This is a genomic window from uncultured Dokdonia sp. (assembly GCF_947496725.1).
Taxonomy (GTDB): Bacteria; Bacteroidota; Bacteroidia; order Flavobacteriales; family Flavobacteriaceae; genus Dokdonia.
The window spans coordinates 115,344-204,274 of sequence record NZ_CANMDS010000006.1 but is presented as its reverse complement, the minus strand read 5'-3'; the positions used below and the strand labels follow the sequence as shown (position 1 = coordinate 204,274).

The window sequence follows — 88,931 nt, the reverse complement described above, 5'->3', positions numbered from 1 at the left end:
ACTGTAGTAGCCGATGCTGCTTGGTTAGCTGGTGATTGTGATGGTGACGGAGTAACAAATGAGCAAGAAGTATTAGATGGTACAGATCCAACAGATGGTTGTGATTTCTTAACAGCTAGTATTACATTACCAGCGAGTGATGAGTGGAATGCTCTGGATTGTGATGATGACGGATTAACGAATGGAGATGAAATCACAGAAGGAACCGATCCTCAGAACCCAGATTCAGATGGTGATGGTGTGATTGACGGAACCGAAGTTACTGATGGTACAGATCCCTTAGATATTTGTGATTTTGATTTTGATCATCAAACTGTAACACCTGTAGGTGATTGGTTAACTGCTGACTGTGATGGAGACGGTGTAACTAATGCAGATGAGATTGCTGATGGTACAGATCCATTAGATAACTGTGATCTTGACGTTACGAGTCAAACTGTAGCTGCTGATGCTGCTTGGTTAGCTGGTGATTGTGATGGTGACGGAGTAACAAATGAGCAAGAAGTATTAGATGGTACAGATCCAACAGATGGTTGTGATTTCTTAACAGCTAGTATTACATTACCAGCGAGCGATGAGTGGAATGCTCTAGATTGTGATGATGATGGTCTTAGTAATGGCGACGAAATTGCAATAGGAACTGATCCTCAGAACCCAGATTCAGATGGTGATGGTGTGATAGATGGAACCGAAGTTACTGATGGTACAGATCCATTAAATAACTGTGACTTTGATATAATTCACCAAACTATAACTCCAGATGCTGCTTGGTTAGCCGGTGATTGTGATGGTGACGGAGTAACAAATGAGCAAGAAGTTCTAGATGATACAGATATACTGGATGTTTGTGACTATAACGTAGCTAGTCAAGATATCTCTACTGTAACAGATATGTGGAATGATACAGATTGTGATGGTGATGGTGTGTTAAATGGTATTGAAGTACTTGATGGTACAAACCCATTAGACCTCTGTGATTACGATGCAGCGAGTCAAGACTTAGCAATTGCAACCGAAGAATGGTTCAATACAGATTGTGATGGTGACGGTGTTACTAACAGTGATGAAGTTATAGACGGTACAGATCCTCAAGATTCTTGTAGCGTTGATGCAACAAGTCAAACAGTTGATCCTACAGATACCTGGAATGAAACAGATTGTGATGGTGATGGTGTGACAAATGAAGTTGAAGTTATAGATGGTACAGATCCAACTGATCCTTGTGACTTTAATACAGATAGTCAGGATCTTGACACTGTAAGTGATGAATGGTTAGATCTTGATTGTGATGGAGATGGTATACCTAACGGAGATGAGACTGGAGATGAAGATGGAGATGGTGTTCCAGATTATACTGAAATTAATAATGGAGTATTAACTGCAACAGATGGTCTAGAAGTATTTGATATAATGACTCCTAATGGAGATGGATTAAATGACGTATTTGTAATAAGAGGTATAGAACAATATCCAAACAATACAGTACGTATTTATAACCGTTGGGGAGTAGAAGTATACGGAGTGAAAGGTTATGGTCAAGATGGTCAATACTTTAGAGGAGAAAGTAATGGTCGTGCAACCGTAAATGGAGATCAACTATTACCTGTAGGAACGTATTACTACACTATAGAATACACTAATGGTGATGGAAGACTACAACAGTTAGCCGGTCCTTTATACTTAAATAGATAATAATAGATACTAATATTCGGTGTGCTCGCAAGAGTGCACCGGATTAAAATAAAGCAATATGAAAAAATGTTTTAACACTATATTGGTTGTGTCATTGCTCATCTTAAGTTTGAGCGCAGTCGAGGTAAACGCTCAGCAAGATGCACAGTACACTCAGTATATGTACAATACTTTGAGTATTAACCCAGCATATGCGGGTTCTCGAGGTGGTGTTAGTGTATTAGGGCTTCACAGAAGTCAGTGGGTAGGTCTAGACGGCGCTCCTCGTACACAAACAGCTTCTATCCATTCTCCTATAGGAGATTCTCAACGCGTAGGTTTAGGGCTTAATATAGTACAAGATGATATCTTTATTACCAGTGAGACCTATGTAGATCTTGCGTTTAGTTACTCAATTCCTACATCAGACATTGGTAAATTAAGTTTTGGAATAAAAGGAGGAGTACACTTGTTAGATGTAAACTATTCAAAGGCTTCACCATTTCAAAACGGTGATGCACTTATTCAAAACAATATTGATAATCAGTTTTCTCCACAAGTAGGAGTAGGGTTATTCTATTCTACAGATCGTTTTTATGCTGGTTTAAGTGCTCCTAATTTATTGGAGACAGACCACTTTGACGATAGTCAAAACACTAATGATCCTAATGCAACCTTCTTAGCAACAGAGCGTATCAACTATTACTTAACGACTGGGTATGTTTTTGATATCTCACAAGATGTAAAGTTCAAACCAGCTGCTATAGCAAAGTGGGTTTCGGGAGCACCGCTACAAGTAGATCTTACGGCAAATGCTTTGATTTATGATAAGTTAACCTTAGGTGCAGCTTATAGATGGAGTGCAGCCTTAAGTGGTCTTGTAGGTTTTCAGGTTACAGATGGCCTAATGATAGGTTTTGCATACGATCGTGAGACTACCGAGTTACAACAGTTTAACGACGGTAGTTACGAGGTGTTTTTAAGATTTGAAATTTTAAAGAAGCCTAAGCGTTTGATTTCCCCTAGATTCTTCTAATTAGTATATTAACACTATTACGCTTTCGCGAAAGCGTAAACAGCTATTGAGCCGACTAAAATTATTTTGTATGAAACTAAGATTACTAAAAAGCCTATTCGCATTAACTATATGCTCGATGTGCCTAAATGTTACAGCACAAGAAGGAAAGGTTAGGGAAGCATCAGAAAATTTTGACGAGTATGCTTTTGTAAACGCGAGAGACCTATATAAGCGCGTAGCAGAGAGAGGGTTTACGTCACCTGAAATTTTGCAAAAACTAGGTGATGCTTACTACTTAACTGCAGATTACAAAGAAGCGGCAAAGTGGTACGGAGAGCTCTTTAATAATTTAGAGGAAAGTAGTTCTGTAAGTCCTGAGTATTATTTTAGATATGCTCAGTCCTTAAAAACACTAAGACAATATGACCTCGCAGATGCTCAAATGGAAAAGTTTAATAAACTTAATGGCGACGATACGCGAGCAGAGCGCTATGTGGCAGAACGAGATTACCTTAAAGAAATAGAAGCACAGTCTGGAAGATATAGTGTAGGTCGCGTAGACTTTAACTCAGAGTTACAAGATTTTGGACCAAGTTTTTATGGTGAGCGCCTTGTCTTTTCTTCAAATCGTGAGAGTAGAACTGGAGATTACATACACCACTGGAATGAGCAGCCATTCTTAGACTTATTTGTGGTAGATGTTCCAAGAGATAAATTTCCAAAAGTTGAACGCCTAGCAGAAAAGGTAAACACGCCATATCACGAGAGTACATCTGTATTTACAGAGAGTGGAGATGTTATTTATTTTACCAGAAATAACTACACTAAAAAGAAAAAATTAAAAAGAGATGAGCAAGGAACAACTAAGCTCAAGTTATATAGAAGTGAGCGCGTAAATGGTGAGTGGATTACACCAGTAGAACTTCCTTTTAATAGTGATGAGTTCTCTACAGCCCATCCAGCATTGAGCCCAAATGAAGACATTTTATACTTTGCATCAGATAGACCTGGTACAAAAGGATTAAGTGATTTATGGATGGTGACTATAAATGACGATGGTACTTATGGAGAGCCTGTTAATTTGGGTGGTGATATAAATACAGAAGGTAGAGAGACTTTTCCATTTATAAGTTCTGACAATAAGCTGTTTTATGGATCTGATGGTCACCTTGGTTTAGGAGGTCTAGATATTTTCGTAACACAACTTGAATCTGATGGTAGTATTGGGAATTCTTATAATGTAGGTAAGCCTGTAAATAGTAGTGCAGATGATTTTGGATTAATTCTTAGTGAAGAAAGAGGTACGGGTTACTTTGCGTCAAATCGTGCTACAGGTCTAGGGAATGACGACATCTATAGCTTTGTGCGCAAGAAAAAACTATTGACAGATTGTGCTCAAAACATTACTGGAGTTACAATGGATGTAAAAACAGACGAAATACTACCTCAAGCTACGGTAGAGTTGCGTAACATCGCAAATGAAGTAGTAGGGACTAAAATAAGCGATAATGCGGGACGTTTTAGCTTTCCAGATGTAGATTGTAATACATCTTACATAGTGCGTGCTAGCAAGGCTTCTTATGAGCCAGCAGAGGCTATAGTAAATACAACATCAGAGGTAGGGCTAGTTTTAAACAGAGATTTATACTTAAAACCACCATTAAAAGTTGAGTTAGGCGATGATCTTGCAAAGACACTAGAGCTTAATCCTATCTACTTTGATTTTGATAAACACAACATTCGTCCAGATGCAGCTTTAGAGCTTGAGAAGGTAATTGCTGTTATGACAGAGTACCCAAGTCTTAAGATTGATGTACGATCACATACAGATAGTAGAGCTCCAGATGCGTATAATATGAGTCTATCTCAGCGCAGAAATATTTCTACTATAAAGTACATAGTAGAACAAGGAGGAATAAGTAAAACAAGACTTACAGGTAGAGGTTATGGTGAGACACAGCTTACTAATGCTTGTGGTAATGGTATAGAATGTACTGAAGAGGAACACCAACTTAACAGAAGGTCTGAATTTATTATAGTGGCAAAATAAAAGTCATTTATACTTAATTATAAAAGCCTCGATCAGAAATGATCGAGGCTTTTTTATGGGTAGTGTTTACCTAGTCTAGTTAATTCTCTTGAGTCTTACGTTGTTATTGCTTATAGATTAACCCATCTTTCATAACAAAAGAGACACTTTCTGTAGTTGCTATGTTTTGTGTAGGGTCATCATCTGTAGCTACAATGTCTGCGAGGTAGCCTGGGGCTAGTACACCTAGTTTACCTTCCATATTTAGAAGTTTCCCGTTTGTAATAGTTGCAGATTGTATTGAAAACATAGGGCTCCATCCATAATCTACCATATATCTAAACTCCTTTGCATTTTCACCGTGAGGAAATACTCCTGCATCAGTCCCAAAAGCAATATTTACTCCAGATTTTGCAACCATTGTAAATGTCTTTTTGAGCGTAGCATCTACCTTTTCAATTTTAGGTATGATGATGTCTGGGTAGTAACCTTTTACTTTAGCCTTGGCAGCGACATACTTTCCTGCAGATAGGGTGGGTACGAGATAGGTGTTGTGTTTTTTCATAAGCTGCACCGTTTCTTCATCCATAAATGAGCCGTGCTCAATAGTCTGTACACCCGCTTTAATAGCTCGTTGCATCCCTTCTTTACCGTGTGCGTGTGCAGCTACGTGCATTCCGTACTCCTTTGCAGTGCGTACAATCTCATCTACCTCTTCTTGTCTAAATTGTGGGTTATCACCATTTTTACTCACACTAAGAACACCTCCGGTGGCTGTGATTTTTATAAGGTCAGCGCCATTCTTATAGCGTTGCCTTACCGCCTTTCTTGCGTCATCTACACTGTTTATAACACCTTGGGCTGGACCAGGGTCGCCCATATTTACCTTTTTAAAACCATTAGTAGGATCTGCGTGGCCTCCTGTGGTTCCTATGGCCTTTTCGGCGGTATAAATACGAGGACCTCGAGTGGTTCCTGAGTTAATAGCATTTCTTAAGGATACATTTACTCCAGAGCCGCCTAGATCTCTTACTGTTGTAAAGCCTGAGAGTAATGTTCTTTCTGCAATTTCGGCTGCTGTAAAGGCTATGTCTGCCTCATTCTTAGTAAAAGTCTCAAGATACTGTTTCGGGTTTGTCTCGCCTTCTATGTGCACGTGCATATCTATAAAGCCAGGCATTACCGTTTTGGTTTTAAGATCAATTACTTTTTGTCCACTTTTCGCGGAAGCGTACCCCTTCTCAACACTCACAATTTGATTACCCAGTACGGTAATAGTTTGCTCTTTTAAAACTTTGCCATTTTGAGTATCTATTATTTTACCACAATGTAGTAACGTCTCTTGTGCAAAAGTGGTCATACTCACAAAGCAAGCAAGTAGAAGGGATAGCGTATATTTCATAGATTATTTATTTACAAAGTCAATCACGGTTTTAGTTATAAAAGCAATCTGGTCGTCCTCTAGTTCTGTGTGCATAGGTAGGGAGATACAATCTTTTACAATGGCATTAGTCACGGGGAAGTCTGCTTCATTATATCGCTCGTCTTTATAAGCTTTCTGGCTGTGCAGTGGGATAGGATAATACACGCCGCAAGGTATCCCATTCTCATTAAGGTGTGCTACAAGAGCATCACGATCTGTGTCTACTACTCGTAATGTATACTGGTGAAAAACGTGGCAATCACAACTATCACAAACTATAGGCGTAATAATCTTTTTATTACTCATAAAGGCTTCTGTATACTTGCGTGCAGCATCGCGTCTCGCTTTGTTATATGAGTCTAGATGTGGCAGTTTTGCTCTTAAAACTGCTGCTTGTATAGAGTCCAGTCTACTGTTTACCCCTACTACATCGTGGTGGTATCGTACGTACATACCGTGATTTACCACACCTCTTATGGTATGAGCAAGGTCATCGTCATTTGTAAATATTGCACCGCCATCCCCATAGCAACCTAAATTTTTTGAAGGGAAAAACGATGTTGTACCTACGTGACCTATTCCTCCAGTTTTTGTTTTCTTACCATCACGACCTGTGTAGTTTGAACCTATACCTTGTGCGTTATCTTCTATAACAAAGAGGTTGTGCTCTTTTGCTAGATCCATAATAGCATCCATATTTGCTGCTCTACCAAAAAGGTGAACAGGCACAATAGCCTTCGTTTTTGGTGTGATAGCTCTCTTAATAGCTTCTACGTCGATATTAAAATCTACTGGGTCAACATCTACAAGAACCGGGGTAAGTTTTAAAAGGGCAATCACCTCTACAGTAGCTGCAAAAGTAAAATCTGCCGTGATGACCTCATCTCCTTGTTCTAGACCCAATCCCATCATTGCAATTTGAAGCGCATCAGTACCATTTGCACAGGGTATTACGTGCTTTACGCCTAGATATTCTTCAAGCTCGGTTTGAAATTTTTTAACCTCAGGACCATTTATAAAAGCGGTATTTGCAATCACCTCTGCAATACTATTATCTACTTGTTCTTTTATCGTTGCGTATTGGCCTTGAAGATCGACCATTTGTATTTTTTTCATCCTAGAAGTTTGAAAGGCAGGTTGCCTTTTTATATTAAGTTATTAATAAATGTCACTAATTTTATTGGAAACAAAAATACAAAATCTCCATCTCCTACTCAGACCTATTTAATTACAAAGTGTATTTTTGAACCTATGCAAATAATGTATTCTTTATTAATGAAGTTAGTCCAGGCTGTATTACCGCTTGCTGGAAATTTTAATAAAAAGCTTCAAAAGTCTATTACAGGTAGAAAGGATACTATCAAGATTTTAAATGCCGAGCTCATAACTGGAAAGAAAACGTTGTGGATGCACGCCGCTTCTCTAGGAGAATATGAGCAGGGTGTACCTATATTAAAGGCCCTTACTGAGCACTATCCAGACCACCAGTGGGTGATAAGCTTCTTCTCTCCCTCTGGATATGAAATAAAGAAAAATAACGCTTTCGCGAAAGCGACCATCTACCTACCACTAGACACCACATCAAACGTTTGTACCTTCTTAGATACCATAAAACCAGAGGCAGTTTTTTTTGTTAAATATGAATTCTGGCCTAACTACCTAAGAGAGCTACAAAGCCGAAAGATTAGAACCTTTTTGATTTCTGGGGTCTTTAGAGAAAGTCAGCCTTTTTTTAAACCTTATGGTAAATGGATGATCAAATCACTAGAGAGTTTTGAGCATTTATTTTTGCAAGATCAAAACTCTGCCGAAGCTTTAGAAAAGCTAGGATTTCAAAATTATACAATAAGTGGAGATACTCGCTTTGACAGAGTGAGCCAGCAGCTTACAATGGATAATACGCTTGATTTTGTCTCGCGATTTAAGAATGATAATCTCTGTGTGGTATGCGGAAGCACTTGGCCAGAAGATGATAAACTAATTATAGACTACATAAACAATCACAAAGGCAAGGCCAAATTTATTATCGCTCCACACGAGATTAAAGAAGAAAAAATATCAGCATTTATAGGAGCTTGTACCGCTAGAGTCGCTCGTTACTCTACAATGGATGTAAATACTTTAAAAGATTATGATGTACTTATAGTTGATACGATAGGACTTCTTACTAAAATATATAGTTATGCAGATATAGCTTATGTAGGCGGTGCTATGGGGAATACGGGATTACATAATATTTTAGAACCGGCGACTTTTGGAGTACCTATTCTTATAGGGCCTCATTTTGACAAATTTCCCGAGGCAAAAATACTCCAGCAGCTTGCTGGATTATATGCGGTGGCGAGTCAAGATCAATTTGACGAACGACTTAATAAACTACTCAATGATGATAAGTTTAGAGCACAGACGGGTATGATCGCAGGGCATTTTGTAAATAGTAATACTGGGGCCACGCGAGCTGTCATAGATTATCTCAAAGAGAGTAATTAAGGAAGCACAGATACGGCTTCTCTCAAGTATCTTCTAAAAGGTAGCATCTCTTTATACATTTCAATAAGTAGTGCGTCAAAATCTTTTGATAAAACTTGCTTTCGCGAAAGCGTAGTCTCCACTGCAAATGTTTTATACCTAAGTAAGTCAATATGGGGGTGGTCCTTAGAAAAACCCTTTGGTGCGGTTTTTAGTTTATCTTGACCCCATAGGTTTCCAAATGCTTTTGTAAAGCTGGGTTTTTCTAATATAGCTTTGAGTTCTTCGCCATTATAATCTATCGCATCGCGTATGCTATCTAGTATTTCTTTTTTAGGCTTCCAGTAACCACCGGCTACAAGATTGTGTTTAAGACCTATCTCTATATAAAAATCCCCTTGTTTAGTTCTTTGATCCAGTCCTGCGCCTATATGGTCTTTATAAATAGGCTTATTAGGGTGGAACATTAGATTGTTATTGATACGGTTTATAGCTTTTTTACCAGGCGTGTCGAAATACGCTCCATCTACTTCCGCCAGCTTCGCATTAAGTTTGTTGAGCCAGTTTATATGGTTGTCTCTAATATGGTGATACTCTTTGCGATGAGCATCCATCCACTCTTTGGAGTTGTTTTGTTGAAGTTTTTCGAGAAAGTCGTAGGTATCTTGAAAGTTCATTTTTACTTTAAAATTAACAGTTTTAGGTTATATAGTAAGTATGAGAGGTAAATGTTAACGTAACTTTAGAGCTTATTGGTAAAGCTTTGTGCGTGAAGCCTTATTAATCAATCTACATTTGTAGTATACTAAACCAATATGATTATGAAAACATTAAAAATAGGAGCAATTGCTCTAGGTATTATGGCTGTATCATTAACCTCTTGTAAAGAAAAGAAAACAGAGGCAGAGCAGGCTATAGAAGAAGCAAAAGAAAATGCCGTTGAGATAAAAGAAAAAAATACAGACGACGGTTATAAATTAAAAACAGAAAATGCAAACGGTTCTGAGACCAAAGTAAAGGTAGATGAAGATGGCGCTGTTAAGATAAAGACAGACCATTAATCTGTTTTATAACAACACGTAAAAAGGATAATACAAGTGATTGTATTATCCTTTTTTTTATGCTTTAAATTCTGTCATTTGTGCTTTGAGTTCAAGCATAGACTGTTGTAGTTCTTTAAGTAAATTGTTGCTACTACCTTCATCTAGATTAAAAGTGAGCTTACTATTTACTTGCCATATTTCTTGTATATCACTTACAGCTACCTCATAAGGTGCATACTCCTCATTAATAGAGATGAGCAATACTCTGGATGAATCTGGAAGCTTCTGTAATTTTTTAACTACAACAGCATCCTGCATTACAATGACATATACTTTATTATCACTAGCATACTCAAGACTTTCTACACCTTTTGCAAGTACCCAGTCTTCTGGTCTAAAGTTAGGCAACATACTATCACCTTCTACTTGAAAACCTCTGTAAGTGGCATTACGGTATTGAGGAATAGGGAAGTCAAAAGCAGGTAGGTTTTGATACCACTCTACATCTGCTATATTATTTGGGTAACCAGCTGCTGCTTTTTGATTTACTAGTACCATATTCTCTTTATCTTCCTTGTCTACAATGACAACTTTAGGACTTATATCTCCCTTATCTGGGTTAAGATATTTCTGGTTACTATACCCATATATCCATAAAGGGTTTATTTGAAATAAACGCAAGAGCTCTGTAATAACTTGCCCAGATAGTTTAGTTCGACCGCGTTCAATATCTGCAGTGCTGTTTTTTATGCCTAATTTTTCGGCAAACTCTGCTTGTGTGAAGTCGTGATCTTCTCGTATTTCTTTAAATCTGCGTATCTCAGAAGGTAAGTCGTTTGTTCCCATACGGTAAATGTATGAAAATTAGGAATAATTCCAAATTTTATTTATTTATCATAAAAACATCTAATTCAGCACTTTGAACGTATAATGAACATAACATTTTAAAAACAAAAGTTGTAAGTAGCTATTAATCGGTTATTTTGTGTTTTTTATCGGTTTAAGATTACAGTTAAAATCAATAATTGATGATTAAATGTGAAATTATGTTAAATTTGCACCTCACAACTATCTAAACAATTTTGTATTATGAAAAAATTATTATTAAATGTTGCTGCATTAGCACTTATCGTAGGAGCAGTTTCTTGTAGAGAAGTACAAGAAAAAGCAAATGAAGCTGGAAACGCTGTTGAAAATGCTGCAAACGATGCTGCAAACGCAACTGGTGATGCTGTAAACAGTGCTGGTGATGCTCTTGAGAGCGCTGGTAACTCTGTAAAAGATGCTGCAAATGACGCTGCAAACGCTGCTGGAGATGCTGTAGATGCAACAGGAAACGCTATCGAAAACGCTGCAGATGCAACAGTAGAAGGAGCAAAAGATGCTGCAAATGCAACTAAGGACGCTGCAAACAACGCTATTGATGCAACTAAAGATGCTGCAAACAATGCTGTAGACGCAACTAAAGACGCTGCAAACAATGCTGCAAATGCTACTAAAGATGCTGCAAATGGAGCTGTAGATAAAGTAAAGAAGGCAACAGGTCACTAAGAAGATCTTTAACCATCATATATTAAAAAACCAGCCACACGGCTGGTTTTTTTTATGCTCTAAAATAAATAGAATCTATTCAGGTAAAACTGCGCCGCTTGCAGCTACATCTCTATTTATTTTTCTCATAAGTCCTTGTAACACTTTACCAGGACCTACTTCTATAAATTCTGTGCCTCCATCTGCAATCATTTGCTGTATGGTTTGTGTCCATCTTACTGGAGCGGTAAGTTGTGCTATTAAGTTTGCCTGTATTTGGCTAGCATCTGTAATAGCAGTTGCTGTTACATTTTGATATATAGGGCAAACAGGGTTTTTAAAACTAGTTGCTTCTATAGCTGCCGCTAGTTCTTCTCTAGCTGGCTCCATCATAGGTGAGTGAAAAGCTCCTCCTACAGGAAGCACAAGCGCTCTACGAGCACCTTTTTCTTTCATAGTCTCACAAGCTTTATTTATGGCTTCTATCTCTCCAGATATTACAAGCTGGCCTGGGCAATTATAATTTGCCGCTACCACAACTCCAGGCGTTTGCTCACACACTTCTTCTACCACGGCGTCTTCTAGGCCTAATACGGCTGCCATAGTAGATGGCTGTATCTCACAAGCTTTTTGCATAGCTTGGGCGCGCTGGCTCACAAGCTTTAATCCATCTTCAAAACTTAATGCGCCACTTGCTACTAGGGCAGAAAATTCTCCAAGTGAGTGACCAGCAACCATTGCCGGTGCAAAATCTGTCATTACAGATTTAAGTGCTATAGAATGTATAAAGATAGCAGGCTGTGTTACTTTAGTTTCTTTAAGATCCTCTGCAGATCCTTCAAACATTACATCAGTAATATTAAAACCTAAAATATCATTTGCCTTTAAAAAAAGATCTTGAGCATCTGGGTATTTTTCAAAAATGTCTAATCCCATTCCTGAGAACTGAGCACCTTGACCCGGAAATATATATGCTTTCATAAGTTTATGTTCGTTAGTAAGTGCAAAAGTACAAAATGAGAGAGACTCAATGAGGAGATATACGCTTTCGCGAAAGCGTACTCAAAACTACGTATAAGTTCTTTGCTCTACTTTCTCTTCCAGCTTTGAAAAGTAAAGCCGCTTTTGTGTTTATCGTCTACATCGTGAAAGGTACTGTTTACAAGTTCCCATTCACTCTCTGGTATTTCTGGGAAAAACGCATCTGCCACATACTCGTTATGTACTCGGGTAAGTTCTATGTGTGTGGCATATGGCATACCTAGTTTATAAATCTCGCCACCGCCTATAATAAACGAGTGAGCTTCTTGCTTACAAAATGCCAGCGCATCTTCTAGGGAATGCACAACGGTAGCACCTGGTGCGTTGTATTGCTTATCTCTTGTAATGACTACGTGTGTTCTGTTAGGTAGCGGTTTTGGGAAAGACTCCCAGGTTTTACGTCCCATAATAATATGGTGACCTGTGGTGAGTTTTTTAAAATGACGAAAATCATCTGGAAGATGCCAGGGTATGTCGCCATTTTTACCCAGTGCATTATTTTCGGCAGCAGCTGCTATCATTGTTATCATAGGGGAGTATTCTGGTTGTCTAGTGAGGTATTTGGGTCTGTTAAGATTGGACTTTTTTTTTCTGGTAAAGGGTGCGATACTTGCACACTCTCTTCTAGCTCTGCGATGCGTAGTTTTTGTTTGGCTACGAGTCTGTCTAGGTGTTTTTGTTCCCATTCTTTATTCATAAACTTACTCATTACAATGACGTTTATGAGATGAATGAGAAAGAAGAATGTCCATATAAGAATGGCCCATACAAACCAAGGAGTCTCAAAAGGTTTAAACTCTTCACCCACATTGAGCACTTGATTAATTACAATAAGAAGTATTGCTCCTGCTAGAAAAGCTACAAAGTGCCTGTAGAGGTTTTTCTTTTGCCTTACGCGAGCTTGAGCGTTTTCTATAAGTTCTTTTTGAACTGGGTCTATAGATGTTGTTGTTTTCTTTGAGAATAGTGCCATAAAATGCGACCTTTATATAATCATATAAAATTAGCCTTTTAGAACGTCATTTTAAAAATAGCTTATGAAAAATTTTGCCAAACTCTTCCCAATCCTAAGCCAGTATACCTATCTCAATACGCCATCTTCTGGTTTACTATCTGTGCCAGTAATGGAGTGGAGGCAAGAACACGATCTTGATTTTCTCGTACAAGGTAGCTTGCTTAAAGAAAATCAAGGTAAGATACTAGGAAGTGTGCGTGAGAAGGTAGGCAAGCTTTTTTCTTGCGAGGCAAATAGAGTAGCCCTTGTTCCTAATTTTTCATACGGTTTTAATACACTACTTGAAGGTATAAAAACACACAAAAAGGTACTGTTGCTAGAAGGAGATTACCCATCTATAAACTGGCCTTTTGAGAGTAGAGATTTTGATATTAAGTACACCCAGATTAGTTCTAATCTTGAAGAGGTCGTTGCAGAAGCTTTTAAGAAAGATACGCCAGATATTTTTGCATTCTCACTTGTGCAATGGCTGGATGGTTTAAAAATAAACCAAGGGTTTCTTAAAGATTTAAAAGCGCTATATCCTAATACATTATTTCTTGCAGATGCTACACAGTACGTAGGTACAGAGGTGTTTGATTTTGATAACTCCGCACTAGATGCTATAGGTGCGAGCACCTATAAGTGGATGAATGCTGGGTACGGTAATGGCTTTTTCTTGTTTAAAGAAAGTATTGTAGACCGTGTTGCACCTAGCACAACAGGTTTTAATTCTGTACAAGGTAAGTATAAGCCTCAAGAAGGGAATTTTTTAGGCCGTTTTGAGCCGGGACACCAAGACACGCTCAATTATGGAAGCCTAGGTGTAGCAATAGATGTTATAAATCAACTTGGTATGAGTGTTGTAGATGCGAGAATTAAGGACATAAATCTCAAGGCCAAAGAGATGTTTTTAGAAAATGGACTTCTTTCAAAAGCAATTGCAGAGCGCGAGAGTCACGGTACATTTTTTAATATAAATGGAGACGACCAAACTATAATAAAACTAAAAAACCAAGATATACTTACGATGGTGCGAGGTGAAGGCGTGCGGGTAGGTTTTCATTACTTTAATACAGAAGATGATCTAGCACATTTACTTGAAGTTATTAAGTCATAATCCCTTTGTTTTGTGGTTTTTGCTGTAAATTTTATGTGAGTGAGGTGTTAATTAATCACCATATTATCAATTTATGATGTCTGCAAACGTTTTCGATTTACTAGATATCAATTTTAAGAGGTGCAATATTATTAAATCGTGAATAATGCACTCAATAGTCTGATTATCTGTTTTTTATAGTGTTCTAGTCCTATCTTTGTACTTTATCAAAAACAAAGAATTATGGCGCTTACTAAGAAATTTTTAAAAACAAAGCCTGTTTGTAAAGTAACCTTTGCGATTGCTGCTTCAGAGGCAGATACGGTTGCCGTAGCAGGTGATTTTAATAACTGGGATACCACAACACCTCTTAAAAAACTTAAGAACGGAACCTTTAAAGGAACTTTTGATATCCCTACAGAAAAGTCATACGAGTTTAAATATGTAGTAGATGGAGAGTGGGTAAATGAAGAAGCTGCAGATGGTTACCAATGGAATGATTATGCCGCTGCCGAAAACAGTGTCTTAGAATTATAATAGCAAGTTTTCCCCCAACTTATAGTGCAAAAAGCCATTTTCGGTTAGAAAATGGCTTTTTTTACGTTACAGAAATATAGAATTACTCTACTACCTCGACACCACGCCAGAAGGCAACCCTATTCTCTATACTTTTTGCTAGCTCACTTACTTCTGGATAATACCAAGCGGCATCAGTATTTTCTTTACCATTTACCTCTATTGAGTAATATGATGCTTTTCCTTTCCACGGGCAGGTACTGTGTAAATCACTAGATTTAAAATACTCTTTCTTTATAGCCTCGTGCGGAAAATAGTGATTGTTTTCTATCACTATCGTATCATCACTTTCTGCTATTACTTCGTTGTTCCATATTGCTTTCATAATTCTTTTTTTTAGATGTTGTTACGCTTTCGCGAAAGCGTACTCTTATTTCTTTTCAAATAAATAGTTCTTGTAATATCCCTTACTATCTGCAAAGTCGTTTATGATATTAAGCCCAGACTCATTTGCAAGCCACTCTACAATGCTGTCGTCATACTTCTGGCTTATCTCTGTATGTATGGTCTCCCAGGCATTAAAGTGTACATCAAGATCTAGAGCGTTAATACGTACATCTTGATCTTGCTTACTCACGAGATAGCTCTTTGCAGTGCCTGTTTCTGGGTCGTAAACCTCCCAGTGTTTAAACTGGTCTGGATTAAAAGTGCCATCCATCTCATCATTAATGCGATGCAGTAGGTTTTTATTGAAAGCAGCGGTAATACCTTCTGGGTCATTATAAGCATCAAGTATCACCTGCGGATTCTTTTTCTGGTCAAACCCCATAAAAAGTAAATCTCCCTCGCTCATTGCTTTTTTAATATTTGATAAAAAGTCTATAGCCTGTGGGTGTAAAAGGTTCCCTATGTTTGAGCCTAGTACTACAATTACTTTTTTACGAGAGTTGTAATTTGCTAGCCCTTCTAGCACGTCAAAATAGGTGCCCTGTTGTGGTTTTATATCTACTTGTGGTAAATCGATATTCATACTTTCTTCCAGACCGTCTAGCGCATTCTGACTGATGTCTATAGGGAGGTAAGTAAAAGTGTCTCCGCGAGTTACTAGGTGTTCTAGTAAAATCTTTGTTTTCTTCCCGTCACCAGCCCCTAGTTCTATAAGCTCAAAACCGCTTTTACTGCTAAAAGCTTGTGCAATGGCAGTTTTATGTGTTTCAAAAATTTCATACTCACAATCTGTGAGGTAGTAGCTAGGCATTGCCATAATATCTTGAAAGAGCTTGTCTCCCTTCTTATCATATATAAATTTTGAAGAAAGATATTTTGGAAATGCCGTAAGCCCTTCTTCAACTTCTTTATGAAATGCGGTTGATATGGTTGGTTTAGTTTGTGTCATATATGTAATGGTCGTGTAGTATGGTAATAACTTACTATTATTTTGCTAGGCGTAGTCCTGTAAATTGCCATCGCAATCCAGTTTGAAAAAAGTTACGATAGGTGTGTCGTGTATGTTTACTAGATGTTGCGACAGAGCCACCTCTTAATACCTTCTGGTTTACCATAAACTTACCATTATATTCTCCCAGCGCTCCCTCTTCTTTTTTGTAGCCAGGGTAGGGTAGGTATGCACTCTCTGTCCACTCCCAGCGGTCTCCCCAGTCTAGATGTTTACTTGCTACTTCCCACTCAAATTCTGTAGGTAAGCGCAGGCCTTTATATTGTGCATAAGCAAATGCCTCGTAGTATGAGATATGAGCTAGAGAGGCACTCTCGTCTATTTCTTGTAAGCCTTTTTCTAGTGTGTAGTGATACCATTTATCTCCTACTTTATGCCAGTACATAGGGCATTCTATATTGTTTTTTTGAACCCAGTCCCAGCCTTCGGCGTGCCAGAGCAATGTTTTATTATATCCTCCAGCTTCTATAAAAGCTATCCACTCACCGTTTGTTACAAGAGTATTAGATATTGCATAGTCGTGTAGATATACTTTATGATGCCCCAGCTCATTATCATAGCAAAACTCTGTAGTGTTATGTCCTATTTCATACACACCTTCGGTTATATGAGTCCATTGGGATTGCGGGGTTTCTTTTACGCTTTCGCGAAAGCTAATATCTCCTCCATAAACAGGCATAAGTGGGTTGTTGCCTAGTATATATTTTATATCTGTAGCGAGTAGCTCTTGGTGTTGTTTCTCGTGATGTATGCCTATGGTAAGTAACTTAGTCACCTCTGCCGAAACGTCTCCCTCTAGAAGATCTTTAAGAGCCTCTGTTACATATTTCCTGTAAGCATATACTTGGTCTACAGTGGGTCTTGATAGATTACCTCTGTCTGTGCGCACAACGCGCTTACCTATACTCTCATAATAGCTATTAAAAACAAAAGCAAAGTCATCGCTAAAAAGTGTGTAACCTTCTTTATGATGTTTTAGAATAAACTCTTCAAAAAACCACGTAGTGTGACCTAGGTGCCACTTAGGTGGCGAGACATCTACTATGGGTTGTACGACATAGTCTTCTATCTCAAGTGGTTTACACAGGCGCTCTGTGTGCTGTCGAGTTTCAAGAAAAAACTCGAGTAAATTTTCTGTAACAATCATAGCAGTGACAATTATAAGTCACATAAAGTTACGGGTTTTTGAGTGCGTGTAAAATTTTATGACCTCATTTGGCAAAATGTTAATATTTAAGCCAAGTGATGCATCGGGTCTAATTCGGTAAGTAGGTCGTACTAATAGGTAATGGGTATTGTATATTCTGCAGCTACTTTTTTGCCACCTAGTTCTCCAGGTTTAATTTCTGGAATAGATAAAATGACTTTTTTGGCTAGTTCTTTTATTTCTGGTATTCCTCCCTTTATACTGCGTATTCTAATAGACCCATCTTTTTGAATATAAAAGTTTACTGTAACCTTCTTATATTCTAGTTTTTCCATAAGATCATATGGAATTTTAAAATTGGCCGCTATATGCTCACTTAAAGATTCATCAAAGCATCTTCTCAGTTTATGTATATTTTTAAAATTACAGCCGGGCCAGATGGGAGGGCGCTCAAAGGCTTTTACACCAGCTTGTGAACCATAAAAATATTCTTTGCTGTCTGAGTAGGATTGCGCGTGTAGTGAGAAGGCACATAAAACAAGTGCCAGTATAGTTATCAAACGATTCATAAATGTTGTTTTGATGATGAGTGTTAAATATATCTATTAAAGTACTAGAATATGGAAAACACCGATAACTATTTACTGTTGAGACAGCTATAAATGAGACGAGGAGCAAAATCTCTTTTGCTCCTCGCTTTATAATAGTGTATGTTCTTACAGTCTTACAATGTAAATGCAAGTTTAAGATCGCTATCCTTTTTTGTTCCTCCCATATTGCCGGGAATTACTTGAGGCATCATCATAATCACTCTTTTTACTTCTTTTTGTACTCCTGGAGAGCCTCCTTTTACAGAACGTATTACTGGTTTACCTTCTTTGTTTATAAACATATCAATTGCCACCTTCCCTTTTACATAGTCTGATGGAAATTTAAAATTCTTAACAATATGTCCTGCTAGTTTCTGGCGTAAACAATTGTTTTTTTGATTGATAGACCCAGTACATCCTGGCCACGTAGGTGGTACCTCTGCAACTTTAAGAGTGGTAGACTTTCTCATAGACACACCTTCTTGTGCACTCATAGTTGTAAATGCTGCAAAAAAAGCAAGGGCAAATAATAATTTTTTCATTGTTGTAAGTAGGTTAATTTGAGGTTATATCGCAACTGCTCCTTTTATATGAGGGTGCGGATTGTAATTTTCTAAAGTAAAGTCATCAAAAGTGAAGCCAAAGATGTCTTTTACCTCAGGATTTATTTTTAAAGTAGGTAAAGTACGAATTTCTCTGGATAATTGAAGTTCAACTTGTTCCATATGATTACTGTAAATATGGGCATCGCCAAAGGTGTGAATAAAATCTCCAGCCTCATAGCCACACACTTGCGCCATCATCATTGTAAATAATGCGTAACTAGCTATATTAAACGGAACTCCTAAAAAGATATCTGCACTGCGCTGGTATAGCTGGCAACTTAGCTTTCCATCTGCTACATAAAATTGAAAAAATGCGTGACAGGGAGGTAAAGCAGCTTTACCATTTGCAACATTTTCAGAAAAAGAGACAGAAGTATCTGGCATTACAGATGGATTCCAGGCGCTCACAAGCATCCTGCGGCTATTAGGATTTTTTTTAAGTGTCTCTACAATATCTTTTATTTGGTCTATCTCGTCACCATTCCAGTTGCGCCACTGGTAACCATAAACGGGACCTAGGTCTCCATTCTCATCTGCCCACTCATTCCAGATGCGCACACCATTTTCTTGTAAATACTTCACGTTAGTATCACCTTGTAAAAACCATAAAAGCTCATAGATGATAGATTTAAGGTGTAGCTTTTTTGTAGTAACCATCGGGAAGCCTTCTGAGAGGTCAAAACGCATTTGATACCCAAATACACTTTTTGTTCCTGTACCGGTGCGATCGCCTTTAAAGTTGCCTTCGGCGAGTACGTGCTTCATTAAGTCGTGATACTGTTTCATACATCTAGTTTACTAAGTGATAATTGTAAGGTGCTTATGCTAGTGGTGATTACGCTTTCGCGAAAGCGTAAAAAGTCTCTTGCAAAGTTCAAGCAAAATAAAAACACCTGCCGTCTTCTACAACGAAAGGTGTTTCTAGTTATTATGAGTTATTAACCGAGGTTATTTGCCGCCTAGTGAGGCGCGATCTTCTGAGCGTTCTAGCCTGCGCTGTATTTTTTTTATCGCAGACTCTATAGATTTTTCTGGTTCAATCACATTGTATGTTCCCCAGAATTCTGGATCACCAAAACCTAGATTTTGATCTGCCATAATGATATATTCATCTATCTCGCCATTGCCTTCCCAAGAGGTGTTTGATGTGGCGAGTTGCCAGTCTGTGACAGCCATCTCGCAAGAGAGCGTGTATATAGACTTAAAAAGACGGCGTTTTCTCTTGACCTCAAAAGAGAGGTCTGCTTTACTATAACCATAAACCCACCTGCCATTCTTCTCGCGATAGTTTACCTCATAAGAGATGTTGCGAGGTTTTATTTTTACGTCACTCGGTTTGCGGCGCACAAACATCTCGTTTACCTCATTTGTATTGTCTAGCTTGAGAGCATAAGTAGCTTTTACAAGAGCGAGACTGCTTGCGCCTATATATAAACTCCCTTCATATAGCGGTGTAAGCACTTCTCCACGTTGTTTAAAACGGACGACAAAAACATTCTCTCCATTAATTTCTGATACTTTACCAAATCTAAAGGTATAAGCATCCATCGTTTCTGGGCTAAAGATATATTCTGGATACTTCATTACGTCTACATATAATGTGCTAAAAGGACCTCCTTGTAGCTTAAGAGCAATGGTGTCTAGTTTTGAGTAGTCTGTGTCTTTTCTAGATTTAACTAGTCGTATTTGGTCTTTTTTGCTGTTTGCATTAGGTTGCTTATAGATGTTTACAACGGCTTCTGCTAGCGATGCATTTTTGCTACGCTTTTTTATAGTCTCTCTGTAAAAAGCAGTCATTACGGTTTTATCACCTAGGTAGTTGTCTTTACGTTTATTGAGTACTTTTTTTACAAGGGCTTTTGCATCTGTATAAGCAACTAGGTTTGCAGGATCAAGACTTATGATGCTGTAGTCTAGTTTAATTTTGAGTGGCTTTTTAAGATTTTCTGGTAATAGAATAATTTTTTCATTAAAGCCTAGAGCGGTAATTTTAAGTTGCTTCTTTGTATCTGTCGCTGGTATTTTTAAGGCAAACTCACCTTCATTATTTGATACAGTACTTAGGTTAGTGCCCATAAGAGTAACGGTAGCCTTAGCGATGTCATCTTTAGAATCAGACTCGGCTATTGTTCCTTTTACTTCAACATAATTTGCTATGTTTTGAGCATAGGTACTTGGGATAAATGCCAGTATTATACATAGAGCAAGTAACCATCTGAGCTGGCTAGTAAGCAGTTTTTTGTGCGTTTTCATAAGCGGTTTTTTAGTATGCAATCTATTCTACCACATTAAGATACGACAAAAATTAATGTAGGTAGTACACTTTTGTCGGGTGTTGTAAAGATTGCTTTCACCCAGTAGGTTGTTTTACGAGATAAACAAGGGTGATTACGCTTTCGCGAAAGCGTAAAAATCTAAAAAAAAAGAGTGGTGCTAGATAAGGATCTATTACCCTATAATCATACCGGCAATGGTTGCAGATATAAGTGAAGCTATAGAACCTCCTATAAGTGCTTTAAGACCAAAGCGTGATAATTGCGTGCGCTGCCCTGGAGCTAGAGAACCTATACCACCTATCTGAATACCGATAGAGGCAAAGTTTGCAAATCCACAAAGCATATATGTTGCCATTATGATAGACTTCTCGTAGTTGAGGTGTACAACGTTTGTGGTGTCTTTAAGCTCTGCAAGTTGTATGTAACCTACAAATTCGCTTGCTGCTAGTTTTATACCTAGTAGTTGTCCCATCATCGTTGTGTCTTCACTAGCCACACCTATAAGCCACATAAGTGGGGCAAAGATGGTACCTAAGATAGCTTCTAGAGATAGTTGCGGGTATGCAGAGTGTGTAGCTATCCAGCCGTTAAGTGTCGTGATTTCACCTATCCAGCCTAGTAGGCCGTTTGCCATAGCTATAAATGCTACAAAAACCAGAAGCATTGCCCCTACATTTACAGCAAGTCTTAATCCTTCTGTTGTTCCGTTTGCAATAGCATCTAGTACGTTTGCTCCTATTTTATCGTTTGAGACAGATACGTCTGTGTTTACTTCTTCTGTCTGAGGATATAATATTTTTGAAATTACAATAGCTCCTGGTGCTGCCATTACTGAGGCTGCAAGTAGGTGCTTTGCAAAAATAAGTCTAAGCGCTTCGTCTTCACCACCCAAGAAACCTATGTATGCCGCAAGTACCGCTCCAGCAACTGTAGCCATACCACCTATCATTACAAGTAAGATTTCTGACTTGTTCATTTTTTCTAAGTATGCCTTTATGAGAAGCGGTGCTTCCGTCTGGCCTAAAAAGATATTACCAGCTACACTTAAACTCTCTGCTCCAGAGATACCTAACAGTTTTGATAGTAACCACCCAAAGGCTTTTACAACCTTCTGTATTACTCCAAAGTAGTACATCACAGAGGTAAGCGCAGAAAAGAAGATGATGGTAGGTAATACTTGAAAAGCAAATATGTACCCAAAAGTTGAGGTGTCACTTACGAGACCTTGAAATAAGAAATCACTTCCAGCAAGGGTAAACTCTAGTATGCTTACAAAGATGCTTCCTATAAAATCAAAAATACTTTCTACAAAAGGAACTTTAAGTACACAAACAGCTATAATAAGCTGGAACGCAAGTCCTATGCCTACTGTTTTCCAGTTTATTGCTTTGCGATTGCTACTAAATAAAACAGCAATTACAATAAGAGTAACCATACCTAGTACACCACGGCCAAAACTCTCAAAAGTAAAACCTTGAGAAGGGATAACATCTGCCATAGCCTGTGATTGCTCCTGCGCAAATGTTGTAAGTGAACTCATTAATACTAATAGGGTGAGTAGTAGCTTGCGCATATAAGATTGTTTAGTTGCGTTTTGAGATTTCATCTCGCACTTGTGCAGCAGTCTCATAGTCTTCACTATTTACGGCTTGCTCTAATTTGTTGTGTAGTTCTTGAAGTGACATTTTTTTATAATCATCACCGCTTGATGTAGGCTCTTCTTCCAGAATGATTTCATCCATTAGGACTTCATCCTCTTCTGTAAACTCCTCTGGGTTTGTGTTTCCTTTGAGAAAGATACCTGCTTTATCAAGTATATTTTTATAAGTAAATATAGGTGCTTGAAAACGTAGGGCTAGTGATATAGCATCACTTGTACGTGCATCTATAATTTCTTCTATTTTGTCTCTCTCACAAATTATACTAGAGTAAAAAACACCATCTACAAGTTTGTGTATTATTACTTGTTTAATGACGATATCAAAACGATCTGCAAAGTTTTTAAATAAGTCGTGTGTGAGAGGTCTGGGTGGTTTTATTTCCTTTTCTAATGCAATCGCAATAGACTGTGCCTCAAAAGCTCCTATTACAATAGGTAACTTACGTTCTCCGTCCTGTTCGGTAAGAATAAGGGCATACGCGCCATTTTGAGTCTGGCTGTAGGAGATTCCTTTAATGTTTAAACGCACTAAGCTCATAAGTTGCAAAAATAGGAAAAAGGGATTATAAGTTAAGAAGTTTATACGATTTGCCGTATTGTTATCTTAATTATAAGGTAATGTGCAGTCTTTTAGGTAGATAAGGGTAAATAAAAATGAGCTTAAATATAATTTAAGCTCATTTTATATAACTAATAGTTTATTTCTAGCTGTTAGAAGCTTTAAAGGCTTTAAGCTTCTCATTGAGTTGAGGTACAATTTCAAAAGCATCACCTACGATACCATAATCTGCTGCTTTAAAGAAAGGAGCTTCTGGATCTGTGTTGATTACTACTTTTACTTTTGAAGAGTTAATACCCGCAAGGTGCTGTATAGCTCCAGAGATACCTATCGCGATGTATAGGTTAGAAGCCACAGGCTTACCAGTTTGCCCTACGTGCTCACCGTGAGGTCTCCACCCTAGGTCAGATACTGGCTTAGAACAAGCAGTTGCTGCTCCAAGTATGTCTGCCATTTCTTCTATCATCCCCCAGTTTTCTGGTCCTTTCATACCACGACCTGCAGAGACTACAATCTCAGCATCTGCGATAGAAACTTTATCTGTAGCTTTATCTACAGAGGCAACCTCTACACCAAATGTTCCTAGATCTGCACTAAAATCTTCTGTTGCAGCAGCGGCGCTGTTTTCTTTAAGACCATATGCGTTCTTACCAAGACCTACAATTTTTACATCTGTAGAGATCTCTGTAATGTTAAATGCTTTGTTAGTAAAAGCAGTACGCTTTACTTTAAATGGTGCTGCGCTTTCTGGAAGAGCAACCACGTTTGATGCATATCCTGCCTCAAGCTCTACGGCTAGTAGAGGTGCAAGATACTTTGCGTTTGCGCTCTGGCTTAATACAACTACTGTTGCACCTTCTGCCTTTGCAGCAGCAGCAATACCTTTTGCATAAGCAGCTGCATTAAATGCGTCTAGCTTACTGTCTTTAAGGTTTAAAACTTTATCTACACCATAAGTTCCTAGTGGTGCTGTGTCACCTCCATTTACTGCAATAGCAGTAACAGAAGTTCCCATCATATCTGCAACACCTTTTGCATAAGATGCTACCTCAAGTGAAGCTTTTTTGAATGCTCCGTTTTCTGATTCTGTATATACTAAAACTGACATATTATCGTACTTTTTAGATAGCTTTCGCTTCGTTATGTAATAAATCGATGAGCTCGTCTACAGTGTCTACAAGCTTTACGGCTCCTTTTGGCGCTGGCTTTTCAAAAGCAACAGCAGTAGTTTCGGTTGCTGCTCCAGCAGGTTCAACAACGCTTAATGGTTTTTTACGAGCCATCATAATACCTCTCATATTAGGTATACGTAGGTCACTCTCTTCTACAAGACCTTTTTGACCTCCTATAACAAGTGGTAATGATGTTGTTACAGTTTCTTTACCACCATCTATCTCACGCGTAGCTGTAGCATTTGTGCCATCTACTTCTAGTGATATACACGTGTTTACAAAGTTTGCTCCAGTAAGACCTGCAAGCATACCTGGTACCATACCACCATTATAATCTATAGACTCACGTCCTGCGATTACAAGGTCATAACCACCGTCTTGTACTACTTTTGCAAGTTCTTTGGCAACTTGAAAACCATCTTTTGCTTCTGTGTTAACACGTATAGCTGTATCTGCACCTATAGCAAGTGCTTTACGAAGTGTAGGTTCTGTTTCTGGTCCTCCTACGTTTACCACGTCTACAGAGGCACCTTGTTTTTCTTTAAACCACATTGCTCTGGTTAATCCAAACTCGTCATTTGGGTTGATCACAAACTGAACACCATTAGTATCAAACTTGGTGTCTCCTTCAGTAAAGTTAATTTTTGAAGTCGTATCAGGTACGTGACTGATGCACACTAATATTTTCATAGAATTTGTTTTTTATAAAGATAAAGGTACGCTTTCGCGAAAGCGTAAACTCGTACTATTTCGTTATCGTTACAAAAATAAGGTAAAAAACTATATTTTACTATGCGTGCATAGTAAAATTTTGCAAAATTCTCATTTTTTGAGGTTTCTGAATTGCTTATTTTTGTGATTACGTAAAAAACGATTATTAATTAGGTGATTAAGGCGATGCTTTAAAGAGCCTTTGCAAATTAACCCACTAGTGGGTAACTTATATGAGAACAATCCAGTTTAGAGAAGCCGTTTGTGAGGCTATGAGTGAAGAAATGCGTCGTGACGCATCTGTTTATTTAATGGGAGAAGAAGTAGCCGAATATAATGGTGCTTACAAAGCCTCAAAAGGAATGCTAGACGAGTTTGGTGCAGATAGAGTTATAGATACTCCTATTGCAGAGCTTGGTTTTGGAGGTATAGGTGTAGGTAGTACTATGACGGGTTGTCGTCCTATTGTGGAGTATATGACCTTTAACTTCTCACTGGTAGGTATTGATCAAATTATAAATAATGCCGCAAAAATAAGACAGATGTCTGGTGGGCAATTTTCTTGTCCTATTGTTTTTAGAGGACCTACAGCATCTGCAGGTCAACTAGGAGCAACGCACTCTCAAGCTTTTGAAAACTGGTTTGCAAACACACCTGGTCTTAAAGTAATTGTACCATCTAACCCTTATGATGCAAAGGGACTACTTAAAGCAGCGATACGTGATAACGACCCTGTAATCTTTATGGAGTCTGAGCAAATGTATGGTGATAAAGGTGAGGTGCCAGATGGAGAGTATGTATTACCTATAGGTGTTGCAGATATTAAGAGAGAGGGAACAGATGTAACTATCGTTTCTTTTGGAAAAATTATAAAAGAGGCTTACAAAGCAGCAGACCAACTGGCAGAAGATGGTATTTCTTGCGAGATTATCGATTTACGTACGGTACGCCCGCTAGATAAGCAAGCTATCTTTGACTCAGTAAAGAAAACTAATAGACTTGTAATACTTGAAGAGGCTTGGCCTTTTGGAAACGTATCTACAGAGATAAGTCACCAGGTACAAGAGCACTGTTTTGATTACCTAGATGCACCTATACAAAGAATTAACACGGCAGATACACCTGCCCCTTACTCACCAGTACTACTTAAAGAGTGGTTGCCTAACAGCGATGATGTTGTAAAGGCTGTCAAAAAGGTGATGTACAGATAAGCTTTCGCGAAAGCGTACTATATTTGACCCCTTTCTACCTAAGAGAGGGGTTTTTTAATTAATGTGTATAAAATAACATCTCATACAGAATAATACATATTCTAAACGTTATAGGGTAATCATTGTAACCCTACTGAATGATATGTATCAACGCACAAATAGAATTAATAGATGAAACATAATTTACTTTTCTTCCTTATTACGCTTTTTACGGTGGCTATATCTTATGGTCAGACTAAAGTGAGTGGAGAAGTTTTTGACACGCAGGGAAATGCATTACCATTTGTAAATGTCGTTTTTATGGGTTCAAATGAGGGAACTATTACAAACGAGAATGGTCGCTTTTACCTCGAGTCTGATGCTACGTGGGAGCAAGTGCGATTTTCTTTTATAGGATTTTCAAACCTTATTGTGGACTTAGAGCAAAAGGTCAACTACGAGATGAAAATCACGCTAGAAGAAGAGGCTGGGGCGCTAGATGAGGTTGTAATCTTTACGGGTAAAACAGATAAAAAGAACAACCCTGCTGTAGATATACTGCGCAAGATATGGGCAAATAAAAGAGAGAACGGACTCAAACAGTTTAAGCAATACCAGTATGATAAGTATGAGAAGCTAGAGTTTGACCTTAACACCATAGACAGTGCCCTTATAAATAGCCGTCTCTTTAAAGGGATGGAATTTATATTTGACCAGACAGATACTTCAAATGTGACGGGTAAAACCTATCTACCCATTTTTGTAAACGAAGCCGTATCAAAAGTTTATGGAGATAACGAGATTAACAAAGTAAAAGAAGAGCTGCTAGGTAATAAAAACAGCGGTTTTAGCGAGAATCAAACAGTTATAGGTTTTGTAAAAGATCTGTACAGTGATTATGATATCTACCAGAACTACTTACAGTTTTTTGATAAGAGTTTTACAAGTCCGCTATCGCGCACAGGGATACAAACCTATAATTATGTACTCTCAGATAGTGCCTACATAGATAATAAATGGTGTTATAATATCATTTATTATCCACGTCGTAAAAACGAACTCACCTTTAAAGGAGACTTCTGGGTAAACGACTCAACCTGGGCAATTAAGGAGATTAATATGCAGCTCTCAAAAAGTGCAAACATAAACTGGGTCAAAGAAATCTATATGGAGCAAGAGTTTGATATCGTAAACGATACTACGTTCTTACTCTCACGAGATTATTTCTTGTCAGACTTTGCTTTTAATAAAAAAGAGCAATCTAGAGGAATGTACGGTAAGCGTACGACCCTATATGATAACTATGAGTTTGATAAAAAACTAGACAAAGATTATTACGACAAGGAAGTCTATAACTACGATAAGGATATTTATAATCGTGGCGATGAGTTTTGGGAAGAGAATAGAAAAGAAGAACTGAGCAAAGACGAGCTAGGTGTTTATAAAATGCTCGACACGCTTAAAACGGTTAAGAAATTTAGAAATCTCTATAATGCAGGCTCTGTACTAGCCTCTGGTTATTATGAGATCCCAAGTCTCAATTTTGATTACGGCCCTATATTTTCAACCTTTGGGTTTAACGAGGTAGAAGGTTTACGTGTACGTACAGGTGGTAGAACTTATTTTTCTCAAAACGATCCCTGGCGTCTAGAAGGTTTTCTAGCTTATGGTTTTAAAGACAAAAAAGGAAAATTTGGTATCTCTGGTAAGTGGCTTTTAGATAAAAAGAGTAGACTTATTATCTCTGGCGGTTACCGTCAAGATGTAGAGCAAATAGGGGCGAGCCTTACCACTTCAAGAGATGTGCTAGGTAGAAATCTTGCCTCATCATCTCTAGTAAACACAGCGACTAATGATAAGCTCACTTCTATAAAACTGGCAAACGTAGCAGCAGAGATAGAGGTGGTGCGCAACCTGCAAGTACGAGCAGATTTCTCACTGCGCACGCTCGAGTCTGCCTCAGAGACCTTTAGTCTAGACTACTTTACAGATGCCACACAAACCACCACCACAGGTGAGCTTAAACAAGCAGAGGTGGTTCTTACTACTATCTGGGAGCCAGGTAAAAAGACCTCAGGTTTTGGCGTAGAGCGACGCGTTACAAACGAGTGGTTCCCTAGCTTTTATGCGAGTTACACACGTGGGCTAGAGGGTACGCTAGACAGTGATTTTGGGTACGATAAGTTTCAATTTTCTGCTCGTAAGGCAATACGTGTAGGAGGTCTAGGTACACTTACCGCTTCTACAGAGGTAGGTAAAACCTTTGATGAGGTGCCACTGGCATTATTAAGTCCAGTGCCAGGTAACCAGTCACTGTTCTCAATATTCAACACCTTTAGCCAGCTCAATTTTTATGAGTTTACTACAGATGAGTATGCATCACTACAGCTAGAACATAACTTTGGAGGAAGAATCTTTAACCGTATTCCTTTCTTAAAAGGGTTAAACCTCAGAGAGATTATAGGCGTGCGTGGTATTATAGGTAATATATCACAGGCTAATATTGACCTTAACAGACCTGCCTTTGAGAGTCTTCTCTTTGCAGAGGGAGATCCAGTAACCGCCATCACACCATCTATGATTGCTCCATCTATGGAACCGTATTATGAGTACAGCATCGGGGTAGGTAATATCTTTAAGGTGTTTCGTATAGATGTAAACTTTAGAGGAAACTATAACTTCTTGCCAGATGCTCGTAAGATAGGAGTCACGGGTAGCTTTGGATTCTATTTTTAATTTGTTATTTACGCTTTCGCTTAAGTAGTATTGCCGTCAGAGATGTTTATTTAAGTTAATGACATTAATAAAAAAATAGAACAATAAACAGATTATCTCGTTGTGAAAACATTCAAGGTGGCACTTTAATCAGTATCACCTTTCTTTTTTAAACCGCGGTACGAGTAACTACCTAACCTAATCTTAACACGTATTCCTTTGGTGATAACGCTTTTACAGCGTATTTTTGCACCCCGAAAGATATTTTTTGGCAAGCTGCTGTTTATAATTAATTGAATTTCAGCTATTTAAAATTTAGCTTTCGCGAAAGCGCAATACTAACTACACAAATTAGTGTTCAAATATTAAGAGATTTTTTAATAGGAGGGAGCATAATTTGTTTTTTTATAATGATATGACAGCAGAAAAAGTAAAAACATTTGACGTTTTAATCGAAATCCCAAAAGGGAGTCGTAACAAATATGAGTATGATTTTGAGCTAAAGAAAATACGTTACGATCGTATGATCTTTTCTTCTATGATGTACCCTGCAGATTACGGTTTTATACCAGAAACTCTTGCACTAGATGGAGATCCTCTTGATGTACTTGTTCTTGTAACAGAGCCTACTTTTCCTGGATGTGTAATTGAGGTAAAGCCTATAGGAGTTTTCCATATGGCAGATGAAAAAGGACCAGACGAAAAAGTTATCTGTGTACCAGTAACAGATCCAAGTGCAAGTAAGCTTGAAGACTTATCTGATTGTAACCCACACCTTATAAAAGAGATTGAGCACTTTTTCCAAGTGTACAAAGACCTTGAAGAGAAAAAAGTAGACGTAGGTGGATGGGGAGACGTACACGAAGCTAGAGAAATTGTAGCAAAGTGTTACCAGAGATTCCAAGAGTCTGATGTACCACGTAGCGAAGTGAGTATTTACTAAGACTCACAGTATAAACGAATTAGCCTAGAAGCCGTAACGCATCGCGTTGCGGCTTTTTTTATGCAATCACATTTTTTGTATGTTATTGATTGTGAGTTATTTGTGATTTAGGTGGATTTTGCTACTTTAGTATCATCTAATATTTTAAGAATTTTTTTAAGAAATTCTCACTAAAACCAAACAAAATTTATGGAATCAATGATGATTTACGTGCCGATTGTATTGGCCCTTCTTGGGCTTGTCTATATGATCATAAAGCAATCTTGGGTTATGAAGCAAGATGCTGGTGATGGTAAGATGAAAGAAATATCTGATCACATTTATGAGGGGGCGCTCGCTTTTTTAAATGCCGAGTATAAACTGCTTACCATATTTGTAATTATTGTAAGTGTATTACTTGCTATTGTGTCTTATGTAGTGCCTACCACGCACTGGCTTATTGTTATTGCATTTGTATGCGGTGCTGTATTTTCTGCCTTTGCAGGAAACATAGGGATGAAAATCGCTACCAAAACAAATGTGCGTACCACTCAGGCGGCGCGCACTAGCTTGCCTAATGCGCTTAAAATCTCTTTTGGCGGAGGTACGGTGATGGGGCTTGGAGTTGCTGGTCTTGCAGTACTTGGTCTTACAGCATTCTTTATCTTTTTCTTCCATTTCTTTATGGGTGGTGAGTGGACAAATACGATGGATATGACCATTGTATTAGAAACACTAGCAGGATTCTCTCTAGGTGCAGAGTCTATTGCACTTTTTGCTCGTGTAGGCGGTGGTATTTATACCAAAGCTGCAGATGTGGGAGCAGACCTTGTAGGTAAGGTAGAAGCTGGTATACCAGAAGATGATCCTCGCAACCCTGCAACTATTGCAGATAACGTGGGAGATAATGTAGGAGACGTAGCAGGGATGGGGGCAGACTTATTTGGATCATATGTAGCAACCGTGCTAGCAGCAATGGTACTAGGTAATTATGTGATAAAAGATATGGGAGGTAGCATTTCAGACGCTTTTGGAGGTATTGGTCCTATATTGTTGCCTATGGCTATAGCAGGTGTGGGTATTATTATATCTATTATAGGTACAATGCTTGTTAAAATTAAGAGTAACGATGCAAAGGAGTCTCAGGTTATGGGTGCTCTTAATATAGGTAACTGGACTTCTATAGTGCTTGTGGCAGTAGCTTGTTTTGCACTATGTAAATGGATGCTTCCAGAAACGATGCGAATGGAATTCTTTGGAGAAGGAGTGCAAGAAATCTCATCTATGCGCGTTTTTTATGCGACTATAGTGGGGCTAGTTGTGGGAGCTGTGATTTCTTCTGTGACAGAATATTATACTGGTCTCGGTAAAACGCCTATTCTCAAAATTGTACAACAATCAAGTACAGGAGCAGGAACTAACATTATTGCAGGTCTCGCTACGGGTATGATCTCTACATTTCCATCGGTACTATTATTTGCCGGTGCGATCTGGGCGTCATATGCATTTGCCGGTTTTTATGGGGTGGCTCTAGCAGCCTCTGCAATGATGGCTACTACAGCGATGCAACTTGCGATAGATGCCTTTGGACCAATCTCAGATAATGCAGGTGGTATAGCAGAGATGAGTGAGCAGGAGCCTATCGTGCGTGAACGCACAGATATTCTAGATTCTGTAGGTAATACTACGGCGGCTACAGGAAAAGGATTTGCGATTGCCTCTGCAGCGCTTACATCGCTCGCATTATTTGCGGCTTATGTAACCTTTACGGGAATAGACGGTATTAATATTTTTAAAGCACCTGTACTCGCAATGCTCTTTGTAGGAGGAATGGTTCCAGTGGTATTTTCTGCACTTGCGATGAATGCCGTAGGAAAAGCAGCTATGGAAATGGTACAAGAAGTACGTCGCCAGTTTAAAGACATACCAGGTATAATGGAAGGAACTGGGAAACCAGAATATGATAAATGTGTGGCTATATCTACACAGGCTTCACTTAAAGAAATGTTGCTGCCAGGTATTTTAACCATTGGTTTTCCGCTCGTGATTGCTTTCTTGCCGCTTGCCTTTGGGATGAATCGTCTTGCTATTGCAGAGATGCTAGGAGGGTATATGGCCGGCGTTACAGTAAGTGGTGTGTTATGGGCAATTTTTCAGAACAATGCTGGAGGTGCCTGGGATAATGCAAAAAAATCTTTTGAGGCAGGAGTAGAGATTAACGGTGAGATGACTTACAAGGGCTCTGATGCTCATAAAGCTGCTGTTACTGGTGATACGGTAGGAGATCCTTTTAAAGATACATCTGGACCGTCTATGAATATACTTATAAAACTTACCTGTCTTATCGGTCTTGTGATTGCACCTATACTAGGCGGTCATACAGATGATGGTCTGGCTATTACTACAGAAGATGGGACTGTGGTCGCAATTACTCAAGATGGACGTATTAAAGAAACACGCGAGGTGCAAAAAGAAGTTCGCTTTGCTATGGCAGAGCGTGATGGGCAGTTTGTAGGAACAGTAACTATTACGACAGATGATAATGGTGAGATGAGTACTGAGGTAAAAGAGTTTACAGGTACAGAAGCTGAGGTAAAAAAGCAAATGGACGCCTTTGAAGCATCACTTCGCAATAAATAGTTTATATACTAGCTATTACGTATAACGAGGTGAGTCTTATAGGCTCACCTTTTTTTATGACATTCACATACCTTAACAAAGGTTTACAATGGTGTTATGAGAGCTGCAGCTGTTTATGCGGTAATTTTATGTAAAAATTAAAATTATGTTGTTACCAAAAACACAAGTTCCCTCACTGGAGCTTCCATTAATAAATGATACTAACTGGAAACTGAGCGATCAAAACGCAGAAAACTTTACGCTTTTAGTTTTTTATAGAGGACTACATTGTCCCGTATGTAAAAAACAACTTGAAGAGCTTTCTCAAAAACTAGATAAGTTTGTAGATCGCGGCATTAATGTCGTAGCTGTAAGCGCAGATACAGAGAAGAGAGCAAAAATAGCAGGTGAAGATTGGGATATAGAAGGACTACCAGTAGCATATAATCTATCACTAGAGAAAGCAAGAGAGTACGGATTGTTTATTTCTGAAGCGGTTTCAGATAAGGAGCCAGACTTCTTTACAGAGCCAGGTCTCTTCTTGATAAAACCTGACGGAACACTGTTTTTCTCAAGCGTACAGTCTATGCCTTTTGCAAGACCACACTTTGACGATATTTTAGGAGGGATAGATTTTATTATGAAAAAAGATTACCCTGCTAGAGGAGAGGTAAAAGGAATTCCTCAAAATGCGTAAGATTTATAGACATATCTCTACTAAAAAGTGCATTACTATAGTTGTGCACTTTTTTTATGAAGCTATTATTTTTACACTTTCAGTTTACTGAAGTTTATACTGAGCTTGCCGAAGTGCGAAAGCGTAATACTAACCAATACATCGTACAATGTTCTTTTCTAAAAAACAAGATCCTATACAAATAGACGGGTACCAGTCTTATGGAACTATAAATCACTTATACCTCATAGGTCGGGCTTTAGAGCACGAAGGAGTAGATCTAAAGAAAAAGGGTGTGCTCGCTGCTTTTAAAAATGCCTATAAACAGTTTGCTACAGATGAGTTGCGTCACACAAAACTCAAAGTGACTTTGCCAGATGGAGCTGTCTTTTATACCACCACAGATGCCGAAGGATATTTTAAAATAGATGAGGAGGTATACGGCTTAGATAAGATGACTAATAGTGAGGGATGGCTCCAGCTTACCGTGAGCTTTGATGATGTAAAAAAGGATGTGGTGCTTATGGGAGAAAATAAGTTTGCTATAGAGATGCTTATTCCTTCAGAAAATGCGTCTTATGGAGTCATAAGTGATATAGATGACACGATATTACATACGGGAGTAGCGTCGCTTCTTAAGTGGAGAGTGATTGTAAATACACTTTTTAAAGATGTAGGTAGGCGTACATCGCTAGAGGGAGCTCCTTCTTTATATCAAAAGCTACATAGAGGAACTTCTGGAGCAGATGCAAACCCAATGTTTTATGTGAGTAACAGCCCTTGGAATTTATATAACTACCTAGAATCTTTTGTGAGGAATCAAAATTTCCCGAAAGGGCCTATATTATTAAGAGATTTTAGAGGGCCATTTGAGAAAACTCCAAAACCAGAAAAGCCGCACAAGCAGCACGAGATTAGAAATATATTAAACACCTATCCAGACTTGAAATTTGTGCTTATAGGTGATAGTGGAGAGCACGATGTAGATATTTATCTAGAAGTAGCAAAGGAGTATCCAGAGCAAATACTAGCGGTGTACCTGCGTAGTGTGAAGCATAAGAAAAAGGTAATGCGTGTAAAAAGTGTACTTGCACAGTATGAGACCACGCCAGCAGTACTAGTAGAAAAAAGTTCCTTTGCAGAGGAGCACGCAAGATTTATAGGTCTTATAGCATAAAGCATAAAAAAACGGCTACTTAATTTAAGTAGCCGTTTTTGTTTGTGTAGTTAAAATGTGTTTTGACTATTGTCTTGCAAAACGTAATTCACTAGTAAATGTAGATGTGCCATCTGCCTCTACATCTGTGCTTTCAAATAATAGTCTAAGCTGGCTGTCGTTAAATAAAGTAACATCTCCAGTCTCACCATCTATAGTAAGTGTCTGGTTTGTATCATTTACAGAATAATTACCTGTATCTGAGTTTGTGATAATCTCAGTTTCTTCTACAGGGTCGTTACTTTCTAATTGAGTTGTTCTTGTAACACGGTATTGGAAGTTTACAGTATAAGTCCCGTTTGCGTCAAAAACAATATTTGATGTTCCAAATGTATCACCTACCTCACTTATCGTTGTAGTAGCTGTACCACCTGTAACTTCTTCTTGTATTACCTCTTCACTCTCGTAAAAGTTTAAGTTGTAAGTTCCGGCAAGTAGTGCAGGTGTGAGTGTTGGTCCTGCTGGCTCAGAAGAGTCGTCGTCATTGCTACAAGATATAGTCATCACAGAAATTGCCATAACTAAAAATAGAGTAATCTTTTTCATAATATAGTTTAAGTTTAAAAACGCGCAAATCTAGTTTATAAAAACAGAACTAGAAAGAATTTTCTTATTGAATATGTATTTGTGATTAATTATAAATGGCTGTTGTTGAGCTGTGTATATAATACTAAACCTTAGTAAACGTTAATTCTTGACTATAGGTGTTTTCGTAGTATTCGGTTTCTTCATATTGCTCAAAATAAATTGTAAGTTCACCATTATTGAGTAGGGTTGCTTCATATTCTCGACCATTAAATAAAACTTTCTGATCTCCAGTAATCGTATAATCTCCCGCAGAAGCATCTGAATAATCTACGTTATCTGTTATGTAGGTAAAGCCGTTCAAAGCATACTTTTCGGTAATTACGTAGTTATAATTAAATGAATAATCGCCAGATTCTGTAAAGGTGATATTTGAATTCCCAAGAGTAAGGTGTTCTCCTATAATTGATTCAGTATATGTACCATCTTCTGTCTCCAATAATGTTATATCTAGTGAATTATAAGCTGTTAACTCATAAGTGCCGCTTAATGAGGCTGTGGTAATAGCAACTTCTTGTAATGATGAGTTGTCGTCATCACTACTACAAGATAAAAAGGTTACAAGGATTGCTAGAACTACTAGTTTGGTAATAAATTTCATAATGTTTGATTTTTGATTGAAGCTCAAAAATTATCAAACACCCTGCCAAACTTAGATATTATTAAACTTTATGTTAAAAAAGTCCGTTTAACTCAGCATCTATTCTATTGATGATATCTCCTAGATCTTCTGGATTATCTACAAAGTCAAGATTATCTACATCTATAATAAGAAGCTTTCCTTTGTCATAACCGTGTATCCACGCCTCGTAGCGTTCATTAAGACGGCTTAGGTAATCTATAGATATAGAGTTTTCATAGTCTCTGCCACGCTTGTGTATTTGCGATACAAGGTTTGGGATAGAGCTGCGCAGGTAAATCATAAGGTCTGGTGCATCTACTACACTCTCCATAAGGTCAAAAAGCGACTTGTAGTTGTTGTAATCTCTATTAGTAAGCAAGCCCATCGCGTGCAGGTTAGGCGCAAATATGAATGCGTCTTCATAGATAGTACGGTCTTGTATAATAGATTTATTGCTATCGCGTATCTCTAGTAATTGTCTAAAACGGCTATTTAAAAAGTAAATTTGCAGGTTAAAAGACCAGCGCTCCATCTCGTTATAAAAATCATCTAGATAAGGGTTATCTACCACGTCTTCAAACTGTGGAGTCCACTTAAAATGTTTTGCGAGAAGTTTAGTCAGTGTCGTTTTACCGGCACCAATATTACCGGCGATGGCGATGTGCATAGTTAAGGTTGTTTAGCTAGTTTGAGACGGAAAGCAGTGAGCTTTTTATCACTGTAAATATAGAGACTTTCCCCTTTTAAAGAAAGCTGTTTTATAGATAAATCTAATGTTTCTATAACTCCTACAGCAGCAGTATCATTAGGTTTGTAATAGAGCTTCTTATCTGCATAAAGTATAAAAGCACCTTTGTCTTGTGACATAAGCTGGCTTTCAGGACTTTCTATCTTCTCTATAAAACTTCCATAATTATTGTAGTAAAAAACACCATCTTTAGTACTCACCCAGGCAAAGTTAAAGTTGGTCATAAGCGTTGTGGCATTATGTGCCATAGGGGGAAACTGAGTAAGAACCTTTTGAGTATTCCAGTCAAAAATTTCTAACTGTTGTAAATCTGTACTAAAAATCCAGAATCGCCTATCACTTGCCGTACGCACGTGGCTTACATTTCTAAAGTTTTCTATCGTAGAGAAGTTTACACGTGTGATCTCGTTAAGTGTGTTGTCAAGAATGACAGCTGTGTTTGAGCTTTCATAAAACAAGGTAATTCTAAGCGGGTTGAGCACATCTACCGAAGTTAACGCACCCAGTTGCAATGCCGAAAATTGATACTCATTTTGCACATCAGTTTTATATAATATATCACCTTTAATGTGGTAAAGGGCATTAAAAGCATCTACAGCGATAAAGATGTCTGTGTCTAGTGTGACCTCATTGATCTTCTCTAGGGAGTAGCTCTGGCTTGTAACTGTGATAGAAGCAAGAAATAATAGTATATAAATCAGTTTGTGCATTAGTAAGCAAAGTACAAAAATCTAGCCGTTATAGTTAATACCTTTGTAATGTGAGAAAAGAGATAAAAAATAGAGAAGACGTATATAAGCTGGTTACCACTTTTTATGGTCGCATACGTAGTGATGTTTATCTGGGACCTATTTTTAATAAACACGTTACAGACTGGCCACACCACTTTGAGCATCTCACAGATTTTTGGGAAGGTAACCTGTTTCAAAAGCGCATTTTTACAGGAAGACCTTTACAAGCTCACAAACGTGTAGATAGAGATGAGGGTTACACTATAAATGAGCAACACTTTGGCGTTTGGCTCAATCACTGGGTACAAACGGTAGATGAATTATATGAAGGGGACCTTGCAGAGATGGCAAAGTTTAGAGCTCGTAAGATTGGAACTTTCTTTCTAGTAAATATGTTTCAGGCAAAACCAGAAGTGGAATAATTACGCTTTCGCGAAAGCGTAACACAGCAATTACTACTTTGAGAGCTAAATATAAATCTAGCACAGCAATTTATAACCATAGCCACGCACGTTTACAATCTCAACCTGAGGGTCGTCTTTGAGTTTTTTGCGAAGTTTTGTGATAAAGACATCCATACTACGTGCGTTGAAAAAATCATCATTGCCCCATAGCTTTTTTAAGATCAGGCTACGGTCCAGCACTTGATTCCTATTTTTTACCAGATTAAAAAGAAGATGGGCTTCTCTATGTGTGAGACGGGTGACGTGATTATTGTAATGCAATTCTTGCCTTGGAAAGTCGAAGCTGTAGTTACCCACCTTAAGCACCTCTGACTTTTTTTGTTGTGCAGAGCGATTCAATAAGTTTTTAATACGCACGATGAGTTCTTCCATACTAAAGGGTTTTTTTAGGTAGTCATTACCACCTATGCTAAACCCCTCTACAACATCTGCTGGTTGAGACTTTGCTGTGAGAAATATAATGGGGATTTCATCATTTATAGCTCTTACTTCTTTGGCTAGTGTAAAACCATCCATCTTAGGCATCATTACATCGAGTACAAGTATGTCTGGAGTGGCTTGTTTAAATTTTTTAAAAGCAATCTCACCATCTTGACATAGTGTGACGGTAAAGTCCCTAGTCTCAAGGCTCTCTTTTACAATCTGGCCTAGCGCAGGCTCATCTTCGGCGAGTAGTAGATTTATTTTAGACATAAGGCAGTGTGATTTTAAAAGTGGTAGGTTGAGTTTGTACGGTGATATTACCACTGTGTTTTTCTATAATGGTCTTTGTATAGTAGAGACCTATACCAAAACCTTTTACGTCGTGCTTATTTCCCTTTGGTACTCTGTAAAACTTATCAAAAATGTGTTGAGCTTGTTGTTTTGTAAGCTTGTTACCACCGTCTGCGATGGTGATTTGTATATTTTCTTTTGTGCTGTTAAGGGCTATTTCTATGGTATCTCCGCCATATTTTATGGCGTTATCTATAATATTATCTAGCGCGTTTTCTAGGTGAAAAACATCTATAGATGCACTTGTATTTCTGTCTTGGGTGGTAAAGGTTAGTGTCTTGCCATTTGTGGTTTCTTGATGTGATTGTGTGATGTGCTCAAGTAGCTCAGCGAGGTTAGCCTCTTGTTTATTAAGTTCTAAAGCTTCGCTGTCTAATGTGGCGGTCTCAAGTAGCTTCTCAACCATCGTGTTGAGTTTTGATACTTGCTGTGATGACATCTCAAGATACTTTTTTGTTTTCTCTTTACTGTCTGCCTCATTAAAGTGTTGTATACTCTCTATAGCTACACCTATGGTGGCTATGGGGGTTTTAAACTCGTGGGTGATGTTGCTTATAAAGTCATTTTTAATCTCGGCAAGTTGTTTTTGCTCTTGTATAATTTTGAGGAGATAGAGTAAACTAGCTATTACAGCACCTACTAGTAGTAGGGAGAGGAGCATCCCTAGTAAATTACGTTGTAAAACGATACTGGCTACATTTTTAAAACCTACGGCTAGGCTACTCTTCTTGGGGAGCAAATTTGAGGTAGAGACGATAGCAAGATCGTGATTATTGAGTGTATGTATGGTATCACTTTCTGTTGCGTTGTAAGCAATAGTATATTGTGTGTTGTTGAGGTTTTTTCGCGTAAGCTCTAGGTTAATAAGGCTATCTAGGGTAGGCACGTTTATCTTATCATCTTTAAATGATAAAACTATACTCGTTGTAAGGTCTGTAAGTGCTTCAAGTCTATCTGGTAATGCTGTTTGTGAAGAGTCTATTACCTGTTGTGAGGTAAGTAGGTTGTTTTTTATTCTTTTTGAAAGTACTTCTACTGCTTTCTCACTTTCGCCAAAAACTTTAAAAGTAGTATGACTGCTCGATGTAGGTGAGTTGCGTTTAAATTCTTGAGCATATGTGGTATCTACCTTAACAACACGACTTGCAAAAATGCTGTCTAGTTCTGTTGGGCTTGCACCTTCCACTATAATGTTATCATCATTATTAGTCTCTTCTATTTTAATACTATTTATAGTAAGACCACTGTCTACACGCTTACCTAGATTCTGCATTTTATCTGATTTAAAAAATAAATCTAGATTTTGATCGTCTCCCAGAAATCCTATAGTGTTAGAAGCCGTGATACCTTCATAATAAGCGCTTACAGCATTATCAATACTGGTTTGCATATCACGTTTGAGCTGTGCTTTTCCCACCTCATAATTTTTATAATTCCAGTAAATCTGCACTGCGAGTGTGCATATTATGACGGCGCTTATAAAGTACAATATGGTTTTATAATGTCTTTCTTGCATAGTTCAAATGTAGTGGGTTAACTAGCTGTTACCAAATCGCTTAACACTCGTTAACGCTTGTTAACTCAAATAGCCAAAGATGTTCTCCATATTTGTACTGTTCAATACAACAAACATTTTAAAATCAATCTATTATGAAAACGATCATCACAATTATTCTAACATTACTAACGAGTATTTCCTTTGCTCAAGAAAAAGAGTTGAAGCTCGAAGTGTCTCAAGAATTTAAAGAAGAACTAAAAGAGGCGCTCACAGTTCTTTCTGAAAAGCTTGAAGATGTAGAACGCAATGAGTTCTTTTCAAAGTCAGATATTGTAAAATTACAGACTAAGATGGAAGAGGTAAGTCAGAAAATAAGTTACACTCTCGAAAAAGAAGATGTTACTCTAGATAGTCTGAATGCTAAGGTCACAAAAAAAATAAAATTTACCATAAATCTAGATGAAGATGATCAGGCCTCACTCGCCGGGCTCACTAAGAAGGACTTAAGTAACATTGAGAGAAAACTTTCAGAAGCGGCACGCATATTTGAAAAAAGCCCATCCTTTTTAGAACTAAAATCTAGGCTTGAAAAGCTAGAGCAACAAAATAAAAAGAATAACAAATAACATAAAAACTATGAAATCTATAACCAAAACTTTACTAGCGCTTGTGATGGTTTGCGCTTTCGCGAAAGCGTACTCACAACAAGTATCTGGAGTGGCAACATACCAAACGCAACGTCATATAGAAATGAAGATGGATAGCACTTCGGGTATTACAAGCGATATACAGAAGACCTTACAAGAGCAGCTACGCAAGCAGTTTCAAAAAGAATACACACTCACCTTTGATGGTAAAAAGTCTTTGTGGAAAGAAAATGCAACATTAGACAAGCCACAAGCGCCTTCAAGTAGCGGGATACAAATTCAAGTATCTACTAGTAATGATGAGCTGTTTAATAATATAGAAGAGCAAAGCTTTACAAATAAGACCAATTTAATGGGAAAAGACTTCCTTATAGAAGACAGCTTAAAAAAGCCTGAGTGGAAACTTGAGAAAGAGATTAAAAATATAGGGCAATACACCTGTTTTAAAGCGACACTTACAGAAGAGAAGGAGACTATTAATATGGTTAATGGAGAAGAAACTGCCCCAACAAAAGAAACAAAAGTCACAACAGCCTGGTACACGCTAGACATACCTGTGCAGCAAGGGCCAGATCGTTTCTGGGGATTGCCAGGACTTATACTCGAAGTAAATGACGGTCAGATGGCTATGATGTGTACAAAGGTAGTGCTCAATCCAAGCGAAAAACTTAATATAATACCACCTACAAAAGGTAAAAAAGTAAGTGCAGATGAGTATGAAGAAATTTCTACAGCAAAAGCAAAAGAGATGATGGAGCGTTACCAAACCAAAGGTAAAAAAGGAGGTAATCACATCAGTATTGAGATACAGGGATAAATAATTTTTAACCCGTATTAAACTATTAGCTAGCTTTATAGTCTAAAATTTTAAACACAGATGTTATGAGTAAAGCTACCTTTTCTTTTTTAATGATTTGCACATTCCTTTTTTCGGCAGTGGTTACTGCCCAGGAGATTACTGGGATGGCTACTTACCAGAGCAAACGCACGGTAGATATGTCTAATTTTGGACGTCGTGGTCAGCAAATGAGCGAAGCTCAGAAAAAGCAAATGATGGAGCGTATGAAGCGCTTCTTAGAAAAAGAATATACACTAAGCTTTACAAAAGATGAGTCTTTTTATAAGGAAGAGGCAAAGTTAGAAACTCCAGGACAAGGTGGAGGAGGCCGTGGTTTTGGCGGTGGTTTTACACAAGGAGGTATTTATTCTAATCGTGCAAGTAATGACTATGCACGTGAGAATGATATGATGGGTAAAACTTTTCTTGTAAAAGACACCTTAAATAACCTTAACTGGGAGCTTGTAAAAGAAAGTAAGATGATAGGGCAGTATCCCGTTTTTAAGGCAGTTGCAACGCGCAGCCTTGAGACTAACCTGTGGTCTAGAATGGGGAGAAGAGCAAGAGAGTTGCAAGAAAAAAATGACTCTATAAAAAAGGCTGGAGGAACCGTTGCCGAAGAGGAGCCTAAGACTGAAGAAATCGTAGCTTGGTACACACCTATGATTCCTGCAAGTCACGGCCCAGACGAGTTTGGCGGGTTACCAGGTTTAATACTAGAGTTAAGCACAAGTAATACCACTATTTTATGCACAAAGGTGGTGTTAAACCCAAAAGAGCCTGTAACTATTGAGGCTCCTGTAAAAGGTAAGGAAGTAAGCCGCGAGGAGTACACAAAAATCCTTGAAGAAAAAGGAAAAGAAATGGCAGAGCGTTTCGGCAGAGGAGGAAGACGTGGTCAAGGCGGCGGCAGATTTTAGAAAGGATATCATCGCTTTCAGTTTGCTGTAGTCTATACAAAGCCTGCCGAAGTACGAAAGCGTAGGACTAACATTCATAATTATTTTATACACGACGACCCTTAATTGCTGGACGTTGAGGTGTAAAAAAACAACCAATCCAAAGATGAAAAATACCCAACTTCTTTTGGCAGTGCTGCTTGCATTGCCCAGTATTATTTTTGCCCAAAGTATGACACTTAAAGGTGTGGTTAAAGACAGCATAGGGAACCCGCTTGAGCTAGCAAATATTATTGCTACAAACAAAGCTGAAGGTACCTTAGAGTCTTACGGTATTACAGATCAATCTGGTAGATATAAGCTGGATCTTGCTACGGGTGTTACTTATGATCTTAAAGTTAGTTACTTGGGATTACAGTCTATACTAGAAGAGTTTACACCTGCCCAAGATGCAGATGAGGTAGTTAAAGATTTTGTACTTAAAGAGGACCCAAATCAGCTTGATAATGTAGAGCTTGTCTATGAGATGCCGGTTACTATAAAAGGCGATACCATTGTTTATAATACAGACAGTTTTACAAATGGTACAGAACGCAAGCTAGGCGATGTACTTAAAAAATTACCGGGTGTTGAGGTAAATGATGATGGTGAGATTGAGGTAGAAGGACAGGTTGTGAGCAAAGTGATGATAGAAGGGAAGGAGTTTTTTGACGGAGACTCTAAGCTAGCAACAAAAAATATACCTGCAGATGCACTCAAAAAAGTAGAAGTACTTAAAAATTATAATGAAGTAGACCAGATGCGAGGTTTGGGTAATGACCAAGATAATGTCGCGATAAACTTAAGACTTAAAGAAGGAAAGACTAATTTTTGGTTTGGTGATGTGACTGCCGGTCTAGGAGATGGTGAGAAGACGCGCTATCTGGGTAAGGCAAAACTGTTTTATTACAGCCCTAAGGGGAGTATTAATGTTATATCTAACTTTAATAATACGGGAGATGTTCCTTTTACTTTTCGTGATTATTTCAACTTTACAGGCGGTTTTAGAGGTTTTAATAGACGAGGTGGTACTGGATTTAATGTAAGCGATAGCGGGTTAGGCTTTTTGACTACTCAAAATAATAGAGCAAATGAGATTGAGTCTAATTTTGTAGCAGCAAACTTTACCTATGCAGCCTCACCTAAGTGGGACCTTAGCGGCTTTGCGCTACTAAGCGATAATAAAACCAATTTTGTAAATAACTCTCTCAACACATTTATCAATCAAGGGTTTACTCAAGGTTTTAATGAAGTGACAGACCAGCGCAACCAGCTGGGTATGGCAAAACTAAGCTCAAAATTTAAGCCTAATGCGAGCCTGCAGGTAGATTATGATGTACTGCTTAAAAAGTCAAAACAAACAGAATTTTCTGATGGCGCAAGTATTATTACGCAAGATGGAGAGACCACTACAGACATTGTAGACCAGAATAAGGAGAATGAACCATTTTCTATAAATCAAAATGCAAACGTTTATTATACGCTAGATGAGAATAACATATTCTCTGGTACCTTCCAGCATTTATATCAGGATGAAAATCCATTTTATAGTGCGTTATTATCTCAAGAGCCTTTTACGTCTCCTAACCCAGATGATCCAGATAATCCTTTTGAGGCCATAGATTTTACAGCAGGAGCAGACGGGCTTTTTGATATTAATCAAAATAAAAGCGTCATCTCAAACAAGCTTGACGCAAAGATAGATTACTACTATGTTCTTAATAATAAGAGTAATCTCAACTTTACACTAGGAACCACTTTGAGTCGTCAAGACTTTAATTCTAACTTATTTGAAATTTTAGAAAATGGTAGCAGTCAAGATTTCAACGAGACAGAAGATGGTACACCTATAGGTAATGATGTGCGTTTTAATTTTAGCGATGTGTTTTTAGGTCTTCATTATAAAATAAAGACTGGCATATTTACAATCACACCAGGGCTTACACTACATAATTATACTACTAAAAGTACACAACTAGGGAGCACAACAGAAGATAGTGAGTGGATGGTGCTACCAGATTTATATACTGTAGTTGAGTTTTCTCAAGGTAAAAGCCTACGTTTTAATTACCAGATGACTGCCCAGTATACAGACGTAAATAACTTTGCCGAAGGCTTGTTGTTTAATAACTACAACAGCCTCTTTAGAGGGAATCGAGATATAGAAAATGCCATCTATCACGACGTGAGTTTAAATTACTTTAGCTTCAGTATGTTCAACTTTACGAGTCTTTTTGGGGGTGTTAATTATAGCCGTCGTGTAGATCCTATTAAGACAGCCGGTGACTTTATAGGTATAAACAGAATATCAAGACCTGTAAATAATACAAATTTTGCAGACCAAACGGTAAGTGCAAATGCCCGCTTCTCAAAACGCTTTAAAAAGTGGAAGTTTAATGCGAGTGCAAGAGGTAGCTACAGTGATCTCAATAACATTGTAAATACAGAAGACCGTAATACAAAAAACTTAACCCAGAACTATACAACGAGTGCAGAGACTAATTTTAAAGAAGGTCCCAATTTTGAAATAGGATATAACTTTACGAGCACAAACTCAGATAACGGGGTGACAGATAGAACTTTCTTTACAAATAGACCCTTTGCAAATGCAGAGTGGAGTTTTGGAAAAGGATTTACAATTTCTGCAGACTGGAGCTTGTACAACTATGACGATAATGACGATAGTACAGAGATAGAAAACAGATATTCTTTCTTAGAAGCAAATCTGTACTATAAAAAACCAGAAAGTAAGTGGGAGTTTAGAATACAGGCCACAAACTTGCTAGATGTAGATGTGATAAGTACAAATAGTGTAAATGATTTTACCATCTCAAATACAGAGTATTTTGTGCAGCCTCGTATTGTAATGTTCACAGTACAGTATAGTTTGTAGTATATCTACAAGAAACACTTTTTAAAAGCGACTTCATTCTTTATGAGGTCGCTTTTACTTTTTTTAATTACTTTAGAAAAATGATACAAGAAACTTATGATAAAACACGGGTAATCAACTTCTCAGACGCTGTATTTTCTATCGTAATGACACTGCTTATTCTCGAGGTGGGTGTCCCTAGTATTGCAACACTTAATAAGTTGTCTTTTGGAGCCGTTCTTGCTAACAGAATACCAGATTTCATAGGTCTAGTGGTGAGTTTTTTAGTGAGTGCATTATATTGGATAGGTCACATTAAGTTAATGAAATTTGTAAGTGTGGTAACGGGTAAGCTACTGTGGATTAATATATTTTTCTTGCTCACCATCGTCTTACTTCCATTCTCAACAGCGATGTACGTAAATGGGTTTGATTACCCAGGTCCTTTTATGTTTTACTGTATCAATCTTGCGGTTATAGGTGTTTTTAACTTAATTATGACGCGCTATGTATATTACTCAGAAAATAAGAAAACAGGTTTTACCAGAGTACTGTATCGCTGGTACCGTGCAAGGGCTATAAATGTTTTAATAATTTGGGTTCTTGCCGCGCTCTGTACGCTGGTGTTCCCAATGTTTGCTCGAGTGATTTTTGTTTTTCTTTTTGTTGTTCAATTTCTTATTGATCGTCGTTTTAAGAAGAAAATGACACTTGCCGAGTAGTGTTAAAAATGTGGTAAGTATAAGGTTTACGCTTTCGCGAAAGCGTAACTTTAAACAAAAAAGCTATGAAATATCTCTTAGCCTTACTGATCACAACTACTATGAACACGACACCGCTCTCTTTTGATTTTGGAACTACTTGCAACACTTGTGGTGACTGGTTTGTCGTGCTTGATGGTGTGATGGGAGGATTATCTACGGGTAGTATTGAGCAAACTAAGGAAAGTATCATCTTTCGCGGAAGCGTAAGTCTTGAGAATAATGGTGGTTTTGCATCCTTGAGAACTCCTTACCAGTCGTATGATTTATCGAGTTATACGACCGTGACTGTGCGATATAAATCCACAGGGCAAGATTTTGGGCTCACGCTCAATAAGTATAAAAGATTCTGGAGGCCGAATTATAAAATAAACCTACCCATCACTCAAGGGGAGTGGAAAACCGTCACCTATAATCTCGCAGATTTTGGCACCTACAGATTAGGGCAACCTCTGGAAGGGCATCCCGATAAAGAAGATCTTGCAGATATTATACGTATAGGGCTAATTTCAAATACAAAAGCCGCAACAGATTTTGAGATCGAAGTTGATAAAATCATATTTGAGTAACTACATTTTTATCATTTCGAGCCTGTCGAGAAATCACATTGAACACATATGAGTGATAATATACAAAACAAAAAAAGGGAGCCACTAGGCTCCCTTTTTTACTATCTATACGGATAGATTATAGATTAAAAGTTTCTTTTACTTTCTCTACATAATCTAGTTTTTCCCAAGTAAAGAGTTCTACTTCAACTTCCTTTTTCTTGCCGTCAAAGCTTTCAAAAGTTTTTGTCACCACTTCGTTTGTACGTCCCATATGTCCATATGCTGCAGTCTCGCTGTATATAGGAGAGCGCAGTTTTAATCTGCTTTCTATTGCAGCTGGTCTCATATCAAAAAGTTCGGTTACCTTTTGAGCAATCTCACCATCAGATAGCGATACATTTGATGAACCGTAGGTATCTACAAAGATTCCCATAGGCTCAACAACACCTATTGCATAAGAGACTTGTACAAGTATCTCATCTGCTACTCCGGCAGCTACTAAGTTTTTTGCAATGTGACGCGTTGCATAAGCTGCAGAGCGGTCTACCTTTGATGGGTCTTTTCCAGAAAAAGCACCACCACCGTGAGCTCCTTTACCACCATACGTATCTACTATAATTTTACGACCTGTAAGACCTGTGTCTCCGTGAGGTCCACCTATCACAAACTTGCCCGTTGGGTTGATGTGATACTTAATATCATCATTAAAGAGCGCAGCGATATTTTCTGGTAGCATTCCTACTACGCGTGGTATAAGAATGTCTTGTATGTCACCACGTATGCGACCTAGCATTGCTTCATCTTCATCAAAGTCGTCGTGCTGTGTAGACACCACAATAGCTTCAATGCGTTGCGGCACGTTATCATCACTATACTCAATAGTAACTTGTGCTTTGGCATCTGGACGTAGGTAGGTAATCTCATCATCCTCACGGCGTAGTTTACCTAGTTCAATGAGTAATCTATGTGATAGCTCGAGAGCTAGTGGCATATAGTTTTCAGTTTCCTTAGTCGCATAGCCAAACATCATACCTTGGTCTCCTGCACCTTGCTCTTCTTTGCTCTCGCGGTCTACACCACGATTTATATCATCAGACTGCTCGTGTATGGCAGACAGTACACCACAAGAGTTACCGTCAAACATATACTCACCTTTTGTGTATCCTATCTTATTAATAGTCTCACGGGCAATTTTTTGAACATCTAGGTATGCATTAGACTTTACTTCTCCTGCAAGAACTACCTGCCCAGTTGTAACTAGGGTCTCGCAAGCAACTTTAGACTGCGTGTCAAAAGCAAGAAAGTTATCGATAAGTGCGTCAGAAATTTGATCTGCAATTTTATCAGGGTGTCCTTCAGAAACAGATTCTGAGGTAAATAAATAAGCCATTTTTTAATTTTTTGTCAAGAAGTAGATTTGACGAGTGCTGGGTAGAAACATAACACAAGAAATGTTAAAGTCTTGTGTTTGATTTTAGCCATTTTTTTTTGAGGTTGCAAGCAGTCAAATCTGTCCTCGTTATTATGGGGACAAAAGTAAAGAAACTTTAATGATATAAATAATCTATTACCCTACCAATCTGGTAGGGTAATGTTATTTTTTTGTGAAAATTTCCTAAGACCTATTTTCTGCTTTTACGGAGGGATTAGAAAAATAGTTTTATATATGGATTAAATGCAGTTTAATTTTTGTCTAATTGAATTTAACACAACTTTATTTAGAAAATTATTCTAAAAAGTTTGTTATTGTGAAATTGTTTTTACAATATTTGTGCTCACAAAGTTCAACAACTTATTGAAATGTTATCAAGAAAGGCTGAGGGAATGACCCTATGAAGCCTTAGCAACCCTTTCACTTAGAAAGAAGGTGCTACATTCTACCCAAGAGTCGCTCATTACCGAATCTTGAGGATAGATAACATCGAGCAGTACCGCTCAGGTACGTGCTTATGTTTTTTCTTATAATATTTTTCTTAAAAATCTTGAGAGCCTGTAAAAGGTTTAAGAGACGTTTGGCTTTTGTTTTTAATCCTTTCACACAAGGTGAGAGGGAATCTATTAAACTCAAAAAAAAAAGAAAAATGAGTACACAAAAATTAGCAACCAAAGCGTTGCACGCAGGACACGATTATGCAGCAAACGGAGGAACAAGAGCCGTGCCTATTTACCAGAGCACTGCCTACGTTTTTAATGATGCAGACCACGCAGCAAACCTTTTTAACCTCTCTGAGCCAGGTTTTATCTACACACGCCTTAATAACCCTACAAATGATGTGCTAGAGAAGCGCCTCACAGAGATAGAAGGAGGGCTGGCAGCTGTAGTAACCGCATCTGGTACTGCGGCAATTAACACCACGCTACTTACACTGTTAAAGCAAGGGGACCACGTAGTAGCTTCAAGTAGTCTCTATGGAGGAACGTATAATTTACTAAGTGTGACACTTCCTCGTTTTGGGATTACAACCACTTTTGTAGATCCTTCAGATCCAGAAAATTTTAAAAACGCAGCACAAGAAAATACCCGTGCCTTCTTTGTGGAGTCACTAGGTAACCCTAAGCTGGATGTATTAGATTTAAAAGGTATTTCCGCTTTCGCGAAAGCGCACAAAGTCCCTTTCATTGTAGATAACACGGTGGCAACTCCAGCGCTTCTTAACCCAATTGAGCACGGGGCAGATATCGTGATACACTCCCTTACAAAATACATAAACGGTAATGGTACCGCACTAGGTGGAGTGATTATAGATGCAGGAAAATTTGATTGGAGTAATGGTAAATTTCCTGAGTTTACAGAGCCATCTGCAGGTTATCACGGCTTAGTATACCACGATGCACTAGCAGAGGCAGCGTTTATTGCAAAGGTGCGCATAGAAGGATTGAGAGATCACGGTGCGGCATTAAGTCCATTTAATGCATTCCAAATTTTACAAGGACTAGAAACACTAGAAATTAGATTACAAAAGCACTCGCAAAATGCACTTGCACTTGCGCAGTGGCTAGAAACTCGTGATGAGGTGGCGTGGGTAAATTATCCAGGTCTTGTGTCAAGTAAGTACAATGATCTTGCACAGCAATACTTGCCTAAGGGGCAGAGTGGGATTGTAACCTTTGGTTTAAAAGGTGGTTTTGAAAGTGCAAAAACTATTGCAAACGAGACTAAGCTTTTCTCACTACTCGCAAATATAGGTGATAGTAAATCACTCATTATACACCCAGCGAGCACCACACACCAGCAACTCTCAGACCAAGAGCAAGAGGCAACTGGAGTAACTAAAGATCTCGTGCGTCTTTCTGTAGGTCTTGAAAATATAGAAGATCTTAAAGAAGATCTCGTAGCGGCTTTTGCGCGCGTAGATAAAACTGTTTTAGTGTAATTAATTGTGATGCTCCAGCTAGCTTTTTTGCCAGAGCTAGTTGGAGCTTTTTTACAATAAGTAGCCTTTCACCCCATCTTAAACTGCAATACATATGCTTAACATCGTATCCATATCATCTTTTACCACACGTTCTGGTTATCATTGTGATCTCGAAGTGTCATACCAGCTGGCAGGTCAGGTGCTAGGTACAGCTCCTGTAGTACTGGTTAATCACGCGCTCACGGGTAACTCTACCATAACCGGTAATAAGGGCTGGTGGAGTGATTTGATAGGTAAAGAAAAAGCTATAGACACAGGTTGCTACACCATATTATCTATAGATATACCAGGTAATGGCCACGCAAGCACGCAGCGTATTACAGCTTATAAAGAGTTTACAAATTATGACATTGCACGCATACACGGGGAGGTGCTACAGCATCTTAACATAACATCACTTTTTGCCGTTGTAGGTGGTTCCTTAGGAGGGCAGATAGCCTGGGAACTCGCAAGCCAACAGCCAAAGCTTATAAAACATTTAATACCTATTGCGACAGACTGGAAAGCGACAGACTGGGTGATAGCACAATGTCATATACAAGACAGCTTGCTTACCCATTCTAGCCAGCCCGTAGCAGATGCGCGTATGCACGCAATGACCTTTTATCGCACACCAGCTTCTTTTAAAGAGAAGTTTAATCGCAGTAAGCGCGATGAGCAATTATACAATACACAAAGCTGGCTTAATCACCACGGCATAAAACTCTCAGAACGTTTTTCGCTATCGGCATATAGGCTTATGAATCAGTTATTGCTTAGTGCAGATATTACACAAGGAAGCAAAGATTTTAAAGAGTCCCTGTGTGACTTTACCGGTACCGTGCATCAAGTAGCTATAGATACAGACGGACTTTTTCTAGCAGATGAGATGTATGAAACCCACTTGCAATTACAAGAGATGGGTGTCTCATCTACCTATGATGAGATTAAATCCATACACGGTCACGATGCCTTTTTAATAGAATATGAGCAGTTGTCAAGCTTTGTAAAACCCATTTTTTCAACACAATTATGTCACAAATAAACATCGCCATTTTTGGTATAGGTAATGTGGGGAGCACGCTCATCACACAGATTACAGATTTTAATAAAAAGTCTTCTAGTAAGCAGCTTAACATTTTTTGTATTGCAAACTCTACACTGGCATTATTTCAAAATGAGACGACAGGAAGCTGGAGTGCAGATTTTGAGAACCAATCACATCCATACACACTAGATGATATTTACGCTTACGCGAAAAAGTTAAAACAACAACAGGAGTCAAATCACGATGATAAAAGCTCGTTTATCGCGGTAGATGTCACTGCGAGTCCGCAGTTTGTAGAAAACTATGTAGCTCTCGTCGAAAATGGATTTCATATTGTAACGGCAAATAAAATTGCAAACACACGCTCGTATGATTTTTATAAAACCCTACGTAAATCCTTAAAACAGCACAACAAGAAGTTCTTATATGAAACAAATGTAGGAGCAGGACTGCCTATCATTGAGACCATAAAAAGTTTATACGATAGTGGTGAAGAAATACATAAGGTACGAGGTATATTTTCTGGCTCTCTTAGTTATTTGTTTAACACCTTTTCGGCAGAGGATAAGAGTTTTTCAGACATATTACTTGAGGCAGATGCGTTGGGACTCACTGAGCCAGATGCGAGAGAAGATCTATCTGGTAAAGACGTGGCACGCAAGCTCTTGATTTTAGGGAGAGAGGTAGGCCTCACAAAAGAGTTTGACGATGTAAAAGTACAATCACTTGTGCCTAAAGCTTTAAATGGTACCACTACCTTACCACAGTTTCGCGAAAGCGTAAAAACCCTTGATGCCATTTTTGAGAAAAGTAAATCCCAACTAGGAGCAAATGAAGTGTTGAGGCACGTAGGTGAGTTAGATTTAAAGACACAACAACTTGAAGTAAAACTAGTGCAAGAATCTAAGCACACAGCGCTGGGACAAACGCAAGGTGCAGATGCCGTTTTTGAAATTTATACAGACTCCTACGGCGATCACCCGCTAGTGATACAAGGAGCTGGCGCAGGAAAAGCGGTGACAGCAAGAGGCGTTCTGAGCGATATTTTAAAAATCACCACAAGTCTTAACTAGTTATGAGTGATTACCATCCAGATACACTTGCGATACGTACGCAAACAGAGCGTTCTTTACATCAAGAGCACTCAGCACCTGTGTACCTTACTTCTAGTTTTGTGTTTGATACGGCAGAAGAGATGAGAGCTTCCTTTGCAGAGGAGAAAAAAAGAAATATTTACAGTAGGTATACAAATCCCAACTGCGCAGAGCTTGTAAAAAAAATATGTTTGCTAGAAGGTGCAGCACAGGGAGTGACGTTTGCTACAGGGATGAGTGCTATTTTTAGCACATTTGCTGCTTTGTTAGATAGTGGAGATCACATACTTTCGGCAAGGGCTATTTTTGGAAATACACATACTCTGTTTACAAAGTATTTACCAAAATGGAATATTTCTCATACCTATTTTGATGGAACAAAACTAGATGACTTAGCATCAAAAGTACAACCTAATACAAAGGTGATTTATGTCGAGTCGCCTACTAACCCTGCAATAGATATAGTAGGCCTACAAGAACTGGGAGATTTTTCTAAAAAGCATAATCTTATTTTTATAGTAGATAATTGCTTTGCAACACCATATTTACAACAACCTATACGTTTTGGTGCGGATATTGTCATTCACTCGGCAACAAAACTCCTAGACGGTCAAGGTCGTACAATGGGTGGTATAACAGTAGGTAGTGCAGCGCTAATTGATAAGATTTATCGCTTTGCTAGAGTTACTGGACCTGCATTATCTCCTTTTAATGCGTGGACAATTTCAAAAAGTCTCGAAACGCTCTCGGTAAGAGTAGATCGTCATTGTAAAAATGCACTTGAGCTCGCAACACACTTAGAGAATCAACCTCAAATCAAAAAAGTCCGTTATCCCTTTTTACCATCACATCCTCAATATACACTTGCTCAAAAACAAATGAAAGCAGGAGGGAGTATTGTAACAATAGAACTTGCTGGCGGATTACAAAAAGGGCGTGATTTTTTAAATGCCATAAAGATGTGTTCGCTCACAGCAAACCTAGGAGATACCAGAACAATTGTAAGTCACCCTGCTAGCACTACCCACAGCAAGCTGTCGAGCGCTGAGCGCGATGAGGTAGGTATTTCAGATGGTCTTATCCGTATATCTGTAGGTTTAGAACATATAGAAGACATTAAAAATGATATTATCCAAGCACTAGAGAACTAATGGCAGCACAATTAAAAATGAACTTGAAAGAACGAATCCTCGTGCTAGATGGTGCGATGGGTACGATGCTACAGGCATATAATTTTAGTGAAGAAGATTTTAGAGGAGAGCGCTTTAAAGATTTTCATCGGTCTGTAAAAGGTAATAATGATTTACTGTCACTCACGCAGCCTGCCGCAATTGCAGAGGTGCACCGTAAATATTTTGAGGCTGGAGCAGATATTGTGGAGACTAACACCTTCTCGAGTACCACCATCGCAATGGCAGATTATGAGATGGAGGAGTATGTGTATGATTTAAATTACGCTTCCGCGAAAATTGCCAAAGATGTCGCTCAATCCATAACCACAAAAGAACCTCACAAACCACGATTTGTAGCAGGAAGCATAGGTCCTACAAATAAGACAGCGAGTATGTCGCCAGATGTAAATGACCCGGGGTATCGTGCCGTGAGTTTTGAAGAACTTAGAGTTGCTTATAAGCAGCAAGTAGAAGCCTTGCTAGACGGTGGTGTGGATTTGCTGCTGGTAGAAACTGTGTTTGACACGCTCAATGCAAAGGCTGCGCTTTTTGCGATAGATCAGGTAAAAGAGGAGCGAGCAATAGACACGCCAGTAATGATTTCGGGTACTATAACAGACGCTTCTGGTAGAACGCTTTCTGGGCAAACGGCAGAGGCATTTTTAATTTCAGTATCTCATATTCAGCTGTTGTCTGTTGGTTTTAACTGTGCGCTAGGCGCTAGTCAGCTGCAGCCACATCTAGAAGCCATAGCAAGTAAAACAGAAGTGGGTATTTCTGCACATCCTAATGCGGGATTGCCTAATGCTTTTGGTGAGTATGATGAAACACCAGAGCAAATGGCAACACAGATTAAAAAATATATCGATAAAAACCTTGTAAATATTGTGGGTGGCTGCTGTGGCACCACACCTGCACACATTAAAGCCATTGCTCAACTGGTAGCAAATGTAACCCCTAGAAAATGTAAGCTATAATGAATGTGACTCCTAGATATATGCGACTTTCTGGTCTTGAGCCTCTAGTGATTACGCCAGAAAGTAATTTTATAAATGTAGGAGAACGTACTAATGTTGCGGGATCAAGAAAGTTTTTGAGACTCATAAAAGAGCGACAATTTGAAGAAGCACTATCTGTTGCAAGAGATCAAGTAGAAAACGGCGCACAGATCATTGATATTAATATGGATGACGGTCTCATAGATGGTAAGGAGGCAATGGTGACCTTTTTAAATCTTGTGATTGCAGAGCCAGATATCGCGAGAGTGCCCATTATGATAGATAGCTCAAAATGGGAGATTATAGAAGCTGGCTTGCAGGTAGTACAAGGTAAATGTGTTGTAAACTCTATTTCTTTAAAAGAAGGAGCATCCATTTTTATACAGCAAGCAAAGGCTATCAAACGTTATGGTGCCGCTGTGATTGTAATGGCTTTTGACGAAGTAGGTCAGGCAGATACTTATGAGCGTCGCATTGAGATTGCAAAGCGCAGCTACGAGATTTTAATTAATGAGGTAAACTTCCCGGCAGAAGACATCATTTTTGATCTCAATATTTTTCCTGTGGCGACGGGTATGGATGAGCATAAACGCAATGCATTAGACTTTATAGAGAGCACGCGATGGGTAAAAAATAATTTACCTCATTGTAGTGTGAGTGGTGGTGTAAGTAATGTGTCTTTCAGTTTTAGAGGGAATAATGCCGTGCGCGAGGCGATGCACTCGGTGTTTTTGTATCACGCTATCGATGCAGGGATGAATATGGGTATCGTTAATCCCGCCTTGCTGGAGGTGTATGATGATATTCCAGCAGATTTACTAGAGCGTGTCGAAGATGTAATACTCAATAGAAGAGATGATGCAACAGAGCGCTTGCTCACATTTGCAGAGACCGTAGGTCAAAAAGAGTCTACACAAAAAGAAACCGAAGCCTGGCGAACAGAGGATGTGCAGAGCCGTATCACCAGAGCACTAGTAAAAGGAATAGATGCTTATATTCTGCAAGATGTAGAAGAGGCTAGACAAGCTGTAGATGCTCCTATCAAAGTGATAGAAGGTCACTTAATGACGGGTATGAATGTGGTGGGAGACCTTTTTGGGAGTGGGAAGATGTTTTTACCTCAAGTGGTAAAATCTGCCAGAGTGATGAAAAAAGCCGTTGCTTATTTATTGCCCTACATAGAAGAAGAGAAGCTGAGAAACGGTACCCAAGCTACGAGTCAGAGTGCGGGTAAAATTGTAATGGCGACCGTAAAAGGAGATGTGCACGACATAGGTAAAAACATCGTGAGCGTTGTGCTAGCTTGCAATAATTATGAGATTATAGACTTAGGTGTGATGGTGCCACCAGAAAAAATCATAGCCACCGCCCTTGCCGAAAATGCAGACATCATAGGTCTAAGTGGTTTGATTACACCTAGCCTTGATGAGATGGTTTATCTAGCCAAAGAGCTAGCAAGACAAGATATCAAAATCCCAGTTTTGATAGGTGGTGCGACCACAAGCAAGGCACACACCGCTGTAAAAATTGACACGCATTATGAGAGTGCTGTTGTGCACGTAAACGATGCCAGCAGGGCGGTGACTATTGTGGGTGATTTGTTACAGAAAGAAACAAGTGTTCTTTTTAAAAATAAACTGAAGGAGGAATATGCCCGCTTTCGCGAAAATTTTAACTCAAGACAACGCATTAAGGAATACTTGACGATTGAGCAGGCGAGAGCAAATAAATTAAAAATAGATTTTAAAGCCGAAGATATTGTCCCTCCAAAAGAACTAGGTGTACAGGTGATTGAACATTTAGATCTCAACGAACTGATGCCTTATATAGATTGGAGTCCATTTTTCAGGAGTTGGGATTTGCACGGTAGGTACCCAGAGATTTTGACAGATGAGGTGGTAGGAACACAAGCCAGCGAACTATTTGACGATGCACAAAAAATGCTCAAACAAATCATTGCCGAAAAATGGCTCACTGCCAAAGCGACTTTTGGACTTTTTAAAGCAAATGCAAATAACCAAGATGATATAATTCTAAGTCAAGAGCAGGGTGAAGATGCGGTGGTGTTTAGAACGCTCAGGCAACAATCAAAAAAGGCGGTAGGCAAGCCCAATATCGCGCTGTCAGATTTTATTGCTTCGCTCGATAGTGGATTGCAAGATTATATGGGTGCTTTTTGTGTTACAGCAGGATTTGGAACAGCTAGAAAGGCAAGAGAGTTTGAAGATGCGCTAGATGATTACAGCGCTATAATGATTAAAGCACTTGCAGATAGGCTCGCAGAAGCCTTTGCCGAATATCTACACAAGGAGGTACGCACAAAACACTGGGGATATGCCACCAGAGAAGCACTAGCTAATACAGATTTAATAAAAGAAAAATATCAAGGTATACGTCCAGCGCCAGGTTATCCCGCTTGTCCAGATCATTTGGAAAAAGAGACTATCTGGAAGTTGCTTGGCGTGGAAGAGTCAATAGGTGTTTCACTTACCGAAAGTTTGGCGATGTGGCCTGCGGCAAGTGTGAGTGGTTATTATTTTGGGCACCCTGAGGCGAGGTATTTCGGACTAGGAAAAATAAAAGAAGATCAAGTAAAGGACTATGCGAGCCGCAAAAATATTGCTTTCGCGAAAGCGGAAAAATGGCTCACCCCAAATATAGCAGAGTAGATTATGACAAAAGTAAGAGATCACATAGCAAAAGCAATAGCAGCGAAGAGAACCGATTTTTCTTTTGAAATCTTGCCGCCTCTTAAAGGGCAAAATATCAATACCATTTTTGATAATATAGATCCGCTTATGGAATTTAAACCGCCTTTTATAGATGTAACTTATCACCGTGAGGAATACATTTATAAGGAGCGTGAGGATGGATTGCTAGAGAAAAAGGTGGTGCGCAAGCGACCTGGTACCGTGGGTATTTGTGCTGCGATACAAAACCGCTATCAAGTAGATGCAGTACCACACGTGTTATGCGGAGGTTTTTCAAAAGAAGACACTGAGAATTTTTTGATAGATATGGATTTTCTAGGTATTGAGAATGTGATGGCCTTACGTGGTGATGCGGTAAAGAGTGAGACTTACTACAAGCCCAATAAAAACGGAAATATCTATGCGCAAGACCTTGTAGAGCAAATTATTGATTTGAACAACGGCACCTACCTAGATGAAGATTTGCAGAATAGCGCCAAAACAGACTTTTGCATAGGTGTGGCGGGATATCCAGAGAAACACTTGGAAGCGCCCAGTCTTGAAAGTGACATTCATTTTTTAAAGAAAAAGCTAGAAGCTGGTGCCTGTTATGTGGTGACCCAAATGTTTTTTGACAATCAGAAATACTTCGACTTTGTAGAAAAATGTAGAGCCGCGGGTATCACAAAACCTATTATACCAGGACTCAAGCCGCTGGCGACAAAGAAGCAACTCAATTTAATTCCGCAACGCTTTAGCGTAGACGTGCCAGATGCACTAGTAATGGAAGTTGTAAAAGCCAAAGATACTGCTGCCATACGCCAGATAGGGATAGAGTGGTGCATACAGCAGAGCAAGGAGTTGCAAGCTGCTGGAGTGCCTGTACTTCATTATTACTCAATGGGTAAAAGTGATAATATTAGACAGATAGCAGCGGCTGTTTTTTAAAAATTAATCTAATGGAGATACTACATTTTTTAACGCTATTAGGTAGCATAAGTGTGGCCGCAACTGCACATAGACCTTTTGCATATGGCTTGCTTACGCATTTCGGTATGGAATTGCCAAAAACCAGAAAAGAACATAAGGTAAGAGCATACGCAGTCAAGCTATGGGCTAGGTATGTGATAAAGGCAGCAACTGCTGTAACAGGCGTTCAGTATCTGTGTTACCTAGTAGACCCTATTGCATCTTTTTTTATAGCTGTTGCATTGTGGGTAGTGATTTTTGGGTATGCAATATGGTTAATACCTATGAGAGTGGAGCGTTATGGTAATAGCTTGCGCGAGGTACGCCTTATGGGAATCCCAGAGGTATATGGTGCGTGTAGACTTGCGGGATAGTTAGGTATTCTCTAATATGGTATTACGATTTTATAACTTTAAGTGGTTTAAGAGGTTTACCATCTGCAATGATATTTACAACATAAACTCCAGGAGCATAGGGCGAAATATCAAGGTTATTTAATTGATTAATATCATATGTAGTCTTAGAGCCTATAATTTGGCCGGTCATAGATGATATTGTAACTGAAACTTTGTGAAAGGTCTCATTAAGTAAGATGTCGAAATATCCGCTAGATGTAGGGTTTGGAAAAGCAGCTCTAATTTTTTCAGGTTGTACGTTTCGCTCGTTATCAATTCTAACACCAATGGCTTTTGCAATACATCTAGCAATTGAGTGAAATTTACAACCACCAATCACTTTTTGTTCGGTCTTTATATTTTGCGCATAAACTATAACTTCTTCCAGATTGTTATTATCTAACTTAATGTTCAAAGTGTTTGAGTGGGTGACTTTAATTTCTCTGGCATTAAAACCCACGTGAGAGATTAATAAAATATCATTTGTCTCTGCACTTAATGTAAAATGGCCGTTCTCGTCTGTAATACTTCCTTTCTCGGATCCTTTAATTGTAACCGTGGCAAATGCTAGAGGTGTTTCATCACCATAAATAGTTCCAGCAATTTTTACTTGGGCAATTATATTTAATATAGGTATTAGTGTGAATAGAAGTGCGATAACGGTTCTCATAACTCTTAGTGTTTTTGATTGCTCGACAAACATACTAGCCCTCTATATTTTTTTAAATCTGGAATGAGTGAAGTGGCCTTTTTAATGAGTAAAAAATCCTCTAGCGCCAAATTCTGTAATTCCGCTTTCGCGAAAGCGCAATAAAAAACAGGCTCTCTATAAAAGAAAGCCTGCTGCATATTATATACCTCGTCTCAAAGACGAAAAAAGGTAACCTATTTCTTAGCTAAGAAAGGGTATCTGTAATCTGTAGGAGTAACAAATGTTTCCTTAATCATACGTGGGCTTACCCAACGTAGTAGGTTTAAAGCAGATCCTGCTTTGTCATTTGTTCCAGAAGCACGTGCTCCCCCAAAAGGTTGTTGCCCTACAACAGCTCCCGTAGGCTTATCGTTTATATAGAAGTTACCAGCGGCATTTTTAAGTGCTTTTGTAGCTTCTTGTATTGCATAACGATCTGTTGCTAGTATTGCTCCAGTAAGTGCATACTCACTAGTGCTGTCTACAAGCTTAAGCATCTCGCTCCAGTCTTTATCTTCATATACATAAATAGTCATCACTGGGCCAAAAAGCTCTGTGTGCATTGTTGTATAGTTAGGATCTGTAGTGACAATAACGGTAGGCTCTATAAAGTACCCTTTTTTCTTATCGTGACCACCACCTACTATAATCTCTGCGTTTGCATCTTCTTTTGCCTGGTCAATGTATTTTGCAAGCTTATCAAAAGATCCTTCGTGTATCACAGCAGTGATAAAGTTGCTCATATCTTCTGGAGATCCCATTTTAAAAGACTTTACGTCTTCTATCACAAGCTCTTTAATTTCTTCCCAAGAAGATGCTGGTATGTACCCGCGACTTGCAGCACTACATTTTTGACCTTGGAACTCAAACGCTCCACGAGAGATGGCTGTTGCCACTTGTTTTGCTGGTGCAGTAGGGTGTGCAACGATAAAATCTTTACCACCGGTCTCACCTACAATGCGAGGGTAGGTTTTATAGTTATGTATGTTTTCTCCTATCTTTTTCCACACATCTTTAAATACGTGTGTAGATCCTGTAAAGTGTAATCCAGAAAAATCTGGGCTTGCAAGTACAGTATCTGTAATCATTACTGGATCACCGTGTACAACTTGTATCACACCATCTGGCACACCTGCCTCACGGAAGATGTCAAGTATAATCTTTGCAGAAAGCATCTGGCTATCTGAAGGTTTCCATACTACTACATTACCCATAAGTGCACAAGCAGCAGGAAGGTTTGCCGCGATGGCTGTAAAGTTAAAAGGAGTAATTGCATAGATAAATCCTTCTAGCGGGCGATATTCTAGTCTATTCCAAGCTCCAGAGGTAGACTCTGGCTGCTCGTTATAGATATCTGTCATAAACTGCACGTTAAAACGTAAAAAGTCTATAAGCTCACAAGCAGCATCAATCTCTGCTTGGTAAATCGTTTTAGACTGGTTAATCATTGTTGCAGCATTAATCTTTGCGCGGTATGGCCCTGCGATAAGCTCTGCAGCTTTTAAGAAAATACCAGCACGTTGCTCCCAAGGAAGCTCTGCCCACTCCGTGCGAGCCTCAAGTGCCCCAGCGATAGCCTGGTCAATGTGTGTTTTTTCGGCAAGGTGAAACTCACCTACCACCTTCTTGTGATCGTGCGGTGGCGTGATAGGTTGTGTATTTTTAGTACGCACCTCTTTACCGTTTATGTACATAGGTACTTCGGTATGTGCGTTAAATAACTCTTTATAAGCTGCGGCAACGGCCTCGCGTTCTGGAGAGCCTGGTGCATACGATTTTACCTCTTCGTTTACAGCGATTGGAACTTGAAAAAATCCTTTTCCCATAGTGGTGTTTGGTTTTAATTTTTTGGTAGTGCAAAAGTACAAATTCTATTGCGATAGCTCAGCGGTTTGGCAATACTGTAACAGTTGGGGTTTTTTACGCTTTCGCGAAAGCAAAATAGAAGACAATCACATCTAGATTTGTGAAGATCACATTTTAATGTAAGTGAGGCAATGGTAGACAGTCATACTACAAAATAATGGGTATCGAAACCGCAAGTGTAGGCTTTTTCGTAAGTTGCAAACAGAACTTACGACCCATAAAGAATGTGCACAGTTACTTATATACCTAAAAAAGATAACACTTTTATTCTAACCTCTAACCGTGACGAGGCTTATGGAAGAACCACACTTGCGCCTAGCTTTTATGATATAGATGGGGTAAAAATGCTGTTTCCAAAAGATGCCGTAGCCGGAGGATCGTGGATAGGAGTTTCAGAAAAAAATACAATGATTTGCCTTCTTAATGGAGGGTTTGAAAATCATATCAAGGTTGAGGATTATAAGATGAGTAGAGGCGTAGTGGTAAAAGAACTACTTAAGTCTGATGATTTAACGACTTCTATAAATGATTTTGACTATGAGGGAATTGAGCCCTTTACCATTATCGCTATAGATTGGAACACTGGTCTCAAGGCAACAGAACTGGTTTGGGATGGAGTGAAGGCTCATATAAGCGAACTAGATGATTTACCAAAAATATGGTCTTCTTCTACACTGTATACTACAGAGATGAAGGAGAAGCGTAAAAAGTGGTTTAAAACATTTGCTCAAAATACTGATTGGAGTAGTGAGCAATTATCAAGTTTTCACACCACAGCTGGTGAGGGAGATGAAAAGGTAGATCTTAAAATGAATCGCGGTAAACTAGGAACCGTAAGTGTTACCCAAGTAGAAAAGACTAAGGAAGATTGTATAATGACCTACCGCGATTTACAAAAGGATGAGGTGCACATTACTAACTTTGATACAGTTGCTGTTTGAAAAATACAGGTAAAATAATAGTGCTTGCTTTTCCAGATACTTTTGTAAAAATGTCTGATGAGCTTATGTGTAAAATATTACCACTGGTAGGCTTAGGCACACGCACACATATTAAAGCAGGTCACGCTGCGCTGGTTCTTATAGAAAATGAAACGGGTGTGGCTCAGTACTTTGATTTTGGCAGGTATATTACTCCTCCAGGCAAGGGAAGAGTGCGTGGGGCTCTTACAGATGTAGAGCTAGTTGTGCCCGTAAAAGCTCAGATAAAAAATCATAAATTAATTAATCTTAATGAGCTTTTATTATGGCTAGAAGCGCATCCAGAAAAAACACACGGGGAGGGTCGTCTTGTTGCATCCTTATGTGATACGGTAGATTATGATAAAGCTCACTCATATATAATGGATCTCCAAGGGCAAGGGAGTATTCCTTACAAAGCCTTTGGGAAAGTGGGAAGTAACTGTGCAAGATTTGTGACAGACACGATTCTAGCTAGTACAAATAATAACTCCATCATAAAATATCTTAAGCGCAATAAGAAATTTACTCCCAGCACCGTGGGTAATGTAGAGCGTAGTGCATCACAAGACGGGGTGTATGAGGTGTATAATGGGTGTATAAAACCATACACATCTACAGCCTTAAAAGAAAACCTCACAAACTTCTTTGACCGAAAGGTTCCTGAGGTTCTTGATCAAGATGGGATAAGTATTGAGGTGCCAGAAGGAGCTACCTTTCTAGATGGGACGGGTAGCGGAGCTTACTTTTATTTAGAAGTCCAGGGTGATAAGACTAAGGCATTAGTAAAAAGATATACAGAGCGTGGAGTGCAAGACTTTTGTGGCATTACACAATTGCCAGAAGGGTTTGATGCTACACAACCTTATAAGTTTGTTTATGATAGTAACTGTTTATACTGTACAATACAACAGGGAGAAGAGATTTTTCGCCTTGAGCTTACAGGGCAAACGGCAGCTAGTTTAATGCAAAAGGTGCGCTCAGCTTAAAGGCAGGTATTTTTACTCTGAATTTTTTTGTGGTTGTAAAGTTTACCATCTGGTAATGCCCTTCCATAGAGCCAAAGGGAGATGTAAGTAAGCAACCAGAACTATAGGTGTGGCTTTCGCCGGGTTTCAAAACAGGTTTTTTACCTATCACACCCTCGCCATTTACGACTTCGGGAGTGTTAAGAGCGTCTTGTATTTTCCAGTGACGTGCCATAAGTTGCACGCTATCTTTACTCTGGTTATCTATGGTTACTTTGTAGCCAAAGGCGAAGTGCATTTTATAGTTTTTATAAAACGTGCCCTCAAAGGTAGTCTCTACCGAAATCTTTATGCCTCTAGTTACTTGTTGTACCATTTTAAAATAAAAATGCGGTAATCGCAAAGAAGATTACTGCAAATAATGTCGCTCCTAAATAGAATACTATGTTTAAAAATACAAATTTTAGAATTGTCCACCTGCGTTTTTGTTTGTAAAAATTACGCAACGCCTTGTAAAAGTAAAACGGACCCACAAGAATGAGTAATAGAGATGCAACTATTTCATCTCCAATAAGTAGGTCTGGAATAAGAGCAATGAGCAATACTAAAAACACCCAGCTGAATATGTGAAATATGAAGACTAAGTGCTCCATATAATTGAACTTCTTCTTTGAATAAATTAGCCATAAGAAAAGCGCAAAAATAGGTGCAAAAAAGAATAAGAAAAACGGAATCTTAGAAGCTAGAAATCTTAAAAAACGAGCCGGATTATCCTTAACGCGTTTTATATCCTCATTCTTGCTATATAAAAATACGTTTGTTCTGGTCTTGCTATATTTTAAGCTATCTAGAGCTTCTTGTGGGTCACTTATGTCTGTGTATTCATAAAAGTCGTAAAATATCTCGCCTTTTGTAAATATGTTCTCAAGATAGATCCCGTTTATGGAGCTTTCGGCTCTTGTGTCATATGGTACTTTTACGATGGAGTCTTTTTTTGCTTCTTGTGCTTGTTTTCTCTCTTTTAGCTTTTTTACACTCTTCTCTACAGTGTTGTTTATTTTTTCTTCAAGGAGTTGTGCTTCTTCATTGTTGAGGTTTTGAAGCTCGTTGAGATTAATGTCTTTTGTGATTTCTTTTATGGAGTCTATATCGTCTTTGGCTTGGTCTACATTGAGTTGCACGACACCCTCATCTGTAAAATCTAAGTCATTATTACCGTTTATAAAACCTATGATTGCGAGTAATATAAAATAAGAAATGGACGCACTCAGAAAAAACCGAAAGGGGTTTGCATATTTGAGGCGCTTCCCTTCTACATAGTACCTTGTGATGGTTCCTGGTTTAAAAAGTAGATCTTTAACGGTATATCTAAAACGGGAGTCATAAGTAAACACACTCAGTACAAACTCATTAAAGAAATCTTTTATGGTGAGCCGTTTTGTCGTGTTAATTTGCCCGCAGTATGCACAATAACGATCGGTAAGGTCTAGCGGGTGCCCGCAGTTAAGGCACTCAACGCCACGATATTTCATCGCCTTACGTGAGTTAGATTTTACAGGTGTTTCCTTCATCCCTGTAAATATATGATTTTAGTGAATACGCTTTCGCGAAAGCGTAAAAATCTAATTTGTTATTTGTGAAGAATTAGTTTGACCTAAGCCTACCAGCTCGTCAAAACGTCCTCCAGGCTTACGGTAATACACTAGTATTTGATAGTTGTTTTCTGTTTGCCAGAAGTTCCCGTCTAGACTATTCTTATAATCTATGCTTCCATCTTTGTTTACTAGTACATAATTGTAGTTATAAAAACCTTGTTTAAGTAAATATGGTAGCTCGTATCTTCTAGTGCGGGTGTTCCACTCCAGTTTTGTACTATTGTCTATCACATAGTTATTAAAGTTTCCGTAAAGATGTATAGACTGGTCATCGAGAAGTTTAGGGTGTCTTAAAGAGAAATGTATCCATACATATTCTGCCTCGGTAAGAGGTGTGCGACCTTGTAGGGTGTTTATGAGAAAGTTTCCGTTTATATCTGGATTGTAGGTGTACGGCTGGTCATATCTAGCTGGATTAGAGTATAGGTAATTGTGATACAGACTCTTGAGCTCTATGCTTTTTATGGCAAAAGTAGCGGCACGCACATCCTTGTTTTCAAAGTTAAAAAACTCATTGCCACCCCAGAAAGCGGTCTCTTGGTCATATCTATACTCGAGTCTGTTACCTATATTGTATTGAGGCTCTATGCCTGTAATGGCTGTTTTGAGGTTGTTGTTTTGTATTAAAACTGTGTGAAGATTTTGTTTTGGGTTTATTATAACTTCATCTCCAGAGTCTATAAAAAATCGCAGTACTTGTTTTGAGTTGATGTATTGTAAATCTCTTGACCTTTTTACTTGAGCTCCCACATTAAATTTGGGTGAGAATATCATAAACTTACGAGACAAAACGAGCTCGTCTTCTTCATCATAAATGCTAAGGAGGTAATTGCCCGTTTTTGTGAGACGTTTAGTCATCTGGTTAGGTATAGACAGCTCATAGTGGGTGTACAGCTGGAGTGTTGCAACCGAGTTTTCAAAATTGAGGATGCGCACATTATCCATCCCTTCCATATACTCAGATCTAGCAAGGCTACTCTCTGTCCAGTCTGCATTGTGATGCGTGATTTTATAAAAGTAATCACGCTCATCTCCATAAATATCGTCAAAAGAAAGCGACAACCTGCTACCTAGTTGTAGTATGGGTAAAGATGTTCCAGATCTGTTGGTAGCGTTAAATTGTACCGTTTTAATAAAAGGAGGTTCGGGTACTTCTTGTGCTACCTGTGCAAAGGTTGTAAACGTTGCAAATAGTAAGAAAAGCGTAAAATAATTTTTCATAATGGATTGATGGTTGCCAAATATAAACAAATTTGATGCCGAGATATTGCGTTGAGGTGTGCGTGATGTGATGTGGCCCTGTGTTTTTTACGCTTTCGCGAAAGCGTATTTAGAATTTTAGAAATTGAAGAAGTTATAGGGCAGTAATTAATTTGTAAAGTGCTTAATGTGAGTGGGTAATGAATATAAACCACGAGCAGTGGTCCATACTTGAAGTTATTATGAGTTTTGTGGAGCGTCTAAGTGCGGTTTTCTCAAAAAAGAGGTGGTTTATTAAACAGATTGATAACTTATTATTTAGAAGCATTATAAATAATACTTTCACTTTTTCTAGCTCGGAAAAATGAGACGTATTTTGTAAATTTGCGCACCTCAATTTTAGAGGATTTTAGATAACATAAATCTACTGACATATGTCAAAAGACATCAGAATCAAAAAAGGTCTTGATATCCGATTAGTAGGCGAAGCAGAAAAGACAATTTCTGAAGGGCCTAGATCGCGTACCATTACTATTAGGCCTTCAGATTTTCATCTCGTGACTCCTAAAATGGTCCTTAAAGAAGGAGCTAGCCTTAAGGCTGGAGACGAGATTTTCTACTCAAAGTCTCAAGAAGAAATCAAATTTGTATCTCCAGTTGCTGGAACAATTACAGAAATCAAGCGTGGCGCTCGCCGTGTGATTACTGATATTGTGATTGAAGCAGATTATGCCGGTGCTACTCGTGATCTTGGAACGTTGAGTCCAACTGCAGATGCTGCTACTGTAAAAGCAAGATTGCTTGAAGGTGGTGTGTGGCCGTTTATAAAACAACGTCCTTATGATGTGGTTGCAAACCCAACAGTTTCTCCAAAAGCAATTTTTATATCTGGTGTAAATACTGGACCACTTGCTGCAGATCTTGATTTTGTACTGGCAGGTAAAGAAGCAGAGCTGCAGGCAGCAGTTACAGCATTAGGAAAACTTACAGATGGTGGTGTACACGTTTCTATAGGTTCTAGTGCATCTGTATTTGCAAGCCTTACAGGTGTTACAACATATACAGTAAAAGGACCACACCCAGCTGGTAATGTGGGAACCTTAATTAATAAAACAAGTCCTATTAACAAGGGTGAGACAGCCTGGACGGTTGCAGCACAAGATCTTGTTGTAATAGGAGAGTTGTTACTTACAGGTAAGTTTAACGCACAACGTGTGATATCGGTTTCTGGGTCTTCTATCAAAGCGCCTAAGTATTACCGCACAATCATAGGTGCAGAGGTATCTACATTTGCATACGATGCTGGAGTAGATGGTGATAATAATCGCTTTATCTCTGGTAATGTATTAACAGGTACTAAAGTTAAGCCAGACGGAGCTCTTGGATTTTACGCAACAGAGTTTGTAGTAATACCAGAGGGTGATGATTATGAATTCTTCGGGTGGAATAAGCCTGTTTTTGATAAAATCTCTCCATCTAGAGCGCTTACTTTTTCTTGGTTACAGCCTAAAAAGAAATATGATCTAGATACAAATACAAACGGTGAGCACCGTGCATTTGTAGTAACTGGAAACTATGAAGAGGTTTTTCCTCTAGATATTTACCCTATGCAGATTCTTAAGGCTTGTATGGTAGAAGATCTAGACGAGATGGAGGCTTTAGGAATGTATGAGGTGGCTCCAGAAGATTTTGCACTTACAGAGTTTATGTGTGTGTCTAAGCAGCCACACCAAGAGATCATTCGTAAGGGATTAGATGTTATGTATAAAGAAATAGGATAAGTTATGGGAATGAAAGAAAGTTTACATAAGCTTAAAATGAAGTATGAAGGGAAGAAGATGGCTCCGGCTTTCAACGCGCTTCACACTTTTTTATACGCTCCTAACGAGACTACACACAGTGGTGGTCACATAAGAGCGGTAGATGATTTAAAACGTACAATGAACACGGTAATCATAGCGTTGATTCCTTGTTTACTGTTTGGTATTTTTAATGCTGGTTACCAGCATTACCTTGCAACGGGAGAGATTGAAGCAGCTCAAGGGTTCTTTAGTACTAACTTTTGGAATCTAGACAACTTCTCTATAGGAGCTTGGACAGTACTTCCATTAGCAATTGTTTCTTACGGTGTAGGATTACTTGTAGAATTTATTTTTGCTGTTATAAAAGGACACGAGGTAGAGGAAGGTTACTTAGTAACTGGAATGCTTGTGCCACTTATTGTACCTGTAGATATTCCACTATGGATGCTTGCAGTAGCAGTTGTTTTTGGTGTAGTAATAGGTAAAGAAGTTTTTGGAGGTACTGGGATGAATATATTAAACCCAGCGCTTACTATACGTGCTTTCTTATTCTTTGCATACCCAACGTGGATGTCTGGAGATAAGGTGTGGGTACACCAAGCAGTAGAGAGAGCAGGAACACCAGATGCAATATCTGGAGAAACTATCTTAGGTAGTTATGCTCAAAATGCAGCAACGATTAATTATGACTACACAGATATGTTCTTAGGATTTATTCCTGGATCTGTAGGGGAGACTTCTAAAATACTCATTATAGTAGGAGCCTTATTCTTAATCTTTACAAAGATAGGTAGCTGGAGAATCATACTTTCTACTATAGTAGGAGCACTAGCAATGGGACTTATCTTTAATGGAGTTGTAGATGCAGGATGGATAGATGATACTAGTAAGTTTTATGGCTTAATGAGTGTTCCTTTCTGGCAACACCTTATCATAGGTAGTATTTTATTTGGCGCAGTATATATGGCAACAGACCCAGTAACTGCATCACAAACTAATAAAGGGAAATACATTTACGGTTTCTTAATAGGTTTTATATCTATTATGATACGCGTATTTAACCCGGCATACCCAGAAGGAGTATTCCTCGCGATCTTATTAATGAACGTATTTGCTCCTACAATTGATCACTACGTGGTACAAGGGAATGTGAAGAGAAGAATGAAGCGTCTTAAACTTAAAACAGCATAACGATGGCAAAGACAGACGGAAACGGATATACAATTCTCTTTGCGACTATTATGGTAGTCGTAGTAGGAGGAGTTCTAGCAGGACTAGCACAAGGTCTTAAGCCTGCTATTAAAGAAAATGAGCGCTTTGAAAAGCAGCAGAACATTCTTTATGCAATGGGCGTAAATGAGAATGTAGCAGGTGATGGAGGTGTAAACTTCATCCCTACAGATAAGGTAGAAGCAGAGTACGATAAGTACATTAAAGAAGCTTACATCATCCAGAATGGTAAAGTGACTCAAAGTGATGAGGCATTTACTGTAGATATGAAGAAGCAAAGCAAGTTGCCTAAAAATGAGCGCAAGATGCCTCTTTTTGTAGGAGAGCGTGATGGTAAACAATTTTTTGTTGTGCCTATGTATGGTAAAGGACTTTGGGATGCTATCTGGGGATATGTAGCGCTAGATAAAGATCTAGTTGTACAAGGTGTATTTTTTGATCACAAAGGAGAGACTCCTGGTCTAGGTGCAAACATTAAAGAGCGTTACTTTATGGACGACTTTACTGGTGAGCAGATTATGTCAAAAACTCAGTACTCAGGTATCACAGTTGCAAAAGGTAACAATGATCCAAAAAATGAACGTAAGGATGATAATAAAGTAGATGCTCTAGCAGGTGCAACGATCACTGGTGACGGTGTGAGTGCAATGATTAAAAGCACACTTAAGAGCTACGTTCCAGTAATTAAAGATTTTAAAACCAAAGCATAATGGCGATACTATCAAAAAAAGATCAACGACTCATTCTTGATCCATTAGCAGATGATAACCCAATTACTATTCAAGTATTAGGTATCTGTTCGGCACTAGCAATTACTGCTCAGCTTAAAGCGTCTATCGTAATGGCAGTATCGGTACTATTCGTACTAGGTATTGGTAACGTAGTGATATCGCTTATGCGTAACATCATACCATCAAAAATTAGAATTATTGTACAACTTATTGTTGTGGCAACACTTGTAATTGTAGTAGACCAGACGCTCAAGGCATTTGCTTATGAGCTGAGTAAAGAACTTTCAGTCTTTGTAGGTCTTATTATTACAAACTGTATCATTATGGGACGTTTTGAGGCTTTTGCTTTAGGTAACGGTCCATACAGATCATTTTTAGACGGGATAGGTAACGCACTTGGTTATGGTGTGATCTTAATCATAGTAGGTTTCTTTAGAGAGCTATTAGGCTCAGGAACGCTTCTAGGTGTTAAAGTACTAGGAGATCCAATAGAAAAAACAGGATTATACAGCATAGGCTACGAGAACAACGGTTTTATGTTATTATCACCTATGGCACTTATCGTAGTTGGACTCATTATTTGGGTACAGCGTAGTAAGAACCCTGCACTCGTAGAAGAGAACTAGAAAATGAATTATCACGCTTTCGCGAAAGCGTAAACCTATAAAATCAAAGATATGTTAGAGCATATTGAATTATTTTTCAAATCGATTTTCATAGACAATATGGTATTTGCCACTTTCTTAGGAATGTGTTCTTACCTAGCCGTGTCTAAAAAAGTGTCAACCGCTGTTGGTCTTGGTGCTGCTGTCATATTTGTACTAGCAGTAACAGTGCCTATAAACTGGCTACTTGACCAGTATATTCTTCGTGATGGCGCACTAGCGTGGTTAGGACCAGAGTATGCAGATTATGACTTAAGTTTCTTATCATTCATACTATTTATTGCAACTATTGCAACAATGGTACAACTGGTAGAGATTGTAGTAGAGAAGTTCTCTCCGTCATTATATAACTCACTTGGTATTTTCTTACCACTTATTGCAGTAAACTGTGCCATCTTAGGAGGGTCATTATTTATGCAATCTAGAGATATCCAAACGTTAGGTCTTGCCTTTAACTACGGTATATCTTCAGGTATAGGGTGGTTCCTTGCAATTCTTGCAATTGCAGCGATACGTGAGAAAATACGTTACTCAAATGTTCCTGCTCCATTAAGAGGTCTTGGTATTACTTTTATCATTACAGGTCTTATGGCAATAGGTTTTATGAGTTTTGGAGGAATGCTTACAGGTGGTGACGAAGAAGAAGCTGCACCAGCTACCGAAGCTGCTCAAATAGAGTTACAAGAAGAAAATACGCAACCCGTAGCTATGATCGAGGTTGAAATTGCTAACGAAAAAGAAAACTAATTATGTTACTAGCTGCATCAATGTCTGGCGTTGTTATCGCCACAATCGCTGCCTTTTTAGTGCTTACGTTAATCCTTGTGGGCTTATTGCTTTTTACTAAGCAAAAGTTATCTCCATCAGGACCTGTAACAATTACTATAAATGGTGAAAAAGAAGTTGAAGTTGCCTCTGGAGGTACGCTCTTATCAACTCTTGGAAACAATAAAATATTCTTACCATCTGCCTGTGGAGGTGGAGGTACTTGTATACAATGTGAGTGTCACGTTCTTGAAGGAGGTGGAGAAGCATTACCTACAGAAACACCGCACTTCTCTCGTAAGGAGCTTGCTCACGGAGCACGTCTTGCTTGTCAAGTAAAGGTGAAGCAAAATATGAATATCACGATTCCAGAAGAAGTTTTTGGAATTAAGAAATGGGATGCAACAGTTGTACGTAACTATAACGTAGCATCATTCATTAAAGAATTTGTAGTTGAGATACCAGAAGATATGGGTTATAAAGCTGGAGGATATATCCAGATTGAAATACCTGAGTGTACAATTAACTATAAGGATATAGACATCACTGCTCACCCAGAAGAGCACGAAACACCAGATAAGTTTCAAGCAGAGTGGGATAAGTTTGGTCTATGGCCACTTACAATGAAAAATAATGAGACTGTAGAGCGTGCATACTCTATGGCTTCTTTTCCGGCAGAGGGACGCGAGATTATGCTTAACGTGCGTATTGCTACGCCGCCGTGGGATCGTGCTAAAAACCAATGGATGGATGTTAACCCTGGGGTTGCATCATCATACATATTTGCACAAAAGCCAGGTGATAAAGTAGTAATCTCTGGGCCATATGGAGAATTCTTCATAAACGAATCTGAAGCAGAAATGCTTTACGTAGGAGGAGGAGCAGGAATGGCACCTATGCGTTCACACCTGTATCACCTTTTCAAAACCCTTAAGACGGGACGTACGGTTACTTACTGGTATGGAGGACGTTCTAAGCGTGAGTTATTCTACTTAGAGCACTTCCGTGAGTTAGAGAGAGAATTCCCTAACTTTAAATTCTATCTAGCGCTTTCTGAGCCTATGGAAGAAGATAACTGGAAAGTAAAAGACTCTACAGATGGAGAAGGAGACGGTTTTGTAGGTTTCATTCACCAGGTAGTAATAGACCAGTACTTAAGTAAGCACGAGTCGCCTGAAGATATCGAACTTTATTTCTGTGGTCCTCCACTTATGAACAACGCTGTTCAGAAAATGGGAGAAGATTATGGAATTCCAGATGAGAACATCCGTTTTGATGACTTTGGAGGATAATATATAATTTCGCTTTCGCGAAAACCTAAAAACCCGATACAGCAATGTATCGGGTTTTTTTTATACGCTTTCGCGAAAGCGTACATATCTATTATCATTTTAAAATTACCGTTGCTGTACTCAAAACTACCGTTCGTGTAGTGGCTATTTTACACCTTATGTAACTGGTTCATATTTGCATCATTATTAACAACAATTTTTAATTATGAAAGCATTTATGAAAACCGTCGTACTACTCGTAGTATTCGCTTGCACTTGGGGGAGTGTAGCGCAGACACATCCTGACCACAATTACTGGCAGTTGAGTCCCCGAGTAGGATATGATTTTCCTACATATGATAATGATACTCCTTTTATAGATTATCAAGGAGGTATTGAACTGGGTCTCTCTGTAGACTATTACTGGAGATGGTTTGGGATAGGGCTAGATCTAGATTACATTAAAAACAGTCCAGAGAGCACGTTTCCTATAGATAATCTTATAGATATCTCAGGAACAACACTCACAGATTTCTCTTTGAGAGAGGATGGTATTACTAGATTCTTTTATGGTATAGGACCTAACTTTCAGTATGTGTCACCCAGTAATAAGTTCAAGGCAGAGCTAAACCTTAGAGGTGGTCTTGCTAGTATAAAAGGCGGACTGACTGAGTTGAGAGAGAATACTGTTATAAATGATCGACTGAACTTTCACGCAGGTTATGATGAGGGTAGTGTTCTTACGGGTAAAGCCCAACTGAGATTTACCTATTTCTTTAATCAAACTTTTGGCATACACGCAGGAGCTTACTATATGAGACATTTTGGTGTACAAGAGAGTCTTGATGGTGGTATGGCTGCTAGATATTATGATGCTACTATTTCAGAGCAGGGTAGCAGTCTCACCGGTGATATTTACACGCGAGCAGAAGCTTGTGAACACGATATATCATCTGTGGGAGTATTTGCAGGGTTAACTATAAAGTTAAAATCTAAGCACGATAATAAGTGTTGTACTACTTGTGAGAAGTACTCGCTAGCGGTGACAGCTCGTGATAAGTTTACAAGACAAGTACTACCTGATACTGATGTTGCTTTGCGTGATAGTGCAGGTAATATAGTGCAAACTGGAACTACAAATACATTTGGTATAGTAGTGTTTAATGACATAGCAAAAGATGATTATGCTATAGATGGGCAACTTTATGAGGTGGGTCTAACTAGTAACAATGCAGGTGCCTCTGAGTTTAAAGAAGGACAGACTTTACAAAAGGAGATTCTTTATGAAGACGAGAACTTTATTCTTCAGGGTAAAGCCGTTATCTGTAATACCGCAACTGGACTACCTGGTGTAGATGTCATTATAAAAAACCTCACAGCTGCAGAACAAAAAAGTACAATCACAGATGGGAATGGCACCTACATATTACATATAGGACAACGTGGCTCTTATGAGTTGAGAGGTAAGAAAGATAAATACTTTTCTCAAACGGTTACAATAAACCCAGCCGAGTATGACAGAAGTACAACACTCTTTGTAAAACTTGAGATCTGTCTAGAAGAAGCAGAGTGTGGTAAAGCCATTACACTTAATAATATTTTATATGATCTGGATAAATATGATATCCGTCCAGATGCACGACCAGAGCTTAATAGGCTTGCACAGTTTATGAAAGATAATCCTGGTATACGTGTAGAGGTAAGCTCGCATACAGATTCTAGAGCTTCAGACTCTTATAATCAAACGCTATCTCAAAACAGAGCAAATGCCGCTGTAGACTATGTAGTCTCGCAAGGTGTAAGCCGAAGCAAAATCACAGGTAAGGGATACGGTGAGTCAAGATTACTTAATGAGTGTGCAGATGGTGTTTCTTGTAGTGAGACAAAACACCAAATAAACAGACGCACAGAGATGAAAGTAATCTGTAATTAAAATTAAGTGTTAGCCAAAGGGACTGCTCTATCACAACAATCATTGTTGAACTATGATCTGATAAGGTGTTGATAATTAGCTTAGATAAAGCGGTCCTTTTTTTAATCTAAAAATAAAATGAAAACAATATATAAAATAACAATAATGATGTCACTAGCCATTCTAGGAGTGAGCTGTAGTGACGATGAGTGTGGGTATGAATTAGAATCTGTAGATGGGGTCTCTTGTGTGCCTTTTGAAGCTAATAAAGCAAATTCAGGCTTTACAGTAGCTACTTGTTATGCCGCAGAATCTAATGAACCTGTAGGTGTTATTTTTGACACGCGTTACAACTCTCAGGCTCCGATAGGTGATGATTGGGGACCAGGGCTAAATACACCATCTGAAACTATACACCCAGCAAACTGGACACCCGAAAATATAGGGCAGGTATTTGGGATAGCTATAGATAGTGATGAAAATATTTACTTAGCATCTTCTAATATATATCAACAAGGTGTTTTTCCTTCACCGGCTTCAAATGTTGTAAGTGGACAAGTGTATAAATGTACAGGACCAAGCTGGACAGCAGTTCCATTTTTTACTGTCCCTAATACAGGCGGAACTCTAAATGGTTTAGGAAACATAGCTTATGACAAGTTGAATGATCAACTTTTTGTCTCAAACCTAGAAGATGGGAATATATACAGATATGATATGCAAGGTAATTTAATTGAGACCTATGACCCTTGGTCTCCAGATGGAGGTTCGGCAGGTATTGTAAATCAAGAAGAACGAGTTTGGGGAATTGGAGTTAATTATGAGAGTGGAGTCGCAAAAGTTTACTTTCCAAGAGTAGCAATAATGCCAAATCCAGAAAGAAGTATATACTCTGTTACACTCAATCCAGATGGCAGTTTTAATAATGTTGCCGCGAGTCTTGAAATTTCTGGAGTAGCGGGTTCTCAAAGCACTATCACAGATATTGCATTTTCAAGTTCCTTCAATGAAATGCTTGTTGCAGAGAGAGGTGATCCTCATAATGCTAAGACACAGAGCTTTTCTAAATCCGGAGGGAGTTGGTCGTTCAATCTACAATATTTTTTAGGAGGAAATGCTGGAGCCGACGGTGAAAATGCTGCGGGTGGTGTAGATTTTTCAAATAGAGAAGTAGATGAAGATATAGATAGTGAGTGTAGTTCTCAATTTTGGGCAACAAGCAACTTTATGGAGGTAAGAGCAGTATCAGGATTTGCTTATGGTTTACAAGGGATTTCTTATGCCGGTAATACTAGTTGGACTACTCCTGCGCCTAATGCAAATCAGGATACAGATCTTTTTGTAGATTTTAATGGCACGTATAATACAAGTGATAAGAATACTATAGGAGATGTGGAGACTTTTGATGCATCTGAGTGTTTTGATCTTTGTGATTTTTAAGAGAAAACTTATTTGACTCGCTTTTCTTTGTCATTTATTTGAATAGACGAGCGGGTCACTATAGTGATAGGGATAACTTTTAAAATAAGCCTATTTACGTGCTTGAATATTAAACAGTAATATTTAGCTATATTTAAACATAACTAACTAACCATTCTAATATGAAAAAATTAAAATTAATCGCCTTGTGGTCGGTGCTGGGTTTTGTCACAGTCTCTTGTTGTGACTGTCCGAGCGGCGCCCCAGACCCTCAACATATAATAAGTGAAAACGACGCATATCAATTACAACAAACTTATTTTAATAACCAGCATAAGTATATTACTGTAGGTGTAGAAGGTCAATATCAAAACGGAGAGCCAGATAATGTAGGTGTCATTGTTAAGGATATTGATGATTTGCAAAAATATTTGATCAATATAAAAAAAGAAGCTATTGCACAGGGAAAACAAAATCCTGGAGCAGTGATATACTTTGGTGCAAAGAATGATGCAAAGAATATCCCAAGATCAACTATTTTTTTTCAAGCGATGCACGCAACCCCAGATCCTAGTAACAATGACTCAGACTTCCCTTCTATTTTAGATTATGAGAAACTGGAATACCCAAGTGCTTATTACGATAAATTAGACCCTATGGGTAAAGAGCCAGATGATGCGCAGCCTGTTGAAGGAGGTTCCAATTAGTATATTTAAAACAGCAAATTAATGATGAGTGATATTTTGTTAATTGTGACAAAGCTTGTCTTGTTCTTATCTGCAATCATATCTTTTTGGCGTTGGAAAAAGCTTAAGCTAGGAAGTCTGGTTTACTTTCCCTTTTATATGTTATTTGTGGTTTTAATTGAAGTTTGCTCTCATTTCAATGGGATAAGCAGTATTGATAAACTATTGTACACCTTATTTGATATAGTTACATATCTATTTTTTATAAGTTGGTTTTATAAAATTCTTAGCAAGAATAAACTTGTCGCTTTACTGGGTGTATGCTATGTTGTTTCATTAATTTTTAGCTTGATACTTGAGAAAATAACTGGAGAGTTAAAGATTCAGTCTACAGTTGGAACGATGATAATGTTTTTACTTTCCATTTTGTTTTATATCTCTCTTATAAAATCAAATGAATTAATAGATTTTATTAGGTTACCAGCTTTTTGGATTGTCACAGGCATATTAATTTTTACTTTAGGTTATTTACCTATAACATTCAGTCTTACTAAAGATTTTTTACCTAGTCGTAACGTGGTCTACCTTATTCTGGTAGTTGTTAATGTTCTTTTGTATGGCTTTTTTTCAATAGCATTTTTATGTCCTCAGAAAAGATAGATTCTGTTTTACTAATTTCAGTGTTCTCCATTTTGGCGATTATTGGTGCGCTCATTTTTATTTTTACAGTATTTATAAAGCAGAGAAATAAACTGGTTAAAGAAAAGTATGAAAATCAGATTATGAGTGAGCGACAACAACACGCCCTAGAACTCCAAGCGCTACGCTCACAAATGAATCCGCATTTTGTGCATAATTCTCTCAATGCAATTCAATATTATATACAGCGCAATGAGGTAGAGCTGTCTGAGATTTATTTGACTAAGTTTTCAAAATTAATACGGTCGTTTTTTACGCTTTCGCGAAAGCGTAATATTACCATAGCGCAAGAGATGTCCTTGTTAGAAAATTATCTCTCTATTGAGCAATTACGATTTGAGGACAAGCTTAACTATAGCATCACAAAAGATACCGAGCTTGATGAGGAAGACATTATACCCACAATGTTGTTGCAACCTATAGTTGAAAATGCTGTAAATCACGGTATTTTTCACAAAGCCACTACTGGCACTGTAGCGATTCATTTTGGCTACGTGAGTGAAGACTCTTTTAAGGTCACTATAATAGATGATGGTATAGGACTGGTAAAGTCTAAAGCAATATTTCATAACAGCGGCAAAGAACTTAATAACAGGTCGTCTAGCGTATTGCAAGATCGTCTCAAGCTACTAGAATACAGTAATACTTGGAAAGTAAGCTACACACTAGAAGATAGAAAAGATACAGGGGGGGCGATAGCTACTTTAATTTTTAAACCCATAGAAGATGAACATACGAGCATACCTAGTAGATGATGAGCGCAAGGCGCTTGCTATCTTACGTTCTAAGCTAGAGAGGTATTGTCCGCAATTGACTATTGTGGGAGAGAGCCAAAGCCCCAAAAATGCCATTACAGAAATACAAGAGTTACAGCCCGACGTAATATTTTTAGATATCTCAATGCCGGAGATGACAGGTTTTGATATGCTCAAGTCTATTCCAAATCCAGCGTTTGAAATCATTTTTGTAACTGCTTATGATGAGTATGCCATCGAGGCAATACGCCATTGTGCTATAGGCTACATAGTAAAACCAGCAGATAAGGATGATCTTATCACGGCGGTCCACAAGGCTATTCAAAACGTAGAGCATAAGGATTCTTTGGCCAAAAACAAGCAGCTTATCGCAAATCTAGGGGTTCAAAATTTTCAAAAAAAGAAGATCGTAGTGCCCACTCAAAAAGGACTAGAGTTTATCCCTATACCGTCCATCATACGGTGTGAAGGAGTAGATGGGTATACAAAGCTCTATTTAGAAGAAGGTAAAACTATGTTGAGCTCTAATAGTATAGGCCACTTTGTAAAGATGTTAGATAAAACAACGTTTTATCAAGTACATAAATCGCACCTTATCAATCTAGATCATATCATTGCTTACCTCAATGAGGGGTACGTCCAACTTACAGAAAATAATAAGGTGCCTGTATCCCGTAACAAGCGCAGCGATTTTTTAAACAACTTTAAAAGTAAGTAGTCTCTATAGTCTTAATAATAAGAGCAAATGTGTAAAGTAAGAACTGCAATAATTATCTTTGTAATATGGCAGAACTTCTTACAGAACAAGAGCTTCACAACCTTGCGATGAACATCGTAGGAGAAGATTTAAAGAGTCAAGGCTTTGAGTTTATGGCAGTAAATTCTAAGCTTAAAAAGGACCCGCAGTTTGTGGCTCTCAAGGATAAAAAATTACATTTTGTAATCGTAAGAGCGCGTACATTTCCAGAAGATGCAAATGTGTATGATGAGGCTTTTATGATAAAAATGCGTGATCACGCACTCAAATTTGAAGCACGTACATTTTATGCTGGGGTAGGGCTAGGTCACGGAGACAATTATCAAAAGCCGGTAGAAAAAGATTCGGCTTACAGAGAGATTTATAACGGACTTCAAGAGATACAATAATGCGCATACTTCTATCATTTCTTATTGCTGTAAGTTTTCTAGCTTGCAAACAGTCACAAACCCCAGACGAGATTACAATCGCAGGCAACGCTTTTGGTACTAGTTATGGAGTAAAATACTTTGGAGAGGTAGCAGAGGCTCCACAAATTAAAAAAGGTATAGACTCTGTGGTAGCAGCGGTAAACCAGTCACTAAGCACGTACATTCCGCAAAGTGATATCTCAAAAATAAATAGAGGTGATACTACGGTTGTTGTAGATGCTATGTTTAAGGACGTATTTACGCTTTCGCGAAAGCTAAATAAAGCCACCTCAGGCTACTTTGATCCTACAGTAGGAACATTGCGTAATGCTTATGGTTTTGGGGATACAGAAGCCTTAGAAACACTAAATGAGCCTACATTAGACTCATTAATGCAGTATGTAGGTTGGAGTAAAGTACAATTACAAGAAGATGGAACGATAAGTAAGGCCGCATCAACTATTTATTTTGATTTTAATGCCGTCGCAAAAGGATATGGAGTAGATAGAGTGGCAGCTTATATGGGTTCAAAGGGGTTTAATAACTACCTCGTAGATATAGGTGGAGAGATAGTAGCTGCAGGGGCCAACCTAAATAAAGAACAACGCTGGACAGTAGGAATAGAAAATCTAGATTCTAAAGTGACAGACAGAACGGCATCAGTTCTCGTAAGCCTTACAGACAAAGCAATGGCTGGCTCTGGAAACTACCGAAAGAATCGCGTTGACAAAGCTACGGGTAAACAATACGTACATACCATAAACCCACTTACGGGTTCTGCAGAGCGTAGTGATGTGCTTAGTGCAACCATTATAGCAGATGATTGTGCCACGGCAGATGCTTGGGCAACTTCTTGTATGGCAATGGGGCTTGAGCGCTCAAAAGAGGCCTTAAAAGGTCAAAATATAGAAGCCTATCTCGTGTATGATGGAGGTGTTTTTATGACTCCTGGTTTTAACCAATATATACAGAAGTAACTATTACTTATAGCAAACAGGTATAATCTCGCCAGGAGCAAGACGATAACGGTCTACCTCTTCTGGGGTTAGGATAGTTGTATAATCTACTTCGTCTACCTTAAAACCTATGGTTCTAAGCTTTTCAAAATAATCTCTTCCATAAACACGCACGTGGTCGTATTGTCCAAAGATTTTTGCGCGCTCATCACGGTCTGTGATGGTGTTATCTTCAAAGGTGGTTGCTCTGTTTAATTCTTGAGGGATTTGTAATATCGCCATCCCGCCAGGGCTCAACACTCTATACAATTCTTGCATTGCCTTTGTGTCATCAGGTATGTGCTCAAGTACGTGGTTACAAAAAATGAGGTCAAAACTATTTTCGGCAAATGGTAAATCACAAATATCTGCCTTAACATCTGCCAGTGGAGAGTTAAGATCTGTAGTGGTGTAATCTAGGTGTGCGCTTTCGCGAAAGCGTTTATAAAAAGCTTGCTCTGGAGCAAAGTGAAGTACTTTTCTTTCTGCTTTAAAAAAATCTGTCTCACGCTGTAGCCATAGCCATAAAAGTCTGTGACGCTCTAGCGAAAGGGTAGATGGTGAGAGTACATTTTCTCTAGGAGTGCCATATCCATAAGGCAAGAATTTTTTAAAGGTCTTACCGTCTATAGGGTCTTCATAGCGATTACCCTTAAGAGTAAGTGCCAGTAGTGGCCGCACCACATAACTCAACCTGATTAATAAAGGTCGAGGAATGGCGTTTAAGAAAAATTTAAAAATTTTCTTCAAAGCTTATAATACTAGCGCTTGCTGGCGAAAAGGAGTTTCCTCATCACTCTCTATGCCTAATGCTTTGTAAATGTATGCAAATGTAGATAGCAGCTCAGGTTTACCATCTACAATGGCAACGTCGTGCTCAAAGTGAGCACTAGGTTGATTATCGCGAGTGGTGATTGTCCAGCCGTCATTATGCTGTTTTATGTTTCTAGTTCCCATATTAGTCATAGGTTCTATGGCAACTACCATACCTTCTATAAACTTTTTACCACGACCACGTTTACCATAGTTAGGCATTTCTGGGTCTTCGTGCATTGTAGTACCTAGACCGTGACCTACGAGCTCACGTACAACTCCATAACCGTGGTCTTCGGTAAATTTTTGAATAGCATATCCTACATCACCTACGCGGTTACCTACTTTGAGTTGTTCTATACCCACATAAAGAGACTGCTTAGTTACCTCAAGTAGTTTTTTTACTTCTGGGCTTACTTCACCTACCTCAAACGTATAGGCGTGATCACCGTAAAATCCGTTTTTTATAGCACCACAATCTATAGAGATAATGTCACCTTCTACAAGTGGCTTATCGTTTGGGATACCGTGTACAACCTGTTCATTAGGACTCATACATAGCGTGTTTGGGAAATCATAAAGCCCTAAAAAGCCTGGTATGGCGTCTTGAGATCTTATGTAATCCTCTGCTAGTTTGTCAAGGTAGAGCGTGGTAACACCTGGCTTTACTTCACCAGCTAGCATCCCTAGTGTGCGTGATACTACAAGGGCGCTCTCACGCATCAATTCTATTTCTTCTCTGGTTTTTTGTATGATTGCCATTGCTATTAATCTTCTTTAAAAAGCTCTTCTATACGTGCCATAAAGCCACCTTTAGATTTTTTCTTTTTTGGTGTTTTCTTTTTTTTCTGTGTTGCCTTAAGGCTTTGCGTTTGTTCTTGCCCTTTGCCCAGTTTCTGATAGATTTCTCCCCAGCCTAACATTCCTCTTACATCCCTATCGTCTATAAAGATATCTGCATTTATCTTACGGCTTATTTTTGGGCTCATTACTTCTTCAGGATAACTTTTATTTACCGCATAAAAGGTAAGTCCATTTTCTTTACAAAAGGCTACAGCTTCTTCTAGTTTATCTTGAGATCTATAGGTCCATAGAATCAATAAATTCCCTTCTTGCTGTAATTTTTTAAGTGTGTCAAAAGCAAATAATAATGGCTTGCCAATTTTAGGGTACGCATTTTCTACAATGGTACCGTCAAAGTCTACCGCTATGGTTTGTGTTTCTTTAATCACTTAAAATTTTATGCAAAATTACAAAAAGAACTACGGTTACGTTTATATAATAAGAAAGGGCTTCTATAAGTTTTATAGAAGCCCTTTTTAAAGTAGTTATTGTTATTTACTGAATAAGATCCCCTTTAGGATCTGGTCCATACTGGTTAGGTCCGTGTGTTCCTTCTGTAACCATAAGTATTAAGAGCCAAATACCTCCTATAAAAGGTATAAAGGTAACAAAATACCAAGAGCCGCTCTTATCTTGGTCGTGTAGTCTTCGCACAGCTACGGCAATAGAGGGAATTATTATCGCAAGTATATAAAGCATAAATAATATACCACCTACCATCATAAGAGTTTCATTCTCCATCGCAATTCCGGCTATGAGAGGAATATATACTAAGAGAGTAAATATCATATTAAATAAATAAAACATCCAGTACTCTTTACGACGTGCTCTACCTTCAAAATTTGCATAGTTGTCTCGTACTACCTTTAAATACCATTCCATAAATTAATTGTGTTTTTTGATTAATGTTAGTGTGGCTAAACTAATGAATATTGTCTAGCTTTTTACAAGTACTAAAAAATAAAACCCTTCATAATTTATGAAGGGTTTTGATAATCTAAAGTTTGTTCATATTACTCCGCATAAGCGTGTTTATATTCTTGACCTGAGAGTATTTTTACCATATCCTTCTCTAGACTTTCTAACGGATACTCAACCACACGGCCTAGCTCCTTACCATCTTTAGTAAATATAAAAGTAGGAACATTTGTTATTTCTTTATGATTTACTAGCTCTGCAGGTTCTGTTTTATCTTCAGAAACGGTTACGATATGAATAAGGTCACTATCGTAATCTATTTCATCAAGCATTTTAAAAAAGGCAGGTACCTCACGCTGGCTATCTTCACACCAAGTTCCCATAAATACGGTGACACGTACATCTGTAAGCCCCTTTTTTAAAGCAGGAAGACTCTCTGTATCTAGTGTGTGATCTTTATAACTCTGTATAAACCATTTATTATAAGCACGAGACTCGAGGGTATCTCTTTTAAACTCACCTATAAGTATAGGCGCTTCTTCCTCTAGAGGTGCTTCTGTAGCTACTTTTTCTTCTAGCTCTTCGGTAACTTGCTCTACTGTTTTGTGCTCATTACAAGCTGTTAATAGTACGGTAAGAGCGGCAAGAGCGATTATTTTAATTTTCATATGCGTGTTTGTAAGATTCTCCTTTTAAAATTTTAAGCATATCTGCTTCTAAGCTTTCTACAGGACGCTCGACTATACGACCTATTTCCTTTCCATCCTTTTTAAAAATAAAAGTAGGAACGCGTATAATATTATTTCCTGCTGTAAATTCAGTAGGTTTTTTCTTTGTGCGATCTACAGTAATAAGTGTAAGGTCTTTTTTACTGAAGGCTACATTATCTAATATTTTAAACATACGTGGTGTCTCACGTTTACTGTCTCCACACCAAGTCCCCATAAATGTAGTAATGGTAACTCCTTCTATCTCTTCTGTGATTTCTGGTATAAGTGCATCATCAGTTTTATACCGTGCATAGTTTGTGTTGTACCAGCTTCCAAATGGTGGTTGCTCTAGTGCTGTGCGATCTTCTTTACCCACTAGCATTGTCTTTACTTTAGGTGCAGGCTTTGCAGGTAAGGCAGGTTTTGTAGGGGTAGTAGGTTTTTCAATTCTATTACCTTTTGCAATCACTGTAGCTTTTTCTTCTTTTGGCGCCGTAGCCTGGGTTTCTGTAGCTGTTTTTGAAGTATTACAGCTTACAAGAACTATAGCTAGCAAACCTGTATAAATGATATTTTTCATCCTCATTATTTTTAGATTAAAGGTACGCAATCCATCACATCTGGTTGTGGTACGCCTAGCAATTTTAAAACTGTAGGAGCCACATCAGATAGAATACCATTGTTGATTTTCTTGATGTCTTTATCGACTAGTATCACCGGTACTGGATTTGTCGTGTGTGCCGTATTAGGCGATCCATCTGGGTTAATCATTACTTCTGCATTACCGTGGTCTGCTATGATGATTACAGTATAATCATTTTCTTCGGCGGCGGTTACAATATCTTTTGTACAGCTGTCTACTGTTTCGCAGGCTTTTATTGCGGCTTCCATCACACCCGTATGACCTACCATATCTGGATTTGCAAAGTTGAGGCAGACAAAGTCTACGTCTCCTTTGTTTATTTCTGGAACAATTTTATCACGTATCTCAAAAGCACTCATTTCTGGCTGCAAGTCGTAGGTGGCAACCTTTGGCGAGGGAGCTAGCAATCTAGACTCTCCATTAAAAGGTTCTTCACGCCCTCCAGAAAAGAAGAAGGTTACGTGAGGATATTTTTCTGTTTCTGCGATGCGTATTTGTTTCTTACCTGCGCTTTCTAAAACTTCACCAAGGGTATTTACGAGATTGTCTTTGTCGTAAATAACTTTAATGTCATTAAAGGTGTCATCATAGTTAGTCATTGTAACATAATACAGGTCAAGCTTTTTTGTGTCTTGCTCTGCAAAATCTTTTTGAGATAACATCTCCGTTAGTTCGCGACCGCGATCTGTTCTAAAATTAAAGAAAATCACTACGTCACCTTCTTGCACGGTAGAGATGGTCTCACCATCTTGAGTCACAAAAAGCGGATCTATAAACTCATCTGTTTTACCAGCGTCATAACTGGCTTGTATGGCTTGTTCTATGTCTTTAGTAGGCGTTCCGGCACCTTTAGTAATTAAATTATATGCAAGTGCAACGCGTTCCCATCGTTTATCTCTGTCCATTGCGTAGTAGCGACCTATTACAGATGCTAGTTGTGCGTTGTGCGCTTTCGCGAAAGCAGAAATATCAGATATCATCTTTTTTCCAGATTTTGGATCTACATCTCTACCATCAGAAAAAGCGTGAATGAAAGATTGTGGCACTCCTGCATTTTCGGCAGCGAGAATAAGTCCTTTAAGATGCTCAATGTGTGAGTGTACACCTCCATCAGAAACGAGACCGAGAAAGTGAACAGACTTGTTGTTTTCTTTCGCGAAAGCGAAAGCATCCTTGAGCGCTTGCTCATCTTTGAGCGTATCTTCTTTAAGTGCTTTATTGATCTTAGCAAAGTCTTGATAAACAATCCTTCCTGCGCCTAGATTCATATGGCCCACTTCGCTATTACCCATCTGGCCTTCTGGCAGGCCTACATTCTCACCGTGGGTGAGTAGCTGTGCGTGCGGGTACTTATTGTAAAGGCTATCTATAAAAGGCGTTTGTGCTTGGTCTACGGCAGATACTTTCTTGTCTGGAGCCATACCCCAGCCATCTAGTATCATTAGGATTGTTTTTTTATTCATCGTCTCAGGTTGAGTAGTAAAGATAAAAACAAAACCTCGCGGGTGCGAGGTTTTAAAGGGGTTTTAACGAAAACGGTTGCGAGTATATTATTACATAGTCGCTGGTCCCGTATAACCATATTTCTGGATGCTCTCCTTGATTTGTTCTATGCGATTTTCTGGATCTGGGTGTGTGCTTGCAAACTCTGGCTGGCGGCTACCACCACTTGCAGCTTTAAGTATTTTCATCACGCCTATCATTTGGTACGGGTCATAACCAGCGCGTATCATAAAACGCACGCCTAGATCATCACTCTCTAACTCGTCATCACGACCATTACCTAGTAATATGTTTTGACCTATGGCACCTGCTGCGCCTCCCATACCTCCACCTACTTCTGCACCCATAGAGATGGTAGACCACATCTCTGAGTTTGCTACACGCTCTGCACTGTGTTTACCTAGTACGTGGCCTATCTCGTGACCTAGTACTCCAGCAACCTGATCTTCATTTTCAAGTTTTGAGAGTAGGGCATAGGTGATAAAAATCTGGCCACCTGGTAATGCAAATGCATTAACCGTTTGCTCATCTTGCAATAAATGAAAATCATAGTTATAAGGTGTCTCTCTAGCCATACTTTCTTGTACGAGCTTGTGACCTATTTGATCTACAAAAGCTTGTAACTGCTGGTCTTGATGTAAGCCTCCGTGCTGCTCTGCCATAGCAGGCGCGTGTTGTAGGCCTATAGCAATCTCCTCTTCTGGAGACATTGTGATGCTTTGGGTTTTACCCGTATAAGGATTTTCTTCCTTGTTGCTACAGTTTTTAAAAAGTGCAAATGCAACAATGGCAACTCCTATAAGTAACCTGATCTTAAGACCGCTACCTCTTTTCATAATCTAGATGGTTGTTTTTATTAATGCTTACAAGGTAATAAAAAGTCTGTAGTCTCTTAGTATAATAGCCTTGTAGAAACTCAAAAACCGGAACAGCAGCTGCTATTCCGGTTTTTGTTTATGTATGGTGAAGTACTACTTTACAGCAACTCTCCATCCGTATTTATCTTCTGTGCGGTTATATTGTATGTCGTTTAAGTCTTTTTTAAACTGTACTCCATAACTGTTTTCTGGTGCATTGAGTTTGTGATCTTCACCCTTGTAAGCAAAGCTCTTAAAAGGAACTACCACTGCAGCAGTACCTACGCCAAAAATTTCTTTAAGCTCACCAGCTTGTGCAGCTTCTACAATCTCTTTTACAGCCACTGGTCTTACTTCTACAGTAATACCTGCTGCTTCTGCTAGTTGTATGATACTCTTACGTGTGATACCATTAAGGATAGTATCATTAGTAGGTGCTGTAATAAGTTTATCTCCCACACGGAAAAATACATTCATCGTACCCGCTTCTTCTAGGTACTCGTGTGTGTTTGCATCTGTCCAGATTACCTGCTGGTATCCTTCTTCTTTTGCAAGATTAGTAGGGTAAAATTGTGCAGCATAGTTACCTGCAGCTTTTGCATAACCTACACCACCACTTGCGGCACGGCTATACTTTTCGGCAAATACTACGCTTACTTCACCAGAGTAATATGATTGAGCAGGCGCAAGAATAATCATAAACTTATACCTGTCTGATGGTGATGCAGATACTCCCGGTTGTGTTGCAATGTGAAAAGGGCGTATGTATAAAGAATTACCATCTCCAGCTTTTATCCAAGCTTCGTCTAGTTTAAGAAGCTCCATAAGACCTTCCATAAAAACTTCTTTAGGAAGTTCTGGCATTGCTAGACGTGCAGATGAGGTATTGATACGCTCCCAGTTATCTTCTGGACGAAATAAGAAGATATCTCCTTGATCATCTTTAAAAGCTTTCATCCCTTCAAAAACAGCTTGACCGTAGTGAAAAACTTTTGCACTAGGATCCATAGAGATAGGTCCGTAAGGTACTATTTCTGGTTGCTGCCATTGCCCGTTTACATATTCTACAGAAAACATATGGTCTGTAAAAACGCTTCCAAAAGCAAGGTTATTAAAATCAACATCAGCAATTTTACTGTTGTCTCGCTTTGTAATCTTAAGAGTAGAGGTTGTTTCCATAGTAACAAATTTAGTGATTTGTCATACTCGGTGATTGATTTTTGCATAATTTTACGATGTTCAACTTAAAACCAAATGATTATGAAACTATGTGCAACGATATTCTTAATTTTATTGACATTACTAAGTTGTAAACAAGGAGAAGAGGGGAGTAATGACGCTTTCGCGAAAGCGGAATCAGAAAAAAATGAAGAACTAGCTACAAATCAAACGATTGCTCAAAACGATTATGCTAGCTATGGAGCAACGATATCTCCAGAAAATACATTAACTAAAAGTGAGATTGCCGAAAAATATGCTTCACTTGCCGAAGGTGATACGGCGGTTGTAAAATTTCAGGCTCCAGTAAACGCTGTTTGTGTTTCAAAAGGATGCTGGATGCGACTGGATATAGCTGGTGAGGAGCAGGTATTTGTAAAATTTAAAGATTACGGATTTTTTGTCCCTACAGATACAGATGGAGGAGAAGCGATTGTAGAAGGTAAGGCATATCTAGAAGAAGTATCTGTAGATGAGTTGAGACATATGGCAAAAGACGGGGGCAAGTCTGAAGAAGAGATTGCAGCCATTACAGAGCCACAGAGAGAATTAAGATTTATGGCAGATGGTGTTCTTCTTAAATCAGAATAAGAAGTAACTCGATATAGTTTTAAAAAGGGTGGGTGTAAGCCTGCCTTTTTCTATATGTTGCGCAAAGCAATAACCTCAAAAGAAAAATGAAAAGAGAAATAATTACCACGGCAGACGGCTCAAAGACCATACATATAACAGACTGGGATGAGCAGTATCATTCTAAACACGGTGCGATACAAGAGGCTAGACACGTTTTTCTTAAAACTGGGCTTACTCACTATGTAACTACATATCCAGAAAAAAAAGAGATAGCTATACTTGAGATGGGTTTTGGTACAGGTCTCAATGCCTTGCTTACCTATTTTGAGGCGCATAAACACAATGTGTCTTTTAATTATGTAGGAGCAGAGGCTTATCCCGTTTCTCAAGAAGAAGCTCAAGCTATGGAGTATGCTAGCCAGCTAGCCGAAGAGGATGCAGCAAAAGTTTATAATGAGATGCACGCCGTTGCCTGGGAGCAACCAGAAAATATAAGTGAGCACTTTACACTCACTAAGCGCACACAGCGTTTTGAAGATATTACAGATAGTGAGGTTTTTGATCTTATTTATTTTGATGCCTTTGGCCCAAGAGTGCAGCCCACTTTATGGACAGAGGAGATCTTTACAAAAATGTTTGAAGCCTTAATACCAGGAGGAGTACTTACTACCTATTGTGCGCAAGGAGCAGCCCGTAGGGCAATGCAAGCCGCAGGTTTTGTAGTAGAGCGACTGCCTGGACCTCCAGGCAAGCGTGAGATGCTTAGAGCTAGCAAGCCGTTAGTGTGAAGCTAGGTTCTTTTTGTTTATAACCCATTCAGCACATACTATTGCGATAAAGCCCGCTATGTATGCTACAATATCCCACCAAGAAAAAGAAGTGCCCAAGATTACTTGTGCCCATTTTTGATCTCCTAGGCCTATCTTATAAATAAAAGAAGAGGCTTGCAATCCCTCTATTATAAATGCAAATAGTAATACATAAAGGGCAACTTTAATCTTGCTTGAGAGGGTGTGACCTACATAGAAAAACCCCATCACAAAGGCGTAGATTAATACAATAACAATCGTATCTCCTAAGTAGGGTCTTATAAAATTGTCGTGTATGTATGTTGCTATAATTACTTCAATAGCAAAAAGGGCTAAAAAGAGAGTGATGTACTTAATGGAGATCTTCATTTGGACTTGAAGATATTTATAACAACTCGACCTAGGGATATCATAATAGTGATAGTTCCCGCAAATAGTAATCCAGAGATTACCGAAAATGTTCTACCAGTG

88 protein-coding genes and 1 riboswitch (1 of these 89 only partly in view) are annotated in these 88,931 nt (G+C 38.6%); of the genes, 47 read left to right on the top strand and 41 right to left on the bottom strand.

What is annotated here, in order from left to right; translation table 11 throughout:
• From Q0948_RS13725 to Q0948_RS13715, 3 genes are all read left to right on the top strand, one after another.
• The coding region (locus Q0948_RS13725) for a gliding motility-associated C-terminal domain-containing protein (RefSeq protein ID WP_298572917.1) at positions 1-1,692 on the top strand (1,692 nt) is incomplete at its 5' end.
• A 58-nt stretch (positions 1,693-1,750) separates the two neighbouring features.
• A complete protein-coding gene (locus tag Q0948_RS13720) occupies positions 1,751-2,707 on the top strand; it encodes a type IX secretion system membrane protein PorP/SprF (RefSeq protein WP_298353898.1) in 957 nt (318 codons plus the stop codon).
• Between the two features lie 118 nt (positions 2,708-2,825).
• Positions 2,826-4,739: an OmpA family protein gene (locus tag Q0948_RS13715; protein ID WP_298353895.1), complete on the top strand. Its 1,914-nt coding sequence runs from the start codon at positions 2,826-2,828 to the stop codon at positions 4,737-4,739.
• Positions 4,740-4,842: 103 nt separating this feature from the next.
• Here the strand turns inward: Q0948_RS13715 and Q0948_RS13710 are convergent, their stop codons facing one another.
• Complete coding sequence (locus Q0948_RS13710; RefSeq protein WP_298353892.1) at positions 4,843-6,120, bottom strand: amidohydrolase family protein; 1,278 nt, start codon at positions 6,118-6,120, stop codon at positions 4,843-4,845.
• 3 nt (positions 6,121-6,123) lie between these two features.
• On the bottom strand, positions 6,124-7,257 hold the full coding sequence (locus Q0948_RS13705) for a DegT/DnrJ/EryC1/StrS aminotransferase family protein (protein ID WP_298353889.1): 1,134 nt from the start codon (positions 7,255-7,257) through the stop codon (positions 6,124-6,126).
• Positions 7,258-7,416: 159 nt separating this feature from the next.
• Between Q0948_RS13705 and Q0948_RS13700 the strand changes: the two genes are divergently transcribed.
• Positions 7,417-8,631 (top strand): glycosyltransferase N-terminal domain-containing protein, encoded by a 1,215-nt coding sequence (locus Q0948_RS13700; protein ID WP_298353886.1) that lies wholly within the window; start codon positions 7,417-7,419, stop codon positions 8,629-8,631.
• On the opposite strand, the gene Q0948_RS13695 is transcribed toward Q0948_RS13700, so the two are convergent.
• Positions 8,628-9,287 carry a DUF2461 domain-containing protein gene (locus Q0948_RS13695; protein WP_298353883.1) on the bottom strand — a complete coding sequence of 220 codons (660 nt, stop codon included), beginning with the start codon at positions 9,285-9,287 and terminating at the stop codon, positions 8,628-8,630. The two genes, Q0948_RS13700 and Q0948_RS13695, sit on opposite strands and share 4 nt — an antisense overlap.
• Before the next feature lie 144 nt (positions 9,288-9,431).
• Between Q0948_RS13695 and Q0948_RS13690 the strand changes: the two genes are divergently transcribed.
• Positions 9,432-9,671 carry a hypothetical protein gene (locus tag Q0948_RS13690; protein WP_298353880.1) on the top strand — a complete coding sequence of 80 codons (240 nt, stop codon included), beginning with the start codon at positions 9,432-9,434 and terminating at the stop codon, positions 9,669-9,671.
• Between the two features lie 57 nt (positions 9,672-9,728).
• Here the strand turns inward: Q0948_RS13690 and Q0948_RS13685 are convergent, their stop codons facing one another.
• Positions 9,729-10,499 carry a LexA family transcriptional regulator gene (locus Q0948_RS13685; protein ID WP_298353877.1) on the bottom strand — a complete coding sequence of 257 codons (771 nt, stop codon included), beginning with the start codon at positions 10,497-10,499 and terminating at the stop codon, positions 9,729-9,731.
• Positions 10,500-10,742: 243 nt separating this feature from the next.
• On the opposite strand from Q0948_RS13685, the gene Q0948_RS13680 reads away from it, so the two are divergent.
• The gene (locus Q0948_RS13680) at positions 10,743-11,204 is read left to right on the top strand and encodes a hypothetical protein (RefSeq protein WP_298353874.1); all 462 of its coding nucleotides are present in this window, start codon (positions 10,743-10,745) and stop codon (positions 11,202-11,204) included.
• 75 nt (positions 11,205-11,279) lie between these two features.
• On the opposite strand, the gene fabD is transcribed toward Q0948_RS13680, so the two are convergent.
• The 3 genes from fabD to Q0948_RS13665 form a co-directional block, all read right to left on the bottom strand.
• Entirely contained in the window at positions 11,280-12,164 is an 885-nt protein-coding gene (gene fabD, locus Q0948_RS13675; RefSeq protein WP_298353871.1) for an ACP S-malonyltransferase, read from the bottom strand.
• Between the two features lie 107 nt (positions 12,165-12,271).
• On the bottom strand, positions 12,272-12,754 hold the full coding sequence (locus Q0948_RS13670) for a dihydrofolate reductase (protein ID WP_298353868.1): 483 nt from the start codon (positions 12,752-12,754) through the stop codon (positions 12,272-12,274).
• Complete coding sequence (locus tag Q0948_RS13665; protein ID WP_298353866.1) at positions 12,751-13,197, bottom strand: 2TM domain-containing protein; 447 nt, start codon at positions 13,195-13,197, stop codon at positions 12,751-12,753. The genes Q0948_RS13670 and Q0948_RS13665 overlap by 4 nt, the downstream gene beginning before the upstream one ends.
• Before the next feature lie 64 nt (positions 13,198-13,261).
• On the opposite strand from Q0948_RS13665, the gene Q0948_RS13660 reads away from it, so the two are divergent.
• On the top strand, positions 13,262-14,338 hold the full coding sequence (locus tag Q0948_RS13660) for an aminotransferase class V-fold PLP-dependent enzyme (protein ID WP_298353864.1): 1,077 nt from the start codon (positions 13,262-13,264) through the stop codon (positions 14,336-14,338).
• A 222-nt stretch (positions 14,339-14,560) separates the two neighbouring features.
• The gene (locus Q0948_RS13655; protein ID WP_035325716.1) at positions 14,561-14,854 is read left to right on the top strand and encodes an isoamylase early set domain-containing protein; all 294 of its coding nucleotides are present in this window, start codon (positions 14,561-14,563) and stop codon (positions 14,852-14,854) included.
• 82 nt (positions 14,855-14,936) lie between these two features.
• Here Q0948_RS13655 and Q0948_RS13650 read toward each other — a convergent pair whose 3' ends face one another.
• The 11 genes from Q0948_RS13650 to Q0948_RS13600 all read right to left on the bottom strand — a co-directional run bounded on the left by Q0948_RS13650 (position 14,937) and on the right by Q0948_RS13600 (position 24,988).
• Entirely contained in the window at positions 14,937-15,218 is a 282-nt protein-coding gene (locus Q0948_RS13650) for a DUF427 domain-containing protein (protein ID WP_298353860.1), read from the bottom strand.
• Between the two features lie 45 nt (positions 15,219-15,263).
• A complete protein-coding gene (locus tag Q0948_RS13645; protein WP_298353857.1) occupies positions 15,264-16,229 on the bottom strand; it encodes an L-histidine N(alpha)-methyltransferase in 966 nt (321 codons plus the stop codon).
• Positions 16,230-16,266: 37 nt separating this feature from the next.
• The gene (gene egtB / locus Q0948_RS13640; RefSeq protein ID WP_298353855.1) at positions 16,267-17,436 is read right to left on the bottom strand and encodes an ergothioneine biosynthesis protein EgtB; all 1,170 of its coding nucleotides are present in this window, start codon (positions 17,434-17,436) and stop codon (positions 16,267-16,269) included.
• 131 nt (positions 17,437-17,567) lie between these two features.
• Positions 17,568-18,005: a hypothetical protein gene (locus Q0948_RS13635; protein ID WP_298353850.1), complete on the bottom strand. Its 438-nt coding sequence runs from the start codon at positions 18,003-18,005 to the stop codon at positions 17,568-17,570.
• 155 nt (positions 18,006-18,160) lie between these two features.
• A complete protein-coding gene (locus Q0948_RS13630; RefSeq protein WP_298353847.1) occupies positions 18,161-18,568 on the bottom strand; it encodes an energy transducer TonB in 408 nt (135 codons plus the stop codon).
• 24 nt (positions 18,569-18,592) lie between these two features.
• Positions 18,593-19,417, bottom strand: a complete 825-nt coding sequence (locus Q0948_RS13625; protein ID WP_298353844.1) for a thymidylate synthase — start codon at positions 19,415-19,417, stop codon at positions 18,593-18,595.
• Positions 19,418-19,579: 162 nt separating this feature from the next.
• A complete protein-coding gene (locus tag Q0948_RS13620) occupies positions 19,580-20,884 on the bottom strand; it encodes a carboxypeptidase-like regulatory domain-containing protein (protein ID WP_298353839.1) in 1,305 nt (434 codons plus the stop codon).
• A gap of 195 nt (positions 20,885-21,079) precedes the next feature.
• Entirely contained in the window at positions 21,080-22,480 is a 1,401-nt protein-coding gene (locus tag Q0948_RS13615) for a nucleoside transporter C-terminal domain-containing protein (RefSeq protein ID WP_298353836.1), read from the bottom strand.
• Between the two features lie 10 nt (positions 22,481-22,490).
• Positions 22,491-23,105: a bifunctional nuclease family protein gene (locus tag Q0948_RS13610; protein WP_021778034.1), complete on the bottom strand. Its 615-nt coding sequence runs from the start codon at positions 23,103-23,105 to the stop codon at positions 22,491-22,493.
• Between the two features lie 166 nt (positions 23,106-23,271).
• Positions 23,272-24,234, bottom strand: a complete 963-nt coding sequence (locus Q0948_RS13605; RefSeq protein WP_298353832.1) for an electron transfer flavoprotein subunit alpha/FixB family protein — start codon at positions 24,232-24,234, stop codon at positions 23,272-23,274.
• 13 nt (positions 24,235-24,247) lie between these two features.
• Positions 24,248-24,988: an electron transfer flavoprotein subunit beta/FixA family protein gene (locus tag Q0948_RS13600; RefSeq protein ID WP_298353829.1), complete on the bottom strand. Its 741-nt coding sequence runs from the start codon at positions 24,986-24,988 to the stop codon at positions 24,248-24,250.
• A 254-nt stretch (positions 24,989-25,242) separates the two neighbouring features.
• On the opposite strand from Q0948_RS13600, the gene Q0948_RS13595 reads away from it, so the two are divergent.
• The 6 genes from Q0948_RS13595 (at position 25,243) to Q0948_RS13570 (ending at position 34,308) form a co-directional block, all read left to right on the top strand.
• Positions 25,243-26,220, top strand: a complete 978-nt coding sequence (locus Q0948_RS13595) for a pyruvate dehydrogenase complex E1 component subunit beta (protein ID WP_021778037.1) — start codon at positions 25,243-25,245, stop codon at positions 26,218-26,220.
• A gap of 171 nt (positions 26,221-26,391) precedes the next feature.
• On the top strand, positions 26,392-28,935 hold the full coding sequence (locus Q0948_RS13590; RefSeq protein ID WP_298353823.1) for a DUF5686 and carboxypeptidase-like regulatory domain-containing protein: 2,544 nt from the start codon (positions 26,392-26,394) through the stop codon (positions 28,933-28,935).
• Positions 28,936-29,329: 394 nt separating this feature from the next.
• Positions 29,330-29,857, top strand: a complete 528-nt coding sequence (locus Q0948_RS13585; RefSeq protein ID WP_298353820.1) for an inorganic diphosphatase — start codon at positions 29,330-29,332, stop codon at positions 29,855-29,857.
• A 189-nt stretch (positions 29,858-30,046) separates the two neighbouring features.
• Positions 30,047-32,476 (top strand): sodium-translocating pyrophosphatase, encoded by a 2,430-nt coding sequence (locus tag Q0948_RS13580; protein WP_298353817.1) that lies wholly within the window; start codon positions 30,047-30,049, stop codon positions 32,474-32,476.
• 145 nt (positions 32,477-32,621) lie between these two features.
• The gene (locus Q0948_RS13575) at positions 32,622-33,152 is read left to right on the top strand and encodes a peroxiredoxin-like family protein (protein ID WP_298353814.1); all 531 of its coding nucleotides are present in this window, start codon (positions 32,622-32,624) and stop codon (positions 33,150-33,152) included.
• Positions 33,153-33,300: 148 nt separating this feature from the next.
• Positions 33,301-34,308, top strand: coding sequence for an App1 family protein (locus Q0948_RS13570; protein WP_298353811.1), 1,008 nt, complete (start codon positions 33,301-33,303; stop codon positions 34,306-34,308).
• Positions 34,309-34,374: 66 nt separating this feature from the next.
• Here the strand turns inward: Q0948_RS13570 and Q0948_RS13565 are convergent, their stop codons facing one another.
• The 4 genes from Q0948_RS13565 to Q0948_RS13550 all read right to left on the bottom strand — a co-directional run bounded on the left by Q0948_RS13565 (position 34,375) and on the right by Q0948_RS13550 (position 37,012).
• Positions 34,375-34,893 (bottom strand): hypothetical protein, encoded by a 519-nt coding sequence (locus tag Q0948_RS13565; RefSeq protein WP_035325694.1) that lies wholly within the window; start codon positions 34,891-34,893, stop codon positions 34,375-34,377.
• A gap of 124 nt (positions 34,894-35,017) precedes the next feature.
• Positions 35,018-35,533 (bottom strand): hypothetical protein, encoded by a 516-nt coding sequence (locus tag Q0948_RS13560; RefSeq protein WP_035325693.1) that lies wholly within the window; start codon positions 35,531-35,533, stop codon positions 35,018-35,020.
• Positions 35,534-35,606: 73 nt separating this feature from the next.
• Positions 35,607-36,221 (bottom strand): deoxynucleoside kinase, encoded by a 615-nt coding sequence (locus tag Q0948_RS13555; protein ID WP_021778044.1) that lies wholly within the window; start codon positions 36,219-36,221, stop codon positions 35,607-35,609.
• Positions 36,222-36,223: 2 nt separating this feature from the next.
• Entirely contained in the window at positions 36,224-37,012 is a 789-nt protein-coding gene (locus tag Q0948_RS13550; RefSeq protein WP_298353804.1) for a hypothetical protein, read from the bottom strand.
• 50 nt (positions 37,013-37,062) lie between these two features.
• On the opposite strand from Q0948_RS13550, the gene Q0948_RS13545 reads away from it, so the two are divergent.
• On the top strand, positions 37,063-37,455 hold the full coding sequence (locus tag Q0948_RS13545) for a group III truncated hemoglobin (protein ID WP_298353801.1): 393 nt from the start codon (positions 37,063-37,065) through the stop codon (positions 37,453-37,455).
• 57 nt (positions 37,456-37,512) lie between these two features.
• Here the strand turns inward: Q0948_RS13545 and Q0948_RS13540 are convergent, their stop codons facing one another.
• Together Q0948_RS13540 and Q0948_RS13535 are read right to left on the bottom strand one after the other, a co-directional pair.
• Entirely contained in the window at positions 37,513-38,190 is a 678-nt protein-coding gene (locus tag Q0948_RS13540) for a response regulator transcription factor (protein ID WP_298353799.1), read from the bottom strand.
• Complete coding sequence (locus Q0948_RS13535) at positions 38,183-39,787, bottom strand: HAMP domain-containing sensor histidine kinase (protein WP_298353797.1); 1,605 nt, start codon at positions 39,785-39,787, stop codon at positions 38,183-38,185. Before Q0948_RS13535 ends, Q0948_RS13540 begins: the two co-directional genes overlap by 8 nt.
• Before the next feature lie 134 nt (positions 39,788-39,921).
• On the opposite strand from Q0948_RS13535, the gene Q0948_RS13530 reads away from it, so the two are divergent.
• The 6 genes from Q0948_RS13530 to Q0948_RS13505 all read left to right on the top strand — a co-directional run bounded on the left by Q0948_RS13530 (position 39,922) and on the right by Q0948_RS13505 (position 46,394).
• On the top strand, positions 39,922-40,395 hold the full coding sequence (locus Q0948_RS13530; protein ID WP_298353795.1) for a hypothetical protein: 474 nt from the start codon (positions 39,922-39,924) through the stop codon (positions 40,393-40,395).
• Positions 40,396-40,405: 10 nt separating this feature from the next.
• Positions 40,406-41,233 (top strand): GLPGLI family protein, encoded by an 828-nt coding sequence (locus Q0948_RS13525; RefSeq protein WP_298353793.1) that lies wholly within the window; start codon positions 40,406-40,408, stop codon positions 41,231-41,233.
• A 65-nt stretch (positions 41,234-41,298) separates the two neighbouring features.
• Complete coding sequence (locus Q0948_RS13520) at positions 41,299-42,174, top strand: GLPGLI family protein (protein WP_035334651.1); 876 nt, start codon at positions 41,299-41,301, stop codon at positions 42,172-42,174.
• A 145-nt stretch (positions 42,175-42,319) separates the two neighbouring features.
• Positions 42,320-45,085, top strand: coding sequence for a carboxypeptidase regulatory-like domain-containing protein (locus tag Q0948_RS13515; protein WP_298353790.1), 2,766 nt, complete (start codon positions 42,320-42,322; stop codon positions 45,083-45,085).
• A gap of 80 nt (positions 45,086-45,165) precedes the next feature.
• Positions 45,166-45,786 (top strand): TMEM175 family protein, encoded by a 621-nt coding sequence (locus Q0948_RS13510; protein ID WP_298353788.1) that lies wholly within the window; start codon positions 45,166-45,168, stop codon positions 45,784-45,786.
• Positions 45,787-45,851: 65 nt separating this feature from the next.
• On the top strand, positions 45,852-46,394 hold the full coding sequence (locus Q0948_RS13505; protein ID WP_298353786.1) for a CIA30 family protein: 543 nt from the start codon (positions 45,852-45,854) through the stop codon (positions 46,392-46,394).
• Between the two features lie 118 nt (positions 46,395-46,512).
• On the opposite strand, the gene metK is transcribed toward Q0948_RS13505, so the two are convergent.
• On the bottom strand, positions 46,513-47,766 hold the full coding sequence (metK, locus tag Q0948_RS13500; RefSeq protein WP_298353783.1) for a methionine adenosyltransferase: 1,254 nt from the start codon (positions 47,764-47,766) through the stop codon (positions 46,513-46,515).
• A gap of 410 nt (positions 47,767-48,176) precedes the next feature.
• Positions 48,177-48,298, top strand: a riboswitch (SAM riboswitch).
• Between the two features lie 159 nt (positions 48,299-48,457).
• Here metK and Q0948_RS13495 point away from each other — a divergent pair.
• The 8 genes from Q0948_RS13495 to Q0948_RS13460 all read left to right on the top strand — a co-directional run bounded on the left by Q0948_RS13495 (position 48,458) and on the right by Q0948_RS13460 (position 58,116).
• Positions 48,458-49,750: an O-acetylhomoserine aminocarboxypropyltransferase/cysteine synthase family protein gene (locus tag Q0948_RS13495; protein WP_298353781.1), complete on the top strand. Its 1,293-nt coding sequence runs from the start codon at positions 48,458-48,460 to the stop codon at positions 49,748-49,750.
• Positions 49,751-49,844: 94 nt separating this feature from the next.
• Positions 49,845-50,816 carry an alpha/beta fold hydrolase gene (locus Q0948_RS13490; protein ID WP_298353778.1) on the top strand — a complete coding sequence of 324 codons (972 nt, stop codon included), beginning with the start codon at positions 49,845-49,847 and terminating at the stop codon, positions 50,814-50,816.
• Complete coding sequence (locus Q0948_RS13485) at positions 50,804-51,892, top strand: aspartate kinase (protein WP_298353775.1); 1,089 nt, start codon at positions 50,804-50,806, stop codon at positions 51,890-51,892. Before Q0948_RS13490 ends, Q0948_RS13485 begins: the two co-directional genes overlap by 13 nt.
• Before the next feature lie 2 nt (positions 51,893-51,894).
• Positions 51,895-53,064: an aminotransferase class I/II-fold pyridoxal phosphate-dependent enzyme gene (locus tag Q0948_RS13480; protein ID WP_298353772.1), complete on the top strand. Its 1,170-nt coding sequence runs from the start codon at positions 51,895-51,897 to the stop codon at positions 53,062-53,064.
• Positions 53,064-54,062: a homocysteine S-methyltransferase family protein gene (locus Q0948_RS13475; protein WP_298353769.1), complete on the top strand. Its 999-nt coding sequence runs from the start codon at positions 53,064-53,066 to the stop codon at positions 54,060-54,062. Before Q0948_RS13480 ends, Q0948_RS13475 begins: the two co-directional genes overlap by 1 nt.
• The gene (metH, locus tag Q0948_RS13470; protein WP_298353766.1) at positions 54,062-56,752 is read left to right on the top strand and encodes a methionine synthase; all 2,691 of its coding nucleotides are present in this window, start codon (positions 54,062-54,064) and stop codon (positions 56,750-56,752) included. The genes Q0948_RS13475 and metH overlap by 1 nt, the downstream gene beginning before the upstream one ends.
• Before the next feature lie 3 nt (positions 56,753-56,755).
• Complete coding sequence (metF, locus tag Q0948_RS13465) at positions 56,756-57,721, top strand: methylenetetrahydrofolate reductase [NAD(P)H] (protein WP_298353763.1); 966 nt, start codon at positions 56,756-56,758, stop codon at positions 57,719-57,721.
• A gap of 11 nt (positions 57,722-57,732) precedes the next feature.
• Positions 57,733-58,116: a hypothetical protein gene (locus tag Q0948_RS13460; RefSeq protein WP_298353759.1), complete on the top strand. Its 384-nt coding sequence runs from the start codon at positions 57,733-57,735 to the stop codon at positions 58,114-58,116.
• 22 nt (positions 58,117-58,138) lie between these two features.
• Here Q0948_RS13460 and Q0948_RS13455 read toward each other — a convergent pair whose 3' ends face one another.
• Positions 58,139-58,807: a carboxypeptidase-like regulatory domain-containing protein gene (locus Q0948_RS13455; RefSeq protein WP_298353757.1), complete on the bottom strand. Its 669-nt coding sequence runs from the start codon at positions 58,805-58,807 to the stop codon at positions 58,139-58,141.
• Positions 58,808-59,022: 215 nt separating this feature from the next.
• On the bottom strand, positions 59,023-60,654 hold the full coding sequence (gene pruA / locus Q0948_RS13450; RefSeq protein WP_021778063.1) for an L-glutamate gamma-semialdehyde dehydrogenase: 1,632 nt from the start codon (positions 60,652-60,654) through the stop codon (positions 59,023-59,025).
• Between the two features lie 264 nt (positions 60,655-60,918).
• On the opposite strand from pruA, the gene Q0948_RS13445 reads away from it, so the two are divergent.
• Positions 60,919-61,635 (top strand): NRDE family protein, encoded by a 717-nt coding sequence (locus Q0948_RS13445; RefSeq protein WP_021778064.1) that lies wholly within the window; start codon positions 60,919-60,921, stop codon positions 61,633-61,635.
• Positions 61,632-62,642 (top strand): DUF6695 family protein, encoded by a 1,011-nt coding sequence (locus Q0948_RS13440; protein WP_298353752.1) that lies wholly within the window; start codon positions 61,632-61,634, stop codon positions 62,640-62,642. The genes Q0948_RS13445 and Q0948_RS13440 overlap by 4 nt, the downstream gene beginning before the upstream one ends.
• Here the strand turns inward: Q0948_RS13440 and apaG are convergent.
• From apaG to Q0948_RS13425, 3 genes are read right to left on the bottom strand one after another with little or no spacing between them, the layout of a single operon-like run.
• Entirely contained in the window at positions 62,611-62,997 is a 387-nt protein-coding gene (gene apaG / locus Q0948_RS13435; RefSeq protein ID WP_021778066.1) for a Co2+/Mg2+ efflux protein ApaG, read from the bottom strand. The two genes, Q0948_RS13440 and apaG, sit on opposite strands and share 32 nt — an antisense overlap.
• 1 nt (position 62,998) lies before the next feature.
• Positions 62,999-64,192 carry a DUF3667 domain-containing protein gene (locus tag Q0948_RS13430; protein WP_298353749.1) on the bottom strand — a complete coding sequence of 398 codons (1,194 nt, stop codon included), beginning with the start codon at positions 64,190-64,192 and terminating at the stop codon, positions 62,999-63,001.
• A gap of 51 nt (positions 64,193-64,243) precedes the next feature.
• Positions 64,244-65,497 (bottom strand): DUF5103 domain-containing protein, encoded by a 1,254-nt coding sequence (locus Q0948_RS13425; protein ID WP_298353747.1) that lies wholly within the window; start codon positions 65,495-65,497, stop codon positions 64,244-64,246.
• A gap of 413 nt (positions 65,498-65,910) precedes the next feature.
• Here Q0948_RS13425 and Q0948_RS13420 point away from each other — a divergent pair, with 413 nt between their 5' ends.
• The 14 genes from Q0948_RS13420 to Q0948_RS13355 all read left to right on the top strand — a co-directional run bounded on the left by Q0948_RS13420 (position 65,911) and on the right by Q0948_RS13355 (position 79,555).
• On the top strand, positions 65,911-67,257 hold the full coding sequence (locus Q0948_RS13420; RefSeq protein ID WP_298353744.1) for a Na(+)-translocating NADH-quinone reductase subunit A: 1,347 nt from the start codon (positions 65,911-65,913) through the stop codon (positions 67,255-67,257).
• A 3-nt stretch (positions 67,258-67,260) separates the two neighbouring features.
• Complete coding sequence (locus Q0948_RS13415; RefSeq protein ID WP_298353742.1) at positions 67,261-68,469, top strand: NADH:ubiquinone reductase (Na(+)-transporting) subunit B; 1,209 nt, start codon at positions 67,261-67,263, stop codon at positions 68,467-68,469.
• Positions 68,470-68,471: 2 nt separating this feature from the next.
• Complete coding sequence (locus Q0948_RS13410; RefSeq protein ID WP_298353740.1) at positions 68,472-69,218, top strand: Na(+)-translocating NADH-quinone reductase subunit C; 747 nt, start codon at positions 68,472-68,474, stop codon at positions 69,216-69,218.
• A complete protein-coding gene (locus tag Q0948_RS13405) occupies positions 69,218-69,865 on the top strand; it encodes an NADH:ubiquinone reductase (Na(+)-transporting) subunit D (protein WP_035334628.1) in 648 nt (215 codons plus the stop codon). The genes Q0948_RS13410 and Q0948_RS13405 overlap by 1 nt, the downstream gene beginning before the upstream one ends.
• Positions 69,866-69,916: 51 nt before the next feature.
• Positions 69,917-70,651, top strand: coding sequence for an NADH:ubiquinone reductase (Na(+)-transporting) subunit E (gene nqrE / locus Q0948_RS13400; protein WP_035334627.1), 735 nt, complete (start codon positions 69,917-69,919; stop codon positions 70,649-70,651).
• A gap of 2 nt (positions 70,652-70,653) precedes the next feature.
• A complete protein-coding gene (nqrF, locus tag Q0948_RS13395; RefSeq protein WP_298353736.1) occupies positions 70,654-71,961 on the top strand; it encodes an NADH:ubiquinone reductase (Na(+)-transporting) subunit F in 1,308 nt (435 codons plus the stop codon).
• A 205-nt stretch (positions 71,962-72,166) separates the two neighbouring features.
• Positions 72,167-73,873: an OmpA family protein gene (locus Q0948_RS13390; RefSeq protein WP_298353734.1), complete on the top strand. Its 1,707-nt coding sequence runs from the start codon at positions 72,167-72,169 to the stop codon at positions 73,871-73,873.
• Positions 73,874-73,990: 117 nt separating this feature from the next.
• On the top strand, positions 73,991-75,292 hold the full coding sequence (locus tag Q0948_RS13385) for a hypothetical protein (protein WP_298353731.1): 1,302 nt from the start codon (positions 73,991-73,993) through the stop codon (positions 75,290-75,292).
• Between the two features lie 161 nt (positions 75,293-75,453).
• Entirely contained in the window at positions 75,454-75,978 is a 525-nt protein-coding gene (locus Q0948_RS13380; protein ID WP_298353729.1) for a hypothetical protein, read from the top strand.
• A 21-nt stretch (positions 75,979-75,999) separates the two neighbouring features.
• Positions 76,000-76,617: a hypothetical protein gene (locus tag Q0948_RS13375; RefSeq protein WP_298353727.1), complete on the top strand. Its 618-nt coding sequence runs from the start codon at positions 76,000-76,002 to the stop codon at positions 76,615-76,617.
• Positions 76,618-76,739: 122 nt separating this feature from the next.
• Positions 76,740-77,411, top strand: a complete 672-nt coding sequence (locus Q0948_RS13370) for a histidine kinase (RefSeq protein WP_298353725.1) — start codon at positions 76,740-76,742, stop codon at positions 77,409-77,411.
• Positions 77,383-78,129 carry a LytTR family DNA-binding domain-containing protein gene (locus Q0948_RS13365; RefSeq protein WP_298353723.1) on the top strand — a complete coding sequence of 249 codons (747 nt, stop codon included), beginning with the start codon at positions 77,383-77,385 and terminating at the stop codon, positions 78,127-78,129. Before Q0948_RS13370 ends, Q0948_RS13365 begins: the two co-directional genes overlap by 29 nt.
• A gap of 65 nt (positions 78,130-78,194) precedes the next feature.
• On the top strand, positions 78,195-78,557 hold the full coding sequence (locus Q0948_RS13360) for a hypothetical protein (RefSeq protein ID WP_035328806.1): 363 nt from the start codon (positions 78,195-78,197) through the stop codon (positions 78,555-78,557).
• Positions 78,557-79,555 (top strand): FAD:protein FMN transferase, encoded by a 999-nt coding sequence (locus Q0948_RS13355; RefSeq protein WP_298353718.1) that lies wholly within the window; start codon positions 78,557-78,559, stop codon positions 79,553-79,555. The genes Q0948_RS13360 and Q0948_RS13355 overlap by 1 nt, the downstream gene beginning before the upstream one ends.
• Positions 79,556-79,558: 3 nt before the next feature.
• Here Q0948_RS13355 and Q0948_RS13350 read toward each other — a convergent pair whose 3' ends face one another.
• From Q0948_RS13350 to Q0948_RS13310, 9 genes are all read right to left on the bottom strand, one after another.
• Entirely contained in the window at positions 79,559-80,323 is a 765-nt protein-coding gene (locus tag Q0948_RS13350; RefSeq protein ID WP_298353714.1) for a class I SAM-dependent methyltransferase, read from the bottom strand.
• A 3-nt stretch (positions 80,324-80,326) separates the two neighbouring features.
• Positions 80,327-81,148, bottom strand: a complete 822-nt coding sequence (gene map / locus Q0948_RS13345; RefSeq protein WP_021778084.1) for a type I methionyl aminopeptidase — start codon at positions 81,146-81,148, stop codon at positions 80,327-80,329.
• A gap of 5 nt (positions 81,149-81,153) precedes the next feature.
• Positions 81,154-81,615 (bottom strand): BT0820 family HAD-type phosphatase, encoded by a 462-nt coding sequence (locus tag Q0948_RS13340; RefSeq protein ID WP_035328802.1) that lies wholly within the window; start codon positions 81,613-81,615, stop codon positions 81,154-81,156.
• A 109-nt stretch (positions 81,616-81,724) separates the two neighbouring features.
• Positions 81,725-82,111 carry a DUF805 domain-containing protein gene (locus Q0948_RS13335; protein WP_298353709.1) on the bottom strand — a complete coding sequence of 129 codons (387 nt, stop codon included), beginning with the start codon at positions 82,109-82,111 and terminating at the stop codon, positions 81,725-81,727.
• Between the two features lie 131 nt (positions 82,112-82,242).
• Positions 82,243-82,815 carry a thioredoxin family protein gene (locus tag Q0948_RS13330; RefSeq protein ID WP_298353706.1) on the bottom strand — a complete coding sequence of 191 codons (573 nt, stop codon included), beginning with the start codon at positions 82,813-82,815 and terminating at the stop codon, positions 82,243-82,245.
• Positions 82,805-83,437 carry a thioredoxin family protein gene (locus Q0948_RS13325; protein WP_298353704.1) on the bottom strand — a complete coding sequence of 211 codons (633 nt, stop codon included), beginning with the start codon at positions 83,435-83,437 and terminating at the stop codon, positions 82,805-82,807. Before Q0948_RS13325 ends, Q0948_RS13330 begins: the two co-directional genes overlap by 11 nt.
• 11 nt (positions 83,438-83,448) lie before the next feature.
• On the bottom strand, positions 83,449-84,963 hold the full coding sequence (gpmI, locus tag Q0948_RS13320; protein ID WP_298353702.1) for a 2,3-bisphosphoglycerate-independent phosphoglycerate mutase: 1,515 nt from the start codon (positions 84,961-84,963) through the stop codon (positions 83,449-83,451).
• A 90-nt stretch (positions 84,964-85,053) separates the two neighbouring features.
• Positions 85,054-85,839, bottom strand: a complete 786-nt coding sequence (locus tag Q0948_RS13315) for a M48 family metalloprotease (RefSeq protein WP_298353700.1) — start codon at positions 85,837-85,839, stop codon at positions 85,054-85,056.
• A 135-nt stretch (positions 85,840-85,974) separates the two neighbouring features.
• The gene (locus tag Q0948_RS13310) at positions 85,975-87,039 is read right to left on the bottom strand and encodes a branched-chain amino acid aminotransferase (RefSeq protein WP_298353698.1); all 1,065 of its coding nucleotides are present in this window, start codon (positions 87,037-87,039) and stop codon (positions 85,975-85,977) included.
• 81 nt (positions 87,040-87,120) lie between these two features.
• On the opposite strand from Q0948_RS13310, the gene Q0948_RS13305 reads away from it, so the two are divergent.
• On the top strand, positions 87,121-87,669 hold the full coding sequence (locus Q0948_RS13305) for a DUF4920 domain-containing protein (RefSeq protein ID WP_298353696.1): 549 nt from the start codon (positions 87,121-87,123) through the stop codon (positions 87,667-87,669).
• Positions 87,670-87,755: 86 nt separating this feature from the next.
• Entirely contained in the window at positions 87,756-88,439 is a 684-nt protein-coding gene (mnmD, locus tag Q0948_RS13300; RefSeq protein ID WP_298353693.1) for a tRNA (5-methylaminomethyl-2-thiouridine)(34)-methyltransferase MnmD, read from the top strand.
• Here mnmD and Q0948_RS13295 read toward each other — a convergent pair.
• Together Q0948_RS13295 and Q0948_RS13290 are read right to left on the bottom strand one after the other, a co-directional pair.
• Positions 88,431-88,829 carry a DUF2809 domain-containing protein gene (locus Q0948_RS13295; protein WP_298353690.1) on the bottom strand — a complete coding sequence of 133 codons (399 nt, stop codon included), beginning with the start codon at positions 88,827-88,829 and terminating at the stop codon, positions 88,431-88,433. The genes mnmD and Q0948_RS13295 overlap by 9 nt on opposite strands.
• A protein-coding gene (locus Q0948_RS13290; RefSeq protein ID WP_298353687.1) for a hypothetical protein crosses the window boundary here: on the bottom strand, positions 88,826-88,931 show its 3' end. It continues 290 nt past the right edge of the window; the window shows 106 of its 396 coding nt (coding positions 291-396); the start codon falls outside the window, past its right edge; its stop codon occupies positions 88,826-88,828. Before Q0948_RS13290 ends, Q0948_RS13295 begins: the two co-directional genes overlap by 4 nt.

Coding starts and splice junctions, on each gene's coding strand:
- Q0948_RS13720 (WP_298353898.1), top strand. CDS start 1,751: ATGAAAAAATGTTTTAACACTATATTGGTTGTGTCATTGCTCATCTTA.
- Q0948_RS13715 (WP_298353895.1), top strand. CDS start 2,826: ATGTGCCTAAATGTTACAGCACAAGAAGGAAAGGTTAGGGAAGCATCA.
- Q0948_RS13710 (WP_298353892.1), bottom strand. CDS start 6,120: ATGAAATATACGCTATCCCTTCTACTTGCTTGCTTTGTGAGTATGACC.
- Q0948_RS13705 (WP_298353889.1), bottom strand. CDS start 7,257: ATGAAAAAAATACAAATGGTCGATCTTCAAGGCCAATACGCAACGATA.
- Q0948_RS13700 (WP_298353886.1), top strand. CDS start 7,417: ATGAAGTTAGTCCAGGCTGTATTACCGCTTGCTGGAAATTTTAATAAA.
- Q0948_RS13695 (WP_298353883.1), bottom strand. CDS start 9,287: ATGAACTTTCAAGATACCTACGACTTTCTCGAAAAACTTCAACAAAAC.
- Q0948_RS13690 (WP_298353880.1), top strand. CDS start 9,432: ATGAAAACATTAAAAATAGGAGCAATTGCTCTAGGTATTATGGCTGTA.
- Q0948_RS13685 (WP_298353877.1), bottom strand. CDS start 10,499: ATGGGAACAAACGACTTACCTTCTGAGATACGCAGATTTAAAGAAATA.
- Q0948_RS13680 (WP_298353874.1), top strand. CDS start 10,743: ATGAAAAAATTATTATTAAATGTTGCTGCATTAGCACTTATCGTAGGA.
- fabD (WP_298353871.1), bottom strand. CDS start 12,164: ATGAAAGCATATATATTTCCGGGTCAAGGTGCTCAGTTCTCAGGAATG.
- Q0948_RS13670 (WP_298353868.1), bottom strand. CDS start 12,754: ATGATAACAATGATAGCAGCTGCTGCCGAAAATAATGCACTGGGTAAA.
- Q0948_RS13665 (WP_298353866.1), bottom strand. CDS start 13,197: ATGGCACTATTCTCAAAGAAAACAACAACATCTATAGACCCAGTTCAA.
- Q0948_RS13660 (WP_298353864.1), top strand. CDS start 13,262: ATGAAAAATTTTGCCAAACTCTTCCCAATCCTAAGCCAGTATACCTAT.
- Q0948_RS13655 (WP_035325716.1), top strand. CDS start 14,561: ATGGCGCTTACTAAGAAATTTTTAAAAACAAAGCCTGTTTGTAAAGTA.
- Q0948_RS13650 (WP_298353860.1), bottom strand. CDS start 15,218: ATGAAAGCAATATGGAACAACGAAGTAATAGCAGAAAGTGATGATACG.
- Q0948_RS13645 (WP_298353857.1), bottom strand. CDS start 16,229: ATGACACAAACTAAACCAACCATATCAACCGCATTTCATAAAGAAGTT.
- egtB (WP_298353855.1), bottom strand. CDS start 17,436: ATGATTGTTACAGAAAATTTACTCGAGTTTTTTCTTGAAACTCGACAG.
- Q0948_RS13635 (WP_298353850.1), bottom strand. CDS start 18,005: ATGAATCGTTTGATAACTATACTGGCACTTGTTTTATGTGCCTTCTCA.
- Q0948_RS13630 (WP_298353847.1), bottom strand. CDS start 18,568: ATGAAAAAATTATTATTTGCCCTTGCTTTTTTTGCAGCATTTACAACT.
- Q0948_RS13625 (WP_298353844.1), bottom strand. CDS start 19,417: ATGAAACAGTATCACGACTTAATGAAGCACGTACTCGCCGAAGGCAAC.
- Q0948_RS13620 (WP_298353839.1), bottom strand. CDS start 20,884: ATGAAAACGCACAAAAAACTGCTTACTAGCCAGCTCAGATGGTTACTT.
- Q0948_RS13615 (WP_298353836.1), bottom strand. CDS start 22,480: ATGCGCAAGCTACTACTCACCCTATTAGTATTAATGAGTTCACTTACA.
- Q0948_RS13610 (WP_021778034.1), bottom strand. CDS start 23,105: ATGAGCTTAGTGCGTTTAAACATTAAAGGAATCTCCTACAGCCAGACT.
- Q0948_RS13605 (WP_298353832.1), bottom strand. CDS start 24,234: ATGTCAGTTTTAGTATATACAGAATCAGAAAACGGAGCATTCAAAAAA.
- Q0948_RS13600 (WP_298353829.1), bottom strand. CDS start 24,988: ATGAAAATATTAGTGTGCATCAGTCACGTACCTGATACGACTTCAAAA.
- Q0948_RS13595 (WP_021778037.1), top strand. CDS start 25,243: ATGAGAACAATCCAGTTTAGAGAAGCCGTTTGTGAGGCTATGAGTGAA.
- Q0948_RS13590 (WP_298353823.1), top strand. CDS start 26,392: ATGAAACATAATTTACTTTTCTTCCTTATTACGCTTTTTACGGTGGCT.
- Q0948_RS13585 (WP_298353820.1), top strand. CDS start 29,330: ATGACAGCAGAAAAAGTAAAAACATTTGACGTTTTAATCGAAATCCCA.
- Q0948_RS13580 (WP_298353817.1), top strand. CDS start 30,047: ATGGAATCAATGATGATTTACGTGCCGATTGTATTGGCCCTTCTTGGG.
- Q0948_RS13575 (WP_298353814.1), top strand. CDS start 32,622: ATGTTGTTACCAAAAACACAAGTTCCCTCACTGGAGCTTCCATTAATA.
- Q0948_RS13570 (WP_298353811.1), top strand. CDS start 33,301: ATGTTCTTTTCTAAAAAACAAGATCCTATACAAATAGACGGGTACCAG.
- Q0948_RS13565 (WP_035325694.1), bottom strand. CDS start 34,893: ATGAAAAAGATTACTCTATTTTTAGTTATGGCAATTTCTGTGATGACT.
- Q0948_RS13560 (WP_035325693.1), bottom strand. CDS start 35,533: ATGAAATTTATTACCAAACTAGTAGTTCTAGCAATCCTTGTAACCTTT.
- Q0948_RS13555 (WP_021778044.1), bottom strand. CDS start 36,221: ATGCACATCGCCATCGCCGGTAATATTGGTGCCGGTAAAACGACACTG.
- Q0948_RS13550 (WP_298353804.1), bottom strand. CDS start 37,012: ATGCACAAACTGATTTATATACTATTATTTCTTGCTTCTATCACAGTT.
- Q0948_RS13540 (WP_298353799.1), bottom strand. CDS start 38,190: ATGTCTAAAATAAATCTACTACTCGCCGAAGATGAGCCTGCGCTAGGC.
- Q0948_RS13535 (WP_298353797.1), bottom strand. CDS start 39,787: ATGCAAGAAAGACATTATAAAACCATATTGTACTTTATAAGCGCCGTC.
- Q0948_RS13530 (WP_298353795.1), top strand. CDS start 39,922: ATGAAAACGATCATCACAATTATTCTAACATTACTAACGAGTATTTCC.
- Q0948_RS13525 (WP_298353793.1), top strand. CDS start 40,406: ATGAAATCTATAACCAAAACTTTACTAGCGCTTGTGATGGTTTGCGCT.
- Q0948_RS13520 (WP_035334651.1), top strand. CDS start 41,299: ATGAGTAAAGCTACCTTTTCTTTTTTAATGATTTGCACATTCCTTTTT.
- Q0948_RS13515 (WP_298353790.1), top strand. CDS start 42,320: ATGAAAAATACCCAACTTCTTTTGGCAGTGCTGCTTGCATTGCCCAGT.
- Q0948_RS13510 (WP_298353788.1), top strand. CDS start 45,166: ATGATACAAGAAACTTATGATAAAACACGGGTAATCAACTTCTCAGAC.
- Q0948_RS13505 (WP_298353786.1), top strand. CDS start 45,852: ATGAAATATCTCTTAGCCTTACTGATCACAACTACTATGAACACGACA.
- metK (WP_298353783.1), bottom strand. CDS start 47,766: ATGGCTTATTTATTTACCTCAGAATCTGTTTCTGAAGGACACCCTGAT.
- Q0948_RS13495 (WP_298353781.1), top strand. CDS start 48,458: ATGAGTACACAAAAATTAGCAACCAAAGCGTTGCACGCAGGACACGAT.
- Q0948_RS13490 (WP_298353778.1), top strand. CDS start 49,845: ATGCTTAACATCGTATCCATATCATCTTTTACCACACGTTCTGGTTAT.
- Q0948_RS13485 (WP_298353775.1), top strand. CDS start 50,804: ATGTCACAAATAAACATCGCCATTTTTGGTATAGGTAATGTGGGGAGC.
- Q0948_RS13480 (WP_298353772.1), top strand. CDS start 51,895: ATGAGTGATTACCATCCAGATACACTTGCGATACGTACGCAAACAGAG.
- Q0948_RS13475 (WP_298353769.1), top strand. CDS start 53,064: ATGGCAGCACAATTAAAAATGAACTTGAAAGAACGAATCCTCGTGCTA.
- metH (WP_298353766.1), top strand. CDS start 54,062: ATGAATGTGACTCCTAGATATATGCGACTTTCTGGTCTTGAGCCTCTA.
- metF (WP_298353763.1), top strand. CDS start 56,756: ATGACAAAAGTAAGAGATCACATAGCAAAAGCAATAGCAGCGAAGAGA.
- Q0948_RS13460 (WP_298353759.1), top strand. CDS start 57,733: ATGGAGATACTACATTTTTTAACGCTATTAGGTAGCATAAGTGTGGCC.
- Q0948_RS13455 (WP_298353757.1), bottom strand. CDS start 58,807: ATGAGAACCGTTATCGCACTTCTATTCACACTAATACCTATATTAAAT.
- pruA (WP_021778063.1), bottom strand. CDS start 60,654: ATGGGAAAAGGATTTTTTCAAGTTCCAATCGCTGTAAACGAAGAGGTA.
- Q0948_RS13445 (WP_021778064.1), top strand. CDS start 60,919: ATGTGCACAGTTACTTATATACCTAAAAAAGATAACACTTTTATTCTA.
- apaG (WP_021778066.1), bottom strand. CDS start 62,997: ATGGTACAACAAGTAACTAGAGGCATAAAGATTTCGGTAGAGACTACC.
- Q0948_RS13430 (WP_298353749.1), bottom strand. CDS start 64,192: ATGAAGGAAACACCTGTAAAATCTAACTCACGTAAGGCGATGAAATAT.
- Q0948_RS13425 (WP_298353747.1), bottom strand. CDS start 65,497: ATGAAAAATTATTTTACGCTTTTCTTACTATTTGCAACGTTTACAACC.
- Q0948_RS13420 (WP_298353744.1), top strand. CDS start 65,911: ATGTCAAAAGACATCAGAATCAAAAAAGGTCTTGATATCCGATTAGTA.
- Q0948_RS13415 (WP_298353742.1), top strand. CDS start 67,261: ATGGGAATGAAAGAAAGTTTACATAAGCTTAAAATGAAGTATGAAGGG.
- Q0948_RS13410 (WP_298353740.1), top strand. CDS start 68,472: ATGGCAAAGACAGACGGAAACGGATATACAATTCTCTTTGCGACTATT.
- Q0948_RS13405 (WP_035334628.1), top strand. CDS start 69,218: ATGGCGATACTATCAAAAAAAGATCAACGACTCATTCTTGATCCATTA.
- nqrE (WP_035334627.1), top strand. CDS start 69,917: ATGTTAGAGCATATTGAATTATTTTTCAAATCGATTTTCATAGACAAT.
- nqrF (WP_298353736.1), top strand. CDS start 70,654: ATGTTACTAGCTGCATCAATGTCTGGCGTTGTTATCGCCACAATCGCT.
- Q0948_RS13390 (WP_298353734.1), top strand. CDS start 72,167: ATGAAAGCATTTATGAAAACCGTCGTACTACTCGTAGTATTCGCTTGC.
- Q0948_RS13385 (WP_298353731.1), top strand. CDS start 73,991: ATGAAAACAATATATAAAATAACAATAATGATGTCACTAGCCATTCTA.
- Q0948_RS13380 (WP_298353729.1), top strand. CDS start 75,454: ATGAAAAAATTAAAATTAATCGCCTTGTGGTCGGTGCTGGGTTTTGTC.
- Q0948_RS13375 (WP_298353727.1), top strand. CDS start 76,000: ATGATGAGTGATATTTTGTTAATTGTGACAAAGCTTGTCTTGTTCTTA.
- Q0948_RS13370 (WP_298353725.1), top strand. CDS start 76,740: ATGAGTGAGCGACAACAACACGCCCTAGAACTCCAAGCGCTACGCTCA.
- Q0948_RS13365 (WP_298353723.1), top strand. CDS start 77,383: ATGAACATACGAGCATACCTAGTAGATGATGAGCGCAAGGCGCTTGCT.
- Q0948_RS13360 (WP_035328806.1), top strand. CDS start 78,195: ATGGCAGAACTTCTTACAGAACAAGAGCTTCACAACCTTGCGATGAAC.
- Q0948_RS13355 (WP_298353718.1), top strand. CDS start 78,557: ATGCGCATACTTCTATCATTTCTTATTGCTGTAAGTTTTCTAGCTTGC.
- map (WP_021778084.1), bottom strand. CDS start 81,148: ATGGCAATCATACAAAAAACCAGAGAAGAAATAGAATTGATGCGTGAG.
- Q0948_RS13335 (WP_298353709.1), bottom strand. CDS start 82,111: ATGGAATGGTATTTAAAGGTAGTACGAGACAACTATGCAAATTTTGAA.
- Q0948_RS13330 (WP_298353706.1), bottom strand. CDS start 82,815: ATGAAAATTAAAATAATCGCTCTTGCCGCTCTTACCGTACTATTAACA.
- Q0948_RS13325 (WP_298353704.1), bottom strand. CDS start 83,437: ATGAAAAATATCATTTATACAGGTTTGCTAGCTATAGTTCTTGTAAGC.
- gpmI (WP_298353702.1), bottom strand. CDS start 84,963: ATGAATAAAAAAACAATCCTAATGATACTAGATGGCTGGGGTATGGCT.
- Q0948_RS13315 (WP_298353700.1), bottom strand. CDS start 85,839: ATGAAAAGAGGTAGCGGTCTTAAGATCAGGTTACTTATAGGAGTTGCC.
- Q0948_RS13310 (WP_298353698.1), bottom strand. CDS start 87,039: ATGGAAACAACCTCTACTCTTAAGATTACAAAGCGAGACAACAGTAAA.
- Q0948_RS13305 (WP_298353696.1), top strand. CDS start 87,121: ATGAAACTATGTGCAACGATATTCTTAATTTTATTGACATTACTAAGT.
- mnmD (WP_298353693.1), top strand. CDS start 87,756: ATGAAAAGAGAAATAATTACCACGGCAGACGGCTCAAAGACCATACAT.
- Q0948_RS13295 (WP_298353690.1), bottom strand. CDS start 88,829: ATGAAGATCTCCATTAAGTACATCACTCTCTTTTTAGCCCTTTTTGCT.